88 protein-coding genes and 4 pseudogenes (2 of these 92 cut by a window edge) are annotated in these 115,343 nt (G+C 59.6%); 34 read left to right on the top strand and 58 right to left on the bottom strand.

Going from position 1 to position 115,343, the window contains the following annotated elements:
• The 5 genes from PSPTO_RS14530 to PSPTO_RS14510 form a co-directional block, all read right to left on the bottom strand.
• Positions 1-445: the beginning of an ABC transporter permease gene (locus PSPTO_RS14530; RefSeq protein WP_005762406.1), read on the bottom strand. It extends 476 nt beyond the left edge of the window; only the first 445 of its 921 coding nucleotides appear in the window; it begins with the start codon at positions 443-445; its stop codon lies beyond the left edge, outside the window.
• The gene (locus PSPTO_RS14525) at positions 442-1,416 is read right to left on the bottom strand and encodes an ABC transporter permease (RefSeq protein WP_005762408.1); all 975 of its coding nucleotides are present in this window, start codon (positions 1,414-1,416) and stop codon (positions 442-444) included. Before PSPTO_RS14525 ends, PSPTO_RS14530 begins: the two co-directional genes overlap by 4 nt.
• Complete coding sequence (locus PSPTO_RS14520; protein WP_007243944.1) at positions 1,413-2,873, bottom strand: NAD(P)-binding domain-containing protein; 1,461 nt, start codon at positions 2,871-2,873, stop codon at positions 1,413-1,415. Before PSPTO_RS14520 ends, PSPTO_RS14525 begins: the two co-directional genes overlap by 4 nt.
• A 346-nt stretch (positions 2,874-3,219) precedes the next feature.
• On the bottom strand, positions 3,220-4,170 hold the full coding sequence (locus PSPTO_RS14515) for a LysR family transcriptional regulator (RefSeq protein WP_005762416.1): 951 nt from the start codon (positions 4,168-4,170) through the stop codon (positions 3,220-3,222).
• 107 nt (positions 4,171-4,277) lie between these two features.
• Positions 4,278-5,369: a diguanylate cyclase gene (locus PSPTO_RS14510; protein WP_005762418.1), complete on the bottom strand. Its 1,092-nt coding sequence runs from the start codon at positions 5,367-5,369 to the stop codon at positions 4,278-4,280.
• A 181-nt stretch (positions 5,370-5,550) separates the two neighbouring features.
• Here PSPTO_RS14510 and yghX point away from each other — a divergent pair, with 181 nt between their 5' ends.
• Positions 5,551-6,438, top strand: a complete 888-nt coding sequence (gene yghX / locus PSPTO_RS14505) for a YghX family hydrolase (RefSeq protein ID WP_003382657.1) — start codon at positions 5,551-5,553, stop codon at positions 6,436-6,438.
• A 78-nt stretch (positions 6,439-6,516) separates the two neighbouring features.
• Here the strand turns inward: yghX and PSPTO_RS14500 are convergent, their stop codons facing one another.
• Positions 6,517-9,564: a D-2-hydroxyglutarate dehydrogenase YdiJ gene (locus PSPTO_RS14500; RefSeq protein ID WP_011104207.1), complete on the bottom strand. Its 3,048-nt coding sequence runs from the start codon at positions 9,562-9,564 to the stop codon at positions 6,517-6,519.
• 154 nt (positions 9,565-9,718) lie between these two features.
• Between PSPTO_RS14500 and PSPTO_RS14495 the strand changes: the two genes are divergently transcribed.
• From PSPTO_RS14495 to PSPTO_RS14480, 4 genes are all read left to right on the top strand, one after another.
• Positions 9,719-10,624 (top strand): LysR substrate-binding domain-containing protein, encoded by a 906-nt coding sequence (locus tag PSPTO_RS14495; protein WP_011104206.1) that lies wholly within the window; start codon positions 9,719-9,721, stop codon positions 10,622-10,624.
• Between the two features lie 24 nt (positions 10,625-10,648).
• Complete coding sequence (locus PSPTO_RS14490) at positions 10,649-11,545, top strand: LysR substrate-binding domain-containing protein (RefSeq protein WP_011104205.1); 897 nt, start codon at positions 10,649-10,651, stop codon at positions 11,543-11,545.
• A 190-nt stretch (positions 11,546-11,735) separates the two neighbouring features.
• Entirely contained in the window at positions 11,736-13,052 is a 1,317-nt protein-coding gene (locus PSPTO_RS14485) for an MFS transporter (protein WP_011104204.1), read from the top strand.
• Positions 13,053-13,054: 2 nt separating this feature from the next.
• Complete coding sequence (locus PSPTO_RS14480) at positions 13,055-14,314, top strand: metal-dependent hydrolase family protein (RefSeq protein WP_011104203.1); 1,260 nt, start codon at positions 13,055-13,057, stop codon at positions 14,312-14,314.
• 7 nt (positions 14,315-14,321) lie between these two features.
• Here PSPTO_RS14480 and PSPTO_RS14475 read toward each other — a convergent pair whose 3' ends face one another.
• Positions 14,322-15,221, bottom strand: a complete 900-nt coding sequence (locus PSPTO_RS14475; RefSeq protein WP_046463531.1) for a polysaccharide deacetylase family protein — start codon at positions 15,219-15,221, stop codon at positions 14,322-14,324.
• 41 nt (positions 15,222-15,262) lie between these two features.
• Positions 15,263-15,931, bottom strand: a pseudogene (locus PSPTO_RS14470) (peptidase C39 family protein); the annotation flags it as partial.
• Between the two features lies 1 nt (position 15,932).
• On the opposite strand from PSPTO_RS14470, the pseudogene PSPTO_RS14465 reads away from it, so the two are divergent.
• A pseudogene (locus PSPTO_RS14465) lies at positions 15,933-16,574 on the top strand (CorA family divalent cation transporter); the annotation flags it as partial.
• A gap of 4 nt (positions 16,575-16,578) precedes the next feature.
• On the opposite strand, the pseudogene PSPTO_RS14460 reads toward PSPTO_RS14465, so the two are convergent.
• From PSPTO_RS14460 to lexA, 9 genes and pseudogenes are all read right to left on the bottom strand, one after another.
• Positions 16,579-16,761: pseudogene (locus tag PSPTO_RS14460) on the bottom strand (hypothetical protein); the annotation flags it as partial.
• A 70-nt stretch (positions 16,762-16,831) separates the two neighbouring features.
• Complete coding sequence (locus PSPTO_RS14455) at positions 16,832-17,557, bottom strand: hypothetical protein (protein ID WP_149032124.1); 726 nt, start codon at positions 17,555-17,557, stop codon at positions 16,832-16,834.
• Positions 17,558-17,607: 50 nt separating this feature from the next.
• A complete protein-coding gene (locus tag PSPTO_RS14450) occupies positions 17,608-18,546 on the bottom strand; it encodes a hypothetical protein (protein ID WP_046463533.1) in 939 nt (312 codons plus the stop codon).
• Positions 18,543-19,043, bottom strand: coding sequence for a hypothetical protein (locus PSPTO_RS14445; protein ID WP_046463507.1), 501 nt, complete (start codon positions 19,041-19,043; stop codon positions 18,543-18,545). Before PSPTO_RS14445 ends, PSPTO_RS14450 begins: the two co-directional genes overlap by 4 nt.
• Before the next feature lie 301 nt (positions 19,044-19,344).
• Positions 19,345-20,196, bottom strand: a complete 852-nt coding sequence (locus PSPTO_RS14440; protein WP_011104198.1) for an urea carboxylase-associated family protein — start codon at positions 20,194-20,196, stop codon at positions 19,345-19,347.
• 70 nt (positions 20,197-20,266) lie between these two features.
• Positions 20,267-23,362: an error-prone DNA polymerase gene (locus PSPTO_RS14435; RefSeq protein WP_011104197.1), complete on the bottom strand. Its 3,096-nt coding sequence runs from the start codon at positions 23,360-23,362 to the stop codon at positions 20,267-20,269.
• Complete coding sequence (locus PSPTO_RS14430) at positions 23,359-24,774, bottom strand: Y-family DNA polymerase (RefSeq protein ID WP_046463506.1); 1,416 nt, start codon at positions 24,772-24,774, stop codon at positions 23,359-23,361. Before PSPTO_RS14430 ends, PSPTO_RS14435 begins: the two co-directional genes overlap by 4 nt.
• Before the next feature lie 7 nt (positions 24,775-24,781).
• A complete protein-coding gene (gene imuA, locus PSPTO_RS14425; RefSeq protein WP_005762447.1) occupies positions 24,782-25,402 on the bottom strand; it encodes a translesion DNA synthesis-associated protein ImuA in 621 nt (206 codons plus the stop codon).
• Complete coding sequence (lexA, locus tag PSPTO_RS14420; protein WP_010203307.1) at positions 25,402-26,019, bottom strand: transcriptional repressor LexA; 618 nt, start codon at positions 26,017-26,019, stop codon at positions 25,402-25,404. The genes imuA and lexA overlap by 1 nt, the downstream gene beginning before the upstream one ends.
• Positions 26,020-26,445: 426 nt before the next feature.
• Between lexA and PSPTO_RS14415 the strand changes: the two genes are divergently transcribed.
• Complete coding sequence (locus tag PSPTO_RS14415; RefSeq protein ID WP_011104195.1) at positions 26,446-27,441, top strand: aldo/keto reductase; 996 nt, start codon at positions 26,446-26,448, stop codon at positions 27,439-27,441.
• Positions 27,442-27,447: 6 nt separating this feature from the next.
• Here PSPTO_RS14415 and PSPTO_RS14410 read toward each other — a convergent pair whose 3' ends face one another.
• Positions 27,448-28,134, bottom strand: a complete 687-nt coding sequence (locus PSPTO_RS14410; RefSeq protein ID WP_024666082.1) for a hypothetical protein — start codon at positions 28,132-28,134, stop codon at positions 27,448-27,450.
• Between the two features lie 498 nt (positions 28,135-28,632).
• Between PSPTO_RS14410 and PSPTO_RS14405 the strand changes: the two genes are divergently transcribed.
• The 3 genes from PSPTO_RS14405 to PSPTO_RS14395 are packed head-to-tail and all read left to right on the top strand — an operon-like array spanning position 28,633 to position 31,205.
• Positions 28,633-29,643: an aliphatic sulfonate ABC transporter substrate-binding protein gene (locus tag PSPTO_RS14405; RefSeq protein WP_011104192.1), complete on the top strand. Its 1,011-nt coding sequence runs from the start codon at positions 28,633-28,635 to the stop codon at positions 29,641-29,643.
• Entirely contained in the window at positions 29,640-30,488 is an 849-nt protein-coding gene (locus tag PSPTO_RS14400; protein ID WP_011104191.1) for an ABC transporter permease, read from the top strand. Before PSPTO_RS14405 ends, PSPTO_RS14400 begins: the two co-directional genes overlap by 4 nt.
• Positions 30,489-30,491: 3 nt before the next feature.
• Positions 30,492-31,205: an ABC transporter ATP-binding protein gene (locus PSPTO_RS14395; RefSeq protein ID WP_010203323.1), complete on the top strand. Its 714-nt coding sequence runs from the start codon at positions 30,492-30,494 to the stop codon at positions 31,203-31,205.
• A gap of 10 nt (positions 31,206-31,215) precedes the next feature.
• Here PSPTO_RS14395 and PSPTO_RS14390 read toward each other — a convergent pair whose 3' ends face one another.
• A complete protein-coding gene (locus PSPTO_RS14390) occupies positions 31,216-32,295 on the bottom strand; it encodes a polyamine ABC transporter substrate-binding protein (protein WP_005762461.1) in 1,080 nt (359 codons plus the stop codon).
• A gap of 169 nt (positions 32,296-32,464) precedes the next feature.
• Between PSPTO_RS14390 and PSPTO_RS14385 the strand changes: the two genes are divergently transcribed.
• Both PSPTO_RS14385 and PSPTO_RS14380 read left to right on the top strand, forming a co-directional pair.
• Positions 32,465-32,665: a hypothetical protein gene (locus tag PSPTO_RS14385; protein ID WP_007243967.1), complete on the top strand. Its 201-nt coding sequence runs from the start codon at positions 32,465-32,467 to the stop codon at positions 32,663-32,665.
• A gap of 18 nt (positions 32,666-32,683) precedes the next feature.
• Positions 32,684-32,950, top strand: a complete 267-nt coding sequence (locus PSPTO_RS14380; protein ID WP_005762465.1) for a DUF1652 domain-containing protein — start codon at positions 32,684-32,686, stop codon at positions 32,948-32,950.
• 10 nt (positions 32,951-32,960) lie between these two features.
• Here PSPTO_RS14380 and PSPTO_RS14375 read toward each other — a convergent pair whose 3' ends face one another.
• From PSPTO_RS14375 to PSPTO_RS14305, 15 genes are all read right to left on the bottom strand, one after another.
• The gene (locus tag PSPTO_RS14375) at positions 32,961-35,453 is read right to left on the bottom strand and encodes a UvrD-helicase domain-containing protein (RefSeq protein ID WP_046463504.1); all 2,493 of its coding nucleotides are present in this window, start codon (positions 35,451-35,453) and stop codon (positions 32,961-32,963) included.
• 129 nt (positions 35,454-35,582) lie between these two features.
• On the bottom strand, positions 35,583-36,506 hold the full coding sequence (locus tag PSPTO_RS14370) for a sugar kinase (protein ID WP_011104189.1): 924 nt from the start codon (positions 36,504-36,506) through the stop codon (positions 35,583-35,585).
• A 28-nt stretch (positions 36,507-36,534) separates the two neighbouring features.
• Entirely contained in the window at positions 36,535-37,770 is a 1,236-nt protein-coding gene (locus tag PSPTO_RS14365) for an amino acid deaminase (protein ID WP_005762472.1), read from the bottom strand.
• Between the two features lie 17 nt (positions 37,771-37,787).
• Positions 37,788-38,552 carry an IclR family transcriptional regulator gene (locus PSPTO_RS14360; RefSeq protein ID WP_005762474.1) on the bottom strand — a complete coding sequence of 255 codons (765 nt, stop codon included), beginning with the start codon at positions 38,550-38,552 and terminating at the stop codon, positions 37,788-37,790.
• Between the two features lie 154 nt (positions 38,553-38,706).
• Positions 38,707-39,093: a RidA family protein gene (locus tag PSPTO_RS14355; RefSeq protein ID WP_005762476.1), complete on the bottom strand. Its 387-nt coding sequence runs from the start codon at positions 39,091-39,093 to the stop codon at positions 38,707-38,709.
• A 36-nt stretch (positions 39,094-39,129) separates the two neighbouring features.
• Complete coding sequence (locus PSPTO_RS14350) at positions 39,130-39,921, bottom strand: amino acid ABC transporter ATP-binding protein (RefSeq protein ID WP_005762478.1); 792 nt, start codon at positions 39,919-39,921, stop codon at positions 39,130-39,132.
• Positions 39,918-40,580 carry an amino acid ABC transporter permease gene (locus PSPTO_RS14345; protein WP_011104188.1) on the bottom strand — a complete coding sequence of 221 codons (663 nt, stop codon included), beginning with the start codon at positions 40,578-40,580 and terminating at the stop codon, positions 39,918-39,920. Before PSPTO_RS14345 ends, PSPTO_RS14350 begins: the two co-directional genes overlap by 4 nt.
• Before the next feature lie 9 nt (positions 40,581-40,589).
• The gene (locus PSPTO_RS14340; protein WP_011104187.1) at positions 40,590-41,252 is read right to left on the bottom strand and encodes an amino acid ABC transporter permease; all 663 of its coding nucleotides are present in this window, start codon (positions 41,250-41,252) and stop codon (positions 40,590-40,592) included.
• 63 nt (positions 41,253-41,315) lie between these two features.
• Positions 41,316-42,167, bottom strand: coding sequence for a transporter substrate-binding domain-containing protein (locus PSPTO_RS14335; RefSeq protein WP_004396234.1), 852 nt, complete (start codon positions 42,165-42,167; stop codon positions 41,316-41,318).
• Positions 42,168-42,493: 326 nt separating this feature from the next.
• The gene (locus tag PSPTO_RS30665; protein ID WP_044389725.1) at positions 42,494-42,853 is read right to left on the bottom strand and encodes a hypothetical protein; all 360 of its coding nucleotides are present in this window, start codon (positions 42,851-42,853) and stop codon (positions 42,494-42,496) included.
• A 48-nt stretch (positions 42,854-42,901) separates the two neighbouring features.
• Positions 42,902-43,345, bottom strand: coding sequence for a hemerythrin domain-containing protein (locus PSPTO_RS14325; RefSeq protein ID WP_005762486.1), 444 nt, complete (start codon positions 43,343-43,345; stop codon positions 42,902-42,904).
• A 115-nt stretch (positions 43,346-43,460) separates the two neighbouring features.
• Positions 43,461-43,886 (bottom strand): DUF3830 family protein, encoded by a 426-nt coding sequence (locus PSPTO_RS14320; protein WP_005762487.1) that lies wholly within the window; start codon positions 43,884-43,886, stop codon positions 43,461-43,463.
• Positions 43,887-43,998: 112 nt separating this feature from the next.
• A complete protein-coding gene (locus PSPTO_RS14315; RefSeq protein WP_046463503.1) occupies positions 43,999-44,547 on the bottom strand; it encodes a GNAT family N-acetyltransferase in 549 nt (182 codons plus the stop codon).
• A gap of 87 nt (positions 44,548-44,634) precedes the next feature.
• Entirely contained in the window at positions 44,635-45,336 is a 702-nt protein-coding gene (locus PSPTO_RS14310; protein ID WP_005762491.1) for a DUF3053 domain-containing protein, read from the bottom strand.
• 296 nt (positions 45,337-45,632) lie between these two features.
• Positions 45,633-45,791: a hypothetical protein gene (locus tag PSPTO_RS14305; protein ID WP_162491829.1), complete on the bottom strand. Its 159-nt coding sequence runs from the start codon at positions 45,789-45,791 to the stop codon at positions 45,633-45,635.
• 436 nt (positions 45,792-46,227) lie between these two features.
• Between PSPTO_RS14305 and PSPTO_RS14300 the strand changes: the two genes are divergently transcribed.
• Both PSPTO_RS14300 and PSPTO_RS14295 read left to right on the top strand, forming a co-directional pair.
• Positions 46,228-47,091 (top strand): LPS biosynthesis protein, encoded by an 864-nt coding sequence (locus PSPTO_RS14300; RefSeq protein ID WP_011104183.1) that lies wholly within the window; start codon positions 46,228-46,230, stop codon positions 47,089-47,091.
• Positions 47,092-47,462: 371 nt separating this feature from the next.
• Complete coding sequence (locus PSPTO_RS14295; protein WP_024666072.1) at positions 47,463-49,052, top strand: ABC-F family ATPase; 1,590 nt, start codon at positions 47,463-47,465, stop codon at positions 49,050-49,052.
• A 62-nt stretch (positions 49,053-49,114) separates the two neighbouring features.
• On the opposite strand, the gene PSPTO_RS14290 is transcribed toward PSPTO_RS14295, so the two are convergent.
• Positions 49,115-50,248 carry a lactonase family protein gene (locus PSPTO_RS14290; RefSeq protein WP_007243977.1) on the bottom strand — a complete coding sequence of 378 codons (1,134 nt, stop codon included), beginning with the start codon at positions 50,246-50,248 and terminating at the stop codon, positions 49,115-49,117.
• 227 nt (positions 50,249-50,475) lie between these two features.
• On the opposite strand from PSPTO_RS14290, the gene PSPTO_RS14285 reads away from it, so the two are divergent.
• Entirely contained in the window at positions 50,476-51,669 is a 1,194-nt protein-coding gene (locus PSPTO_RS14285) for an MFS transporter (protein WP_024666071.1), read from the top strand.
• A 296-nt stretch (positions 51,670-51,965) separates the two neighbouring features.
• Entirely contained in the window at positions 51,966-54,620 is a 2,655-nt protein-coding gene (locus PSPTO_RS14280) for an autotransporter outer membrane beta-barrel domain-containing protein (RefSeq protein ID WP_057443127.1), read from the top strand.
• 40 nt (positions 54,621-54,660) lie between these two features.
• Here the strand turns inward: PSPTO_RS14280 and glgB are convergent, their stop codons facing one another.
• Genes glgB through PSPTO_RS14265 form a run of 3 tightly spaced genes read right to left on the bottom strand, consistent with a single transcriptional unit; the run spans position 54,661 to position 62,247 of the window.
• Entirely contained in the window at positions 54,661-56,886 is a 2,226-nt protein-coding gene (glgB, locus tag PSPTO_RS14275; RefSeq protein ID WP_011104179.1) for a 1,4-alpha-glucan branching protein GlgB, read from the bottom strand.
• Positions 56,883-60,209 carry a maltose alpha-D-glucosyltransferase gene (gene treS / locus PSPTO_RS14270; RefSeq protein ID WP_011104178.1) on the bottom strand — a complete coding sequence of 1,109 codons (3,327 nt, stop codon included), beginning with the start codon at positions 60,207-60,209 and terminating at the stop codon, positions 56,883-56,885. Before treS ends, glgB begins: the two co-directional genes overlap by 4 nt.
• A 19-nt stretch (positions 60,210-60,228) precedes the next feature.
• Complete coding sequence (locus tag PSPTO_RS14265; protein WP_007243982.1) at positions 60,229-62,247, bottom strand: alpha-1,4-glucan--maltose-1-phosphate maltosyltransferase; 2,019 nt, start codon at positions 62,245-62,247, stop codon at positions 60,229-60,231.
• 309 nt (positions 62,248-62,556) lie between these two features.
• Here PSPTO_RS14265 and PSPTO_RS29895 point away from each other — a divergent pair, with 309 nt between their 5' ends.
• Positions 62,557-62,700: a hypothetical protein gene (locus tag PSPTO_RS29895; protein WP_122448205.1), complete on the top strand. Its 144-nt coding sequence runs from the start codon at positions 62,557-62,559 to the stop codon at positions 62,698-62,700.
• 46 nt (positions 62,701-62,746) lie between these two features.
• On the opposite strand, the gene PSPTO_RS14260 is transcribed toward PSPTO_RS29895, so the two are convergent.
• From PSPTO_RS14260 to PSPTO_RS14210, 11 genes and pseudogenes are all read right to left on the bottom strand, one after another.
• The gene (locus PSPTO_RS14260; RefSeq protein ID WP_005762514.1) at positions 62,747-63,493 is read right to left on the bottom strand and encodes an SDR family oxidoreductase; all 747 of its coding nucleotides are present in this window, start codon (positions 63,491-63,493) and stop codon (positions 62,747-62,749) included.
• Positions 63,494-63,605: 112 nt separating this feature from the next.
• Positions 63,606-65,717, bottom strand: a complete 2,112-nt coding sequence (locus tag PSPTO_RS14255) for a putative bifunctional diguanylate cyclase/phosphodiesterase (protein WP_011104176.1) — start codon at positions 65,715-65,717, stop codon at positions 63,606-63,608.
• A 167-nt stretch (positions 65,718-65,884) separates the two neighbouring features.
• Complete coding sequence (locus PSPTO_RS14250; RefSeq protein WP_011104175.1) at positions 65,885-67,357, bottom strand: efflux transporter outer membrane subunit; 1,473 nt, start codon at positions 67,355-67,357, stop codon at positions 65,885-65,887.
• The gene (locus PSPTO_RS14245; RefSeq protein ID WP_011104174.1) at positions 67,354-70,461 is read right to left on the bottom strand and encodes an efflux RND transporter permease subunit; all 3,108 of its coding nucleotides are present in this window, start codon (positions 70,459-70,461) and stop codon (positions 67,354-67,356) included. Before PSPTO_RS14245 ends, PSPTO_RS14250 begins: the two co-directional genes overlap by 4 nt.
• Positions 70,458-73,569: pseudogene (locus PSPTO_RS14240) on the bottom strand (MdtB/MuxB family multidrug efflux RND transporter permease subunit). Before PSPTO_RS14240 ends, PSPTO_RS14245 begins: the two are co-directional and overlap by 4 nt.
• A complete protein-coding gene (locus tag PSPTO_RS14235; RefSeq protein ID WP_005762525.1) occupies positions 73,566-74,867 on the bottom strand; it encodes an MdtA/MuxA family multidrug efflux RND transporter periplasmic adaptor subunit in 1,302 nt (433 codons plus the stop codon). The pseudogene PSPTO_RS14240 and the gene PSPTO_RS14235 overlap by 4 nt, the downstream one beginning before the upstream one ends.
• 151 nt (positions 74,868-75,018) lie before the next feature.
• A complete protein-coding gene (gene tpx, locus PSPTO_RS14230; RefSeq protein ID WP_004396268.1) occupies positions 75,019-75,519 on the bottom strand; it encodes a thiol peroxidase in 501 nt (166 codons plus the stop codon).
• A 90-nt stretch (positions 75,520-75,609) separates the two neighbouring features.
• Entirely contained in the window at positions 75,610-76,527 is a 918-nt protein-coding gene (locus PSPTO_RS14225) for a LysR family transcriptional regulator (protein ID WP_011104172.1), read from the bottom strand.
• A 105-nt stretch (positions 76,528-76,632) separates the two neighbouring features.
• On the bottom strand, positions 76,633-80,313 hold the full coding sequence (locus PSPTO_RS14220; protein ID WP_046463502.1) for a translocation/assembly module TamB domain-containing protein: 3,681 nt from the start codon (positions 80,311-80,313) through the stop codon (positions 76,633-76,635).
• 5 nt (positions 80,314-80,318) lie between these two features.
• Positions 80,319-82,043 carry an autotransporter assembly complex protein TamA gene (locus PSPTO_RS14215; protein ID WP_011104170.1) on the bottom strand — a complete coding sequence of 575 codons (1,725 nt, stop codon included), beginning with the start codon at positions 82,041-82,043 and terminating at the stop codon, positions 80,319-80,321.
• Between the two features lie 59 nt (positions 82,044-82,102).
• On the bottom strand, positions 82,103-82,774 hold the full coding sequence (locus tag PSPTO_RS14210; protein WP_005762534.1) for a GNAT family N-acetyltransferase: 672 nt from the start codon (positions 82,772-82,774) through the stop codon (positions 82,103-82,105).
• A gap of 190 nt (positions 82,775-82,964) precedes the next feature.
• Here PSPTO_RS14210 and xthA point away from each other — a divergent pair, with 190 nt between their 5' ends.
• Complete coding sequence (gene xthA, locus PSPTO_RS14205; protein WP_011104169.1) at positions 82,965-83,777, top strand: exodeoxyribonuclease III; 813 nt, start codon at positions 82,965-82,967, stop codon at positions 83,775-83,777.
• A 131-nt stretch (positions 83,778-83,908) separates the two neighbouring features.
• The gene (locus PSPTO_RS14200) at positions 83,909-85,252 is read left to right on the top strand and encodes a substrate-binding domain-containing protein (protein WP_046463508.1); all 1,344 of its coding nucleotides are present in this window, start codon (positions 83,909-83,911) and stop codon (positions 85,250-85,252) included.
• 29 nt (positions 85,253-85,281) lie between these two features.
• On the opposite strand, the gene PSPTO_RS14195 is transcribed toward PSPTO_RS14200, so the two are convergent.
• Positions 85,282-86,511, bottom strand: coding sequence for an acyl-CoA dehydrogenase (locus PSPTO_RS14195; RefSeq protein WP_011104167.1), 1,230 nt, complete (start codon positions 86,509-86,511; stop codon positions 85,282-85,284).
• 184 nt (positions 86,512-86,695) lie between these two features.
• Here PSPTO_RS14195 and PSPTO_RS14190 point away from each other — a divergent pair, with 184 nt between their 5' ends.
• The 3 genes from PSPTO_RS14190 (at position 86,696) to PSPTO_RS14180 (ending at position 89,115) form a co-directional block, all read left to right on the top strand.
• Positions 86,696-87,625 (top strand): LysR family transcriptional regulator, encoded by a 930-nt coding sequence (locus PSPTO_RS14190; protein WP_005762543.1) that lies wholly within the window; start codon positions 86,696-86,698, stop codon positions 87,623-87,625.
• Between the two features lie 167 nt (positions 87,626-87,792).
• Positions 87,793-88,185 carry a MerR family transcriptional regulator gene (locus PSPTO_RS14185; RefSeq protein ID WP_005762545.1) on the top strand — a complete coding sequence of 131 codons (393 nt, stop codon included), beginning with the start codon at positions 87,793-87,795 and terminating at the stop codon, positions 88,183-88,185.
• 30 nt (positions 88,186-88,215) lie between these two features.
• Positions 88,216-89,115, top strand: coding sequence for a hydroxymethylglutaryl-CoA lyase (locus PSPTO_RS14180; protein WP_011104166.1), 900 nt, complete (start codon positions 88,216-88,218; stop codon positions 89,113-89,115).
• A gap of 373 nt (positions 89,116-89,488) precedes the next feature.
• Here PSPTO_RS14180 and istB read toward each other — a convergent pair whose 3' ends face one another.
• The 3 genes from istB to PSPTO_RS14165 are packed head-to-tail and all read right to left on the bottom strand — an operon-like array spanning position 89,489 to position 91,636.
• The gene (gene istB, locus PSPTO_RS14175) at positions 89,489-90,298 is read right to left on the bottom strand and encodes an IS21-like element ISPsy4 family helper ATPase IstB (RefSeq protein WP_005741073.1); all 810 of its coding nucleotides are present in this window, start codon (positions 90,296-90,298) and stop codon (positions 89,489-89,491) included.
• Positions 90,295-91,317: an IS21-like element ISPsy4 family transposase gene (istA, locus tag PSPTO_RS14170; RefSeq protein ID WP_002551322.1), complete on the bottom strand. Its 1,023-nt coding sequence runs from the start codon at positions 91,315-91,317 to the stop codon at positions 90,295-90,297. Before istA ends, istB begins: the two co-directional genes overlap by 4 nt.
• A 43-nt stretch (positions 91,318-91,360) precedes the next feature.
• On the bottom strand, positions 91,361-91,636 hold the full coding sequence (locus PSPTO_RS14165) for a hypothetical protein (protein WP_159229451.1): 276 nt from the start codon (positions 91,634-91,636) through the stop codon (positions 91,361-91,363).
• A gap of 183 nt (positions 91,637-91,819) precedes the next feature.
• Between PSPTO_RS14165 and PSPTO_RS14160 the strand changes: the two genes are divergently transcribed.
• Genes PSPTO_RS14160 through PSPTO_RS14145 form a run of 4 tightly spaced genes read left to right on the top strand, consistent with a single transcriptional unit; the run spans position 91,820 to position 97,413 of the window.
• Positions 91,820-92,983 (top strand): isovaleryl-CoA dehydrogenase, encoded by a 1,164-nt coding sequence (locus PSPTO_RS14160; RefSeq protein ID WP_044389757.1) that lies wholly within the window; start codon positions 91,820-91,822, stop codon positions 92,981-92,983.
• A 13-nt stretch (positions 92,984-92,996) separates the two neighbouring features.
• Positions 92,997-94,604, top strand: coding sequence for a carboxyl transferase domain-containing protein (locus PSPTO_RS14155; protein ID WP_005762555.1), 1,608 nt, complete (start codon positions 92,997-92,999; stop codon positions 94,602-94,604).
• Between the two features lie 14 nt (positions 94,605-94,618).
• The gene (locus tag PSPTO_RS14150) at positions 94,619-95,467 is read left to right on the top strand and encodes a gamma-carboxygeranoyl-CoA hydratase (protein ID WP_011104164.1); all 849 of its coding nucleotides are present in this window, start codon (positions 94,619-94,621) and stop codon (positions 95,465-95,467) included.
• The gene (locus PSPTO_RS14145; RefSeq protein WP_011104163.1) at positions 95,464-97,413 is read left to right on the top strand and encodes an acetyl/propionyl/methylcrotonyl-CoA carboxylase subunit alpha; all 1,950 of its coding nucleotides are present in this window, start codon (positions 95,464-95,466) and stop codon (positions 97,411-97,413) included. The genes PSPTO_RS14150 and PSPTO_RS14145 overlap by 4 nt, the downstream gene beginning before the upstream one ends.
• A 260-nt stretch (positions 97,414-97,673) precedes the next feature.
• On the opposite strand, the gene nfuA is transcribed toward PSPTO_RS14145, so the two are convergent.
• The 3 genes from nfuA to PSPTO_RS14130 form a co-directional block, all read right to left on the bottom strand.
• On the bottom strand, positions 97,674-98,267 hold the full coding sequence (nfuA, locus tag PSPTO_RS14140) for a Fe-S biogenesis protein NfuA (protein ID WP_002553665.1): 594 nt from the start codon (positions 98,265-98,267) through the stop codon (positions 97,674-97,676).
• A gap of 70 nt (positions 98,268-98,337) precedes the next feature.
• Positions 98,338-99,462 carry an acyltransferase family protein gene (locus PSPTO_RS14135; protein ID WP_046463501.1) on the bottom strand — a complete coding sequence of 375 codons (1,125 nt, stop codon included), beginning with the start codon at positions 99,460-99,462 and terminating at the stop codon, positions 98,338-98,340.
• Between the two features lie 73 nt (positions 99,463-99,535).
• Positions 99,536-101,668 (bottom strand): fatty acid cis/trans isomerase, encoded by a 2,133-nt coding sequence (locus PSPTO_RS14130; RefSeq protein WP_161797780.1) that lies wholly within the window; start codon positions 101,666-101,668, stop codon positions 99,536-99,538.
• Positions 101,669-102,005: 337 nt separating this feature from the next.
• On the opposite strand from PSPTO_RS14130, the gene metH reads away from it, so the two are divergent.
• Positions 102,006-105,725 carry a methionine synthase gene (metH, locus tag PSPTO_RS14125; RefSeq protein ID WP_011104161.1) on the top strand — a complete coding sequence of 1,240 codons (3,720 nt, stop codon included), beginning with the start codon at positions 102,006-102,008 and terminating at the stop codon, positions 105,723-105,725.
• Positions 105,726-105,734: 9 nt separating this feature from the next.
• Here metH and PSPTO_RS14120 read toward each other — a convergent pair whose 3' ends face one another.
• Positions 105,735-106,835, bottom strand: coding sequence for an ABC transporter substrate-binding protein (locus tag PSPTO_RS14120; protein ID WP_005762569.1), 1,101 nt, complete (start codon positions 106,833-106,835; stop codon positions 105,735-105,737).
• A gap of 549 nt (positions 106,836-107,384) precedes the next feature.
• Between PSPTO_RS14120 and PSPTO_RS14115 the strand changes: the two genes are divergently transcribed.
• On the top strand, positions 107,385-109,043 hold the full coding sequence (locus PSPTO_RS14115; protein ID WP_004396332.1) for a nitrite/sulfite reductase: 1,659 nt from the start codon (positions 107,385-107,387) through the stop codon (positions 109,041-109,043).
• Positions 109,027-109,521, top strand: coding sequence for a DUF934 domain-containing protein (locus PSPTO_RS14110; RefSeq protein ID WP_005762572.1), 495 nt, complete (start codon positions 109,027-109,029; stop codon positions 109,519-109,521). Before PSPTO_RS14115 ends, PSPTO_RS14110 begins: the two co-directional genes overlap by 17 nt.
• A 259-nt stretch (positions 109,522-109,780) precedes the next feature.
• On the opposite strand, the gene sohB is transcribed toward PSPTO_RS14110, so the two are convergent.
• Positions 109,781-110,803: a protease SohB gene (gene sohB / locus PSPTO_RS14100; RefSeq protein WP_005762574.1), complete on the bottom strand. Its 1,023-nt coding sequence runs from the start codon at positions 110,801-110,803 to the stop codon at positions 109,781-109,783.
• A gap of 205 nt (positions 110,804-111,008) precedes the next feature.
• Here sohB and PSPTO_RS14095 point away from each other — a divergent pair, with 205 nt between their 5' ends.
• From PSPTO_RS14095 to PSPTO_RS14075, 5 genes are all read left to right on the top strand, one after another.
• On the top strand, positions 111,009-111,719 hold the full coding sequence (locus tag PSPTO_RS14095; protein ID WP_005762577.1) for a histidine phosphatase family protein: 711 nt from the start codon (positions 111,009-111,011) through the stop codon (positions 111,717-111,719).
• 55 nt (positions 111,720-111,774) lie between these two features.
• Positions 111,775-112,092, top strand: coding sequence for an SCP2 sterol-binding domain-containing protein (locus PSPTO_RS14090; protein ID WP_003382829.1), 318 nt, complete (start codon positions 111,775-111,777; stop codon positions 112,090-112,092).
• 202 nt (positions 112,093-112,294) lie between these two features.
• The gene (locus PSPTO_RS14085; protein WP_005762579.1) at positions 112,295-113,362 is read left to right on the top strand and encodes a phosphotransferase family protein; all 1,068 of its coding nucleotides are present in this window, start codon (positions 112,295-112,297) and stop codon (positions 113,360-113,362) included.
• Between the two features lie 27 nt (positions 113,363-113,389).
• Positions 113,390-114,157: an SDR family oxidoreductase gene (locus PSPTO_RS14080; protein ID WP_005762581.1), complete on the top strand. Its 768-nt coding sequence runs from the start codon at positions 113,390-113,392 to the stop codon at positions 114,155-114,157.
• A gap of 100 nt (positions 114,158-114,257) precedes the next feature.
• On the top strand, positions 114,258-115,343 hold the 5' portion of the coding sequence (locus tag PSPTO_RS14075; RefSeq protein ID WP_011104158.1) for a Gfo/Idh/MocA family protein. 63 nt of this gene lie beyond the right edge of the window; 1,086 of the gene's 1,149 nt are visible here — the first part of the coding sequence; it begins with the start codon at positions 114,258-114,260; its stop codon lies beyond the right edge, outside the window.

Raw genomic sequence — 115,343 nt, 5'->3', positions numbered from 1 at the left:
ACGACAACAGCAGATCGACCAGACGCATCAACAAGGCATCGACCCAGCCACCGGCGTACGCCGACACCAGCCCCAGCAACGTGCCGATGACCGCGGCGATCAACGCCGAACCGATGCCGACCCACAGGCTGATGCGCAGACCGTAGATAATCGCCGAGACCAGATCGCGGCCTTGCCCGTCGGTGCCCAGCCAATAGGTGTAGCCGCTGTCCATGTTCAGGCTGCCGGGCGGCATGCGCGCATCCATCACATTGAGCTGCATCAGGTCGTAGGGGTTTTGCACCACGATCCACGGTGCGAACGCGGCCAACAGCACGATGACCAGCAACAGCAGCAAACCGACCACCGCGGTGCTGGAACTCATGAAGTCGACAATCACCCGACGCCAGGGCGACTGGGCCTGCAACAGCGTGTTGGCAGGCGCGACCTTTGCGATGACGTTCATCGTGATGCCTCGATACGGACACGTGGGTCCAGCAGGTAATACAGGCCGTCAACGATCAGGTTGAGCACCACGAAAATCACCACGACCACCATCAGGTAAGCGACCACCACCGGGCGATCGAGCATGTTGATGCTGTCGAGGATCAGCTTGCCGGCACCCGGCCAGGCAAAAATGCTTTCGGTGACCACGGCGTAGGCAATGGTCGACCCCAGCTCCATGGCCAGCACCGTCACCACCGGGATCATGGTGTTGCGCATGACGTGCATGCACATCACGCGCATCGGCGACAGGCCTTTGGCGCGGGCGAACTTGACGAACTCCTGCGGCAAGACCTCGCGCACGCCCGCCCGGGTCAGGCGCAGCACCAGCGAAATTTTGAACAGCGCCAGGTTCAGCGCAGGCAACAGCAGGTGTTGCAAGCCGTCGAGGGTTAGCCAGGACCATTGCACGCCGAGCCACTCTCGGGTTTCGCCGCGACCGCTGGCTGGCAGCCAGCCGAGCGTGATCGAGAACAGCATGATCATCATCAACGCCACCCAGAACGCCGGCAGCGAAAATCCGACGATGCTCGCCGCCATCATCAGTCGGGACAGCGGATGATCGGGGTACATACCGGCAAACATCCCCAGCGGTACGCCGATGACCACGGCCAGAAACAGCGCGCTGAACGCCAGCTCGAAGGTGGCGGGCAGGCGTTGCAGGATCAGGCGCATGGCGTCTTCGTGATAAACGAAACTCTGGCCCAGATTGCCGTGCATGGCGCCTTTGAGAAAGATCAGGTATTGCTGCCACAGCGGCTGGTCCAGCCCCAGGTCCGCGATGGCTTGCAGGCGTTCGGCCTGGTTGAGGTCTTCACCGACCAGAATGTCCATCGGGTTGCCGATGGCATTCAGGCCGACGAACACCACCACCGTCATCAGCAAAATGACCAGCAGCGACTGGGTCAAGCGACGCAGCGCCCAGCCGATCATGGGCGCAACTCTTCGGTGCCAGGCTCGCTCGCAACCCACTCATCGCCCAGCAGTTCTGGCTCGGCATAGCTGCGCATCGATTCAAAATGCAGCGCGATGTCCTCGTTGAACAGCAGCCCGATCAGCGCGTGGGCCAGGCGTTTGGAGCCTTCGCTGATGGCGGGAATATCCCCCGACACCGCACCATAGCTCAGCGCCGCCGGGTAGCTGAAACAGTGGATGTGGTTCAGGCCCGGACAGGCGCCGGGGGTCTTTTCCTGAAACTCGAAACAATTGCCCAGGTCTGGCAATACGGCCAGTTCGCTATCAGCTTCGCCTTCCGGCGCCTCAAAGCGGTCCTGCCAGACACGAATATGCGACGAGAACGGCGCAAATTCCGGGCGCAGCTCGAAGTCGGTCCGAAAACCGGTGGCGAACACCACAAAATCCGCCTCGACGCGCGCTTTTGATGTTTGCAGCCAGACCCCGCCCGCCGGGTTTGCTTCGACCGCGAGTACTGGATTGTCGAGCAGAAAGCGCGCCCGGCCCGAACGGGACACCCTGAGCGTGCTGCCGCGTGGGGGTGGCACCTGCTGCCTATTCAGGTAGTGACGGATGCGCCATTTCCAGATATCCGGCAGGCGCCAGTAGCCGTGGACCATGCCCGGATTGCCGACGCCCTTGCCTTTGTTGACCCGTGGCAGCTCGGCGCGGCGAATCAACAGATCTACCCGCTGTGCACCTGCTTCCAGCGCGGTGGCAGCGCTGTCCATCGCCGAGGCACCGCCGCCGATCACCGCGACGCGCCTGCCTTCGAACCAGTCATCCTGCAAACCGGCGGCCGAGTGTGTCCACAGATGATCTGGCAGTTGCCGGGCAAAATCCGGCACCCAGGGGCCGCCCAGACCATCACGACCCGTCGCCAGCACCACATGGCGCGCCAGCATGAAGCGGGTTTGCCCAGGCGTCATGATGTCCAGTTCGACCAGGCCGTCCGTTCGCGGCGCGACGCGGCTTACGCGGTGTTCGTTGCGCACATCCAGCGCCAGCGCCTTGCGATACCAGCGCAGGTACTCGGCCCATTGCAGGCGCGGGATTTTATCCAGCGCTGCCCAGCCGTCGGCACCGAATTGCGCTTCGTACCAGGCGCGAAAGGTCAGGGCCGGCAAACCGAGCGCCGGGCCGGTCAACTGTTTCGGCGAACGCAGAGTCTCCATCCGCGCCGTGGTCGCCCACGGGCCTTCAAAACCGGCTGGCGACTGATCGAAAATCACCGCCGCCACGCCCAGATGTCGCAGCTCTGCCGCCAGCGCAAGCCCTGCCATGCCGCCGCCAATGATTGCTACATCAAGCACAGCCTGCCCGGCGTTCGTCCTCGGCTTGACCCAAGGCTTGGCGGGCAGATCCAGCCACGCCAGATCCTGCTGCAGGCGAGCTTCCAGCGCCGCGAGACCGGCAGGTGCGTTTACATCGGACATTGATCGGTACCCGGAAAGATGATCAGGCGCAAAGCCCGAGCCTGATTCAAATCACTTCAAAAATCATTCCAATGTCGCAATAAATGAATTCTTAAAGCTATTGAATGCTTAATCCGAATAGTAAAAGCCGTTCTTTATTCTCGCAATGCGCAAAAAAGAATATTGATATTCCTTAATGGAATTTATGGAGGTATTCAGAACGTTGGCGCCCGAGCGGCCCTGAAACTGGCCACCCTGGTTGTGCCTGATACACCCCATGCGCCGGTTTTGCTGCCGGTTCCCAGCAGATCGCGAGCCTGCGGCTCGCCGCCCCGGCCGCTACCAGTTAGTCTGAACTTAGCTGCGCTCACTCTGCATAAATGCTCTGCAACAGCGCATCGTGAGCACTGGCTTCGTGCATGATCATCTCCGGCAGGAGGACTTTCGCGCAGACGGCAATTTCCTCCACCAGCGCACTCGCGACCTCCGATAGCGGGCTGGCGAAAGCTGAAATCAGGCCGAAGAAAAACGGAATGGAACAGGCAATCGGCCTGACCACTACGTCTTGCAGCGGTACGCCTATGGCGGTGAACGGGTCGACCAGCGCAATGCCCAGCCCCACTCTGGCCATTTGCATGGCAATCAGCGAGGTATTGGTATCGAGCATGCGCGGTGGCTCGCCGCCGGCATCGTGAAACGCCTTGTCGATACGCCGACGAAAACGATAAGGGTTGGCCATGGTGATCAGCGTTTGCTGGCGCAGCAGCTCCATTGAAAGCACGTCATGGGCGGCCAGCGGCGAATCGGCTGGCAACACCGCCACGCAGGACGCTTCGCCGATCCAGTGAATCTCCAGGCCGCGATGTTCCAGCGGCAGGCTTACAGCCCCCAGATCCATAGTCTTCGACAGAACCGCCTGAACCACATTCTCCGGAGACATGCTCTGCAACTGGATCTGCTGCGGGCGCAGAGGCTCGGGCAGCCGGGACAAGGCCGTGGGCAACAGCCCGGCAGCAAGGGCCGAGATTGCCACCAGCTTGATCTGATGGTTTTCTTCCTGCGCAATGTGTTGCGCACGCTGGCGGATATTACGCACGCCCAGCAGCGCGCTTTCCACCTCGCCATACATCATGAACGCCTTGTGGGTAGGCGTGACCTTCGGCCCGCTGCGCTCGAAAAGCGCAAAGCCCAGTTCCTGTTCAAGCTCCTGAATGGCCCGAGTGACCGATGGCTGAGAGCGGCCGAGCATTTTCCCGGCGGCAGTGACACTGCCCGCCGACATGACCGCCGCGAAGGCTTCGAGCTGACGCAGATCCATAAGCATGCCTTGATCAATACACAATCGATAAGGGAGCGACGCACGGATGTCCGCCGCTCAAAGCGCGAAAGTCTACACGCTCGCGAGGAATGCTGTGAACGGCCGGCTCACCCAGCGACCATGACCCGGTTTCGGCCTAGCTGCTTGCCCAGGTAAAGCGAGGTGTCGGCACGATTGAGGGCGATCTGAAAGGCTTCGCCCTCGCCGACGGCAGCCACTGCCAGGGTTGCGGTTACAGCAATGTCGAGCGTGTCGATCAGACCGGCTTTTTCCCGGATGGACAGCCATATGCGGTCAGCCACTTGCAGCCCGTCGCTCAGTGCTGTGTCGGGCATGAGGATCAAAAACTCCTCGCCACCCCAGCGTGCAGCCATGTCACTGCTGCGCACGCTTGAACTGATGACCTCAGCCACTCGTTGCAGTACCACATCGCCTGTTTCATGACCGTGCAGGTCATTGATCTGTTTGAAATGATCGATGTCGAGCAGGATTATCGAGGCCGACAGCCCCTGGCGACGCGACTCCAACTGACGCACGCGGTGCAGCACCCGTCTGCGGGTGAAAAGGTTGGTGAGGCTGTCACGATTGGCAATGTGATACAGGCTCAGTTGCATGGACGATGTAAAACGCACTGACAGAGCCGTGGCGTAGATCGCCAGAACGGTTGCGGCAAGAATGTTGACGACGCCAAACACCTCCAGCATTTCGCTACTCAAGCTGGATCCTTGCCCCATGTGGCGACGAAACGTAAAGCACCCTGCTGCCGCCAAAAGTACCGCGGCACTGAACACCACACGCTTGACGGTAACCAGTTGGAAGGTGAACGCGATAATCGGGATCACGCAGAACAGGTAGAAGCTGAAGTTGCTTTCCCACCCCAGTACCCAGGTTGCCAGTACCGCATGGGCGATGATCTCGAAACTCATCAACTGGCCCGTCTGCCGGTAGCGGCGTCTGCGAATCAGGTAAAGACAGTTGCAATAGGCAAGTATGCTGAAGATGTTCGCAGCCCAGAGGATCGTTATGTCCAGCGTGATGAACACCGCCAGCAGCACACAGTGGATCCCGAGAGCGAGATAGACCATCGGTGTGATGTGTGTCCAGAACTGGGCAGCCGTGTCCTTGAACAACTGGGAGCGGTCTTCTGCCTGGAGGGTCATCATCACGTTTTCTCGAAGGTGCGGGTTGGGTATGACCATGAGTATCGAAACGAATTCATGAACAATTGTCGGCAATGGTCTGTACCGCTTGATACATCGACTCACAATTTAATCAACGAGCTGACGAGTTCAGAGCAGATGTCAAGGCTGCCCGCGGCTGCTTTAATACGGACTGTCGATCACCCTGCCAGGCCCTACCAATCCCTGAGGAAGCACGCCGATGGAACGTCTCACCGCGAAAGACTTTGCGCCTGAACTGCTTGAGCTTTACGACTACTACGCACACGGCAAGATCAACCGGCGCGAGTTTCTTGACCGTGCAGCTCTGTTCTCGCTGGGGGGGCTGACCGCAGGCGCGCTACTTGCCTCGCTGAGCCCCGATTATGCGCTGGCCACACAGATCGAGTTCACCGACCCGGACATCATTGCCGAATACGTGTCTTATCCATCGCCCAAAGGGCATGGTCAGGTTCGCGGCTACCTGGTACGTCCGGCCAAGGCCACCGGCAAGGTGCCAGCCATTGTCGTGGCGCACGAGAATCGTGGTTTGAACCCCTACATCGAAGATGTGGCCCGCCGCGTCGCCAAGGCCGGGTTCATCGCACTGGCTCCGGACGGGCTGTCCTCGGTGGGCGGCTATCCGGGCAACGACGACAAGGGCCGTGAGTTGCAACAGAAGGTCGACCCGGAAAAGCTCATGAATGATTTTTTTGCCGCCATCGAGTGGCTGATGAAGCATGACGCAACCACCGGCAAGGTCGGCATAACCGGCTTCTGCTATGGCGGCGGGGTGACCAACGCAGCGGCAGTCGCCTACCCGGAGCTGGGCGCGGCGGTGTCGTTCTACGGACGCCAGCCCAATGCTGAGGACGTGGTGAAGATCAAGGCGCCGGTGATGATCCACTACGGCGAACTGGACACGCGCATCAACGAAGGTTGGCCAGCGTACGAGAAAGCATTGAAAGCGGCAGGCACGACCTACGAAACCTATATCTACCCAGGTGCCAACCACGGCTTCCACAATGACTCGACGCCGCGCTACGACGAAGCCGCCGCCAAACTGGCCTGGGAGCGGACCCTGGGGTGGTTCAACAAGTACCTGGTGTGAGAGCTGGAATAATCTCACCATGACGACTATCGTGCGACGCTCCGCGTCGCATGCCGTTCTGGACGCTCCGTGTCCTGGTTACCGCACCCGCACCTGCTCCAGCAGCACCTGCAACGGATGCTGCACGACCTTGCCATCCTGGCGTTTGACCTGGCTGCGGCATGAATAGCCGTCGGCGAGCAGTCGGCCTTCGCCGCCGTGACGCGCCACCAGCGGTTGCCAGGACTGGCTGTAGATGGTGTCGCTGGTTTTCGCGTTTCGGGTTTCGTGTCCATAGGTGCCGGACATACCGCAGCAGCCGCTGGCCAGCACTTCCAGCTTGAGGCCTGCACGGGCGAAGGCTTTCTGCCAGAGGCTGACGCTGCCCGGCTCGTTGGTCTTTTCGGTGCAGTGCGGCAGGAAGTAATACGTTTCACCAGACTGAACGTCGCTCTGCGTCTCAAGCCCGGTCGCCAGCCATTCCTGCGGCAGCAGGACGGTCGGCACGTTTTCCTCGCCCAGCGTCTTACTGTACTCCTGGCGATAAACCAGCGTCATGGCCGGGTCGAGCCCGATCAGCGGAATGCCGTACCCGGCAAGCTTGCCCAGCGACTGGCTGTTGAAGCTGGCGGCTTTTTCAAACGCGGCCAGAAAGCCCTGCACCTGCAACGGCTTGCCATTGGGCGCAAACGGCGCGAGATAGACCTGATAACCCAAGCGCGAGATCAGCTCCAGCCAGTCGGCGGCCAGCGGCGTTTCGAAATAGCGGGTAAACGCGTCCTGCACCAGCACCACCGTGCGCTTGCGCTCCTGATCAGTCAGCGCGGCCAGCCGCTGCGGTGTGGCGATGCCGACATTCCAGCGTGCGCAGGCGGCACGAAAGTCCATCAGGCTCAGCAATGGACTGTCGACCATCCCGGCCACGTGCTCAAGCAGGTAACGCACCGGTTTTGCGCCCATGATCGCGTTGTACAGCTTCGCAAAGCGCGCCAGGTGCGGAATGCTGAATTCAAGTGAGCCGATCAGGTAATCCTTGATCGGACGCAGGTAGCGGCTGTGGTACAGCTCCAGAAAACGCGAACGAAACTCGGGCACGTTGACCTTGACCGGGCATTGCCCCGCGCAAGACTTGCAGGCCAGGCAACCGGCCATGGCGTCATAGACTTCGTGGGAGAAATCCTTCTGCCCCGCCACTCTGGCCACGCTGTTGACGGTGCGCTCGGCCAGGCTTTTCAGCACGTTGGCAGTTCGCGCTCTGGCGCTGGCGGTCAGCACATTCACGTCCTGCTCGCCTTGCAGGCGCAGCCACTCTCGCACCAGCGAGGCGCGGCCCTTGGGGGAGTGAATGCGGTCGCGGGTGGCTTTCCACGACGGGCACATGGCGTCGTCGGTGTCGTAGTTGTAACAGGCCCCATTGCCGTTGCAATGCAGCGCGCTGTCGTAGCTCTGCCACACACGCTCGTCGATCGTGCGGTCCAGGTCGCCACGCAGCGTCACTTCATCCACCTGCGTCAGACGCGCATCGGGCACCGTCGCAGGCGTGGCGATCTTGCCGGGGTTGAGCTGGTTGAACGGGTCACAGGCTGCTTTCAGCGCCTGCAACGCGGGGTACAGCTCGCCGAAATACTCGGGCACGTATTGCGAACGCAGGCCCTTGCCGTGCTCGCCCCACAGCAGGCCGCCATAACGCTTGGTCAATGCGGCGACGGCGTCGGAAATCGGGCGAATCAGTGCCGCCTGCGCCGGGTCTTTCATGTCCAGAATCGGCCGCACGTGCAGCACGCCCGCATCCACATGGCCGAACATGCCGTATTGCAGCCCGTAGCTGTCCAGCAACGCGCGAAATTCCTGAATGTAGTCAGCCAGATTTTCCGGCGGCACGGCGGTGTCTTCCACAAACGGCTGCGGCCGCGCTTCGCCCTTGACGTTGCCGAGCAAGCCCACCGAGCGTTTGCGCATGGTGTAGACGCGGCTCACGGCAGCGCTGCCGGTCGCCAGCGTGTGGCCAAGGCGCACCACAGATGTGTCTGTTTGCAGATGCGCGACAAACGAATGAACGCGCTGCTCCACTTCCTCCAGTTCATCTCCACTGAACTCGATCAGGTTGATGCCCAGCGTCGGCGTCGCGGGGTCCTGCGGGAAATATTCAGCCACGCCGTGCCAGACGATGTCCTGCATCGCCAGCATCAGCACTTTGGTGTCGACGGTTTCGATGGACAGCGGCTTGTGCGCCATCAATGCCTTGGCGTCGCGCAGAGCGTCCATGAAGCCTGCGTAACGCACGTTGACCAGAATCGAATGCCTGGGAATCGGCAGCACGTTGAGCCGGGCTTCGACGATAAACCCCAGCGACCCTTCGGAACCGCACAGCACACTGTTGAGGTTGAAACGCCCGTCTTCCTCACGCAGGTGCGCCAGGTCGTAGCCGGTCAGGCAACGGTTGAGCGGCGGGAAGATATCCTTGATCAGTTGCGCCTGAGTATCGGCAATCTGCTGCGCGCAGCGGTACACATCACCGACCCGGTCAACGCGCGCCTGCTCGCGGGTCAACTGCTCGGCGCCCATCGCCTGGCTGTGAACGTACGCCCCCCCCAGCAACACGGTCGTCAGGTCCAGCACGTGGTCACGGGTTTTGCCGTAAGTGCAACTGCCCTGCCCGCTAGCGTCGGTGTTGATCATGCCGCCCACTGTGGCGCGGTTGGAGGTCGACAGCTCCGGCGCGAAAAACAGCCCGTGCGGCTTCAACGCTGCGTTGAGCTGGTCCTTGACCACGCCGGTTTGCACCCGTACCCAGCGCTCTTCGACGTTGATTTCGAGGATGTTGTTCATGTGCCGCGACAGATCGACCACTACGCCATCGGTCAGTGACTGGCCATTGGTGCCGGTGCCACCGCCCCGAGGGGTGAGCACCACCTGTTTGTACTCGGGCCGTGCTGCCAGCCGGGCGACGATCGCCACATCGTGGCTGTCCAGCGGGAAAACCGCCGCCTGTGGCAGGCGCTGATAGATGGAGTTGTCGGTGGCCAGCACCGTGCGCGACCCGTGGTCCCTGGCGATCTCGCCGCGAAAGCCACCCTCCGTCAAGGCATTGAGGAAACGGTCGTAGTGGCCCACCTGCTCGGTGGTCGGCTTCAACAGGGCAATCATGGTGGTCTTCCTGGCTGGCTAGGCGTTTTATATGCAAAGCACGTATGCTTTGAAACGCTCGAATGCATGGCGTCATCAACGGGTACAGGGATTCTCCCGCCTGTCATGCTTCAGTGCAAACGTAAAACCTGCCGTTTTTCCATGAGTTTTATGAATGAACACGCGAAGACTGACGCCCTCCATGTCACTGCTACTCGCTTTCGAGGCCGCCGCACGGCATGACAGCTTTACCAAAGCCGCCGAAGAACTGGCCCTGACCCAGAGCGCGGTCAGCCGCCAGGTGCAGGCACTGGAGGCGCAACTGCAGGTCGAGCTGTTCAAACGGGACGGCAGACGCATCGAACTGACCACCGCTGGTGCGCTGTATCAGCACGAACTGGCCGCCGCCCTCGGCCGTATCCGCAGTGCAACCCTGCAAACCATTGCGCACAAGGCCGAAGGCGGTACGCTGCATCTGGCGGTACTGCCGACGTTTGGCTCCAAGTGGTTGCTGCCGCGCATGAATGACTTTTACACCCGACATACAGGCTACGTGGTGCACATTCACTCGCGCATCGTGCATGCCGACCTCACACCGGCGGCCAGCGAAATGAACGCAATCATCTGTGCGGGCCACGGTAACTGGCCGGGTTATATCGCGCACCCGCTGGTCAGCGAAAAACTGGTGGTCATCGCCAGCCCCGCCGCGCTTGCGGGCTATCAATCGATGACCCCGGCGCAAGTTGCCCAGCAGTCGTTGCTAAGCGTGGTGTCGCGGCCCAATGCCTGGTCGGACTGGTTTGACAGCAATCAACTGGCCCACCACATCATGCGTCCCGGCCCGAGCTTCGAGTTGACCTCGCACCTGATTCAGGCCGTAGCCGCCGGGATCGGCATTGCCCTGGTGCCGCGTATTCTGGTGCAGGACGAGCTCAGCAGCGGTGAGCTGGTCACGCTGTTCGAGCCGCTGGACAGCGGACGCAATTATTATCTGGCCTATGCCACGCGCTTTCAGAATCTGCCGTCGTTGTGCGTGTTCAGAGACTGGCTGCTGTCGACGCCCTTTCCCGACCCTTTGTAAAACCTGCCCGCAACAGGAGCCACCGTGCGTATTGAACCCCTGCCGCCGCTGCAAAACCTGATCGCTTTCGAAGCCGCTGTGCGCCACGGCAGTTTTACCCGCGCCGCCACCGAGTTGAACCTGACGCAAAGTGCAATCAGTCGGCAGGTGGCGCAACTGGAGGAGTTTCTTGGCCGGGCGTTATTTCGCCGTGCGCACAAACGCATTCACCTGACCGTCGCCGGGCAGATCTACGCCGAACAGATTCAACGCATGCTGACCCTGTGCGCCGAAGCCACCGCGCAAGTCATCACCCACAGCGGCGAGCAACAATTGACCCTGGCCTGCTCCAGCGGCGTGGCCGCCCTGTGGCTCGGTCCGCTTTTGGGACGTTATCGTGATGCATTCCCGGCGGTGGACATCCGTTTGCGGGTGGTCGACGGGCTGGATTCATTGATCCGCGCCGAATTCGACCTGGCGCTGTATTTTCTGCGCGAAACCTCGCCGGCAGGCCTGGACAGTCGTTTGCTGTTCGCCGAATCGGTCAACGCTTATTGCTCGCCTGGCTATCTGAAAGGTCAGGTGCTGGAGCCCGCACAACTGCTGGACCATTGCCTGCTGATGCTCGAAGACGGGCAGCGTCAGTGGCTGTCCTGGGGCGACTGGTTCGCCCGCCTGGGGGTCGATGCGTCGCTGATACGCCAGCGCATGACCGTCAACCTCTACCCGGTGCTGGTGGACCTGGCGGTCGCCGGGCATGGCATCGTGCTCGGCTGGCAGCCGATGATTGATCGCCACGTGCAATCCGGTGCGCTGGTGCCTGCCTGTGGCACAAGCGTCGGCGCAGTCGGTGGCTATTACCTGCTGACCCCCAGCGGCAAGATGCCCCGACGCGCAGCGCGGGCTTTCGAGAAATGGCTGAGCGACGAAATAGCTTCATGACCTCATAGCTCTGCATGCGTTCGGCGCATGCAAACCTGCGTAATGAGCGTTTTCTCAAAGTCCGGCCGGCGCCTACTCTCGACGCAAACGGGCACAAGACCTGATTGCGCTGCACCCAACCATTCTGCCCCTTTATCAATGCAGCCATTGCAGGGGGCTTCCCTGCGTGTATCGCATGCAGGAGCTAACAGTGAGCACTACACAACACTCCGCCTCACGCCGCCATGACCAGACCCATCATCAAAAAGCCCGTCGGGCGGTCATCGCCACCGTCATCGGCAATGGCCTGGAATGGTTCGACTTCACGGTCTACAGCTTTTTTTCGGTGATCATCGCCAAGGTGTTCTTCCCCACCGGCAGCGAGCTGACCTCCTACCTGTTGGCATTGGCGACCTTTGGTGTCGGTTTCTTCATGCGCCCGGTGGGCGGCATCGTGTTGGGCATCTACAGCGACAAGCGCGGTCGCAAGGCGGCGTTATCACTGACCATCCTGCTCATGGCGCTGGGCACGCTGATCATCGGCCTGACGCCGAGTTTCGCGCAGATCGGCTACCTGGCTCCGGTGCTGATTGTCTTGGCGCGGCTGCTGCAAGGCTTCTCTGCGGGGGGCGAAATGGGCAGCGCCACGGCGTTTCTGACCGAACACGCGCCAGCGGGCAAGAAAGCCTTCTACTCCAGCTGGATTCAGGCCAGCATCGGTGTCGCCGTGCTGCTTGGCTCTGCGCTGGGCACGGTCCTGTCGAGTTACCTGACTCAGGCGCAGCTTGAGAGCTGGGGCTGGCGCGTGCCGTTCCTGATTGGCACGTTGATCGGTCCGGTGGGCTTTTACATCCGCAGCCGGGTCGATGAAAGCCCGGCGTACGAGGCAGCCAGGCCTGTTGAATCCCCTTTGCGCGAAGTGATCAAGACCTACCCGCGCCAGACCCTGATCAGTTTTTCGCTGGTGGTGCTGTGGACCGTCTGCACCTACGCGGTGCTGTTCTACATCCCCTCCTATGCCCAGCGCGTGCTTGGCTTGCCGTCATGGATGGGCTTCAGCGCCGGCATGATGGGCGGCGCGGTGTTGATCATCGTCACACCGATTGTCGGCGCTCTGGCTGACCGTAGCGGGCATCGTCCGTGGTTGCTGGGCTCGGCGGTGGCCATTTTTTTCAGTGCTTACCCGATGTTTCTGTTCATCAACCAGATGCCGGGGCTGTTTTCACTGCTGATCTTCGAACTGGTGCTCGGCCTGCTGATCTCCGGTTACATCGGCTCGATTCTCGCCGCCTTTGGTGAGCTGCTGCCGACCCACGTGCTGTCCACCGGGCTTTCGGTGGCCTACAACTTTGCCGTAACAATCTTCGGCGGTTTCGCCACCTTCACCATCACCTGGCTGATTGCCTCGACCGGCAGCAACCTGGCACCGGCCTTCTACATCATGTTTGCCGCCGTCGTCAGCGGCATCGGCGCGTTGCTTTACCGTGACCGCGCGCCTGCTGGCCATCATCCTTTGTCTGGAGCCTAACCATGAGTACCGCTGATACCACCCGCCTGATTTTGCGCAACGGCCGTCTGCTGGACCTGCAGCAGGGGCGATTGATCCCGGGGCAGGAAGTCGTGATCGAGGGCGAACGGATCGTAGCAGTGCGTGCCGAGGGTGAAGCTGCCCCGGCAGATGCGCAGGTTATCGATCTGGGCGGCAGAACCCTGATGCCCGGCCTGATCGACTGCCATGTGCATGTGCTGGCGTCCAACGCCAACCTGGGCATGAACGCGTTGCAACCCAACGCGATCATCATGTACCGCGCCTTGCCGATTCTGGCCGCAATGCTCAATCGTGGTTTCACCACTGTGCGCGACGCCGGAGGAGCCGACTGGGCGCTGGCACGTTCGATCCAGATGGGCCTGATTCCCGGACCAAGAATATTTGCCTCCGGCAAGGCACTGTCGCAGACCGGCGGGCATGGCGACATGCGCGCACGCGGCGAACTGTTGCTCAACGAACCGTGCTCGTGCTGCTTCCGCGCCGGAGCCATCGCCCGCGTGGTGGACGGCGTCGATAATGTGCGCCTGGCGGTGCGCGAAGAGCTGCAACAGGGTGCCAACCAGATCAAGATCATGGCCTCGGGCGGCGTTTCTTCACCGACCGATCCGATTGCCAATACCCAGTACAGCGAGGCCGAAATCCGCGCAATCGTCGATGAAGCGGCCGCAGCCAACACCTACGTCATGGCCCATGCCTACACTGCCCGAGCCATTAGACGCGCCATCGAGTGCGGCGTACGGACCATCGAGCACGGCAATCTGGTGGACGCCGACACGGCTCGGCTGATGGCCGAAAAAGGCGCGTTTGCGGTGCCGACTCAGGTGACCTACGAAATGCTCGCAGAATACGGCGAACGCTTTGGCCTGCCTGCCGACTCCGTGGCCAAGATCGAGGACGTGCGTCAGGCCGGGCGCAACGCGCTGTTACTGTTCGCCGAAGCGGGCGTGCCGATGGGCTATGGCTCTGATCTTTTGGGCGAAATGCACGAATACCAGACCCATGAACTGAAGATTCGTGCGGAGTTGCTGGGTAACCTGGCGGCGCTGCGCAGTGCAACCAGTGTTGCCGCGCAGATACTTCAACGCGAAGGTGAATTGGGGTGCATCGCGGCCGGTGCAATTGCCGACCTGCTGGTGGTGGACGGCGACCCGCTGAGCGATATCAGCTGCCTGGTGGGCCAGGGCGAGCAGTTGGCGATGATTGTTCAGGGTGGTCATGTGCACAAGAACACCCTGGCCTGATCAGCCGTCAGTCGGCGTTGTGGTCCCAGATCCAGTTCCACACGCCGGGTAGCTGCACGGGTTGCGCATCGTCCTTGACCGTGCGCGCCAGGGCTGCGCGCTGCAATTGCGCGGTGTCGTCGTAGAACGGTTTTTTCGCCAGCCGCACACCGGTCTGGTGGGCGCTGTCGACCAGAATCTGCAGATACTCCCGCGCATGGCGCGCGGTATAGCGGTTCAGGTCATGAAAGCTCACCACCACCGGAACCACGCCATCCACTGCGGGCAGTTCTCCGGCGGCGATACGTTCGCGCACCTGGGACAGCTGGCTGACCATGTTCGAGCGGCGGCGCAGGCTGAAATTGTAACCCCATATCTTGCCGTCATTGGCGCTCAGGTCGGTCAGCAACACCCGCAGATCGTGCCGCTGATAGGCGCTGAATGTACGTTTGTCGTAGTTCCAGAATGGCGGCCGCAGCAAGAGCGTCGGTGCACCGGTGATCGAAGCCAGAATGGCGCAGCCCTGGGTCAACGATTGCTCCAGTTCCTCATCGGTCAGCGAGCGGTGGTTGGTGTGGTGCGGCGTTGCCGAATGTAAACCCAGCAGATGACCTTCTGCATGCTGACGCTGCATGATCGCCCGCCCCTGATCACTGTTGCCCGCCCCCGTCGCACCGGTTTGCACGAAAAACAGTGCCTTGATGTTCGGTTCAAGCGGGTTGTCCGCCAGGCTGTCGAGCACCGTGATGGTCGGGTTGTAAAATGTCGAGGCGCTCGGGCCATCGTCGAAGGTCAGCAAAAAGCGAACCGGCGGCTGCTGACGCAACTTCTCGGTAGTGGCTGCCGTCAGCGGGACCGGCGCACTGATGCAGGCCGTCAGGCTGAAGGTGATGCCGAGCATCCACAGGGTGGTGAAGACGGGTTTCATCGGGATGCCGGATCCTTTGAGTGAACGGCTTGAGCGGCTTTTCAAACCGGCGCATGATCATCCACCCGCGCAGCAAACACAATCACTGCGGCGCGCAATTTGTCGGCACCAAAACAGCTCATGCGGTTGAAGTCGGCATGGCTCACGGGCATGTGCTGGCAGTCGATTGCCTGACGGTGCAGGCTGTGATCGATATCGGGATCATGCAGGTAGACAAAATCGCTGTCGCAGCCGGTCACCATCACCCAGTGCGGGGCCTTGGAGCGTGTCAGACGATAGCTGCTGATCAGCACCAACGGCCTGCCGCCTTCGGCCAGCAGGCGTGGCAGGTGCAGCGAGCGGTTGGGCAGTGTCTGCACGCTGGAGTCTGCCAGTTCGCGACAGAACTGCTCGTGAACCAGGCGAATCACCTGCTTTTTCTGCTCGCTGCGCACGCCGCCGAGAAATAGCGGACCAGACACCGAGACCAGCAGGTCAGCGGCAAAACCCCGTCGCCACGCCGCCAGCGCCAACCCTTGCGGGCTGCAGCCGCCGTGGCCGGAAGTCATGAACACCGTGGTCGCTTCACGCCATATCTGCAACTCTTCGGCCCGACTCATGGAACGCTCGGGTTGCAGGGATTTCATGGCCATTAACAGGCAGGCCGGGCCGCAGGTGAAATCCAGCGTCTGCTGGTAGTAAGGCACCGGGCGACGGTCTTGCCGAGCGTGCTACCTGGTGCTTATCTGTCCTGACGATCAGCCCCTGAGCGCGCTGGGGGCTCATCGTCCGCTGAACCAGCCACTGGATATCCTCCTGGAATTGCTGTTCAACAACATTCACCACTACTTGGGCCACCTGAAGGTCATCAAGATGGTCGCGCGGGAATTGCAGCACAAATTCAACTCGTCACTGGAAAACCGCCACTTGCTGCAGATGTTCAACCTCAGCGAAAGCCTGGTGTATTACATCAACGCCATCCACAGCAACGGCGCGGTGCTGACGCGCCTGCGCAATCATGCGCAAAACAAGCAATACGGCGCGGCCAGCCTGGCGCTGATCGACGACATGATCATCGAGAACGACCAGTGCTACAAACAGGCGGAAATCTACTCCACGGTGTTCGCCGGGCTGATGGACGCGCGGGGCAATCTGGTCAATAACAGCACCAACACCCTGCTGCGCAAACTGACCTTGATCAACGTGGTGTTTCTACCCTTGAACCTGATCGCCGGGATCGGCGGCATGTCCGAGTTCAGCATGATGACCGCCCCGCTGCACTGGTGGGTGGCCTACCCGGCGTTGCTGTTGGCAATGCTCGGGCTGGGGGCGGTGATGGTCTGGGGGCTACGCAAAATGGCCCGTTCGGCCTGAGCGCTTACTTTTCCCAGTCAGCCTTGGCAATCTGCAAACCATGCAGGCCGTTATACGCCGCACGCTCGGGCGACTGCCAGCCCTCCAGCAGCGAGGCGTCGAGGTCATAGATCTCGACACCCAATGGTCGGCAAACGCTCAACGGGTCCTGCGCGTCCGGCCCCCACATCGGCAACGACAGGTCGCCACGCAGTGACTACTGTCTGATACAAAAAACTCATAACTCCCAGACTGTAGTTAAATTATTACGATAAAAATTACAGGTCGACAGGCAAGGCGGCCAAATCATCGCCAAAGGGAACTGTGACATAAATTGTGCCATCCTCCATAAGCCAAGGAAATATCTGGAAAGTCCATAAAATTCGTTCGACATGCCTACTAAGCGAAAAAATATTTTTAGTTGTGAACTGGTCATCGGTATCGTACAGCTTTCGAAGATCGCGCCCAAAGAGTTCTAGCCACAGATTTAACTCAAGAACTTCTAAATAATCCAACAATTTCGACCCAGGAAAAAACTCAGACTCCGGCAGACCGTCTCTGTGGCCCAACCACTCGGCCGCATGAGTCAAAAAAAATGATATTTGAGGCAATACTGTATTCAGTAATATTTCAATATTACCGCTTACTCGATACTCCATCCTTGCTGAACAAATCTTTTCCTTGGCAGATGCATAACTATCTTCGACTAAAGTCGCATAATTTTCACCAGCGTCCAGATCGAAGAACGCACTTTTTCTCGCACAAAAATAACTAACTGGCGCATGCGATACGCTGAAAAATAGCATTTTACCTATTTCATCTATTTCTGTATTGCGATCATTTTCAAGAAGAGGCTCGTAGAAGCTTGCATGCAGAACCTCAGAAAGTTGGGCGAGCAACAGATGAATCGAATACGACACATTCTCTTCTTTATCAGAAAGTAGAAAATAAGCAATTGAAGCATCAATAACCAAATGGACTTTTACTTTTCCTTCACGAATCACTCTTACAGACTTGGCTACCGGCCGGCCATAATCTCTTGACTGGCTTTTGCTTACGAATGCACCCCCCGATCAAGCTCTAAAATTGCAGCTGGGTAATCTTGCGAAAAAGTAATACCATCGAGCGCTGAAATCGGAATGTCTTGACCCAGCCCTTCGATAACAGTTTGTAAGATATTGCCTATCCCCTGAACCATCTCGGCATTGCCAAAATCCTTGAATGTTAACGAGAAAGAAGTTGAAGAATCACTTACCGCTTGAATGGATTTAGAGAGCTGAGGATTTTCATTATTCTTTTCATGCTCAGCTAGCCGAAAGCTAGAAACAGCCTCTTTAACAGCAGCATCAATTGTACTGGCAGATTTTTGCCCTATATACTGGGAAAGCCCCTCCCCGTCTTCGGGTCGACGGGAAATAAAAAAGCTGTCACTACAAGTTGCGCTTGCAAAATTAACAGCCTTTACATCTATAGCACTATTATTATCAGCCCGACCTATAAGCAACCTATTATGACTTATAGGGAAAATCACAAGATCAATATTTTTCGCGCCATTAAAAAACATAGGTGAAAGCTCCTTACCTGCTACGCGGGCAAGCGCTACACAATCAGGAAGTACAGCCCCAACTACCTCTTGAACACACCAAGACAACTTTGACAGCTCATCCTCCCAAATAGTCTGCTTTGCTGCTACCAGTATTTTGTTGTGCGCATCTCGAATCTGGTCTCGCACGGGCAGCAAAGTATCTTTTAATACCTGAACCATAGCTGAACTGTTTTCATAAAAAAAACTTTCGAAATTCTCACGAATTCTAAACTCAAGTATGCGACGCACCAACGGTACTGGCATGGAAAGCTCTTCACCACTCAATGCACAAAGAGCCTCATCAATCATTTTCTTTATCTCTGCACTCCCACCTGAACCATCTAGGCTCTGTACGAAAAGTGGCTGCGCTCGGTGATGCTGCGTTAAAAACAGGCTCGGAATGCTCATTTACAACCCGTAGACTCCGCTTCCTCGTCTGTTTTTGCCTTGCCTGACCTTCGCTCGCCGACTTTTCGTACAGAGCCTAGATTGATATGCCTGCGAATTATGTCTGAATCAGAAAAAATAGGTATAGCTGCATCAAAAACCTTCAATGCACCTTGCTCGAACAGCGATCGTAAGTGAGCGGTCCTAAGCACTAAATGCACCGTAAGGCGAGCAGCCGCCTTTGAGTCTACAGTTTCACCTTCTCGAGCATTCTTAAAAGCTGAGAACTCATGTAAAATATCTACCTCGATTTCAGTAATTATATCATCCAGAGTTTTCGCACCATCACTTTGAATCTTCGAATAGAAATTTTCACTTACTCCAATGCTTTTGGTCGCCACTAGCAGAGCCGGCGAATTGCGCCGATGCAACCAAGTTCGCTTGGCCTTGTGATCCGGATCGTCTAAAAAACCAGACTGCAAAAATCGTGGAATATAGTGCTGACGTTTTCCGGCCATAGTTTCACTCCTTTTCATTAGCAAACAACTCCAGCATGACACTAAAGTGACGATGCTTACGAGATACTTCTGAGAAATGTAAAGCTAAACATCACCAACATTAAGCGAGCTCATATTTAGCATGGCACCAATCGCCACGCATGGGTTACACGACTATTGTGCAGTGCTGAAAATTTTCCGCAAAACACCCCAGACCATATGCCAACGCAAAGCATTGACACATAGTGAGTTGGACTTGTACGTATAACAGTAGTTTTTGGAGCTTGGGACGGCGCAAAAATGGCCCGTTCGGTCTGAGCGCTTACTTTTCCCAGTCAACCTTGGCAATCTGCAACCCATGCAGGCCGTTATACGCGGCCCGCTCGGGCGACTGCCAGCCCTCCAGCAACGCGGCGTCAAGGTTATAGATCTCGACACCCAACGGCCGGCAGACGCTCAACGGGTCCTGCGCGTCCGGCCCCCACATCGGCAACGACAGGTCGCCACCCGGACAGGTCGACAAGGCGCATAGCAGGTCGATTTCAGCGAAGAACTCCAGGTAGTCGCCCTTCTGCGCCGGGCAGGCTTTCATGAAATACATGTCGTCATGATTCAGGCCGGTGCACTGAAAGATGTTCAGCACGTCGTGCACATCAAACTCGGTCAACCCGTGTGGCAAGACTGCGCGGGTCAGGTTCGAGTGGCAATGATGATGAAAGTCTTCGCCGGTGAGCATCTTTTTGACATAAGGGTCGCAGCGCGTACCCAACAGGTCGTGCAGGCGCCCGCCATGTTCGTCGATGCCATAGCTGGCCAGGCTGTCATCGGTGATCGTCACCAATGGCCGTAAAAACGGCAGGTTCGACCACAATCGGTCATGGGTGCTGACATGCGCGCCCTGCAACTGCCGCGTACGCGCCGCCCACAACCGCTCACGAGGGTCATGGGCATTCCATACGTTGAAATCACCCACTTGCGGGCCAGCCGGTGTGGTGACGCGAAACACTTGCCCGGCCTTGACCTTCCAGGCACGCCCGGTACGAATCGGTACTTCAAACTGCTCGACCAGCGTGCGCTGTTGCGCATTCGCACGCAGGCGCTCGTAAAACGCCGTGTCCACTTGCAGCGCTGCGCCTTTGCTGACCTGGTAGGCGGCTGGGTAGTCTTTGTACATTCAGGGCTTCTCGTTGGCAGGATGGGCGGTTTGCGCTGCAAGTTGCGGGCCTGATGCGAGCGTGATTCGATCACTGAAAATCCCGACTGCGCACCTCAAGCCCGGTCAGCAGCGGCGTCAGGTCATACAGCCGCTGGGCGATCAGGTGGCGTACGCCGTTGTTCGACTCCAGCCGCCCGAACACCTGCAGCAACTGCGAGCCGACCAGCACCTTGCGCTGGCGCTCGGCCAGGTCGCGCCAGACCACGACGTTGACCATGCCGAATTCGTCTTCCAGGGTCACGAAGGTCACGCCGCTGGCGGTGCCCGGTCGTTGGCGGCCGATGACCAGCCCCGCGACGCTGAGGGTCCGGTTGTTTTCCAGGCTCAGCAAGTCCTGCGAGCTGCGAAAGCGTTTGGCAGCCAGTTGCCGGCGCAGTAAAGCCAGCGGGTGCGGGCCGAGGGTGGTGCCCAGGGTGGCGTAGTCAGCCACCAAATCTTCGGCCACTGTCGGTAACGGCAGCGTCACCTGGACTTCTTCGCTGGTCACGTCATCGAACAACGGGCGCTGGGCTTCGACGCCGGCCACTTCCCAGCGCGCCCGGTGCCGATGGCCGATCAGGCCGCGCAAGGCCCCGGAATCCGCCAGCGCCTCGGCAGCGCGTGAGTCCAGCCCGGCGCGCTGAGCCAGGTCGGTGGCATCGGCGAATGGCCGCTTCGAGCGCGCCGCTTCAATGCGCAGGGCGTCTTCTTCGCGAAAGCTGCGCAGCATGCGCAGCCCGAGGCGAATCGCCAGGTTACGTGTGCTGTCGGGGTGATCGAGCGGCTCCAGCGTGCAATCCCAGTGGCTGTAACGCACGTCCACCGGGCGAATTTCGATGTGATGGCGGCGAGCATCCTGCAACAACTGATCCGGGCTGTAGAAACCCATCGGCCAGCTGTTGATCAGTGCGCAGGTAAAGGCTGCCGGTTCATGGCATTTGAGCCAGCAACTGGCGTAGGTCAGCAAAGCAAAACTGGCGGCATGTGACTCAGGAAAGCCGTAGCTGCCAAAGCCCTTGATCTGCTCGAAGATCCGATCGGCAAAATCCGCATCGTAGCCGTTTGCCAGCATGCCGGTGCGCAGGCGCTCGCGATGCGGGTCCAGCCCACCGTGGCGCTTCCAGGCCGCCATCGCGCGGCGCAGCTGGTCGGCCTCGCCGGGGGTGTAATCGGCGGCGATGATCGCCACTTCCATGACCTGTTCCTGAAACAGTGGCACGCCCAGGGTGCGCTCAAAGACACTTTTTAGTTTGGGCGGATAGGTGATGGCTTCCTCTTTATTACGCCGGCGCAGGTACGGATGAACCATATCGCCCTGAATCGGTCCGGGGCGGACGATGGCGACTTCGATGACCAGGTCGTAAAACTTTTCCGGCCTGAGGCGCGGCAGCATGGCCATTTGCGCGCGGGATTCGATCTGGAACACGCCGATGGTGTCGGCGCGGCTGATCATTTCGTAGGTGGGTCGATCATCGCCGGGGAGACTGGCCAATGTCCACTGCTTGCCCCGGTGCAGGTGCACCAGATCGAACGTCCTGCGCAAAGCGCTGAGCATGCCCAGTGCGAGGATGTCGACTTTTAGCAGGCCGACCAGGTCCAGGTCGTCCTTGTCCCACTGGATGATAGTGCGCTCGGCCATCGCCGCGTTCTCGACGGGCACCAGCGTGTCCAGCGGATGCTCGGAAATCACGAAACCACCCGGATGCTGCGACAGGTGCCGGGGGAAACCGATCAGCTCGCCGGTCAGGGCCAGCACGCGCTTGAGGATGGGTGTTTCAGCATCGAAACCGTATTCGCGCAAGCGTTCGGGCGACGGAAGTGAATCGCTCCAGCGACTGAACGCATCCGCAAGGGCGTTGATCTGGTCAGGCGGCAAGCCCAGCACCTTGGCTACGTCACGCAGTGCGCCGGAACCGTGATAAGTGCTGGCCACTGCGGTCAGCGCCGCCCTGCCCCGACCATAACGCCGGAATATGTACTGAATGACTTCTTCGCGGCGGTCATGTTCGAAATCCACGTCGATGTCCGGTGGCTCGTCGCGCTCTTTGGAAATGAAGCGCTCGAACAGCAGGTTGCTCTTTTCCGGGTTCAGTTCGGTGATCCCCAGCGCGTAACATACCGCCGAGTTGGCTGCCGACCCACGACCCTGACAGAGGATGTGCTGGCTGCGGGCAAACTCGACAATGTCGTGGACCGTCAGAAAGTAGCTGTCGAACTTCTTTTCCGTGATCAGGGCCAGTTCCTTCTCGACTTGCGCCCGCGCCGCCACACTCAATCCCCTTGGCCAGCGCCTGCGAATCCCGCGCTCGGTCAGCTCGCGTAGCCATGATGTGGAGGTCTGCCCCTTGGGCACCAACTCGTGGGGATATTCATACTGCAATTGATCGAACGTGAAGGTGCAGCGCCGGGCGATGCGCAACGATTCGGCCAGCAGCCAGTCCGGGTAATGCTCGGCCAACGCATCCAGCGAACGCAAGTGACGCTCGCCGTTGGCAAACAGCAGATGCCCGGCCTCGGCCACCGTGGTGTGGTGGCGAATGGCAGTGATGGTGTCCTGCAGCGCGCGCCGACCCCGGGCGTGCATGTGCACATCACCACTGGCCACTGCTGGAATGGCCAATGACTGCGCCAACGCCAGCAGGTCGGCCAGACGCTGCTCGTCATCCGCGCCGCGATGCAACTCCACGCCCAGCCACAGGCGTTCGGCAAAACGCTCGCGCAACCAGTTGCCCTGGGCCAGACAGGCTTGAGCGTCGCCTTCGATGTCGGCCAGCCAGATGGCCAGCAAGCCGCCCGGCAAGTGATCGAAATCCTCGAGCAGCAGCCGATACTCACCTTTTTTGGCCCTTCGCCGCGCCACCGTGATCAATGTGCACAGCGCCTGATAACCCGTCAGGTTCTCCACCAGCAGGACGATTTTCGGGCCGTTTTCAAGGTGCATTTCGCTGCCGACGATCAGCGGCAACCCGGTGTCTTTTGATGCCTGCCAGGCGCGGACGATGCCTGCCAGGGTACATTCATCGGTGATCGCCAGCGCCGCATAACCGTGACGCAAGGCGCGGTCGAACAGTTCGCGGGCGCTTGAAGCGCCCCGCTGAAAGCTGAAGTTGGACAGGCAATGCAGTTCGGCGTACTCGGTGTTCATGCAAACCAGCCATGCAACAACAATTCGCCCTGCTCGCCAACACTGCGATAGGCCCACGCGCGCTGACCATTAGCGGTTTCGACCAGATAATAGTCACGGCGCACATCGCCGCCGTCCCACCAGCCGGACTCGATTCGCTCAGGGCCTGCGACTATGCGCGTCGCGTGAACCGGCAACGGCTGCGGCTCTCGCAGCAACCAGCCAGGGCGCGTACAGCCTCGCGCCGGCAGGACCGGTTTGCGGGTGCTTTGCGGCTGCCAGGCACATTCGGGGCGGTGGTCGGCCTGGGCGCGCAGGCCATTGACCGACTCGTCACCCAGCCGCGCACGCAAGCGTTCGCGCAATTGCTCCCAAGGCAGGGTTTGCTGCACGCGCTCATCGAACAGCTCGCGGTGCGCCGGCACAAAGTCCGGCAGGTCGCGGGCCTGCAAGCGCACCGCACGCACCGGCGAGGCCACCAGCACCTGTTCCAGCCTGCCACGGGCCAGTTCGAAAAGCATTGAGGGGTCGCGTTCGGCACTCAACAACCCGACCGGGATCACGGTCTCGGGGCCATCGACATGCTCCAGATGCAGGCCGAAACGCTGCACGCCGCTGTCGCGCCCGGCCAGAAACAGGGCCAGATCGGCAGTCAGGCGCTTGAGGGGGAACAGCAGGGCCTGATGCGATTCGACGTCGAAATTCAGCTCGATGCGCACATCAAAAAAGTCAGGCGGCGTGTAGCACTCCAGCGCCACCGGGCGCTCGCCGAGCAGTGTGTCGAGATGCTGCAGGACGCTGGCCGGAAAACGTCGCGCCAGGGTGTCGCGTGGCAAAGCCAGTACTTGCCGCACGTTGCGCAGGCCCATGCGCGTCAGGGCAGTGGCTGTTTCGCGGCTCAGGCCGATGCGCTCCAGCGGCATCTGCTCCAGGGTGCGGCGCAGCTCGTGTGGGCATTCGATGCTCAGCCCGTCATGCATATTGGCAAGCATCCGCGCCGCGATCGGGTTGGGCGCGACCACAATGCGATGCCGAAAGCCCTGCGCGGTCAGCTCTTCACGCAGGCGCGCCTCGAACACCGGCCACGGCCCGAACAGTTTGAGGCTGGACTCGATTTCCATCAGCAGCACCCGCGGGTACTTGAGGCTGACACTGGAGCTGAACCCGTACGCCCAGGCGGCGAGCAGCTGTTGCAAGTGCTCGGTATCGGCAGGGTCGTGGACGACCGTGGCGAAGTTGGGCACCAGTGCCTGCGCCGCCGTCAGCGACTGCCCGGCCCTCAGGCCCAATGCCCGTGCAGCCGGATTGACGGTTTGCAGGACACGCCGATGTGCACTGCCGCTGATCAGCGCCAGAGGTTCATCGGGATCACTGCGACGACGCATGACGCCGTCGAGCGCCAGTTGCGGCAGCAAGACACAGGCCCACAGCATAAGAACCTCAAGCGTCGGTCGGGAATGGAATGGGCAAAGACGGCGCAAGCCCGCCCCGGCACTTGAGCACCCGCAATTGTGCGGGCCGGGTATCGACGGCTATACGCAGTGCCGCTGGCGAAGGGTTGGCGGCAGCCTGTTGAGGGCGGCAGGTAAAGGCCAGGGTCTGCCCGGTTTCGGCGGCGACCTGCAAGCGGCGCAATGCGCGGTCATCGACCATGCCGGGCCAGCACAGCACCGCACCGCAACTGCCGGAGCGCAGGCATTGTTCCGCGGCCCACAGGGCATCGCGGGTGCTCGCCTCAATCACCACCAGTTGACGCAGATCGACCCCGGCAGCCAGCCAGGCCTGCGGATAGGGAATGTAAGGAGGTGCGACCAGTACGATGCGCTCGCCGATAGCGGACAGCCGCGCCAGACTCGGCCACAGCAGGCGCAGTTCGCCACTGCCGTTGGCCGGGATGAGGATTTCGGTCAGCGCCGAGGCAGGCCAGCCGCCGGTGGGCAAGGCACTGTCCAGCGCCGCATGACCGCTGGGGTGCGGGCTGACCTGCGGCGTACTCTGCTGACGCCCCTTCCAGACCCTGCGCTCGTCCAGCAAGGCATCGAGGCTGACGACGGCGCCCATCATTCGCGCCGGACCAGCCCGCAGAACACGCCTTCGATGGCGAAGTCCTGATCGGGCGTGACGATGATCGGTTGATACGCCGGGTTGCGCGGCAGCAGGTGCAACTGATCGCCCCGGTGCTGCAAGCGCTTGATGGTGACCTCGCCCTCCAGACGGGCGACGACGATCTGCCCGTCACTGGCCTGCGGGTTGCGGTGCACGCCCACCAGGTCGCCATCGAGAATACCGTCTTCGATCATCGAGTCGCCCTGCACGCGCAGCAGGTAGTCCGGCACACGGGTAAAGGTGCTGCGATCCAGATGCAAGGTAGTGTGTATGTCCAGATCCGGCCCGATGGGTGCGCCTGCCGCCACGCGCCCCAGCACGGGTATTTCCAGCAGTTCGGGGCGCGGTTCACTGTTCAGCAGGCGAATGCCGCGTGCCTGATGCGCCACGACTTCGATCAGGCCGGCTTCGGTCAGGGCCACAATGTGTTTGCGCGCCACGCTGCGCGAAGCAAAGCCGAAGGCCTCGGAAATTTCCGCCAGGCTCGGCGATTGCCCTTGCTGCGCGATGCGATCGCGGATGAAGGTAAGGATTGCGCTACGACGGGGAGATAATGTGCTCATGGAGTACATTTGTACTCCTTTCGGTGTTTTGTGGCTAGCGCGGTTGGTCGGATTGGAGCGTGCAAGACCCCCAGTCTCGGGTTATTCCAAAAACGGGGCTTCTGTCAGGAGAGCGTAGGAGATTCCGGAGGTTACGAGGGCTGCGATGGGGGGCGAAGCGGTCCTGAAACGGGCGATCGCGGGTGTGTCTGATGTACATTGTGCGCTGGTTTTGCTGCCGGTTCCCGGCAGATCGTGGACAAGTCCACTCCTACAGGTACAGGTACAGGTACAGGTACAGGTACAGGTACAGCTACAGCTACAGCTACAGCTACAGCTACAGCTACAGCTAGATTATTCGGAATTTCCCAACAGTGAAATCACAATCACCCGGTTTATTACGCCAACCAAAGAGCAGAGACTTGACCGCTCTTTAAAACGTCAGGAGCACTCATTGTGATTACGCGTCAACTGGGTAACCACGGTCCGCAGGTTTCGGCCATCGGGCTGGGCTGCATGGGGATGTCGGACTTTTACACCACGGGGATCGACGAGCAGGAATCGATTGCCACGCTGCACCGTGCGCTGGAGCTGGGTGTCACTTTTTTCGACACCGCCGACATGTACGGCCCGCACACCAATGAGGCGCTGCTCGGTCGGGCTCTGCAAGGCAGGCGCGAAGGGATTTATCTGGCCAGCAAATTCGGCATCGTGCGGGGCGACGACCCGCATGCGCGTGGCGTGAACGGCAGCCCGGAGTACATTCGTCAGTCCATCGACGGTAGCCTCAAGCGCCTGAGCACCGACTACCTTGATCTTTACTATCAGCACCGCGTAGACCCCAATGTGCCCATCGAAGACACCATTGGCGCAATGGCCGAACTGGTCAAGGCGGGCAAGGTTCGGCACATTGGCATCTGCGAAGCCAGTGCCGCGACCATCGAGCGAGCGCACAAGGTGCACCCGCTGGCCGCGGTGCAGAGCGAATACTCGCTGTGGTCGCGTGACCCGGAGCATGATGACGTGCTCGCCACCTGCCGCCGTCTGGGTATTGCCTTCGTCGCTTACAGCCCGCTGGGGCGTGGGTTTCTGACCGGCGCCTTACGCACTGTGGACGATTTCGCTGAAGATGATTACCGTCGTTTCAGCCCACGATTTCAGGGCGAAAACTTCAATCGCAACCTGGCATTGGTCGAAAAGGTCAAAGGGCTGGCTACCGCCAAGGGCATCAGCGCGTCGCAACTGGCGCTGGCCTGGGTGCTGGCTCAAGGCGATGACATCATCCCCATTCCCGGCACAAAACAGCGCAAGTACCTGGAAAGCAACGTCGCCGCAGCCACGCTGACCTTGAGCCACGATGAACTGGCCCAGCTGGATGCGATCTTTCCGGCCAGCGGAGCCGTGTCGGGCGAGCGCTACAACGCTGAATCGATGAAATCTCTCAACGGTTGAGAGGCGTCAGGTCGATTTGGGGCAAGCCTCGGTGCCGTTGTTGAGGCCCTGTTTGTGATTCTTGTAATCGAGCGTGGCCTTGCCGTCGACCCACTTCAGGGTGACCACCACCACTGAGTCAAAATCGTCGCCGGTCCAGTCATCAACCAGATTGGCGGCCTTGCCGGATGCTTGTTCAGCGACCTTGTTGATCAGCTCCGGCAGGTAGCCGTGAGACCAGGCGGTGTAGATGATCGAGTTGTGGTATTTGTCGCGCATCAGCTCGTCGGCCAGTTCGCTGGTGTCGTTGGCACCAAAGTCGATGTTGACGGGCAAACCCAGTTTGATCGCGCTTGGCCCTACCGTCATCAGCGGACGCACATAGCTGTAGGACAGGTCGCCTTCACCCTCTTCCACATGCCGGCTCGGGTTGGCAGCAAAAATGAAGTCAGCCTTGCCAAATTCTCTGGGCAGCACCTCGGACAATTCCAGGGCCCGGTTGAGCCCCTGACAATTCAACTGCCCCAGGCCCATCGCCGGCTTTTCAGCGTGACGAAGAAACACCAGTGTTTGCGTGCCATTCTTGGGCTCGGCATGCACACCTTTAGCCACGGAGAACAGAACCAGCGCTGAAGCCACCAGCAGTGACGGAAAGAAGAACCAGGCGATGCGGCGCTGAAGACGGGTGGTCAAAGGCATTTTTGGAATATTCATTATGTTCTGAGTCCGTTGCGCATTTGAAGGGATCGGCCAGCTGGCTGGTGAATATGCAGGCTTGCGCCGTTCGTCCCGAGAATTTCTGCGGATCAATGAACAAAGGTGCAGTAAGCGCACACCCATGATCACGCGCGAATCTTAGTGCGCACATGTTTCGAAATTAAGAATGTGGGTCATTAGGAGTGTCAAAAAACGATTCTGTTGCAATCGTAATGAAAAAAACTGGCGGGTAAGCAGAGAAAACTGCCAGAAAATCGTCGAAAAACAGGTAATGCAACCCACTGTTGCCCAGCCAACAGCAGATCAACAGGCTGCTGCCAGATCAACATCACAGCGTGTTCAGCAAACGGCCCAAGTCCTTGTCGCCCAAGTGCTCTGGGCTTTGGCACAGAGCGTGCAATATTCCATTTGTGAATTTCACATGCTTCGGACTGCTGATTTTGAAATATACAGATCGGTCGTCGCAGCCTCGTTCCCCTGATCTGGACGCTCACTATGCCACAACCCCATATTTCTTTTCGGTCGCAGACACCACGTGCCCTGTTTCGCTGGATGGCCACGGCCTGCGCAGTGGCTTTGAGCTTGCAAGGCGCGGCACACGCAGCTGAAAAGCCACCTTCCGAAGTGCGCCTGGATTACGCTTACTACTCGCCGGTCAGCCTGGCGCTCAAGCATTTCGGCTGGCTGGAAAAAGCGCTGCCGGACGCCAGGGTCACGTGGGTCCTGAGCCAGGGCAGTAACCGGTCGCTGGAATACCTGAACAGCGGCAGCGTCGACTTTGCGTCGTCCGCCAGCCTGTCCGCCGTATTGGCCCGGGCCAACGGCAGCCCGATAAAGTCTGTCTACGTCTATAGCCGCGCAGAGTGGACGGCGCTGGTAGTGCGCAAGGATTCGACCCTGCAATCGGTTGCCGAGCTCAAAGGCAAGAAAATCGCTGCCACCAAGGGCACAGATCCTTACCTGTTCACCTTGCGCGCCCTGCAAAAGGCCGGTTTGAAAAAGGATGATGTCGAGTTGTTGCACCTGCAGCATCCCGACGGTCGTACAGCACTGGAGAAAGGTGACGTGGATGCGTGGGCCGGGCTTGACCCGCACATGGCGGCCAGTGAAATCCAGTCCGGCGCTCGTTTGCTTTACCGCAACAAGGATTTCAACAGCTATGGCGTGCTGAGCGTCACCGAAACCTACGCCAAGGAACACCCGCAGGCGATCAAAACGGTATTGACCGCCTACGAAAAAGCTCGTGAATGGGCCGTGAAAAACCCTGATGAGCTGGCCAGATTGCTGGCTACCGAATCAGGCCTGCCGCTGGACGTTGCCAAACTGCAATTGTCCCGCACAGACCTGAGCAACCCGCAATTGAGCGCGAAAGACGTAGAAGCGTCCAAGTCCGCAGCGCCGATTCTGGTGTCTGAAGACCTGGTGCGCAAAGGCGTGAACGTCGAGCAGGTCATCGACCAACTGATCACGCCGGACTTCTCCAAAGCCGTGATCGCAGCCCCATGACCCGCCGAGACGAGTCCTTGCCTGCTGCCGTGCAGCAAGCCTTGCCTGACAGCGCGCAACGTACGCTGTGGCAGCGCTACAGGACGCCACTCAAGGGGCTGGTGGTTCCCGCATTGATCATCATCGTGCTGGAAATCGTCGTGCGCATCGGCTGGTTGCCGTCATACCAGATGCCCGCACCCAGCGAAATCGTGCTGACGCTGCGGGATCTGGCTGACGGTGCGCTGTGGAAGCACATCAGTGCCAGCCTGTTACGCGTGCTCAGTGGCTTTTTGATCGGTGCCAGTCTGGCGCTGGTGTTTGCCGCCTGGGTGGGCCTCAGTCGCGAGGCAGAAGCCTATCTGGAACCGACGTTCGCCGGGCTTCGTTCCATCCCCAGCCTGGCCTGGGTGCCGCTACTGCTGCTGTGGCTGGGTATCGGCGAAACCTCGAAAGTGGTGCTGATTGCGATTGGTGCGTTTTTCCCGGTTTACCTCAACGGTGTGGCGGCCATTCGCGGCATTGATCGCAAGCTGGTGGAAGTCGGCCAGATGTACGGGTTCAGCCGTTACCGCCTGACCCAGCGCATTTTGCTGCCTGCCGCCCTGCCCGGTCTGTTCACCGGTTTACGCAGCGGCATGAGCCTGGCGTGGATGTTTCTGGTGGCTGCCGAATTGATCGCGGCCACCAAAGGCCTCGGCTACCTGCTCAGTGACGGTCGGGAAACCTCGCGTCCGGACATCGTGCTGGCGGCCATTATCGTTCTGGCCACTCTGGGCAAGCTGAGCGACGGCCTGCTGGCGGGCCTGGAAAAGCGCTTTCTGGCCTGGCGAGACACATTCAACGGCCAGAGCCGGGAGGACTGAGCAATGTCGGATTCTTTGATGGATATTCGTGTCGATCGCAAGGCTTTCGCCGGCCATACGGTGCTGCATGACATAAACCTGTCGCTGCAGACCGGCGAAATCGTCAGCCTGCTCGGCCCCAGCGGCTGTGGCAAAAGCACTCTGCTGAGGATTGTCGCGGGCCTGGAACAGGATTTTCGTGGTTCGGTTGAGCGCATTCAGGGCCAGGTCGCGTTCGTATTTCAGGAGCCGCGCCTGATGCCGTGGCTGACCGTGGAGCAGAATATCGGTTTCAGTGACGATAACGGCTACGACCGCAAATGGGTCAGTCAACTGATCGAAGAAGTGGGCTTGTCCGGTTTCGCCAATGCATTGCCAAAGGCGCTATCCGGCGGGATGGCGCAACGCGTGGCGATCGCTCGCGGCCTGTATTCACACCCGACGATACTGCTGCTGGATGAGCCGTTCAGCGCGGTGGATGCCTTCACGCGCATGAAACTGCAGGACCTGCTGCTGCAACTGGCCGAGCGCCACGCAATCACTCTGCTGCTGGTGACTCATGATGTCGACGAGGCCTTGTATTTGAGTGATCGAGTGCTGGTGATGGGCAGCCGTCCCGGCACCATCACCCATGAGCTGCCAGTCGGGCTGCAAACGCCTCGGGATCGTCGTGATCCACTGCTGGCCAGGCTAAAAGCCGAGGCGCTGACTGAACTGCATCAGGCGCAGGTGATTTGAGGGCCGGCTCTTACTGGCCGGCTTTCACTGCGTCCCAGAGCCCGGTACGCAGAGATTCGATATTGACCGGCACCTGAGACATCACAAACAAGCGGCTCAGCATGTCTTCGTCAGGATACACCGTGGTGTCCGTCCACAGGCCCGGGTTGATCAGAGCGTCTGCCTTTTCGTTACCGTTGGCGTAATGCACGCTATTGGTGATATTGGCGATCACTTCCGGGCGCAGCAGGTAATTCATGAAGGCATAAGCGCCCTTGGTATCAGGCGCGTCAGCCGGGATGGCGATCATGTCAAACCACATGGGTGCGCCCTCTTTTGGAACCACGTAATTGATCCTCGCGCTGCTCCCGGCCTTGTGTGCCTGCTCCTGCGCCAGAGAGATATCGCCGGAGTAGCCTACCGCTACACAAATCTTGCCCGCCGCAAGGTCGTTGATGTAATCGGAGGAACTGAAGTTGCGCACGTACGGCCGTACGCCATCAAGCACCGCCTTGGCCTTGGTGTAATCGTCCGGCACTTCACTGTGCGGCGGCAGGCCTAGGTAATTCAGAGTGATCGGCAGCAGCGCGGGCGCGCTGTCCAGAAAGGCGACGCCGCACTGGGCGAGTTTTTTCATGTTTTCCGGCTTGAGGACCAGGTCCCAGGAATCAAGCGGTGCATCCTTGCCCAGCACCGCCTTGACTTTGGCCACGTCGTAGCCGATCCCGGTGCTGCCCCACAAATAAGGAAAACCATGCTGATTGCCGGGGTCGCTGCCCTGCAGCGCCTTGAGCAAGACCGGATTGAGGTTTTTCCAGTTGGGCAGCTGTTTCTTGTCGAGCGTCTTGAGCAGGCCCTTTTCGATCTGCCGCCCCATGAAGTGAATGGACGGAAAGACCAGATCGTGGCCGGAATGCCCAGCGATCAGTTTGGCGTTCAGCGCCTCGTTACTCTCATAGGTCTGGTAAGTGGTCTTGAAACCGCTGGCTGCTTCGAAATTTTTCAAGGTGTCCGGAGCAATATAGTCCGTCCAGTTGTAGATATTGACCGTCTCTGCCGCATGGCTGGTCGAGGCCAGCAACATCAGTGCAGCAAGGGATTTTTTCAGCATGCGCAGTTCCTCGGGTCAATGCCGACAGCTTGCGCCAGAGCGTGCATGAAAACCACCTTCGTTTTAAGCAAATAAGGTCTGTAGAAGCGCTTCAGCCATTGATTGGCGACAGCACGAAATGTGCCTATGAATACCCTTTAATGATGCAGATCATGTAATAGATTTTTTCATGCAGCGTCATAAAAAATTTTTCCAGAAAAGTGCTGGCAAGTGCTATTTTCATTACTCGTCAGACCGCTCGGCAATCCTGCTGGAAAGCAGCACGACTCGACAGGTGAGTTTACGGGTTCATCGCCTTGTCATTCCTGCTTTACCGAATGAATTCTGTCTGGTCTGCCTACCCCTTGGAGCAAAGGAAGTGCTCGATTGATTCAGGTGGGCCATTGCTATGACCAAAGTCACGTTCCCCAACGCCTGCCAACTCATGCGCTGGCATTTCCACCCGGTGGGTTTCGAAGCCACGATGGATGCGCCCGGCAGCATGATTGCGCGCCTGTTTGATCGCGCCAGCGGCGAAACAGTGGTCGCCATTGCCGGCCTGCCCTGTTCCACCGTCATGAACGCCGCAGACGTGGAGCGCATCATCGAAGCGATCGAAGATGAGCTGGAGCTGTTTGGCGCTCATACGCCTCAGCAGGTCGCCGGCTTTTCCTGAACTGACAGCGTCAGCCCATCCGGGCCTTGCTGCGCAGGTCTTCGAAAAAAGGCTTGTCACGGGCAACCCGGTCCGATGCCTTGGGCATGTGAGCACTCTCTCCCGCGCCGGCATTCTCGTCTATATACCAATAACAGTGCCGCGCCGAGCGAGTGATGGCCACATAAGCCAGCCGCAAGACTTCATCTTTCTGTGCCGTGTCAAACGGCTGAAGATCGTTCGCATCACCCAACCCTGCCAGCCGGTAGACCTGATTCTTGTAAGGCGAGACGGTCAGGTGCTGACAATCGCCCAGCAAGAACACGGCATCGGCCTGCAAGCCCTTGGAGCTGTGATAGGTTAGCGTTCTGATCCGGCGACCCTGCGCGCCCCTTGCTGCGTCGGAGTCGATCAGCGCTTGCAGCCGCTCGGCAAAACGGGCTTTCTCGCTGCCCTTGCGGTATAGCAGCAGAATCGAGTCACCGTCGTTGTAGTGCTCGGCAACGCGCTCGGCCAGCTCATCCTCGTCGCGGTCCAGCACCTTGACCGCCAGCAGCTCCTGAGGTGCGCCGCTGGCGCGAGCCTTTTTGCCGGCAATGGCCGGGGCCGCGCGAACAATATGCTCGGCGGCGTCAATGATGTGCTGATGACTGCGAAAGTTCTCGCTGAGCATGACTTTGGTGGTCGCCGGTGACGAAAACTCCTTGGCAAACTCCATGAAGTACTTCGGCGAACTGCCACGCCAGCCGTAGATCGACTGCCAGTCGTCACCCACACACAGCAACGATGAGCGCTGCGCGATACGTCCCAGGTGCATGGCAGGCCCCCGCCGGCGGATTTCTCGCAGGCTGGCGCGAATCCAGGAAACGATCTGTGGCGACACGTCCTGAAACTCGTCGATCATCAAATGCGACAACGGCCTCAACATCGGATCGCTGACCTGCCTGAGGTTTTCCGGTGATGTTTCACCGAACAGCGCAAACATCCGGTTGTAGGTCATGATCGGTGGGGTCTGGGCCAGCAGGTGACTTTCGAAGGCTTTCCAGAACAGGCTGAGCCCTTCGAAAAAGAAGCGGTCCGGGTCGTCGCTGGCAAAGCTCATGTCGGCCACCGCATTCGGCACGTCGAGCCCAAGGTTTTCGATGAAGCTTGCGGCGGTGACAAAACAGTCGAGCAAGGGCGCGGCACCCAGCTCGCCCTTGACCCGGTAATCGAAACCCGGCCCGGCCACAGCCGAGCCTGACAACGACTGCAAGACCTTGCCAGCCGATTGATAATTATCCATCCATATCAACGGCTTATTGCAGAAAGCTTGAAACAGGGTGCGCTTTATGACGCCTTCAGCCCAGACCGGCAGTTTGGCACCTGGACGCTTGAGTTGCTGGTCTTCACTGGCATCCAGACCCAGTACAACCCAAGCATCCAGCTCGGCGATATAACCGTGGAAATGGAAAGGAAATCCATTTATTTCAACGGTTTGGCGCATAGGCTCAATGCCTTTTATAGGCCACACGCCAGCGCGAATCCACAGGTCTTCGACGGTGTCGCACCACTCTTCATCGCGTTTCGAGGACAGCTCGGTCACGGCAACGCGTTTTTGCACGTCGGGGTGATCGCGGTCCAGTTCCTTGAGCTGCAAGGCATGGCGATACAGCGGCGCCATGACTTCGCGAAAACGCTCATTGCTGGCGTACAGATCACGGTAGCAGAGGTTCAATTGCTGACGTTGCGCATCGTTGATGCGTAAATCGAACGGGTTGCTGTCCGCGTCTTCCTGGCCCGATGACTGGCTGCTGAGGTTCTCGAACGCTCGCAGTTGTTCATACCCAGGCAGGCTGCGCACCAGCGGAAGAATGCGTGAGTGGAAGGTACGCACCAAGTCCCTGGCCTGCTTTTGCTCCAGCGTGTGGCCCCACAGCGCCATGACGTCGATCAACTTGTTGATGAAGTCCTTGCGCGACTCGCGCGTGAAGGTCACCACGGTCATCGCATTCAGTTCAAAGCCCAGGTAGTGATGCAGCAGCAGAATGCGCAACACCAGCGAGGTGGATTTGCCCGCGCCGGCCCCGGCAATCACATAGGTGGAGGGCGTGTCGCTGAAAATCATCTTCCATTGCGCAGCACTGGGCTGTGCGTGGGCTGGCAGTTTCTCGCCAACGTCGCTCTTGATGCGTTTTTTCAGTTCGGGCGTGAGGGCCAATCGCCAGTCATCGAACAGGTGATCATCCACCTTGGGTCCGCGATGAAGGGTCGGGCGTGTGTCGTTGATCACCAGCACGTGACGGCCCTGCTCCTGGCCGTCGAGAAAACCGTCGGCGTAGCCTTCGCGGACGCCTTCGATGTGCCCGTTCAGATAACCGTCGGCATGCCCCTGGGACCACGACGGAGTGTGCTGCGAGCCCAGCCGGGTCAGGCCACGCCCTATCAGGCGTGCCAACAACCGCCTGATGAATGGCAATTGGCGCGGGGCGGTGAGATCGACATCCAGGTCATGAGGAAGCGCAGAGGGCAGATCGTCGGGCACGCAGACTCCGTTGGGTGGCTTGCAGGCAGAATAGGCGCCTATGGTGGCCGCATTCGACCGCAGGTTCCAGCGAAATGCTTTGCGGTCAGTGCGTTAGCCGATCAACTGCATGCAATCTGGCAAGTGCTATCAAACCGGCATGACGGATTTTGCGATCAGCGCACCGGGGTGCTGTATCACCACAGCGGCCAGGCGATGCCCGGCTTCGGCGGCCTGCTGCGGGCGTTCGCCCATCAACCTTGCAGCCAGGTACGCTGCGCTGAACGAGTCACCTGCCGCAGTGGTATCGACAACCTGTTCTACCTTCAGTGGGGCCACCTCGAAGCGCTCGCCGCCCGCCTCGATCAGGCAGCTCTGCGCGCCACGCTTGACCACTATTTCACCGATGCCACGGTCCCGATAGGCCGCCAGCAATTCTTCACTGTCGGCGTAGCCATACAGGGCCTGCTCATCGTCCTCGGTCAGCAACGCCAGATCCACATGCGGCAGGCACGCCTGATAGGCCTCACGCGCCTGCTCGACACTGGCCCACAGCCGCGGGCGGTAATTGTTGTCGAAGGCCACCCGAACCCCGCGCAAGCGTGCGCGGCCCAGTGCTTCCAGCAATCGGGCACGGCCTTGTTCACCCAGCACCGCCAGGGTGATGCCACTGAAGTACAGCACGTCGTAGCTGGCCAGTGCCGCGAGGATTGGCTCGGCAGCCGGCGTCATGAAGCAGTCACGCACGGCGGCCTCGTTGCGCCAGTAGAGAAAACGCCGCTCACCGCTGGCATCGGTCTGGATGCAGTAAAGCCCAGGCAGCCGACCCGGCATACGCTGCACTTTGCCCAGACCAATGCCCTCGTCCGCCCAGGCCCGACACATGGCATCGCTGAAACTGTCGTCACCCAGCGCCGTGACGTAATCGACCTTGGCCCGCTCACCCAGCAGGCGGGAAAGGTAGACCGCCGTGTTCAGCGTGTCGCCACCGAAGCTCTGGTGCAGGCTGCCGTCGGCATGCTGCTGCAATTCGATCATGCATTCGCCGATCAGGGCGATACGTGGAAGGCTCATGGCGCGATAACTCCTGCGTACGCTTGGACTAGAAACAGGTATGAAAAGGCTCGATCACCCGCAGGTCATCATCCACCAGACAACCTGAACGCCACTTGTCGAAGGTCAGACACGGGTGTGAGGTGCCGAAGGAAATGATGTCACCCACCTTCAATTCGCAATCCGCAGCGACCGTCATGAAGGCGTGCTGATCCATCACCGCAGTGACCTTGCAGGCGCTGACGTCATCGCCCGGTGCTGACGATACGCCCGGTGTGTAGCGCAACAACGGGTTGGGCAAGCCTGCATCGTAGGCCACATCGCGCTTGCCCATGGCAATCACGGCAAAGCCCGGCTCAGGCATGGACTGCACATGCGCCCAGACCTCCAGCGCCGGACGCAGCGCTTCGCTCAACTCGGCGCGTCGGTCCAGCACGCAGCATTGCGCGTCTTTATAGATGCCGTGGTCATGCACCACGTAGCTGCCGGGGCGCAGCACGCTGAGAAACCGATCGCGAACCGCCTGGGCGTCGAATGCTTCGGCGATCAGGTCGTACCAGGCCGAGCCCGACGCAGTGACAATCGGGCGATCAAGCGCAAACGCGCCCTTGTCCTGCAGGTTGACCGCCAGGCTGACCAGCGATGCCGCGAAGGCCTTGATGCCGGCAATCGCCTGATCGCCGTGAATGACGCCCTCGTAACCTTCGATTCCGCTCAGCGCCAGCGCCGGTTGCGCCTGAACGGCATCCGCCAGGGCCAGCACCTCGGCTTCGCTGCGGCACCCGCAGCGCCCACCTGGCACGCCGTATTCGATCATCACGTTCAAGCGCAGCCCGTGCGCCGCAAAAAACTCGCCCAGCGCCGCGACGTTGTCGGGGTGATCGACCATGCAGTGGAATTCAAACATCGGATCGGCCAGCAGACTGGCGATCACCGCCATGTTGGGCGCACCCACCAACTGGTTGGCCATCAGCACGCGCTTCACACCGTGGGCGTACGCGGTCTGAGTCTGGATGGCCGTCGCCAGCGTCATGCCCCAGGCACCCGCGTCCAGTTGGCGACGAAACAGCGCGGGGACCATGCTGGTCTTGCCATGCGGCGCCAGCTCGGCGCCGCTGTCGGTGACAAACTGTTGCATCCAGCGAATGTTGTGCTCCAGCGCCTGATTGTGGATAACCAGTGCAGGCAGACTGACATCACTGAGCAGGCGGTCACCCGGCTGAGCAGCCCCTTTTTCCATAACCGCGATGTTCATAACAGCGGTGTCCATGACGACGGTGCTCATTCGGTAGCCCCTTGCAGTTATTCGTTGATTCGGCGAGCCAGGCCATTGGCGCTGTCGATCAGCACCCGCCGATAGTCGTTGTAATGGGTTTTGGCGTCTGCACGCGGCGCGACGATGCACAGGGTTGCGATGCACTGGCCCTGTTCATTCTTGACCGGCGCGGCAAAGCAATGGGTGAAGGTGTCGGCCACGCTATCGAACGAAAAGAAGCCCTCTTCGCCCGCCGTGCGGATTTCCCGCAGGAAGGTTTCCAGCGGCAGGCGTTCGCCACCCGGCAAAATGAATTCATCGGGGTCGATCAGGTCGACGATCTGCTGATCAGTCAGGTGGCTGAGCAGCAAGCGGCCGGAAGCCGTCCAGGGGATGGGCGCGTTTTCACCGATGTCCGAAGAAATCCGGAAATGTCGCTCGCCCTCCTTCATCAGCGCCACCGTGTACTTGCGCCCGTTAAGCAGGCACATCTGCGCGGTTTCCCGGGTCTGGCTGACGATATCGCCCAGACAGGCCTCGGCCTCGCGGGTCAAATCGAAATGCCGCAAGTGTGCCTGGCCGAGGAAATACAGCTGACGGCCCAGGTAGACATGCCCGTCCTTGCCGACCGACTCCAGAATCCGCCGCTCCAGCAACGACGCCACCAGCTCATAGACAGTCGATTTGGGGCTGCCAATCCCGCTGGCAATTTCATTGGGGCGCATGGGCCTGGCCTTTTCCTTGAGAAAATCCAGAATATCGAACGCCCGGTCCAACCCGCGCGCCCGACGCTTGATCAAGTCTTCGGTCATGAAAGGTTCCTTGGGAAGCTGCAGCCTCAAGCTTCAAGCTTCAAGCTTCAAGCTTCAAGCCAAAAGCCAAAAGCCAAAAGCCAAAAGCCAAAGGCCAAAAGCCAAAAGCCTCATTTGATCTGGCTTATAGCTTGCCGCTTGTAGCTTGCCGCTGCTACTTACGCTTATAAGCTATGCAGTCGATTTCGACCTTGCAGTCGACCATCATGCTGGCCTGTACGCAAGCGCGTGCCGGGGCGTGTTCAGGGCTGAAGTATTCGCCGAATACCTTGTTGAAGCTCCAGAAGTCCCGCGGGTCTTCCAGCCATACACCGACGCGTACCACGTCCTTGATGTCGTAACCGGCCTCTTCGAGAATGGCGATCAGATTGCGCATGGTCTGGTGCGTCTGCTCGACGATACCGCCCACGATGATCTCGCCATCCAGCGCCGGAACCTGGCCGGAAACGTGCAGCCAGCCGTCTGCCTCGACTGCTCGGGCGAATGGACGCGGCTGACCGCCACCTGCGGTGCTGCCTGCGCCATAACGGGTAATAGTCATGAGGTTCTCCCTGGTTTGAAACGTGAGTGTGAACGGTTAAAAACGGATGTTCTTGAGAAATTCACTCAAGCGCGCTGACTTCGGCTGCTCGAACAGGGCTTTCGGTGCGCCCTGCTCTTCGATGCGGCCCTGGTTCATGAATACGATCTGGTCCGAGACTTCGTAGGCAAAGCGCATTTCGTGCGTCACCAGCAGCATGGTCATGCCGTCCTCGGCCAGGTCCTTGATGACGCTCAGTACTTCGCCGACCAGTTCCGGGTCAAGCGCCGAGGTGACTTCATCGAACAGCATCAGGCTGGGGTTCATGGCAATCGCGCGGGCAATAGCCACTCGCTGTTGCTGGCCACCGGACAATTGACCGGGAAAGTGATTGCGCCGCTCCAGCAGCCCGACCCGGTCCAGCCACTTTTCGGCCAGCGCAATCGCCTGATCCTTGGGCATCTTCTTGACCTTGAGCAGGCCCAAGGTCACGTTCTGCAGGGCGCTGAGGTGCGGAAACAGGTTGAATTGCTGGAACGCCATGCCGGTCATGGCCCGGTGCTGCGCGATCAGACGTTCGGGGTGGCGGGTGCGCTTGCCATCCACATGGCTGTAACCGATGTCCTGGCCTTCCAGCTGAATGCGCCCTCCCTGAAACTCTTCCAGCAGGTTGACGCAGCGCAGCAAGGTGGTTTTGCCCGAGCCACTGGAGCCGATCAGGGTCACTACATTGCCTTTCTGCATACGCAGATCGACACCCTTGAGCACTTCCACTTCGCCATAGGATTTATGCAGGCCCTCGATGCTCAGCAGCGCCGGGCCGGGGGTTGCGGTATGAGTCTGTGTCATGGCAAGGCCACCCGTTTTTCAATGTGTCGCCCAAGAAGCTCGATGGCGTAGTTGATGAGGAAAAACAGAAAACCTGCGAACAGGTAGAACTCCAGGGTCATGAACGTGCGGGCGATCACCTGCTGGGTGCTCAGCAGCAACTCGGCCACGCCGATCACCGATAACAGGGTCGAGGCCTTGACGATCTCGGTCGAGGAATTGACCCAGGTCGGCAGAATCTGGCGCATGGCCTGAGGCAGCAGCACATAGCGCAGCGTCTGATTGAAGCGCAGGCCAATCGCCTTGCCCGCCTCGATTTGCCCACGTGGGATGGCCTGTAACGCACCGCGCACGATTTCCGAAACATGTGAGCCGCAGAACAGGGTCAAGCCTATCGCCCCGGCCTGAAACGCGCTGATATGCCAACCCAGCGCCGGCACCATATAAAAGACCGCCAGCACCAGAACGAATACCGGTGTGCCGCGAATCAGATCGACGTACAGCCGGATCGGCAAGCGTGCGAAAAACCCGCCGTAGGTCAGCACCAGACCGGCCAGCATGCCGATCAGCGTGCCCGCCACAATCGCCAGCGCCGAGCACTGAATACTGGTCAGAAAGCCGGCCCAGAGCACTTCCCGCGCAGCCCACAATTCCTGCAACCAGCCAGGGGGTTGATACATGACAGCCTCCTAGCGGCGAATCGCCAGACGTTGTTCGAGGGTGCGCAGCAGCATGGCGATCACGTAGCAGGCCACCACATACAACGCGGTAGTGACCAGCCAGGTTTCGATCACCCGGTAGCTTTCGACGTTGATCTTGCGCGCGTAATAGGTCAGCTCCGGCACGGCAATGGCAGCCGCCAGCGATGTGTCCTTGAACAGTGAGATAAAGTTGTTGGAGAGCGCTGGCAACACGTTGCGCAACATCACCGGCACGATAATGTAGGCCCGCACCTGCCATTCACCCAGACCGATGGCCAGCCCTGCTTCACGCTGCCCCTTGTGGATGCTCAACAACCCGGCGCGGAACACTTCGGTCAGATACGCGCCCGCATAGAGCGACAGCGTGACGACAAAAGACGCCAGTTTGTCCAGGCGAATGCCCAGGCCGGGCAAAGCGAAGTAGATCAGCAGGATCAACACCAGAATCGGCGTGTTGCGCACCACCGTCACATAGATCGAGGCCACAATTCGCAGCGCCCGGTAACGCGACAACAATGCGAAGGCGTTCATCAAGCCGATCACACAACCGATGGCGATCGAGATCAGCGCCAGTTCCAGACCGAGCCCCAACCCGGCCAGCAAGTTGGAAAAGTCGCGCCATACAGCATCAAAATTCAGTTGATAATTCATGCTTGCCCGTATCTGGCAGGGTAGGCCCAGCGGCCTGCCCTGCCCTTGAAGGTCTGAATGGACTTATTTGTATTCCATCGGAAAACCGATTGCCGGCACGGGCAGGTCCACACCAAACCACTGTTTGAACGACGCGGCATATGCCGGGAATTCGACACCGGTCATGGCTTCATGCAAGGCGGTGTTGACGAAGTTCAGCCAGTCCTGATCGCCACGTTTGACGGCACAGGCGTAGGTTTGCGGGCTCCAGGCAAACGCCGGTGAGCGGTAGCGGCCAGGGTTCTGCACCATCAGGTATTTCACCGAAGACTGATCGGTGGCGGCGGTATCGGCACGACCGGAATTGATCGCCTGATACATCAGATCGACGCTGTCGTACTGATCGACCTTGGCCTTGGGCAGCGCCTGATGGACCAGTTCTTCGGCGTAGACGTTTTGCAGCACAGCGACGGTGACACCATCACCTGCGGCTTTCAGGTCATCGATTTCCTTGTACTTGCTGTTGGCAGGCAACAGCAGCGCCACGCCTTCGCGGTAGTACGGCAGAGTAAAGGCCACTTGCTGAGCGCGGCTGGCGGTGACGGTGATGAATTGGCAACTGATGTCAACCTTGTCGGTCAGCAGGTTGGGAATCCGTGCATCAGAAGACTGCACCACGAACTCGACCTTGCTCGGGTCATTGAACAATCCCTTAGCGATGATCCTGCCGATGTCGATATCGAATCCCTGCAACTTTCCGTCTGCGCCCTGAAAGTGCCACGGCGCATTGGTGCTCCCCGTGCCGACGACCAGGTTGCCGCGTTTCAATACCGCATCCAGTTTGCTGCCCTCAGCCGCCTGCACCGTATTGGCGAGGCTGAATGAGGCTGCAAGCACAAATGCACAAGCTTTCAGAAAAGAAGGTCCGCGATGCATGACATAAACTCCGCCGAGGTATTCGTTATTCCGCTATAGCGGATACTGGTATGTAACAACGGAATAGACAGCAGAAAGTGTGCCACAAGAGGTAGCCGGAAAACACCGCATAAAAAAGCCGAGATAAATCAACGGGCTGAAAAACGGGGGGTGAACGGTAGCGTGAGCACTGACCCTGGAAATGCTGCTACCCATTGCCACAGCTGAGTGGGATGGCCCCACTCTTGTGCGTGTGTGCGGTTATGGGTGCAGGCCCGGGCGCTCAGGGCGACACAAGTCCTGAAGAGTTCGGACCACGGAGCTTTCAGGCTTCTGCCCGGAGGGAGTCAAAGGCAGGTAGCGATTGCCGCAGATCGCAACGCTGCCTGAGCATCGCCTTGCGGGGCATAAAATTCGACGGCGGTGGCCGGGCCTTTGCTCTGCACGTCAGCGAAATACTTCGATTCGGTGGTGAACACAGTAAAGCCGCCGCCTGCCAGGTCATGCAGGAACACATCCGACGAGGTGCCGAACATGGCTTCGTTCTGCCATGTCACCTGAATGCACTGTGCAACGGCACTGGCCTGCTTGGCGCTGGACAATACCTTTGAAGGCCCTGCCGAGCGTGCCGAACTGGATGGCGCCGCGCACCCGCTTAGCGCTACTGCTGCAATCACAGTAGCGCTCGTCAAAAACAGAAACTTCATCTCATGCCCACGCTGATAAAAAGCCGATTCTAGCATTGCAGCGGAGTATCAGCCCTCGGCCAATTGCTCTTTGTATTCCTTCACGTACTCGCCAGCCAGGCTCTCTTTCTGTTTATCGTCAAGCAGCTTGCCGGCCATCTGGAAGAACTTCTGCTCTTCTTCTTTCAAATGATGGTGCACTTTTTCCGACAGCTTTTTCGCGGTGGCCAGCCACGCCGTGCTGGACATTTCGGTTTCGTCGAGCTCTTCCATCATTTCGTCCATTTCATGATGTTCGGAAATGGCATGGCGGCTCAGGTCGACGCCATTGTCGTGGGCCATCAATGGAATATAGAAGTGGCGCTCTTCAGCGGTCTCGTGGGCCTGAAGTTCATCCTTGAGCTGCTTGTACGCCTGCTCGCGTTCAGCACTGTCGCCGCTGGTCTTGATCAGTGCATCGGCATAGCCGCGTTGACGGTCATGGCTTTCGCGCAGCGCTTCGAAAATATTCACGGTCTGGTCTCCAGGTCGGCTTCCGGGAGATGGAAGCGTTGTGGACTAGACCCCTGGCGAAGATCAGCAGTTCCAACAAATGCTGGCAAATAACCACTGCGCGATAAAGACAGGCTCAAGCCAGCTCGAAAACCACGTCCTGAGCACCTTCCCATAGGGTTTTCACGCCCAGTTTGCGCAGGTTTTCTTTGCCCTCCGTGATGGTCAGAAAGTGATTACCCGCCAACTGCCCCATCTTGCTGGCAAAGCAGCACGAGCCGTACGCGAGGATAATCTCGGTTTCGCTGTAACCACCCGGATAAAACAGAATGTCGCCCACCGAAGGATGACTGGTGGCATTCTCGAAACCGATGAGTTTGTCATCGAGCTTGAGTTGATAATCATCCAGCGGCACCCAGCAGCCCTCGCCGCTCCAGCGCACATGGATGAATTTCTGCCGATAAGGCAACAACTTCAGGAACGCCTCGACCGTCTGCGGTGCATCCGGATTGGCCACAGCCAGAAACTCATACCCGCCGGCGGTAATTTTGATGGTGGTCACTGCAAAGACTCCTTACAGACAACAATACTCAGGATGATGCGGCAGGATAAACGGGCAGCTTGTAGAGAGTCACGGAGTTCCGTTGCGGCCATAGTGCAGTACGCCGCAGCCTCTATCGCACCGCCTTGACGATTGCTTTGGCAAACAGGCAGTTCTCGTGTGTTTCGCCCTGGAACACATAGCGTGGGGAGCCTTTCACCTCGTAGCCCTGACGAGGATAAACCCCCAACGCGCGAGGGTTGCCAACCCATACAGTGGCCCACAGCAGCGTCGCATTCCCCGCGGCTGCACGCTGCTCGGCAGCTTCGAGCAACAGCCGCCCCACGCCACGCCCGGTGAAACGCTCTTGTACATATAAGCGCTGCAACTCGGCGGCTGTCGGGATGCCAAGCATTGGGTGATCTGTGCGCAAGGCGAACTGGGCGAAGCCGATCAGGTGCCCCTGGGATTCAGCCACAATGATGAGCGTTGCCGGTTCGGCAAGCAGATGCGCAAACGCCTGCGGGGAGAAAGCGTCGAGGGCTTCGCGTGCGATGGATTCCCGAATGCCCTGCGTCGCGTAGGTGTCGAGAAAGACCTGCATGCCCAGTGCGCTGAGGCAAATGGCATCTGCTGAAGATGCGTCGCGCTGGGTAATCGTCAAAGGTGGGGTCGTGATCATCGGGCAGTTGATCCGGGTGCCAGTGGCGGGAAGCCCGGATCATACCTGACAGACAAACACACCCGGCAATAGCGCCGGGCAACGGCATCAACGCCCGGTCATGAGCGCCTGCAGACGAGCCTGGGCTTGCTGGGCATTTTTGCCCTGCTCATTGAGCTCCAGCAGCAGCTTGTTAAGCTCGGTTTGCACCACTGGGTCCTTGACGGTGATCGCCGAACCCGAAATGTCGATTTGCGATTTGTGCGCTTCCACATAATCAGCAACCTTCAGACTGCTTGCAAAGGTGCCCTTCACTTGCGGCAATACTTCGCGGAACGTGTTGGCAGGCACGCTGACCGTCCTGTCATAGGCCTTGTCGTAAACGACTTTCAGGTCATCAGGCTGCTTGAGCTTGGCATGCGCCGCATCGGCCTTGCCCTGTTCGATCGTCAGCTTTTCACCGACCTCATCAAGGCCTTTCTGCACAGAGGCCAGATCAGCGCGACGTTCGATCACATCACTCACCGAACGGAACGAGCCCTTCTGCATCAACCCGGCGAGCGGCTGAACAGCGGTGTCCATGCCCGAGCCGAAGTCGGAAATCACGGCGTAGTGCGAGGTGTAATCACCGAAGGCTTTCTTTTCTTCGTCCGTCAGTTTGGGAACATGCACGCCAGGCTTGTCGATTATCCGGGTTTGCAGGAACTGAGAGAACGCGGTGCGCTGCTCAGGCTCCTTGTCTCCGCAACCAGCCAGCAACAAGGGTAAAGCGACAGCCAGCAGCAAGCCTGGACGAAAAAGGGACTTCATGTCATGAACCTCCGAGATCATAAGAATGCGCGGTCAGCTGGAAGATCTACCGAACGCGAGCGTGCTTATAGTCTCGTGATGACATCATCTAGTTCCGTGGTGGCGGTAAAGATACCTGTGAGAATCGCAGGCCACGCGCACGGGTATTGCTCGTAAAGCAGCGCCCACCGACGTCGCCGCGAGACCCGCGCTGCGCACTCCGACGCATCCCGGCCAAAAGTTCCTTAACAATTCTTCATAAACTGAAACGTTTCAGCGACTAGCCTTTCATGGACCGACAAAGTGAACAACAGGAGTCAATCACGATGTTTGCACACGAAGGCTTGGGCCTGATCTTCATTTTCATCGTCTTTCTGCTTGGAGCGATCGCGATGTTCATTCACCCCTTCCATGCGCTGGGAAGCTGGTTCAGGAAGAAGAAACAGGAGCGAAAATCCGGGCAGTAGCCAGCTCATCGCTGGTTTGCTTACCTAAAGGCAAGGAAAGCCCGGTCATTCCGGGCTATCTGAAGGAAATGCACAATGGCCACGTCGCAATGTCGTTGCCGCGCCCCCACTCAACGCCCGAAAAAGGTGCGCACTGAAAAAATGTGCATCGATTTGAGTTTCTGACGCCCGGTTTTAGTGCCATTTCAAATAGGCAGGCACGTTCAGGTATCAACCTGGGTACAACTAGTGGCCAAACAATATTATTGTAATAATATGTGTATCGACTTAGCCCCGCTATTGCTCCGATTAACGTAGATTCTCAAAAATCAATCACTTCTTGTGGATAGATGTTTCCAGTGTGGTACTCTTCTGAAACTCTTTGATGTTGAACTAATGGCCACTAGCCCATAACATGCTGCATAAATTTACAAACTAATTTGCCACTAGTGCTCACAGGGTAGTCATGACTAGTCCATCTATCATTGCCACCGGCTACCGCCGCAAAGCAGTCGAAAACCACGCTCCGAACCCGACGCGCGTGCTTGATTTCAGCAGATGCAAAGCCACCCGCAAAGGCCCGGTCTTCCTGATCGGCTCAGGCAGCTCGGCCAAAGACTTCCCGATCGGGGAGTTTTCCGAAGTCCCCATGATCACCATGAACGGTGCGTTCTCGATGTTTTCCGGAACCGGCATCAAGCCATTCTTCTATGTGTGCTCTGACCGGGACTTCCCCAATCAGCAACCCGAACTCTTTGCCGCCGCCCTGCGCGGCAGCGAAAACGTCGGTCTCTGGGAAGACCAGTTCCAGTCCGGCCTCCCAGAGCCTGCCGGACGCGCCTATGCGCTGAAGAAATCCCCCAGATCTTCGACAGTGGCAGCCCTTTGCTCAAGAGAAGAAGCACTGGTCAGAAAGCTGTCGCTGTGGAGCAGCCGAAGCCGAGACATAGGCTTCAGCAAGAACCTTGAACTGGGTTTCTTCGATGCGCGCACCGTCATGTACCTGGCACTGCAACTGTCCTATCACCTGGGTTTTGAGAAAGTGTTTCTCGTCGGTTTTGATTTGAACCAGTCTGCTGGTCGCTTCTATGAATCGCCTACCGATAAATGCTCACCCTGCGGACTGGATCAGCACTACGAATCGCGGATTCTTCCGTCTCTGGAATTGATGGCAAAGCATGTAGTCAGCGCTGATTTCGAGGTATTCAATCTGTCTGAAAACTCGCGAGTTCCACATGAAGTCATTCCCCGATTAAGTATTGATGAAACGCGTCATATCGTGCGTGCCGCACGTAACCATACTGTGCAAGACGCAGTAATCGGTCATTAAACAGTCATCTTGTTTGTGCCACCCCGCCCCGACAAACGCGTCGCCCCTTGACACGCAGTAATGCCGGGAGTCGACACCCCGACGCGCTGCTGGTGGCAGGTCACCCCGCAAACTCGCTAATCCGGCACTGCCCGCCATACCCCTGCCGTCCTACCTATGCGACAATGCGCGCCAATGTCTGGCATGAACCCCCACATTCATATCCCGGCAACGCAGTCACGGCAGACTGCTGTTGCTGTAGACGTATGCCCGTTGGATCAGCTCATGCTCAGGCGGAGCAAGCTGAACAGCTCCGGTCGGGTCTCGGACACGACACCTGCTGGCACCAGCGCTCCTCAAGTTATTGCCCAAGTTATTGATAGGTAAAGTAATTGATCTCCACAGCTAACATCACGATGCAGTTCGGCGCCAAACCCTTGTTCGAGAACGTCTCGGTCAAGTTTGGTGCCGGTAACCGTTACGGCCTGATCGGCGCGAACGGCTGCGGGAAATCCACGTTCATGAAAATCCTCGGCGGCGATCTCGAGCCTTCGGGTGGCCAGGTGATGCTGGAGCCGAACGTGCGTCTGGGCAAGCTGCGCCAGGATCAGTTCGCCTATGAAGAATTCACTGTGCTCGACACGGTGATCATGGGTCACGAGGAGCTGTGGAAGGTCAAGGCCGAGCGCGACCGCATCTACTCGCTGCCGGAAATGAGCGAAGACGACGGCATGGCCGTTGCCGAACTGGAAACCGAGTTCGCCGAAATGGACGGTTACACCGCCGAATCCCGTGCCGGTGAACTGCTGCTGGGCCTGGGTATCGGCATCGAACAGCACACCGGCCCGATGAGCGAAGTGTCGCCCGGCTGGAAACTGCGCGTTCTGCTGGCGCAGGCGCTGTTCTCCGATCCGGAAGTGCTGTTGCTCGACGAACCGACCAACCACCTGGACATCAACACCATTCGCTGGCTGGAAAACATCCTGACCCAGCGTAACAGCCTGATGATCATCATCTCCCACGACCGTCACTTCCTGAACAGCGTGTGCACGCACATGGCTGACCTGGATTACGGCGAGTTGCGCCTGTTCCCGGGCAACTACGACGAGTACATGACCGTAGCGACCCAGTCGCGCGAGCAGTTGCTGTCGGATAACGCCAAGAAGAAAGCACAGATTTCCGAACTGCAATCGTTCGTCAGCCGCTTCTCGGCCAATGCCTCGAAAGCCAAGCAGGCCACGTCCCGCGCCAAGGCGATCGACAAGATCCAGCTGGCCGAGGTCAAACCTTCGAGCCGTGTGAGCCCGTTCATCCGTTTCGAGCAAACCAAGAAGCTGCACCGTCAGGCAGTCATTGTCGATCGCATGGCCAAAGGCTTTGACGGCAAGACACTCTTCAAGGACTTCAGCTTCCAGGTCGAAGCGGGCGAACGCGTTGCGATCATCGGCCCGAACGGTATTGGCAAGACCACCCTGCTGCGCACTCTGGTCAACGAACTGACCCCGGATGCCGGTACTGTCAAGTGGACCGACGCTGCGGAACTGGGCTACTACGCTCAGGACCACGCTCACGACTTTGAAGACGACTGCAACCTGTTCGACTGGATGGGCCAGTGGACTCAGGGCGGCGAGCAAGTGGTGCGCGGCACCCTTGGCCGCATGCTGTTCTCCAACGACGAGATTCTCAAGTCGGTAAAAGTGATTTCCGGTGGTGAACAGGGCCGCATGCTGTTCGGCAAGCTGATCCTGCAAAAGCCGAACGTGCTGATAATGGATGAACCTACCAACCACCTGGACATGGAATCCATTGAAGCGCTGAACCTGGCGCTGGAGAACTACCCCGGCACGCTGATCTTCGTCAGCCACGACCGCGAGTTCGTGTCCTCGCTGGCAACCCGCATCATCGAGCTCAGCGCTAGCGGCGTGGTCGACTTCAGCGGCACCTACGATGACTACCTGCGCAGTCAGGGCGTTACGTTCTAAGCCTCGCCGGCTTGCGGTACCCAAAAAGCCCTGTCCTGCGACAGGGCTTTTTTGATTGCAGCCTATTTGTCCGGCTGGCTGAGCATTTCAATCCATAGAGCACCCTTGCCCGAGGGCGCTTCGCTGACCCGCTTGAGGGCACCGCTCGCCCCAATGGCGTAACTGCCGACCTTGTCGCTTTTCTCTCCACTGACCAGTAACCAACGTCCATTGGGTGATACGGCGATATTGCGCGGCTGTTTTTCCTCGACCGGGTAGTTTTCAACGAACGTCACGTTGCCTTTGGCCGGATCAACCTTGAACACCGACACGCTGCTGGTAGTGCGCTCACTGATGAACAGCCACTTGCCGTCCGGCGCCAGGCGTATGTCTGCGGCCCAGATGCGCGGCGTCGGGTCATCCTTGAGGTCGTTGTTGCGCGCATCGCGAGCCTGCCCGGGCGCAAGCTTCAGGCGTGCGGGAATACCGTCTGCCTGGCTCACCTGCTTCAACGCGCCGGTCTTTTCGTTGATCAAAAAGGCGGTAACCGTGCCGCTCATCTCGCCGACCACATACAGAAACCTGCCATCGGACGAGAATGCGAGGTGGCGCGGGCCGGTATTGTCGGGAACAGCCACAAAGCCTTCACCGATGGGCACGAGCTTGCCGTCCTTGGGCTCAAGCCGGTATTGCAGGACACGATCAACCCCCAGATTGCCCGCGTAGACAAAGCGATTGCTCGGGTCGGTGCGTACCGAATGCGCGTGCATGCCGGTCTTGTAGGTTTCGATACTGTCGCTGGGGCGGTGTTGCGCATCGATGGGCTGAACACTGAGCAGGTCCGCGCCGTACGAGGCACCGAACAGGAAGCGCCCGCTGCGATCGGTCGACAGGTACGCCAGACTCTCCGCCAAGGGTGCCTGGCTCAACGGCTTGAGGTGCCCGGTTGCAGGTTCTATGCTGAAACTCAGCACCTGATAAGGCTTGGAACGCAGTGCCGCGAACAGTGCCTTGCCGTCCGGCGAAATGGCCATCGGATTGACCTGGTCACCGGCCTTGGTCTGTTCGACCAGGCTGAGCGCCCCGCTCTGCTCATCCAGGCGATATTGGGAGATGAGCCCATCTGCGGGGCTGGAAATATAAGCGAAGGTAGCTGCCTGCACAGGCAGACCGAACGAACATCCAACTGCAGCGGCCAGCAACAGAACTTTTCTCATGGTGAACCTTTTTATTGTTGTGGGGTGAATCCGTGGGACGAGTCTTGTGAGGTGAGCGGTGTGACGAGTAGCGATGTAAATACCAGCGTGATCAGTCATCCTATGACCATATTCAGATAACAGCAACTGCGTGATAAACAGTCCGCATAAAAACGTTAGCCTGCTTTCATTTCCCGACAACCCGAGCCATGATGAGGCACTCCAACCGCCTGCCAGCGAAGAGTCCAATGCCTGCCGCGCAATCCGGTTCCACGACGATTACCCTGCAAATCGTCTCCATCGTCTTCTACACGTTCATCGCCTTCCTGTGCATCGGTCTGCCTATCGCGGTACTGCCCGGTTACGTCCATGATCAACTGGGTTTCAGCCCGCTGATTGCCGGTCTGGCCATCGCTTCGCAGTACCTCGCCACCCTGCTCAGCCGGCCGTTTGCCGGCCGGGCGACAGACTCGTTGGGCAGCAAGCGCTCCATCGTGTTCGGGCTGTGGGGCATCGGTATCAGCGGTGTTATGACACTGCTGGCAACTCTGCTTGAGGATTTTGCGACGCTCAGCCTGTCGATTCTGATCGTGGCACGGCTGTTTCTCGGTGTGTCTCAAGGGCTGATCGGGGTTGGTACCATCAGTTGGTGCATCGGCAAGGTCGGTGCAGAGCACACGGCCCGCTCGATCTCCTGGAACGGCATTGCCTCCTATGGCGCGATCGCCATTGGTGCACCGCTGGGGGTGGTGGTCATCGACGCGGTTGGCTTCAACAGCCTGGGTGTGGCCCTGATAGTGATGGCAGGCCTGGCGCTGGTGCTGATCCGCAACAAGCCTTCGGTACCCATCATTGCAGGCGAGCGCCTCCCCTACTGGTCGGTGTTTGGCCGTATAGCACCTTACGGGCTGGGCCTGACCTTGTCGTCAATCGGCTATGGCACGCTGACCACTTTTATTACGCTGTTTTACCTGAGCCGTGGCTGGCAAGGTGCGGCGTATTGCCTGAGCATGTTTGGCGTGTGTTTTATCCTCGCCCGCCTGCTGTTCATCGGTGCCATCAATCGGCTTGGTGGCTACAACGCCGCCATCCTGTGCATGGCCGTTGAGATCTGCGGTCTGGTCATGCTCTGGCTTGCGCCCAACACCGGTTTCGCACTGGCAGGGGCCGGCCTGACCGGTGTCGGGCTGTCGCTGGTGTACCCGGCGCTTGGCGTGGAAGCGATCAAACGCGTGCCGACGCCCAGCCGTGGCGCAGGCCTGAGTGCCTATGCCGTGTTCTTCGACCTGGCCCTGGCCATCGCAGGCCCGGTGATGGGCGCGATTGCCCTGGGGCAAGGTTATGACTGGATCTTTTTCTATGCGGCAGTGCTGTCGGTATGCGCGCTAGGCCTGACGCTCTGGTTGTCACGCCGGGCCAGTCAGCAGGCGCAAAGCGTTTGAACAGCAGGTTTTCGGTATAAGCTTTTCGCTTATTGTTCCAATAGTTAGTAGCTGAAGCTGAAATAAAGCCGCCGGTCGGTCAAGTTCTTGACGGCGCTCCTGTTGGGCTCTTGACTTGATGCTGCAAGCCTCTAAACAGGCTCATGAAGCAGCCGTCGCCCGCGTGAATGCGACGTCACCTGCGCGGCAGTCTGGCGCTTTACCCCCTTTTCAACGGCCTCTCTGTCCGCCTGACCGGGAGAGCCGTCATCAGAATTCGCCGCCATTCTCTGAGTCATACTCGCAAGGCCCTGCCAGTGTTCATTCTGGCAATCTTCCCGCACCCGGCCGAAGGCGCCTGCAACCTGGCGCCCACGCCCGGCAACGCCGTTCAAGTCTGCGACAGTGGCAACAACGGCCCGTTTACCGACGTGAGCACGACCCGTCACACGCTGGTATTTCCAGCGGGCGGCACGGGCACCGTCATTGGCACCATTACCTACGGGGCGGAAGCGGACAGCATCGACATGGGTTCGGGCCGGATACTGGGCAACGTCAATCAGGGGGCGGGCAGCGATACATTCATCCTTTCAAGCGGTGAGATCACCGGCGAGATCAGCCAGGGCGCTAACCCCGATGATTTTGTCATGCGTGGCGGCACGCTCGGTTCGCTTGCTCAGGGTGACGGGCTGGACACCTTTCTGATGACCGGAGGTACAATCCTCCGCGCCTTCGAGGACGGCGACCGGGCAGTTATGACCGGCGGCAGCATCGGCCGGGTTGACATGAAACTGGACAATAACGTCTTCGAGCTTTCTGGCGGCAGCATTATCAACAATCTGGTCGCCGGGTTTGGCCGGGACACGATTACAGTGTCGGGCGGCAGCATTGGTGGCGCCATCAGCGTCAGTGGCGGTGACGACCGGATAACCGTCAGTGGCGGCGAAGTTCGTGGAGAAATACGCGCAAGCTTCGGTAACGACAGCTTTGAGTGGCTCAACGGCGGCTACGTACGCAGTAGCGTGTTGATGGCCGATGGCAACGACATCGCGCAGTTGTACAACCTCAGCGAGTACCTGACGAGCAGCAACCCCCTGCTCGATGGCGGCCCTGGCGATGACGTACTGACGTTCGGCAACAGCGTGGTGTCTCGGCCAGAGCACTACACCCAGTGGGAAACCGTCAACCTGTTCAATGCATCGCAGTTGAACATGGCCGGGGCGTTGACCCTCGGCGACAGCGTCAGCACTACCGGCATCCTGAATATCGACGCCAGTAGCACCCTGCGTTCAACCTCCGGCAGCGTTGTCGCGTTCAACACCTCGTCGCGTGCGACCCTCGACAACGCCGGGACGCTGGACCTGACCGGCAATGGTAGTTCGGTGACCGATACCCTTACCGTCAACGGCAACTACTACGGCCGGGCAGGACGACTGCTGCTGCAATCGACACTGGGAGACGAAACCTCGCCCAGCGATAAACTGGTAGTGTCACAGGGCACCATCGGCGGCACGACCAGCATGCGGGTCAGCAATGTCGATGGTCTGGGGGCGCTTACTCAGGGCAACGGCATCGAGGTGGTACAGGCCACCCAAGGCGCTACCAGCGAGGTGACTGCATTTTCGTTGCAGAACTCGTTGTCCGCAGGCGCCTATGACTATTACCTGTTCAAGGGTGGCGCTACGGCTGGCAGCGAAAACAGCTGGTTTCTGCGCTCGACGGTGATTGCACCACCATTGCCCGAAACGCCGCCCCCAAGTGAACCTGTTCCTGTTCCTGTTCCTGTTCCTGTTCCTGTGCCTGAGCCCATACCAACACCGCTGCCGGAACCTGCGCCCGAACCGGCACCATCGCCCTCGACTCCACCGGAGCCAACCGAACCCACCGTGCCCCCGGCCCAACCTCCTCCAACTGACCCCATACCTTCGCCTGCACAACTTCCGGCAACCACTCTTCCCGTAGCGGCAATCGGCACACCATCGCTGCCGGAGCCGATTCGCGGCGCGGCCCCTGTGCCGCTGTACCGACCGGAAGTTGCCAATTACGCGATTGTACCGCCCGCCGCCGCGACGCTGGCGCTGACCTCGCTGGGTACCTTCCATGAGCGTCAGGGCGATCAGAGCCTGCTGGCACAATCCGGGGCAGCGCCGGCTGGCTGGGCGCGAGTGTTCGGCAGTGACTTCAAACAACAATGGTCAGGCACGGTGAGCCCCGGCCTGGACGCATCGCTCAAGGGCTATCAGATTGGCCATGACGTGTATGCCTGGTCACTTGATGGACAGCAGATCCTGCGCATAGGGCTGTTCGTCGCCCAAAACCGTCTGGACGGCAAGGTGCAGGGCTTTGCTGGCGGATTCCATGCGCGGCACACCGGGCGGATCAAACTGCATGGCGACAGCGTCGGGGCCTACTGGACGCTCTCCTCGCCCACCGCAAGCTACGTCGATGCGCTGGTGATGAGCACGCGCCTGGATGGCTATAGCCGCTCCGACCGGGGCCTGCGCATCGACACGCAAGGCCATGCGCTAAGCCTTTCTGTGGAAGCCGGTCACCCGTTTGTGCTAACGCCGCGATGGGTCGCCGAACCGCAGGTACAAATCATTCATCAGCGCATTGACCTTGACGATCAGCACGACGGTATTTCACACGTGGGTTTTGACAGCCAGCCCTACAACACCGGGCGACTGGGCATACGATTCAAGGGCCGCTACGCATTGGCAGGCATGCCCATCGAGCCCTACCTCCGGGCTAACCTATGGCGCAATGCAGGCGGGCATGACACGGTGACATTCGATCACACAGAACGCATCAAGACAGCCCATCGATCAACGACGGGCAGCCTGGGCGCAGGGATGGTTATCAAAGTCGCCAGCGACACCAGCGTGTACTGGGGCGCTGACTACAACCGTGATCTGAATAGCCACGATTCAAGCGGAGCAAATGCCAGCCTGGGCGTCAGGCTGGCGTGGTGACGCGGTTGTCACTGTTGAACGTGATGATGCATTGGCTTTATCAGCCTTTTTTGGGCTTGAAAATCAGCACGGCCAATGGTGGCAGATTCAGTGTCAGAGAAGCCGACATGCCATGAACCGGCTCGTCTTCGCTGATTACTTCCCCACCGTTACCGATGTTGGAGCCGGCATAGGTTTCTGCATCGCTGTTCAGCAGTTCTGTCCACGCGCCCTGCAACGGCACCCCAACGCGATAGCCTTCACGCGGCACGGGCGTCATGTTGGCGACCACCAGCAGCGGTTCGCCATCATTGCTCCAGCGCAAATAGGCAAACACACTGTTGGACTTGTCGTCGCCGATCAACCACTGGAAACCGGTCGGGTCGGCATCGCGCTGGTGCAGGGCCTTCTCTTCGCGGTAAATGCGGTTCAAGTCACCGACCAGCTTCTTGACACCCACGTGCTCGGCGTATTGCATCAGGTACCAGTCCAGTTGCTCGTCATGGTTCCACTCACGCCACTGGCCGAATTCGCAGCCCATGAACAACAGCTTCTTGCCCGGATGCGTCCACATGAACGCCAGATAGGCGCGCAGGTTGGCAAATTTCTGCCAGCGATCACCCGGCATCTTGTCGATCAGCGAATGCTTGCCGTGCACCACTTCATCGTGGGAAATCGGCAGCACAAAGCGCTCGGACCACGCGTATACCAGGCTGAAACTCAGTTTGCCGTGATGATGCTCGCGGTTGATCGGGTCTTCTTCCATGTATTGAAGCGAATCATGCATCCAGCCCATGTTCCACTTGTAGTTGAAGCCCAAACCACCTTTTTGCGTCGATTCGCTGACGCCCGGCCAGGCCGTCGATTCTTCAGCGATGACCATAGTGCCAGGCGCTTCCAGCGCAACGACGTCGTTGAGGTGACGCAGGAAGTCGATGGCCTCCAGGTTCTCGCGGCCGCCGAAGCGATTGGGCACCCACTCGCCCGCCTTGCGCGAGTAGTCGCGATACAGCATCGACGCCACCGCATCCACACGCAGGCCGTCGATGTGGTAATGCTTGAGCCAGTGCAGCGCCGAGGCCAGCATGAAGCCATGCACTTCGGTCCGCCCCAGGTTGTAGATCAGCGTGTCCCAATCCTGATGAAAGCCTTCCTTGGGGTCAGCGTATTCGTACAGCGCAGTGCCGTCGAATTGTGCCAGCCCGTGGGTATCGGTCGGGAAATGCGCAGGCACCCAGTCGAGGATGACGCCGATTTCTGCCTGGTGACAGGCGTCCACGAAAGCGGCGAAATCTTCAGGCGAACCGTAGCGGGCGGTCGGCGCGAACTGGGCGAGCAATTGATAGCCCCATGAACCACCGAACGGGTGCTCCATGATCGGCATCAGCTCGATGTGCGTGAAACCCAGCTCTTTGACGTACGGGATCAAGCGGTCAGCCAACTCACGCCAGTTGTACTGACGCCATTGGCCTTCATCGTTCTGTTCCATCTGCCACGAACCGGCATGCAGCTCATAAATCGACAATGGCGCAGCAACGTCGTGACGCCCGGCCCGGGATTGCAGCCAGTCCTGGTCATGCCACTCGAACTTCAGTGGCGCAGAAATCTTCGACGCCGTATCGGGCGGCAGCGTAGTGGCCAGGGCCATCGGGTCGCTCTTGAGCGGCAGAATCCCGTGAGCACCCAGAATCTCGTATTTGTAGACCTCGCCCGGTTGCAGACGCGGAACAAAGATCTCCCACACGCCGGTCGGGTGACGCAGACGCATCGGGTGGCGACGGCCATCCCAGCCATTGAAGCTGCCGACCACGGAAACCCGGCGGGCGTTCGGTGCCCAGACAGCGAAGCGCACACCCTCGACACCGTCAACGCTGGTCACTTGCGCGCCCAGGCAACTGCTCAGATCGCGGTGATTGCCTTCGGCAAACAGGTAAAGGTCCATTTCGCCCAGCAGCGGACCATAGCTGTAGGGGTCTTCGGTGATCTGCTCGCCGCCCGCCCAGTTGATTTTCAACAGATACGGCTGTGGCTGCTCAAGATGACCGACGAAAAAACCCGGCACGTCGCTCATGTGCAGTTCGGCCAGTTCGCGGCCGTCATCTCTGGCCAGCAGGCGTACGCTCAGCGCTGCGGGCAGATAGGCACGAACATATTGCCCGCCTTTGCCGTCGTCATGCGGGCCAAGAATCGAAAACGGGTCACGGTGTTCTGCACGAATCAGCGCATCAAGGTCCACAGCAGCGGGAACCGCACGGCGATCCGTGCCGGTTTTGTCAGGCGCATTCATATCGGTTCTCCATCAGACGGTTGCAGCAACCCACGCAAGCCTTGCAAAGGAACGGCCAACCAGGCTGGACGATTCTCGGCTTCGTAGATCACTTCATAAGCGGCTTTTTCCAGGGTGAACAGCTCCAGTGCGGAGTCCTCCCCTTTTGCATCTTTCCAGGCGTGCGCGATGCCGGAGGTTGCCAAGCGATATCCTTCGATAAACGCTTCGCGGGCCTGCGCTAGGTACGTCTCGGCGACCTGTTTGCGTGCGGCTGCGGCTTGCGGCGAGGTATCGACGCTTTGCGCACTGCGCACGGCCATCGCGGCAGCGTAGTCGAATGAACGCAGTACGCCACTGACGTCCTTGAACGGGCTGTGCTTAGCGCGGCGTTCTTCAAGCGCACGGGCGGGCTCGCCTTCAAAGTCGATCAGGTAGGCATCCCCCTTCACGACCAGCACCTGGCCCAAGTGCAGGTCACCGTGCACCCGAATGCGCAGGCCACCGGCCGAGCGTTTGGCAAGGCCTTCGACACGCTGGCGAATCTGCTTGCGGTGCGCAAGCAGGTCGCTGACCAACTGCTGATCATCCTTGTCCAGATCGCCCTTGCGCTGCTCAAGTAACTGCAGGGCGCGCTCAAGCTGTGCGTTGACGCTGGTGGCGGACGCCTTGCTGTCCTGAGCGCTGGTAATTTCGACCGCAAAATCTGCGTTATCAGTCGGCGACGCTAGAATCTGGTGCATTTCACCCAGTCGCTGACCCAGGCTGCGCGAAAAGTCCGCCAGTTCAAGCAAGGCGTTGTAATGCTGTTCCTGACCGGACACGCCATGCGCCAACTCGTCGCGCACCGCACGTTCCAGGTTGTTCTGCGTCCATTCCCACGCATCGCCCTGATTGCTCAGGTAGCCTTGAGCGATCATCAACAGATTCGGCTGACCGTCGTTGCCGACGCGCACCAGTGAACCCAGCAATGGCGAGATATTCTTGAAGCCGGCATGGGTCAGGAATGCCCCCATTTCCAGCTCAGGGTGCGTGCCGGCGCTGACTTTGCGAATCAGCTTGAGCACCAGGCTGCTGCCGACCACCACCGAACTGTTGGACTGCTCGGCAGACAGATAACGAACCTCGGACTCATGGGTCAGGCCCAGCGGCGCAAGCTGCGAACTTTGCTCGAAACGCAATTGGCCGTCGGCACACGGGATGACCGTGTCCGATTGCATACCCTGAATTACTGCACGAATAAAGGTTTCCAGGGTGAAGGCATCGGTGATCAGCCCTACATCGCGGCTGCGACGCACGCGGGCCAGTGCCAGTTGTTGCGGCAATGCGCTGCTGATGTCGTCTTCGCCCAGCAGGCCGAACGGCAGTTGATAGCGATCAGTCTGCCCGCCAGCGGTCACTTCTATTTCACTGAGCAGCACCGGGTGCGCCTCGTCACCAAAACGCACTGCATAGGCGATGTTGACCTTCTCGATGGCCTTGTCCTTTCCCGCAAACCAGCGGCGCTTGGGCAGATAGACCGTCAGCGAGGTGTCTTCCATGGTGCTGCGCAGCGGCTCTTCGAGCAGCTCTTCAAGACGCTTCTTGAGCACCAGGGTCGGAAAGTCCGGCATGCTTTGCGCCGGTTCAACGTGCCAGCTGGGCATTTGATTCTCCGTAGCCAATAGAAACCAGTAAAAGCCGTACGGCGGCAGTGTCAGCAGGTAATTCAACTGGCCAATAGGCGGAAAGGCGCTGCCGCCAAGCATTTCCACCGGGACCGTGCCGGCGTAGCCCGACAGATCCAGCTCTGCCGCCTGCGCCGCACTGGACACGTTGGCCACACACAGCACCACTTCACTGTGACCGTCTGGCGCAGTGTACTCACGGGTGTAGGCCAGAATGCGTCGGTTGGACGGCGAAAGCATTTTCAGTGTGCCGCGGCCGAACGCCTTCTGCTGCTTGCGCACGGCAAGCATGCGGCGGTTCCAGTTGAGCAGCGAATGCGGGTCACGCTCCTGGCTTTCGACGTTGACCGACTGGAAACCATACATCGGGTCCATGATCGGTGGCAGCACCAGGCTGGCCGGATCGGCACGCGAGAAACCGCCATTGCGGTCAATCGACCACTGCATCGGCGTACGCACACCGTCTCGGTCGCCCAGATAAATGTTGTCGCCCATGCCGATTTCGTCACCGTAATACAACGTCGGTGTACCGGGCATCGACAGCAACATGCTGTTCAGCAGTTCGACGCGGCGACGGTCACGCTCGACCAGTGGCGCAAGACGCCGACGGATGCCGAGGTTGATCCGCGCACGCCGGTCGGCCGCGTAGTAATTCCACAGGTAATCACGCTCACGATCCGTGACCATTTCCAGGGTCAGTTCATCGTGGTTGCGCAGGAAAATCGCCCACTGGCAGTTTTCCGGAATTTCCGGCGTCTGGCGCAAAATGTCGGTGATCGGAAAGCGGTCTTCCTGCGCCAGCGCCATGTACATGCGCGGCATCAGCGGAAAGTGAAACGCCATGTGACATTCGTCACCGTCCGGCCCCTTGCTGTCACCAAAATACAGCTGCGTGTCTTCCGGCCATTGATTGGCCTCGGCGAGCAGCATGCGGTCCGGGTAATTGGCATCGATCTCGGCGCGGATACGCTTGAGCACCTGATGGGTTTCCGGCAGGTTCTCGTTGTTGGTGCCATCGCGTTCGATCAGGTACGGAATAGCATCCAGGCGCAACCCATCGATACCCAGATCCAGCCAGAACCGCATGACTTCCAGCACCGCATCCAGCACGTGCGGGTTGTCGAAGTTCAGATCCGGCTGGTGCGAGTAGAACCGGTGCCAGAAATACTGGCCGGCGACCGGGTCCCAAGTCCAGTTGGATGTCTCGGTGTCGAGAAAGATAATGCGCGTGCCGTCGTACTTCTGGTCGGTGTCCGACCACACGTAGAAATCACGGGCCTTGGAGCCAGGCTTGGCGTTGCGCGCCTTCTGAAACCAAGGATGCTGGTCGGACGTGTGATTGATGACCAGTTCGCTGATCACCCGCAGGCCGCGCTTGTGCGCCTGGGCGATGAAGCGCTTGGCGTCGGCCATGGTGCCGTAATCGCTATGGACGTCGCGGTACTCGGAAATGTCGTAGCCGTCGTCCCGGCGCGGAGACGGGTAAAACGGCAACAGCCAGATCGTGTTGACCCCCAGCGCGGCAATATAGTCGAGCTTTTCGATCAGGCCGGCGAAGTCGCCGATGCCATCATTGTTGGCGTCGAAAAACGACTTCACATGAACCTGATAGATCACCGCATCCTTGTACCAGAGCGGGTCTTTGATGAATGTCGCGGCATCGGGCTTCTTAGCCATTGCTGACTCCTTGGGAGTATTAGTGCGCGGCCTGGATACGCCAGATTCCAAAAGGTTGCGACGGGTCGAGACGGGTGTGCTGATACTTGCCGTACCAGGTCCAGCGGTGCCCGGTCATCAGGTCTTCGCCAGACGTCGCGGCGTCATCCGCAAGGCCCATTTCCCACAGTGGCAGCTCGAAATCCGCTTCCTGTGCGTTGAATGGGTCCAGGTTGATGGCCACCAGAATGAAGTTGCTGCCATCCGCCGAGCGCTTGCCGAAGTACAGAATATTGTCGTTCCAAGCGGAGTACAGCTTCAGCCCCAAATGCGTCTGCAGCGCAGGGTTCTGCCTGCGAATGCGATTGAGCTGGGCGATCTCGGCAATGATATTGCCGGGGGCCGCATAGTCCCGGACACGAACCTCGTACTTCTCTGAATCCAGGTACTCTTCCTTGCCCGGAATCGGTGCCGCTTCGCACAATTCAAAGCCGGAATACATGCCCCATAGCCCGGAGCCCATGGTTGCCAGTGCCGCGCGGATCAGAAAGCCCGGGCGACCCGACTCATGCAGGAAGCGCGGATTGATGTCCGGTGTGTTGACGAAGAAATTCGGGCGGTAGCAATCGCGCCACGGCACTTCGTTCAGCTCGGTGAAATACTCCGACAGCTCGGCCTTGCTGTTGCGCCAGGTGAAATAGGTGTAGCTCTGGGTGTAACCGACCTTGCCCAAGCGCGCCATCATCGCCGGTTTGGTGAACGCTTCCGCCAGGAACATCACTTCAGGGTGCTGACTGCGCACCTCACCGATCATCCACTGCCAGAACGGCAACGGTTTGGTGTGCGGGTTGTCGACACGGAAGATTTTAACGCCCTCCTTGACCCAGCCGAGCACGATGTCACGCAGCTCCAGCCACAGGCCCGGAATCGCATCGGGCGCGTAGAAATCAACGTTGACGATGTCCTGGTACTTTTTCGGCGGGTTTTCCGCATAACGAATCGTGCCGTCCGGACGCCATGAGAACCAGCCCGGATGCTGCTTGAGCCACGGGTGGTCCTGCGAACACTGAATGGCGAAATCCAGGGCGATTTCCAGGCCGTGTTCAGCCGCGGCCTTCACCAGGTTTCGGAAGTCTTCGCGGCTGCCCAGTTGCGGATGAATAGCCTCATGGCCGCCATCTTCGCTGCCGATGGCATACGGGCTGCCCGGATCATCCGGCCCGGCGGTCAGGGAATTGTTCGGCCCCTTGCGATGTGCTCGACCGATGGGGTGAATCGGCGGGAAATACAAGACGTCGAAGCCCATGTCGCGAATCATCGGCAAGCGCGAGTGCACGTCATTGAAGGTGCCGTGACGGGCCTTGTCATCCGTGATCGAGCGCGGAAACAGCTCGTACCAGCTGGCGAATTGCGCCAGCTCACGCTCGACATCCAGCGGGAACTCCACACTGCGGCTCAAGAAGGCCTGGTTATCGGCCTGCTTCATCAGATTGGCTGTGTCGCTGTGCAAGAGCAGCGCAACTTTCTCGTCGTTGTCGCCCTTGGCAAGCTGAGCTGCCAGACCTTCAAGCTGTTTACGCTGGTCACCCTGGCTGCGCTCTGCGGCATGCACCAGATGAATGCGCCCTTCTTCCAGCTCCAGATCGATTGGCACACCCGCACCGAACTTCTTTTCCAGCTCATAACGGTAGCTGCCGAACTGGTCAATCCAGGCTTCCAGGCGAAATACGTAACGGCTTACAGCTGTCGGGGTGAATTCACCGATCCAGCTGTCATTGCCCAGCTCGTGCATCGGCGCGCTGTGCCAGTTTTCTTCGTCGGCAGCGCGCCAGCGAATGTTCACCGCCATCTTGTCATGCCCATCGGCGTAGACCTTGCTGGTCACGGTGACCGGTTGCCCGATGATCGCCTTGGCCGCAAACAACCCACCGTCAATCACCGGCAACGTGTCTTCGATCACGATGCGGGGCAATTGCAGCGCCTGGGTGAGTGACAAGGGTTGGGTTGGGTGCGGTACATCGGTGGCCAGGGAATCCGGACCGTATGGCTGTTCATTCATCGAGCATCACTCCTCACGCCCCAGGGACGCTCCTGTGCATTCCATGCAATGGAAAAATAGACGGTATGGCAGCGGACGATCGCAAAATGCAGAAGACTCGTCGAATTCAGCTGCCTAGGTTCCGAGCGGTCATTGAAGGTAAAGTTCAAAGGTTTTGAGGTTGTGTGGTGGGCGCGTCAGAGCATAGCGGGGAACAAACCGGACGATCACGATAGTGGCGGACTGAAGCAAATCGATTGAATCATCAATCACAGCGGGCAGTCCTAAATAGTGCCCGGCAAGACCGGGGTCAATAAGGAGGCTGCAACCATGACACTACCCAATCCGATCGAAGTGCCCGATCCGAACATCGATGAACCTGCCCTGCCCGAGCAGGATCCGCCATCGACGCCGCCGCCCAATGAAACGCCGGTAGGTGATCCGCCCGCCAATGCGCCGCCTGTCACGGTGTGACGCACCCTACGCGGCAATTGAAGACGTCTTGAGCAGCTGGACGTCTTCAGCGCCCGCCCGCCAGGTCAATGAATGTGCCCGTGGCATACGATGCGTTGTCTGACAGCAGCCAGAGAATGGCTTCGGCCACCTCTTCGGGTGTGCCGCCACGGCCCATGGGCAGTGCGCCTTCCAGTTTGCTGACGCGGAACGGGTCGCCGCTCAGGGCATGAATGTCCGTGAAGATAAATCCCGGCCTGACTGCATTGACGCGAATGTTCTCGCCAGCGACTTCCTTGGAAAGCCCGATGGTGAAGGTGTCCAGCGCGCCTTTTGACGCGGCATAATCCACGTACTCGCCTGCCGAACCCAGCCGCGCCGCCAGTGACGACACGTTAACAATGCTGCCGCCGTGCCCGCCATGACGCGGCAACATGCGTAACAAGGCGTGTTTGCTGCACAGCATGGGGCCGACGACGTTGGTCATCATCATTTTCAGCATGCGAAATTCCGACATGTCCTCGACGCGTGAAGCCTGAGACAAGGTGCCGGCATTGTTGACCAGGTGGGTGACTCGCCCCAGATCGGAATCGACCCTGGCGAACAGGCGCATGATCTCGTCCTCGTTGCTGACGTCCGCCTGCAGAGTGATTGCCTGGGCGCCCAACGCCCTGACCTGCCCGGCGGTTTTTTCCGCGGCGGCATGATCAGACAGGTAATTGATGCAGATTTTATAGCCCTGGGAAGCAGCCAGACGCGCAGTGGCTGCGCCAATCCCGCGTGAACCGCCGGTGATGATGAGGACTTTATCCATGGGCTGTCTCGTATTTATCAAAAAAACGACATCAAGGTGCAGGTCATACCCGCAGCGTAACCAGACGTCTCTGATCGTGCCAGCCTTTGTGATCCAGCGCCATCGAAGCGTTTCAGATCGCCAGTTGACCAGTGACTGATGCGTCCAGCACAGCTTTGACTTCCGCCGCGCGGATATTCTCTAGAAACTGTTGCGCAGGCAGCGGATGCCCCAGCAGAAAGCCTTGCAGGGAGTGGCACCCCAGATGGGTCAGAAAGCGCTGTTGAACAGCAGTTTCCACCCCTTCGGCAACGATTCGCAGGTTCAATGCCTGGCCCACGGCAACGATAGCCGAGACGATGGCGGCATCGTCGGTATCGTGCTCCAGATCACGGACAAAACCGCGATCGATCTTGATTTCATTGGCAGGCAGACGCTTTAGGTACATCAGGCTGGAATAACCGGTGCCAAAGTCGTCAATCGACAGGTCAACGCCCATCTCCGAAAGCCTTCGCAACACCGCCAGGCTCGCATCCGCGTCATGCATGGCGGTGGTTTCGGTGATCTCCAGGGTCAGGCAGTTGGCCGGGAGTTGGTGCCGGGCCAATGTATCGGCGACCGCGGTGACCAGCCCGCTGTGGCAGAACTGCAACGCCGACAGGTTGACCGCAATGCGCCAGTGCGGATAGCCCTGGGTGTACCACTCGCGCATTTGCCGGCAGGCTTCGTTCAACACCCACTCGCCGATTTGAATGATCAGCCCGGTTTTCTCGGCCAGGGCAATGAACAGGTCAGGCCCCAGAAGGCCCTGCGTCGGGTGATTCCAGCGTAATAGCGCTTCCGCACCGACCGGCAGCCCGGTCAGGGCGTCGAATTTGGGCTGATAGTAGAGACAGAAGTGCTTGTGCTTGATGGCCGAACGCAGGTCCTGCGACAGTTGCAACTGATTGCGTGCGTTGCTGTTCATCGACACGTCAAAAAAGCTGTAGCCGTTCTTGCCGGCTGCCTTGGTGTGGTACATCGCTGCGTCGGCGTTGACCAGCAGTTCGTGTTGCGTGGTGCCGTTGCCGGGATAAATGCAGATGCCGATGCTCAAAGATATCTGCAACTGATGCTCGCCGATGGTAAAGGGATTGCCGATCTCGTTGACCTGCCGCGTTGCGACAGCCAGTGCATCCTGCTGGTCCTGAAGCTCGACCAGCAGAACGAACTCGTCGCCGCCGACTCGCGCCAGTGTGTCATGCAGGTGCAGGTTCTGACGAAGACGCAAGGCGACCTGACGCAATAACAGGTCCCCGGTGTGATGACCGAATGCATCGTTCACCGGTTTGAAGCCATCAAGGTCCATGAACATCAACGCGAAGCAGCCGCCGTTCTCGCGGACCTTGTTCATGGTCTGCTCGATGCGATCGGTCAGCAACGTGCGGTTCGGCAGACCGGTCAGGCTGTCATGCAGCGCCCGATGGGTAAGCTCATGATTGGCTTCCACCAGCGAATTGGCGAGCACCGCCGTACGCGTTTCGAGGTGGGAATCGAGAATGCAGCAGAACAGCGTGATACTCAGCACCGACAGGCTGGCCACCAGCACGATTCGGTCCAGACCGTTGCTGCTCAGCCCGCCCGCCAGCGCACCGCAGTAACTACCCTCGGCAAAGCTTGCCGCCGCCATACCGGTGTAGTGCATGCCGACGATGGCCATACCCAGCAACCCTGCCGCACACGCGCGTGCCAGATACACCTTGGGCCGTTGCTGGCGAAGATGAAACGCTATCCATATCGCCGCCGCAGCGGCTGCAATGGCAATCAGCAGGGAAAGAACGACCCGCCAGGGCGCGTATTCGATACCGGGTTGCATGCGCATGGCCGCCATGCCGGTGTAATGCATGGCGCTGATGCCGAGCCCCAGCAATGACGCGCCCAGGCCCAGTTGCAAGGCGGGCAGACGCGGCTGGGTGACCAGCCACAGGGCAAACCCTGAGGACAATACTGCAATCAATAGCGATAAAAGCGTAAGGGGCACGTCATAGGCGACGTCGATAGGCAGCACAAACGCCAGCATGCCAATGAAATGCGTCGACCAGCCACCAACGCCCAGCGCCAACGCACCGCCGGCGATCCATACATAAACCGCACGGCCCTTGGCCGAAATAATACGGCCGGTCAGATCCAGAGCAGCGTACGAAGCAATAATCGCGACGAGAACGGAGATCATGACAAGCGAGGGGGTATAACTGCCAATCAACATAAACGCACCTGGAGCCAATGAGCGCGTCCATGCCGATCTTCTGCAAGTGATTGTACGCAATAGCCACAAAATGTCGCGGCGCTTGATCGGAAAGCTGGCAACCAGCCATCAATACTGGGTTTATCAGGGGAAATTCAGCAAGGAGTCTGCTGGAATCCCTGAAATATTTACTCCCTGAGCGTCAGACCCGTCTCGGCATTCCAGCCTCCGCCCAGTGCGGCAATCAGTTGAACGCTGGCGATCAAACGGCTTTGCAGCACATTCAGAACCGTGCGCTCGTTGCTCAGCGCGGTAGCCTGCACGTTGACCACGTCCAGATAGCCGATCAACCCAGCCTTGTACTGATTGTTGGTCAGGCGCAGCGAGTCGCGCGCCGCCACCAGCGCTTCCTGACGAACAGCGGCCTCCTCTTCGTAAACCTTGAGCTGGATGAGGTAATTCTCGACTTCCTGGAAACCATTGAGCACGGTCTGCCGGTACTGCGCGACAGTCTGGTCGTACAGCGCCTCGGTACGATCGACCTCGGCCGAACGCCTGCCGCCGTCGAACAGGGTCAATGCCAGTTGCGGGCCTACCGACCAGAAACGGTTGGGCAGGCTGATCCAGTTGGCGAAGGTGCTGCTGTTGTAGCCGCCGCTCATGCTCAACGTGAAGTCCGGGTAGTACGCCGCCTTGGCGACCCCGATATTGGCATTGGCGCCCATGACCGAGCGCTCTGCGGCGGCGATGTCAGGCCGACGCTCCAGCAATTGCGAAGGCACGCCGGGCGGAATCTGCGGCAGTTGCGGGATCGTGGTGGTGGGCGGCAGATTGAAGTCAGCGGGTGCCACGCCCATCAGTACGGCAATGGCATTCTCGAATTGCGCACGTTGCCAGACCAGATCGATCAGGTCGGCCTGGGTGCTTTTCAGCTGTGTCTGCGCCTGGGCCACCGCATCAGTTCCGGCAATACCGGCGCGGTATTGATTGCGCGTCAGGGTCAGCGAGCGCTGGTAGGCGTCCACGGTGGATTCCAGCAGGCGCTTCTGCTCGTCGATCACCCGCAACTGCATGTAGTTCTGCACCAGTTCCGATTGCAGGCTCAAGCGCATCGCCGCCAGATCCGCCAGGCTTGCCTGAGCATTGGCCGTGTCGGCCTCCAGACCGCGACGCAGCTTGCCCCAGACATCGGCCTCCCAACTGACGCCCAGTTGCGCGTTGTAACTGTTGCGAATACCCGATGCGCTGGTGTTGGACGTACCGCTACTGGAGGTGCCAGCGCCCTGTCCTGACCGGGTCTTGCCGGTGGTCAGGTCCAGTGTCGGAAAGAATGCGCCTCGGGAGCTGCGCACCAGTGCCTGGGCCTGTCGGTACTGCGCGTCGTATTGAGCGACCGTCTGGTTGGAGGTATTGAGCCGTGCGACCAGCGTATTCAACTGGGCGTCGCCATACACCTCCCACCATGCGCCCTTGGCCATCGCGTCGCTCGGCGTGGCTGCGCGCCAGCCCGCAGCGGCCTTGAACTGTGCAGGCGCGGCCGATGAAGGCTTCTGGTAATCCGGCCCGACCGCACACGCGCTCAGCAGCGCGATACAGAGCCCCAGCCCGAGCGGACGAAGCAGCCCCAGCGGGCGGGATGTGAAGGCCAGGCGTCGGGTCATAACGAAGTTTCCAGAGCAGCATCGGTACGCACGCCGCGCCATTTGTTGAAACGATGGCGCAGGCGGTCGAGATAAAGGTAGACCACCGGGGTGGTGTAAAGGGTCAGGACCTGGCTGAAAATCAGGCCGCCGATGATGGTCAGGCCCAATGGCTTGCGCATCTCGGCACCTTCGGCAGTGCTTAGCAGCAGCGGCAAGGCGCCGAGGATCGCCGCCATGGTGGTCATCAGAATAGGCCGCAGGCGTTGCAGGCACGCGCTGCGGATCGACTCCTCGGGCGTCATGCCCTGCTCGCGCTCCAGGTGCAGAGCCAGGTCGATCATCATGATTGCGTTCTTCTTCACCAACCCGATCAGCAGGAACAGCCCCAACAGGGAAATCAGGCTGAATTCGCTGCCCAGCACATAGATCGTCAGCAATGCCCCGACACCTGCCGAGGGCAAGGTCGACAGAATCGTCAGCGGGTGAATGTAACTCTCATAGAGAATCCCCAGCACCAGATAAACCGCCAGCAGCGAGCCGAGAATCATCCACGGCTGGCCTTTTTGGGTCGATGCGAAAGCATTGGCCGTCCCGGCCATCTTGGAAATGATGTCGGATGGCAGGCCGATGGCGGCAATCGCACGTTCGATGGCGACCGTTGCCTTGTCGAGGCTGGCACCCTCGGCCAGATCGAACGAGATGTTTTCAGCCGCGAACTGGCCGTCATGCGACACCCGGTCGTTCGCCAGACTGCGCTCATAATGCGCGATGCTCGACAGCGGTACACGCTGGCCGTCGGCGGTAATCAACTGGACCTGCTCCAGCGTGACCGGGTCCTGAGCATATTTCGGGTTGACCTCCATCACCACCTTGTACTGGTTCAGGCTGTCGTAGATGGTCGAAACCTGACGCTGGCTATAGGCATTGTTGAGCACCGCCGTGACCATGTTCATGTCGATGCCCAGGCGCTTGGCCGTGTCGCGGTTGACCACCAGCGTCACTTGCTGCGCGCCGCGCCCTTCCCGCGCATCAATGGCGGTCAGTTCCGGGATCGACTTGAGCGCCGCGACAATCTTCGGATACCACAGGCGCAGGCTGGCCAAGTCAGCGCTCTGCACGATGTACTGATACTGCGAACTGGTCTGCTCGCGGCCTCCGCCCAGTTGCAGGTCCTGATCCGGGGCAAGAAACAGCCTGCCTCCCGGCACTTGCGGCATGTTCTTGCGCAGGCGCTCGACCACTTTTTCCGCGGACAGCTTGCGCTCGGCAATCGGCTTGAGGCGCACGATCATGAAGGCGTTGTTGGTGCCACCGCTGCCGCCGATAAAGCCTGCGACACTTTCCACGGCGGGGTCTGCCAGCACCGAACGGCGAAAGATCTCCATTTTCGGCTGCATCACCGAGAACGACAGGCCGTCGTCACCGCGCACAAAACCCATCAGTTGCCCTGTGTCCTGCTGCGGCAGAAAAGTCTTGGGCACCACCACGTACAGCGCGACATTGACGATGACAGTCACCAGCAGGCTCAGCACCGTCAGCCGCCGGTGCCGCAGGACCCAGCCCAGCGAACGATCATAGGCGGCAACCATCCGGTCGTTGACCCGCTCGCTCCAGCGCTGAAAGGCATTGTCCTTTTCGGCAACGTGGGGCTTGAGCCAGCGCGCGCACAACATCGGAGTGAGGGTCAGGGAGACGATCAGCGAGACAACAATAGACACCGACAAAGTGATGGAAAACTCGCGAAACAGACTTTCTACCAGGCCGCCCATGAACAGGATGGAAATGAACACCGCCACCAGCGAGACGTTCATCGACAGCAAGGTAAAGCCCACTTCTTTGGCCCCCAGAAAGGCCGCTTTCATGGGGTCGAGGCCGTTGTGGATGTGCCGGGAGATGTTTTCCAGCACCACGATGGCGTCGTCTACCACCAGCCCGGTGGCGAGGATCAGTGCCATCAGCGACAGATTGTTCAGGGAAAAACCGAACAGGTGCATGATCGCAAACGTGCCGACCAGCGATACCGGCACCGCCAGGGTGGGGATCAGCGAGGCACGAAAGCTGCCGAGAAACAGGAACACCACCATCACCACCAGAACCACGGCAATCAACAGGGTCATTTCGGCTTCGTGCAGGGTCGCCTTGATCACCGGCGAACGGTCCATCGCAATATTCAGACTCACGCTAGCCGGCAGCACTGCACGCAGCGCCGGCAACTGCGCCTTGATCTGCGCCACGGTTTCGATGATGTTGGCGCCGGCCTGACGGTTGACGACCAGCAGCACAGCGCGGTCATTGTTGTAAAAACCGCTGTTGTAGCGGTCTTCCACCGCATCGCTGACCTTGGCGACATCCTTGAGACGCAACGTTGCGCCGTCCTGATAGCGGATAATCAACGGCGCGTAATCCTTGGCGCTCTCCAACTGATCGTTGGCCTGAACCTGCCAGTTATGCTGGTCGTCCTCGACGAAGCCCTTGGGCCGTCGCACGTTGGCATTGGTGATCGCGGTACGTACGTCGTCAAGCGACACGCCGTACTGGGACAGCATCTGTGGCTCGAGCTCGATACGCACCGCGGGCAGCGAGCTGCCGCCGATCTGCACTTCGCCGACCCCGGAAACCTGTGACAGGCTTTGCGACAGAATGGTGGAGGCCAAATCGTAAAGCTGGCCCTTTTCCAGCACGGTCGAAGTCATCGACAGGACCATGATCGGTGCCTGGGACGGGTTGACCTTCTTGTAGGTCGGCATGCTGCGCATGCCGCTGGGCAGCAGATTGCGTGACGCATTGATGGCCGCCTGCACTTCCCGTGCCGCGCCATTGATGTCGCGGTTCAGATCGAACTGCAGAATGATCCGCGTGCTGCCCTGGCTCGAATTGCTGGTCATGGTGTTGACCCCGGCAATGCTGCCCAACGAACGTTCCAGCGGCGTCGCCACAGTAGACGCCATCACCTCCGGGCTGGCCCCGGCCAGGCTTGCCGACACCACGATGACCGGGAAATCCATGTTCGGCAGAGGCGCGACAGGCAACAGGCGAAAGCTGACCGCGCCCAGCAGCATGATCGCCAGGCTCAGCAGGACGGTGGCGACCGGACGACGGATAAAGGGCGCAGAGAGGTTCATGCGTCAACCCGTTCGATGCGATCCGGGGCAGCCGGCTTGCGGCTCCAGCGCCTGCCCAGACGATCGAAGTACAGGTAGATGACCGGCGTGGTAAACAGCGTCAGCACTTGGCTCAGCAACAGACCGCCGACCATTACCAGGCCCAACGGCTGACGCAATTCGGCACCGGAGCCGCTCGCCAGCATCAGCGGAAAAGCACCGAACAACGCGGCCAGTGTGGTCATCAGGATTGGCCGGAAGCGCAGCAGCGCCGCTTCATAGATGGCCGTTTCCGGCGCGACGCCGCGGTTTCGTTCGGCGTCCAGGGCGAAGTCGATCATCATGATGGCGTTTTTCTTGACGATGCCGATCAGCAGAATGATGCCGATGATCGCGATCATGCCCAGATCGTTGCCGCTGATCAGCAACGCCAGCAAGGCACCGACAGCCGCCGACGGCAGTGTCGAGAGGATGGTGATCGGGTGAATGTAACTCTCATAGAGCACGCCCAGCACGATGTACATGGTCACCACTGCCGCCAGAATCAGCAGCAGCGTGCTGGACAACGACGCCTGAAACGCTTCGGCAGCGCCCTGAAATTGCGTCTGCACGCCAATCGGCATGCCAATCTCCTGCTGGACCTGCTCGATCACCTGCACGGCCTTGCCCAAAGCAACACCGGGCGCCAGGTTGAACGACATCATGACCGCCGGAAACTGCCCCAGGTGAGTAATGGCCAACTGTGCCTGACGCTGCTCGATGCGCGCCAGACTCGACAGTTTCACCTGCGCGCCATCGGTGGTCTTGACGTGGATCTGCTCCAGCGCCGCCGGGCCCAGGTCGCTGCCGGACGCAGCCTGCAACACCACCCGGTACTGGCTGGCCTGGGTGTAGATGGTGGAAATCTGCCGCTGCCCGAAGGCGTCATACAGAGCATCGGTGATATTGGCCACCGTGACGCCGACCCGACTGGCCGCATCGCGATCGATGTTCAGGTACACCTGCAGCCCCTTGTCCTGCAGGTCGCTGGCCACATCGGTCAGTTCAGCCCGCTTGCCGAGCGCGTCTACCAGTTTTTCGCTCCAAAGCGTCAACAGCTCGGCGTCGGGCGATGACATGCTGAACTGGTACTGGGTACGGCTGACCCGGTCTTCGATGGTCAGGTCCTGCACCGGCTGCATGAACAGGCGGATGTCCGAAAGCTTGTCGACCTCCGGTTGCAGGCGCTGGATGACTTCGGTCGCGGTCAGGTCGCGTTCCCGGTGCGGTTTGAGATTGATCAGCAGGCGACCACTGTTGAGCGTTGCGTTGTCGCCATCGACACCAATATAGGACGACAGGCTGACCACCGCCGGGTCCTTGAGAATAATGTCGGCGAGTGCCTGTTGACGCTGGCTCATGGCGGCGAACGAAACCGACTGCGGTGCTTCGGAAATACCTTGAATCACTCCCGTGTCCTGCACCGGAAAGAAGCCCTTGGGCACCGCGATATACAGCAGCACAGTCAACGCCAGCGTCGCCAGCGCGACCAGCAGGGTCAAAGGCTGATGCTTGAGTACCCAGCGCAACCGGCCCGCATAAATATCGATCAGCCAGTCGATCCACGCACCACTGGCCCGGTAGAAACGGCTCTGGTCTTCCTCTTTCGGCTCTCGTTTGAGCAGGCGCGCGCACATCATCGGGGTCAGGGTCAGCGATACCACCAGCGAGATCAGGATGGCGACCGCCAGGGTGATCGCGAACTCGCGGAACAGACGCCCCACCACGTCGGCCATGAACAGCAGCGGGATCAGCACCGCAATCAGCGACAGGGTCAGGGAGATCAGCGTGAAACCGATCTGTTTTGCGCCCTTGAGCGCGGCCTGCATGGGGGTTTCGCCCTCTTCGATATGCCGGGAGATGTTTTCCAGCATCACGATGGCGTCGTCGACAACGAAACCGGTGGCGATGGTCAATGCCATCAAGGTCAGGTTGTTGATCGAGAAACCGGCCAGGTACATGACACCGAACGTGCCCACCAGTGACAGCGGTACCGCAATCGAGGGAATGATTGTGGCGCTGAACCTCCGCAGAAACAGGAACGTGACCAGTACCACCAGCACGATGGCGATCAGCAGTTCGTGCTGAACATCGGTGACAGACGCCCGAATGGTCTGCGTGCGGTCAGTCAGCACCACCCACATCGAGCCCGGCCGGGAGGTTGTCGGTGATACCCGGCAACAAGGCCTTGATGCGGTCGACCACGTCAATCACATTGGCACCCGGCTGACGCTGAATGTTCAGCAACACCGCCTGATTGCGATTGGCCCAGGCTGCCAGACGCTCGTTTTCGGCACCGTCAACGATTTCGGCCACGTCTTTCAGGCGCAACGGCGCGCCATCCTTGTAGGCCAGAATCAGGTTGGCGTATTCCTCTGGAGAGCGCAGCTGATCGTTGGCATCCAGCATCGAAACACGGGTCGGGCCGTCAAAATTGCCCTTGGGCTGATTGACGTTGGAGGCGCTGATAAGGGTGCGCACATCCGCCAGGTTGAGGCTGTTGGCAGCCAGCGCCTCTGGATTGACCTTGATCCTCACCGCCTGACGCTGTCCGCCCGCAATACTGACCATGCCGACGCCGCTGATTTGCGAGATCTTCTGCGCCATGCGCGTATCGACCAGATCATTGAGCCTGGGCAGCAACATGGTTTTCGAGGTAATGGCGAGCGTCAGCACCGGCGTGTCGGCCGGGTTGACCTTGTTGTACACCGGCGGCGCAGGGAGGTCGGTCGGCAGCAGGTTGGTGGCGGCGTTGATCGCCGCCTGCACTTGCTGCTCGGCGACGTCCATATTGATTTCGAGGCTGAAACGCAGGGTAATGACCGACGCGCCGCCGGAGCTGGTGGAGGCCATCTGGGTCAGCCCGGGCATCTGCCCGAACTGGCGCTCAAGCGGCGCAGTCACCGAGCTGGTCATCACTTGCGGGCTGGCGCCAGGGTACAGCGTCATCACGCGGATGGTCGGGTAATCGACCTGAGGCAGGGCCGACACCGGCAGCAGGGTGTATGCGATCAGCCCCGCCAGCACGATCGCCAGCATGCTCAGCGTGGTGGCGACCGGACGCAGGATGAACAGGCGCGACATGTTCATACGTTTGGTTTTTCCACCTTGCCAAGTACGGCCGACTTTTCTGACTTGCTGTCAGGTTTGCCCTGCAACTTCTGCCCCGGACCTGCCGGTACGTCCTTGCTGTCGTTGACGACCTCGACTTCGGCACCATCACGAAGACGATCAGTGCCCTCAAGCACGACCCGCTCACCGGCAGCCAGGCCTTCGGTGATCACCGTAGACGTCTCGTCGCTCGGGCCGGTTTTCAGCAGTTTGAGTTTGACCTTCTTGTCGCCGTCCAGCACATAGACAAAGGTGCCGTCAGTGCCGAACTGCACAGCGGCAGTCGGGACCAGAATCGCCTGTTTCAGGGTATCGGCGCGCAGACGCACATTGACGAACTGGTTGGGGAACAGAATTTCGTCGTTGTTCTCGAAACGGGCCTTGAATTTCAGTGTGCCGGTGGCCACGTCGATCTGGTTGTCGAGGCTGGCAAGAACGCCGGTCGCCTGCATTTTCGTGTCGCCACGGTCCCAGGCTTCGACGGGTAGCTTGTCACCGGTGCGATAGCGGGAAATAACCGCCGACAGGTCTTTTTCCGGCAGCGTGAAAGCAACCGAGATTGGTTGGGTCTGAGTAATCACCACCAGCGCAGTGGTGTCATTGGCGGCAACCAGGTTACCGACGTCCAGTTGTTTGAGGCCCACGCGACCGGCAATAGGCGCTCGGATCCGCGTGAAGTCCAGGCTCAGTTTCGCGTCAGCCACGGCGGCCTGATTAGTCTTGATGGTGCCCTGATACTGGCTCACCAGCGACTCGGCGGTGTCCAGCGTCTGTTTGGCGATACTGTCTTCAGCAAACAGACCGCGATAACGCTGCACATCGAGCTGGGCATTCTTGAGCAGCGCCTGATTGGTTGCCAGCGTGCCCTCGGCCTGCTGCAAGGCGACCTGATAGCTGCGCGGATCGATTTCCGCCAACAGATCACCGGCCTTGACCTTCTGGCCTTCCTGGAAGTAAAGCTTGACCAGCTCACCCGCCACCCGGCTGCGCACATTGATGGTATTGGTCGCCGTGACCGTGCCGAGCGCCTTGTAAAAAATAGGAAATTCGCCTTCTGTGGCCGGGGCAACACGCACCGGAACGGCGATAGCCGACGCACCAAAGCCCGGCCGGCCCATGCCACTGGCGCCCGCCCGCTTGCTCTCGGCCCCTTTGTCGAGCGTGGACGCAGGCCATAACCACCAACACAGGGCGACAATGACCAACAGGATCAACACACTGATCAACCAGCGACGGGATTTACGGGAGCCAGACGATTGCATGAATAAATCAACCATTACAGGTGGGGCTTCATTAAGAAGGCTGAACAATAAGCACAGATGTGTGACAAGCAAAGCGCCTTTACCAAGCGCTTACTTTCGATAACCGTATGAAGCAAAAATAAAAAACGGCCTGAACAGATTCAGACCGTCGAAGTAGTGCAGAACGTTACTTCAGTACAGCCAGTGCAGCGTCGTAATTTGGCTCTTCGGCAATTTCCGATACCAGTTCGCTGTGCAGCACAGTGTCGTTTTCGTCCAGCACAACCACTGCGCGAGCGGTCAGGCCCTTCAACGGACCGTCGGCAATGGCAACGCCGTAATGCTCGCTGAAATCAGCACTGCGGAACGAAGACAGGTTCTTGACGTTTTCCAGACCTTCGGAGCCGCAGAAGCGTGCCTGGGCGAACGGCAGGTCGGCGGAGATGCACAACACAACGGCGTTGTTCAGCTCGTTGGCCTGGGCGTTGAACTTACGTACCGATGTTGCGCAGGTCGGAGTATCGACGCTCGGGAAGATGTTCAGCACCTTGCGCTTGCCAGCGAAGTCAGCCAGGGTCTTGTCAGCAAGACCTTCGCCCACCAGCGTGAAGGCTGCTGCCTTGCTGCCGACTTCAGGCAGGGTGCCATTGACTTGAACGGGGCCGCCTTTAAGGGTCACTTGAGCCATGAAACACGTTCCTTCTTGAAATGAATATAAAGAGCCGGAAGTTAACCACGAAAGCGTGCCGCGGCCTATATCGGATAATTCCGAATTTGTTCAGGAAACCAGTCTGTCCCGGATATCCGGGTGGTCACACAATTCCACCAGCCAATCGACGAACACCCTGACCCGTCGTGACAACTGCCTGTGCGGCGGATAAAGCGCCGTCAGCGCCAACGGCGGTGGGCGGTGCCTGCGTAGCACCTCGACCAGCGTGCCGCTGCGCAATTGCCCGGCAATGTGGTAGCGCGGCACTTGTATCAGGCCGAAGCCGGCCTCGCAGGCAGCCACATAGCCATCGGCGCTGTTGACCGAGATCGAACAGGCCAGGCCGTGATCAGGCGCCCCGCCTTCACCCACAAACTCCAGACCATAGCGTTTGCTGGTACTGGCCGAAAAATATTCGATGACCTGATGGTGCGCAAGATCCTCCAGTTGCAGCGGCGTACCGTGCTGTTGCAGGTACTCGCGACTGGCGCAGGTGATCTGGGTCAGGCTGCCCAACGGTCTGGCGACCAGCGCCTCGTCCAGTGCAGCACCCGCGCGCAGCACGCAGTCCACGCCCTCGCGGATCAGATCGACCGGCCTGTCACTCATGCCGATTTCCAGCCGCACCTGCGGGTAGCGCCGGGTAAACTCAGGCAACGCCGGAATGACCACCATGCGCCCCAGACTGACAGGCAGGTCGACGCGCAGCAAACCCTTGGGCTCGGCACCGGTCGATGAAAATGCAGCCTCGGCGTCATCCAGATCAGCCAGCAGGCTCACGCAACGCAAGTAATACGCCTTGCCGTCGGGTGTGGTGCTGACCTGACGCGTGGTGCGCTGCAAAAGCTGGACGCCCAGATGAGCTTCGAGCTGCTTGATCAGAATGGTCACTGAGGCACGCGGAATGTGCAGGCTTTCGGCAGCCTTGGCAAAGCCGCCCAGCTCGACGATACGGGTGAACACGCGCATGGCGTTGAATCGATCCATGATTACCGGCAGCCTGAATAGAGAGAGCGTGTGAGAAGTCACCCTGTTTTAACAGGTTAAGCCGGTTGAAAACAGGCCGGTGCCATCACAGCAGCTGGCCCGTGTTCAGAAGTCTCTTTTATAGAAAATATCCAGCGAACTGGCAACCCCGCTGGCCGCCTCAAGGTATACGCGTTTGCTCAGCAGGTAACGCAGCGCGATGGTATTGGCCGGCTCGAACACACCCACCCCATAGCGCAGGCTGAGTTTTTCGGTGATTTTGCCGCTGGCCACCACATTGGTCTTGTCGCCGGTTCCCGAGGTGTCCAGCTCGAAGTCCTTGATGCCGAGGTTATCGGCCAACTTGCCGGTGGTCGATGAACTTCCTGCCACACCCAGCGCCAGCGCAGCCTGGGCGACCATGTTGTTGTCTTCACCGGAAGTGCTCAACGGCCTGCCCATGACCAGATAGGACAGTGCCTGCTCCTGGCTCATGGCCGGCTCGGAAAACACTTCGGTGGTGGGCTGCTCGGCACTGCCGGTCAGTCGGATACCGGCAATCACGTCGTCGGTCTGGCGGATGGCCTCGATGTCCAGATAAGGCTGGTCCACGGGGCCGGCGAACAGCAGGCGCGCCTTGCGAATCGTCAGCCGTTGCCCGTAGGCACGGTAACGGCCGTCATTGAGGTTCAGTTCGCCACGGGTATCCAGATTGTCGCCAATGTGCACGCGGCCAACCAGATTGGCGGTCAGCCCGAAGCCGCTGAAGCTGAGTTTTTCCTGGCCAACTTCCACGTTGATGTCCATGGCCACGGCCAGCGGTGGCGCCCCCTCCCCGGTCTGCTGCCCGACAATCACCGTGTCGCCCGACAGTTTGACCGTCGATGGCGGCAGCTCACGCACGGTGATCGCGCCCTTGGGCACCAGCACCTTGCCGGAGATGGCCAGCCGCTCGCCCTGCATGGAAATCTTCAGGTCAGGCGCTGCCTCTACCGCCGCGTAGGGTTCGACATTGATCGGCAGGCGTGAACCCTTGAGGCTCACATCGACCAGCAGGCTCTGACCCCAGGCAACCTGACCGCCGATGCTGCCCTGTCCGGTACTGCCGCTTTTCCAGCCGCCGTTGATCTGCACGCTTTCGCCAGCAATCAATGCCTGGACCTTGAGGTCGTGCAGCTCCATCGGCAATTCGGCACCCGCAACTTCACCGCCCTCCAGGGTCACGCTGCCATTGACCAGCGGTGCCAGCAAACTGCCCGACAGCCGACCATTGCCGTTCAAGCGCCCGCTTAGCTTTTGCACCATTGGCGCAAACGGCCGTGCCACGGAGATGTCCAGACCGGACAGATTGAAGTCGCCCGCCAGCGTCTTGTTCTTGGCCAGCGGGTCGATCTGCGCGTTCAACAGCAGACGGCCCAGTTTGCCGCCTTCAAAATCCAGGCGCGAGTCGATGCGCTTGGGGGTCAGGGTACTGGCGAGCTTCAAGGTCTGGTAGGGAAAATCCAGCCACTGGTCGTTGTTGCGAACCCGTAATGTGCCGCCTCCTGCGTCGATGCTGATCTGGCCGCTGGGGCCTGCCGCCGGTATGTCGAGCTGAACGTTGGCATTCAATGTGCCCTTCCAGGCGAAATCCTTCGGCATCCATTGCGCCAGACTGTCGAGCGGGAAGTTCTTCAATTGATAGCGCAGGCGCGGGTCAGGCATCAGACGCTGATCGCCACCGCACAGGCTGGCCGCCCCGGACAGCCAGCAGTGCGCGCCGAAATTCAGCCTGCCGTCGGCCAGCCGCTCGATTTTTGCCGGCTGTTGCAAGCGCCAGTTCTGCCCGCCGCTCTGCACCGTACCGCTGGCCAGTCGGCCACGCCAGTTGCCTTTGTCCAGCCCGCCGTCCAGAGCGATGGCCAGCTTGAGCAGCGGGCCTTGCAGGTCCAGCTTCACCTGCTGCGCCTTGAGCGTGCCCTGACCATCGACCAGCAAGGTGCCCAGCGCAGTGTCGCCAGCCTGAATGCCGACGCCTTTCACATTGAGGGCCGCACGTTGCGCCTGATCCAGCCGGGCAGTGAGCGCAAGGCTTTGCAGGCGATTGTCCTGTAACGCGAGCTGGCTGCCCTGCAAGGCCAGTTGGCCCTGCGGCGTTTGTAGTGTTCCGGCCAGATCCAGCCGGCCTTTGACCTGCCCCTGCAAACGGGGCCACAACTGGCCAAGCCGCGGCAGATCGAGGTCAAGCTGACCGTTCAAGCGCTGCTGCAGGCTGCCGGTGCCTTGGATACGGTTATCACCCAGGCGAATATTCAGGCTGCTGACAGTCCACTGCTGATCGCGACCGTCGGCCTTGGCTTGCAACACGGCTGGCTGACCCCGCAAACGCCCTTTCAAATCCAGGTCTGCGTTGAGTTCAAGCTGCTCGTTTCTGAACTGGCCCTTGCTGCGCAACGGACCTGCCAGCGTGCCGGGCAGCTCGGCAACCCAGAACGAGGGGTCCAGCGCGCTCAGGTCCAGCGCCGTGTCCCAGCCAATACCGTCAGCGAATTGCAGATTCAGGTGACCGCTGGCCTTGCCCTGCCCCGCAACCACTTCCAGCTGCGGCAGATGGATCTCTTGCAGGTTGCCACTGAACGGGCTGACCACTGTGAACGCGCCGGCAGGCCCTTTGAGGCTGGCGTTGAAGTTGCCTAGATAATTGCCGTCAGTGTAGGAAACCTCGCCCTTGAAGGCGTGCAACGCTACTTGAGGTTCGGACGCCACGGGGTACAGACGCTGCCAGGGGAAGTCCAGCCAGTCGATGTTCGCATCGGCGGAAAAACCGTTCTGCCAGTTCAATGTGCCATTGATGGTTAAACGCTGTTGGTCGTCGGCGGCGAGGTCCAGCGCAGCAATGCTTGCCCCGTTGGCATCTACGCGCCCCTGCAACGCAAGGGCCACAGGGTCTTTTTCTGCGGGCAGGCTGGCCGAGCCGTTTATCAGGTAGCCCGAGTCGAGATTGCCCTCGGCGGTCAGCAGCAACTGGTCCAGTTGCAGGGTGTCGGGCAAGGCGGCGCTGGGTTTGAAGTGCTCGGCCGTCAGCTTCAATCGGGCTGGCAGGTGCTCCGCCAGCGGTTGCAGCTCGCCGCTCAATACACCAGTCAGGTAACCGCTGCTGTCAGCCTTCAGTTGCAGGGTCTTGAGCACGTCGCCCTGAATATCCAGAGCCAGCGTCCACGGCTGGCCGTCCTGCGGCGGAAGCTGCAATTGCCCTTTTGCGGTCAGTGGCCAGTCACCCTCGGGCTTCAGCAGGCCATTGAGGTCCAGAATCAGCGCATCGCGTTGCAGGTGCGCGCTGTCGATCTGCAAACCTTGGGCAGTCCAGTGCGCCGCCAGCTTGAGGTCGCGCAATTGCTCGGCACCATCAAGTTGCAGGCTGCCCAGCTGTACATCGTCCAGTTGCAGCGCGAGCGGCAGCCTGAGCGCGGGCAAATTGACAGGGCCTTCGTCGCTCGGCGCACCGCTTGGAGGGAAGCGTAACAGCACTTGCCCGGCGTGCAAGCGGTCGATGCACAGGGTCATTTTCAGCAGGCAGGCTGGCGTCCAGGCAAAGTCGACAGCTTGCACCTCGACACGGTCTTCGCCCTGCTGCCACACCAACCGCTCAGCGCCCCACTGCCCGCCCAGTCGGCCCTGGAAATTTTCCAGTTGCAGGCCGGGCACACTCGCCAGCGCCCAGCGGCTGCCGGCCTGAGTGCCGAGCAGCAGTGAAGCACTGACGATCACCAGCAGCAGTAATGCGATCAGGCTCACCCCGGCAATTTTCGCGGTGCGCTTGATGTTCATCCTGTTCACAGTTCCGGCCCCATCGAGAAGTGCAGGCGAATGCCGCCATCATCGTCCAGCGCATGGGCCAGATCGAGACGCAGCGGGCCTACCGGTGATACCCAGCGCACGCCGAAACCGACCCCTGTCTTAAGGTCCGGTTTGTCCAGAGTGTTGAACGAGTTGCCTTGATCGACAAACGTCGCCAGTCGCCACTTTTCGGCAATCGAATACTGGTACTCGACGCTCCCGGCAAACATGTAACGCCCGCCAATGCGGTCGCCATCGGAATTGGTCGGTGAAAGCTTCTGGTAGTCATAACCGCGCACGCTCTGATCGCCACCGGCAAAAAATCGCAATGACGGTGGAATCGAAGTGTAACCGTCTGTGAGGTTGCCGCCGAACTGCACACGGCCAAGAAAGCGGTGGTTCTGGGCGACGGTCGTCAAGCCTTTGAGCAACACATTGGCATGCACCAGGTTGGCGTCCGACAACATGCCCTCTTTGGCTACTTGCGTGTCAAATTGCAGACGGTAGCCCTGATGCGGGTCGATACGATTGTCACTGCGCAGGTATGAGTAGCTGATGCCCGGCATCAATAACGTGCTCAGGCCCTCGTCGTTACCCAGGCGGTACTCTTCACGCTGCCATTTCAGGGAAATGACCCGTTCCCAGCCGCTGGGCAGCTTGCTGTGCCATTCGGGGCCTGCGGTGAGCAGTTTGCTGAGGCTGTCGGTGCCGGCAATCTCTTCATATTGATAACCGCCTGCGTAACGCAGCTTATCGGTCAGCGGCGGATCGAGCGGCACGTCGTACCACAACCCGACGTTCTGCCGTGGCGCGGAAATCTCCGATTCGAAGCCGTAGCTGTGGCCTTGCGGATTGGCCCAGTGCCGGGTCCAGTTGGCCTTGCCGCGCGGCCCGACGTCGGTGGAATACCCAAGGCCGAGCCCCATGGTGCGGGGCTTGCGGGTTTCCAGCTGGACCGTCACCGGAATGACCTGATTCTCGGCGGCAGTCGGTGCAGCGTCCACCCGCACGCCTTCAAAATAGCCGCTGGCCTGCATGGCCTGAGTCAGTTCGGCGATCATCTGTGAGTCGTAAGGGGTATTTTCCTTGAACGGCACCATGCGCTTGAGCAGGTCTTCATCGAACGGTGTATTACCGCTGAACATGACTTTGCCCAGTGAATAGCGCAGACCGCTGTCATACACCAGCTCGATGTCGGCAACCCCGGCTCGCGGGTCGATAGCCAGACGCTGGCGGGTGAAACGACCGCTGAAAAAGCCATAGCGAGACGCCTGATTCTGGATCAGGCGCTTGGCGTCCTCGTAGTTGCCATGGTTGAGCACCGCACCGGTCTTCAGCGCATCACTTTTCGGCACCTTGAACGCCTGGAGCGCCGCCGCCGGGCCATCGACGCGGATGACCACATTGCGCAGGTGAATGGGCTCACCCGGCTGAATATTGATGATCAGGCGCGGGTCTTCACCGTCCTTGATCTCGCTGTCGATCTGCGCCTGATAGTAGCCAAGCGCCTGAGCGGCTTTCTCGGCCTGCTGCTCGGCACCCAGACTGAAATTGCGCAGCGCCTTGGCATCACGATCGCCGAGATCGCCCACATACCCTTCGACGTTGCTCTTGAGGTCCGGGTTGGCGGGCTTGATCCTGACGTCAAGGCGGGCCTGGGCAAGCGCTGCGGCACTGACGGTCATCAGAAACAGGCTGCTGAATAGTCTGAAAAGCTTCATGGGCGTAGATGCTAACACGATCGACGGGGCGCACTGGAAGCCCACGAATGGTCGGAGATTCAAACCGTTACGTCAGGTACCGGCAGTGAAACCTGAGGGTTTGGGTGAAAAAATACGTGCTCTCGGACGGGTCCTACTGCTATCTCCCCGATTTCCTCATAGCCCTGTCGTTTATAGAACTCGAGATAGCGAGGATTCCCGGTGTCAACGACGATACCCTGCGAGTTTTCGTCCACGGCGCACCAGTCGTGCAGCGCTGCAAGCAATTGCTCGCTCAGGTCCTGACCCATCTTCTGGCCCTGAAACTCCGGATCCAGCCCGATGAGCGGCAGCACGTGGACGGTTTCGGAAGGCAGGCATGCCAGCACTGCGTTGTAATAAGCCAGATACCGCTGAGTGCAGCCCAGGCCGGTGTCCATCACCATTCGCAGGCGCCAGGCCCAGCTCTCGGTGACGCCAAGACGACGCAGTGGCGGCGCGATCAGCGCGACACCCACCAGACGATCTTCCAGAAACAGGCCCAAGGCAGGCTGGTTCTGCAGAAAGTGTTGTTTGACCAGTTGGCGAATGGTCGCCAGTACACGTTGCTCGTATCCTTCTCGTTCGGCATTGAACAGATACGCGAACGTCGGGTCGTGCCGATAGGCCCTGAACAGCAAGGCACGGGTCTCACGGGAGTAACCACTGTCGAGTTGGCGGATTTCACCCGCGATTGCAGCAGGTAGGGACATAAAGGGCCTCGTGTTAACGGAATGCGTCTGGCGCAGCGGTTTTTGCAAGCAGGCTTTCGAGTAATGGCCATTGATAACAGTTCCAATAAATTGTCCGACCATCCGTTTGGCACGCACCTGACGCAAGGCTGGTCCTCAACCGGCAGGTCGGCTAGCATCGCCGTTTGTTTTTGCTCAGGACTGCTGTTTTATGAAAATCGTCTCGTTCAACATCAATGGTCTGCGCGCTCGACCGCATCAGTTGGCGGCGCTGATCGACAAACACCAGCCTGACGTGATCGGCCTGCAGGAAACCAAGGTCTCGGACGAGCAATTCCCTCTGGCGGACGTCGAAGCGCTCGGCTATCACGTGCACTTTCACGGTCAGAAAGGCCATTACGGCGTCGCTCTGCTGTCGCGCAATCCGCCACTGGCCCTGCACAAGGGTTTTGAGGGTGACGACGAGGAATCCCAGAAGCGCTTCATTCGGGGCACCTACGCTGACAGCAATGGCCAGCCGGTGACCATCATGAACGGCTATTTTCCGCAGGGCGAAAGCCGCGACCACCCGACCAAGTTTCCGGCCAAACAGCGTTTCTACGAGAACCTCCAGGCGCTGCTGGAAGGCCACTTCAGTAATGAGCAGCCGCTGATTGTCATGGGCGACGTGAACATCTCCCCCCAGGATTGCGATATCGGTATTGGTGCCGACAATGCCAAGCGGTGGCTGAAAACCGGCAAATGCAGCTTCCTGCCCGAAGAGCGCGAGTGGATGGAACGTCTGAAGAACTGGGGGCTGGTGGACAGCTTCCGTTATCTGTATCCAGAGGTCAGCGACCGCTTTAGCTGGTTCGACTATCGCAGCCGCGGCTTTGAGGATGAACCCAAGCGCGGCCTGCGCATCGACCTGATCATGACCTCCACCGGTCTGCAGCCGCGAATCAGGGCCGCCGGCGTGGACTACGATTTGCGCGGCATGGAAAAACCCTCGGACCATGCGCCGATCTGGCTTGAACTGAGCTGACAAGGCCTGCCGTTGCGCTACCCGTCTGCAATGCTTTGCAAAGACGCGCGCAACGGTCGAGCAACCGTCATATTCCGGCAATCTTTCTGACTTATTCTTCCGTCACCCTCCCGTGATTCATGGTGACGCTGATGCTGCGCGCTCTGCTAACGGCGCTGATCCTGTCGAGCGCCACCCTGCCTTTTGCTGTTCTGGCGGCCCTGCCAACGCCTGCCGGCGATGGGCCTGCCTTGCGCATTCAGGGCTCCAATACCATCAATGCTCAACTGGGGCCGGCGCTGCTTGAAGGGCTGATGCGCCAGCAAGGCTTGCAAGCGGTGCAGACCGTTGCTGGCAACGTGACCAATGAACAGCGCGTCGTCGGCACCAGCGCGACAGGCCAGTTGGTCAGCGTCGAGGTCGCCGCCCACGGCTCGGGCACCGGTTTCGCGGCCCTTAAAGCCGGTAACGCGGACATTGCCGCCTCCTCCCGACCGATCAAGGACCAGGAAGCCAGGGAACTAAGCAGTTTCGGCGACCTGAAAAGCGCTGTTGGCGAGCAAGTCATTGCTATCGATGGCGTTGCCGTGATCCTGCATCCGGGCAACCCGCTGCGGCAATTGGACACGCTGCAACTGGCGCGCATTTTCAGCGGCGAAATCAAGGACTGGAGCGAACTGGGCGGCAATCCGGGGGCGATTCATATTTATGCGCGCGATGAAAAGTCCGGCACCTACGAAACCTTCAAGGAACTGGTGCTTGCCAAATACGGCAAGAACCTCTCAGCCACAGCGCTGCGCTTCGAGTCCGGAGAGCAACTTTCCGATGAGGTCAGCAAAGACCTCAATGGCATCGGTTTCAGCGGCCTACCATCAATCAGGCGCGCCAAGGCGGTGGCGATAGCGGACGGCGACTCGCGGCCCATGCTGCCGACCATCAGCCTGATTGCCACCGAGGATTATCCGCTGTCACGCCGTCTGTACCTGTATGTGCCGCCGTCGATTCACCAGCGCTGGGCGCAAGCGCTGGTGCGCTTTACGCAAAGTGCCAAGGGTCAGGCCATTGTGGCGCAGAGCGGGTTTGTCTCGCAGACCGTGCAGGCGCTCAAGGTGCCGCCGACGGCACAGATGCCTGCGGATTATCAGGCGTTGGCGCGCAAGGCCGAGCGCCTCTCGGTCAATTTTCGTTTCGCACAGGGCAGCGCCAGACTGGACAACAAGGCGCAACAGGACCTCAAGCGCGTCGCCGAGTACCTTAAAGCCAGCGGCAAGCTGAACCAGCAGGTGACGCTGGTAGGCTTCGGTGACGCCAAGAGCGATCCGGCACGCGCGGCCCTGCTGTCCCGGCTGCGCGCCATGGCCGTGCGCCGCGAGCTGATAAAAAGCGGCGTGACCTTTCGCGACATCCTTGGCCTGGGCGACGAAATGCCCGTCGCAACCAACGACATCGACGACGGCCGGATCAAGAACCGCCGCGTCGAGGTCTGGGTGCAGTAGTCGAGGTCTGGAGGCAGTAACCGCCGCGCTCAGGACCGGCTGCGAAGCATGTCTGAGGGCAGGTACTTGCCCAGTTCAAACTTGCCGATGGCGGCGCGATGCACCTCATCCGGGCCGTCCGCCAGGCGCAGGGTGCGCTGCATGGCATACATGTAAGCCAGCGGGAAGTCATTGGAAACCCCGGCCCCGCCATGCATCTGGATCGCCCGGTCGATGACCTTCAGGGCGACGTTGGGCGCTATCACCTTGATCTGTGCGATTTCGCTTTTAGCGACTTTGTTACCGACGGTGTCCATCATGTAGGCCGCTTTCAACGTCAACAATCGGGCCATGTCGATTTCCATGCGCGAGTCCGCGATTTTGTCGATATTGCCGCCCAGACTCGCCAGCGGTTTACCGAACGCAATGCGGTCGATGGAACGCTTGCACATCAGCTCCAGCGCCCGCTCGGCCATGCCGACCGAGCGCATGCAGTGATGGATGCGCCCCGGGCCCAGGCGGCCCTGCGCAATTTCAAAACCTCTGCCTTCGCCCAGCAGCACGTTCTCGAACGGTACACGAACGTTGTCGAACAACACTTCGGCGTGGCCGTGCGGCGCGTCGTCGTAGCCGAACACCGGCAGTGGCCGGACGATTTTCACACCCGGCGTGTCGGCCGGCACCAGAATCATCGAGTGCTGCTGATGGCGCGGCCCGTCGGGGTTGGTCAGGCCCATGAAAATCAGGATCTTGCAGCGCGGATCGCACGCACCGGAGGTCCACCACTTGCGGCCGTTGATCACCCATTCGTCGCCCTCACGTTCGGCGCGAGCCGCCATGTTGGTGGCGTCCGATGACGCCACGTCAGGTTCGGTCATGGCAAATGCAGAGCGAATGTCGCCGCGTAGCAGCGGTTCCAGCCAGCGAGTTTTCTGCTCCTCGTTGGCGTAACGGACCAATACCTCCATGTTGCCGGTGTCGGGCGCCGAGCAATTGAACGGTTCCGGCCCGAGCAGCGAACGGCCCATGATCTCCGCCAGCGGCGCGTATTCCAGGTTGGTCAGCCCGGCACCGCGTTCGGACTCGGGCAAAAACAGGTTCCACAGCCCCTCGGCCCTGGCCCGAGTCTTGAGTTCTTCCATGACGGCCGTGGGCTGCCAGCGATCACCTTCGGCCACTTGCTGCTCGAAAACCGCTTCGGCCGGATAAACGTATGCGTCCATGAACGCAGTGACGCGCTCACGCAGTGCCTGCACCTTCGGGGAATACGCGAAATCCATGGGCGCTACCTTCTCGATCAGGTTGTCGTAGTCATGAAAGGGATGCTAATGAACCTCAAGCCATTTATCTAATCTATTTTCGGCGTGTATAAACATTCATAACCGATATATGATTCACCCACGCTGCGGTATTCTCAAGCCCGCCGAAAAGCCCATCACAACAACAGCACGAGGCGCTCCATCGATGAACCTGAGCAAGGTCGATCTCAACCTTTTCATTGTCTTCGACGCCATCTACACCGAAGCCAACCTGACCCGCGCCGGGCAGATCGTCGGCATTACCCAGCCCGCCGTGTCCAACGCACTGGCGCGTTTGCGCGAAACCTTCAATGACCCCCTGTTTGTGCGAACCGCACAGGGCATGGTCCCGACACCGATGGCGCAGAATATCATCGGCCCGGTGCGCAACGCCCTGTCGCTGCTCAGGGTGTCGGTGCAGGAAAGCCGGATTTTCAACCCGCTGCAGGCCAACAAGAATTACCGCATCAGCATGACCGACCTGACCGAGGCAGTCATCCTGCCGGTACTCTTCCAGCGCCTGCGACGTCTTGCGCCAGCGGTAACCATCGAAAGCTTCCTGTCCAAACGCCGTGAAACCACCAAGGAGCTGGCTGCCGGCCGCCTCGACTTCGCCGTGGATGCGCCGCTCAACACCGACCCGCAAGTGCGGCACGTCAAGCTGCTGGAAGACCTCTACGTGTGTGCCATGCGCAAGGGCCATCCTCTGGCCAACAAACAGGCGCTGACCCTGGATGATTATCTGGCGCAGGCCCATATTCATATTTCCAGCCGTCGCAGTGGGCTGGGCCTGGTCGACCTGTCGCTGGGCAAGATGGGCATCCAGCGCCGCATCGCCCTGCGCTCGCAGCATTACCTGATGGCAACGCAGGTGCTGCAACAGACCGATATGGTCATGACCATCCCGGAACGCTTCGCCCGGCGCAATGACCTGCATTATGTCTACCTGCCGATCAACGATGTGCCTTCAGTGGAGACTCATCTTTACTGGCACGAAAGCACTGACCAGGACCCAGCCAACCGCTGGATGCGCGAGCAGATCATCGAGCTGTCCCAGCGGGTGATTGCTCGGGAAAACAGTGTAGAAACAGCATGACTTTCAAGCATTAAGCCATTGATATAAATAAATTTAATTAACAAACTTAAAGTTACTTCTAGCCTTGAAAACACGGCTGCCAGAGTGTCGACATGATCCGGATTGCTTGACGCTTACGTAAAGCAAGCTTTAGCTTAGCGGCTTATACCCAGTCACCGAGCCGCGCCATGAGCAGTCAGACTTACAGCATTTCCGAGCTTGCCCGCGAGCTGGACATCACCACTCGCGCCATTCGCTTTTACGAAGAGCAAGGCATGCTCAGCCCTGAACGCAAGGGGCTGGAACGTATCTACCTGGCCCGCGACAAAGTGACCCTGAAACTGATCCTGCGCGGCAAGCGTATCGGCTTCTCGCTGGCCGAGTGCAAAGAGCTTATTTCACTGTACGACCCCAGCGGCGGCAATCAAAAGCAGCTGCAGACCATGCTCGGCAAGATTACCGAGCGCCGCGGACAACTGGAGCAGCAGTTGCTCGACATCCAGCAGATGCAACTGGAACTGGACACCGCTGAAGAGCGCTGCCGGGCTGAGCTCGACAAGACCGCTGCCACCTCACACTGATCCATTATCACTGACTACAAGGCCCCTGCCATGCCCCTTGCGCAACAGGTGAATATCGTCGAAGTCGGCCCGCGTGACGGCCTGCAGAATGAGCCGCAGCCCATCAGCATCGAAGACAAGGTGCGATTGGTGGATGAGCTGACGGCTGCGGGCCTCATGCACATTGAGGTCGGCAGTTTTGTCTCGCCCAAATGGGTTCCGCAGATGGCAGGATCCGCCCAGGTGTTCGAGCAGATCCAGCGCCGCGAGGGTGTCATCTACTCGGCCCTGGCTCCCAATCTGCGTGGCTTTGAAGACGCGCTGGCGGCTGGCGTCAGAGAAGTTGCGGTGTTTGCAGCAGCAACCGAAGGGTTCTCGCAGCGCAACCTCAATTGTTCGATCAGCGAAAGTCTGGAGCGCTTCGCGCCGATCATGGCAGCGGCGCGCCTGCATGGTGTGCGGGTCAGGGGCTACGTGTCCTGCGTACTGGGCTGCCCTTACGAAGGCACTGTTGCACCTGAGCAGGTGGCCGCCGTTGCCAATGAACTCTACGCAATGGGCTGCTATGAAATTTCGCTGGGCGACACCATCGGCACCGGCACACCGGGGGCCACCCGGGCGCTGATCAACGCCGTGGCCGCGCAGGTCCCGCGAGGCAAACTGGCTGGGCATTTTCACGACACCTATGGCCAGGCGCTGGTGAACATCTATGCCAGCCTTGAAGAAGGCGTGCAGGTCTTCGACAGCTCTGTTGCGGGCCTCGGCGGCTGCCCTTATGCCAAGGGCGCCAGTGGCAATGTCGCCACCGAAGATGTGCTGTACATGCTGCAAGGCCTGGGCATCGACACAGGCGTGGACCTGGATCAGGTCATCAAGGCCGGTCAGCGCATCTGTAACGTATTACAACGCAGCAACGGGTCGCGAGTGGCCAAGGCTCGGCTGTCAGCGTGACAAACGTCACCGGTCGGTAACAGGGTGCGACAACTTGTCACAGAGTGTTACTCTCCCCCGCAGGTTGTTGAGGCAAGCGGGTAACACGGAAACAATCGACGCCGAAACCAGACGGTTCGGTGCCAGAAAAAACCCGGAAAACCTCGTGTTTGCAGGCGTTCTGAAAAACTGGCACGGGTCCTGCTATATCTCTTGCACAACAATAATAAAAGCACGCAGCACACCAATAAAAACAATACGTACCGGCTCTGACATAACAAGAACAACACGGACAGAGACGTAGCTAACAGATTTTTTTGAAGTGGATAGCTTTTCTGAACCACTTTGTCAACGCCAACTAAAAAGTGACCCCCTTCCGTGCTAAATCGCCAACTTAGTTTTGACCCCCCTCGGGTTCATATTTTCGAGCCGGTTCGGCCCGAGAAGATTTGGTTCCTGCTTTGCGCTTGTCCTTGAGTCGATAGCTTTCACCTGTCATCTGCACGATATGGGCATGATGTAACAGCCTGTCCAGCATGGCCGCTGTCAGTGTTTGATCATCCGCAAAGGTTCCGGCCCACTGGGTAAACGGCAAGTTACTCGTGAGGATCAGGCTGCCTTGCTCGTAGCGCTTGGCGACAACATTGAAGAACAGGTTGGCTTCATCACGACCAAACGGCAGGTAGCCGATTTCATCGATGACCAACAACCCAGGGGCCATCACCACACGACTGAAGTATTCCTTGAGCCGTTCCTGGCGGTGCGCAGCGGTCAGTTGCAGCATCAAGTCAGCCGCCGTGACGAAGCGGGTTTTGATACCGGCCATCACTGCCCGGTAGGCCAGGGCGATAGCCAGGTGGCTCTTGCCTACACCACTAGGCCCCAGGAACACGATGTTCTCGGCACGTCCAACAAAACTCAGTGCTGCCAGCTCCTGGAGCTGTGCCCGGGGGACGCCGGTGGCAAACGCGAAGTCGTATTGCTCCAGCGTTTTCACAGCGGGCAGCGCGGCAGTTTTCAGCAGGGCCTGTCGAGAGCGTTCACTTCGGGCATCGGTCTCGGCAGCCAGCAGCTTTTCGAGGAAGTCGGCAAAGCTGTCTTCGCCGCTTGCTGCTTGTTGGGCCAGGTGCGGCCAGTCCACCCCGACGCGCTCAAGCTTTAGCCCCTTGCATAGTTCTGTCAGGCGAGCATGTTGAAGGTTCATGCTCTCACCTCCAGCAGTTGCTCATAAACCGACAGCGGATGCTGCAAGCTCTCGTACGGCAGGACCCGTCCCAGGCGTAGGCCTTGGGCGGGTTGTGGGCGCAGGCTCTGTGTTGGCAGTGGTAATAGTACCTGCTGCTCTTGGGCCAGACGTACCGCCGGTTGAACACCCGTCGTGCCGTGAATCCGCTGATGAGCGACTTCGTCGAGCCATTGGCCGATATGTGCGTTGGCCGTCACCACATCCAGCGTCAGACCCGCACTCTTGAGCGTAGCGGCCAACGGGGTAATGAAACTGCCCTTCAGATACCCGTTGAAGCGCTCAACCTTGCCCTTGGTCTGGGCACGGTAAGGGCGGCAGACCTTGGGAATAAAACCAAACTCATCGGCCAGCGCAGCCAATCGGGGATGCCAACGGTGCTGGCCCTCCCCAAAAGCATCTCGCTCGGTGATGATGGTTCCGGCGTTATCAAACAATGCCTGCTCGGGCACGCCGCCAAAGTAAGCGAACGCCTCCCGAAGCCCTGTCAGCCAGGCTTCGCTGTCCTCTCGCTCGGAGAAACGGACAAAGCTTGCTCGACTAAAACCAAGTGTCGCCACGAACGCCTTAAGCGGCTGACGGCCTCGTCGAATGGTGGTGAAGTCCACCTGTATCTGCTTGCCGGGCAGTGTCTCGAAACGTACCACCGGCTCTTCTGCCTTACGTTTGAAGGGGCGAATATAAGCCTTCAGACGACTGACGCCGCCGCTGTACCCCAATGCCGTGATCTCACGCAGCAGGACGGTCGCCGGAATCCAGTGTGGGCGCGCCGCCTCAATACGCTCGTGCAGGTAGTCCTTGAAGGGGTCGATTTTGCACGGACGTGCGGGTCTCACCTTGTCACTGGGTAGCGACCGGGCCTTTCGCAGGTACTTGCGCACGGTGTTACGCGAAATACCCAGCTCACGGGCGATGAATTTGATGCCATGGCCCTGACGGGCCAACACTTTAATTTCCACAGACTGCTCCTGGGTCAACATATTGGCAGCTCAAAGCCGCCAGTTTTACCCAGGGGGGTCAATTCTAGGTTGGCGTTAGGGGGTCATTTTTACAGTGGCGGTGACACCACTTGCCCTGCAAGTCGTTTGCAGCCAGACAGAGAACAATAAAACTGCCCTGAGGCAGCTCCGGAACTGGTTGAATCGTTGCGATAGAAAGCACGATGAAAGTGACATCAGCGCTCAAAAAAATACGTTTGCTCTTGGTCCAGCCTCTGGACCGCTCAAAAAAGATGTGAAGGGTCAGGTCGCCAAAAACAACAACAGGCCTCCCGAAAAACAAAAAAGAGCATAGAGACATACCTTGAAGGGGAGCCCAGGCTCCCCTTCGTGCTTTCCGACGTTTGCTTTTGCCTCCTCAACTTCCCCCGCCCCTGCGCAAACGCGCCTGATTGACAGCACACACGTGCAGGTTTACGTTAACGTAAAGGTCATAGCCAATCCGCACAGAACCATCTCCAAGAATAAAACAGGAACGCTACCCATGAGTTACCCCAGCCTGAACTTCGCCCTGGGCGAAACCATCGACATGCTGCGCGACCAGTTGCAGTCTTTTGTTGCCGCAGAAATTTCCCCGCGCGCCGCCCAGATCGACAAGGACAACCTGTTTCCTGCCGACATGTGGCGCAAGTTCGGCGAGATGGGCGTGCTGGGCATTACCGTCAGCGAAGAGTACGGCGGCGCGGGCCTGGGGTATTTGGCGCATGTTGTAGCCATGGAAGAAATCAGCCGTGGCTCGGCCTCGGTGGCATTGTCCTATGGCGCGCACTCGAACCTCTGCGTCAACCAGATCAACCGCAACGGCAATCCGGCGCAGAAAGCCCGCTATTTACCGAAACTGATCAGCGGCGAGCACGTCGGCGCACTGGCCATGAGCGAACCCAATGCCGGCTCGGACGTGGTGTCGATGAAGCTGCGCGCCGACAAGCGTGGCGATCGCTATGTGCTCAATGGCAGCAAGACCTGGATCACCAACGGGCCGGATGCCGACACCTACGTGATCTACGCCAAGACTGATCTGGAAAAGGCCGCACATGGCATCAGCGCGTTCATCGTCGAGCGCGACTGGAAAGGCTTTTCTCGCGGCAGCAAGTTCGACAAGCTCGGCATGCGCGGCTCCAACACCTGCGAGCTGTTTTTCGACGATGTCCAAGTGCCTGAGGAAAACCTGCTGGGCGCACTCGACGGCGGCGTCAGAGTGCTGATGAGCGGCCTGGATTATGAACGCGTCGTGCTTTCTGGCGGGCCGACCGGGATCATGCAGGCCTGCATGGACGTGGTGGTCCCCTACATTCACGACCGCAAGCAATTCGGCCAGAGCATCGGCGAATTCCAGCTGATTCAGGGCAAGATTGCCGACATGTACACCCACCTCAACGCCAGCCGGGCGTACTTGTATGCCGTGGCCCAGGCCTGTGATCGTGGCGAGACCACGCGCAAGGACGCCGCCGGGGTGATTCTCTACAGCGCAGAGCGCGCCACCCAGATGGCACTGGACGCCATCCAGATTCTCGGCGGCAATGGTTACATCAACGAGTTTCCGGCCGGGCGACTGCTGCGCGACGCCAAGCTCTACGAGATCGGCGCCGGCACCAGCGAGATCCGACGCATGCTCATCGGTCGTGAACTGTTCAACGAAACCCGTTGATTACGGAGCTCCCATGGCCATTCTGCACACCCGAATCAACGTCCGCTCTACGGAGTTTGCCCTTAATCACGACGCACTTCTCAAGCAAGTCGAGGAACTGCGCAGCCTGCTGGGTAAAGTCCGCCAGGGCGGCGGAGCCAAGGCTCAGGAACGTCACACCTCACGCGGCAAACTGCTGCCGCGCGAGCGTATCAACCGCTTGCTCGACAGCGGCTCGCCATTTCTGGAGATCGGCCAACTGGCTGCCCACGAGGTGTATGGCGAAGACGTTCCGGCTGCCGGAGTGATCGCCGGCATTGGTCGTGTCGAAGGCGTCGAATGCATGATCATTGCCAATGACGCGACGGTCAAAGGCGGCTCGTACTACCCGTTGACGGTGAAAAAGCACCTGCGGGCGCAGACCATCGCCCAGCAGAACCGCCTGCCGTGCATCTATCTGGTGGATTCCGGCGGTGCCAACCTGCCCCGTCAGGACGAGGTGTTTCCTGACCGCGAACACTTCGGGCGGATTTTCTTCAATCAGGCGAACATGAGTGCCCAGGGCATTCCACAGATTGCCGTGGTAATGGGCTCGTGCACCGCAGGCGGAGCTTACGTACCAGCAATGGCCGACGAAGCAATCATGGTGCGCCAGCAAGCCACGATTTTTCTCGCTGGCCCGCCGCTGGTCAAGGCAGCCACCGGTGAAGTGGTCAGCGCTGAAGACTTGGGCGGTGCCGATGTGCATTGCAGAACATCCGGGGTGGCCGATCATTACGCCGACAGCGATGAACATGCGCTGGGGCTGGCCAGGCGCAGTATCGCCAACCTGAACTGGCGCAAGCAGGGCCAACTGAACGCAATCGCGCCCATTGCGCCGCTGTACGCCGGCGAAGAGCTGTACGGCATTATCCCGGCGGATACCAAGCAGCCATTCGATGTGCGGGAAGTGATCGCCCGGCTGGTGGATGGCTCGACGCTCGATGAGTTCAAGGCGCTGTTCGGCACCACACTGGTCTGCGGTTTCGCGCGCCTGCATGGCTACCCGATCGCGATTCTGGCCAACAACGGCATTCTGTTCGCCGAGGCTGCGCAAAAAGGCGCGCACTTCATCGAGCTGGCCTGCCAACGGGGCATTCCCCTGCTGTTTCTGCAGAACATCACCGGTTTCATGGTCGGCCAGAAGTACGAAGCTGGCGGTATCGCCAAACACGGCGCCAAACTGGTCACCGCCGTGGCCTGCGCGAAGGTGCCGAAATTCACGGTGATCATCGGCGGCAGTTTCGGAGCCGGTAACTACGGCATGTGCGGTCGCGCTTACGATCCGCGCTTTCTGTGGATGTGGCCCAATGCCCGGATTGGCGTAATGGGCGGCGAACAGGCCGCCGGTGTGCTGGTGCAGGTCAAATGCGAGCAGGCCGAACGTGCCGGTCAGGCGTTCAGCGCGCAGCAGCAGGCGGAGCTGAAACAACCGATCCTCGATCAGTATGAGCATCAGGGCCACCCTTACTATTCCAGTGCGCGCCTGTGGGACGACGGGGTCATCGACCCGGCACAGACCCGCGAGATTCTCGCCCTGGCCCTCTGCGCCTCGCTCAATGCGCCCATCGAACCTACCACCTTCGGGCTGTTCCGAATGTGAGCCGGGAAACGACCATGACTTCGACTTCATTCGCGACCATAGAACTGCTTCACGACCCACGCGGTTTCGCCACGTTGTGGCTGAATCGCGCGGACAAGAACAACGCCTTCAACGCGCAGATGATCCGCGAGCTGATCCTGGCGCTGGATCAGGTGCAAGGCAATGCAGGCCTGCGCTTCTTGCTGATCCGCGGCCGTGGCCGGCATTTCAGTGCCGGTGCCGATCTTGCCTGGATGCAGCAGGCGGCGGACCTGGACTACAACACCAACCTGGACGATGCACGCGAGCTGGCCGAGCTGATGTACAACCTTGCCAGACTGAAAATTCCGACCCTGGCGGTGGTGCAAGGTGCGGCGTTCGGCGGTGCACTGGGGCTGATCAGTTGCTGCGACATGGCCATCGCCGCCGAAGACGCTCAGTTCTGCCTGTCGGAGGTGCGCATTGGTCTGGCACCGGCGGTTATCAGCCCGTTCGTGGTGCAGGCCATCGGCGAACGTGCGACGCGCCGTTACGCCCTGACCGCCGAGCGCTTCGATGGGCGGCAAGCCCGACATATCGGCCTGATCGCCGAATGTTACCCCGTCGCCGACCTTGAACATCAAACGCTTGGCTGGATAGACAACCTGCTGCTCAACAGCCCTCAGGCCATGCGTATCAGCAAGGAACTGCTGCGCGAAGTCGGCAGTGGCGAACTCACGCCTGCACTGCGCCGCTACTGTGAAAGCGCCATTGCGCGCATCCGCACCAGTGCCGAGGGGCAGGAAGGTTTGCGCGCCTTTCTGCAAAAACGTACACCCGGTTGGCAGCAACGCGATGACGAGCCTGCGGCTCTGGAAGACCGACAAAAGGACTCGCAACGATGAACACGCCTGAACTGACCACACTGCTGATCGCCAACCGCGGGGAAATTGCCTGCCGCATCATGCGCACCGCAAAAAAGATGGGCCTGACCACGGTTGCCGTACACAGCGCTATTGACCGCGACGCTCGCCACAGTCGCGAGGCCGATATCTGCGTCGACCTTGGCGGCAGCAAGGCGGCTGAAAGCTACCTGGTGATCGACAAGCTCATCAAAGCAGCCAAGGCCAGCGGCGCACAGGCGATCCATCCCGGTTACGGTTTTTTGTCTGAAAACGCTGATTTTGCCCGCGCTATCGAAGCTGCCGGGCTGGTTTTCCTCGGCCCGCCCGCCTCGGCCATCGACGCAATGGGCAGTAAGTCCGCTGCCAAATCGCTGATGGAACAGGCTGGCGTGCCGTTGGTACCGGGCTATCACGGTGCTGCGCAGGACATCGACACATTCCATGCGGCTGCCGAGCGCATCGGCTACCCCGTGCTGTTGAAAGCCACGGCGGGCGGCGGCGGCAAAGGCATGAAAGTGGTCGAGCAGGCCAGCGAAATGGCCGAAGCGCTGGCCTCGGCTCAACGTGAGGCGCTTTCCTCGTTTGGCGATGCGCGGATGCTGGTGGAGAAGTACGTCCTCAGCCCGCGTCACGTCGAGATTCAGGTGTTTGCTGATCAGCAGGGTCATTGCCTGTACCTCAATGAGCGCGACTGTTCCATTCAGCGCCGCCACCAGAAAGTCGTCGAGGAAGCGCCAGCGCCGGGCCTGACGCCTGAGCTGCGCAAAGCGATGGGTGAAGCGGCGGTCAAAGCCGCGCAGGCCATTGGCTACGTGGGCGCGGGTACGGTGGAGTTTTTGCTGGACGCACGCGGCGAGTTCTTCTTCATGGAGATGAACACCCGCCTGCAAGTCGAACACCCGGTGACTGAATACATCACAGGGCTTGATCTGGTGGAATGGCAGATCCGTGTGGCCCGAGGCGAATCGCTGCCTATCACCCAGGAGCAGGTCCAGCTGATCGGCCATGCGATGGAAGTCAGGCTGTATGCCGAAGACCCGGCCAACGATTTTCTGCCCGCAACCGGCACGCTGCAGCTCTATAGAGAACCTGCCAGCGGCCTTGGCAGGCGTGTGGACAGCGGCGTGGCCGAAGGCGACAGCATTTCGCCATTTTACGACCCCATGCTCGGCAAGCTGATTGCCTGGGGCGAAAACCGTGAAGAAGCACGCCTGCGCCTGCTCGGCATGCTCGACGAGTTCGCCGTGGGCGGTGTCAAAACCAACCTGGCGTTTCTGCGCCGCATCATCGCCCATCCGGCGTTTGCCGCTGCGCAACTGGATACCGGCTTTATCCCCCGCCATCAGAATCAGTTGCTGCCGCAAACCCGTGAACCCGACGAGACGTTCTGGCAAGCCGCTGGCGAAGCGTTCAGGCAGAGCGAGCCGGCACGTCTTGATCAGGCAGCCCCGTACTCGCCGTGGGCCGCGATGAGCGGCTTTCGCGCCGGCATGCCTGCCGAAACGGACCTGCAACTGAGCTGCGACGGCCAAAGCCGGGCGGTTCGCTTGCTGGATAACGATGCCCGGCTATTGCGACTGGATGGCGAGCATCTGCACAGCGAGCACGACGGCGTGCGCCAGAAAAACCTGGCAGTCCGTCGTGGCGATACGCTGTATCTCAAATGGCAGGGCGTCCTTTACACCGTCAGTAAAGTCGATCCGCTCAGCCACACCGACGCTGCTCAAGGCCAGCACGGCGGCCTGACTGCGCCCATGAACGGCAGCATCGTGCGTGTGCTGGTCGAGGTGGGCCAGACGGTTGAGGCCGGGGCGCAACTGGTGGTGCTGGAAGCGATGAAAATGGAACACAGCATCCGCGCAGCCAATGCCGGGGTCATCAACGCGCTTTATTGCCGTGAGGGCGAGATGGTCAATGAGGGGGCGGTGCTGGTGGAGATGGGTTGAGTAATCTGTCTGCGCAGATTAGCGCCCTGGCTGGATGTTTGGCTGCGAAACGCCTTGGAAACCTGCTACCTCGGTTGCACCTGGTGTACCGTGCGCACCGGTTTTGCTGCCGGTTCCCGGCAGTTCGCGGACAAGTCCGCTCCTACGAAAGTCAAGAGATCGTGGGCAAGCGAAGCGTCGCCCGGTCAGCTCCCACGGCCTTTGGCCAGAATCAGAAGCAGACGGGTATATGACGCTTAGCGCGGTAGCATCGACGCTTATTAGTAGTAAGCGTTTTCTTTCTGCGTGTGGTCGGTAACATCGCGAACGCCCGACAGCTCTGGAATACGCTCGAGCAGCGTGCGCTCAATGCCTTCCTTCAGCGTGACATCCGCCTGGCCGCAACCCTGGCAACCGCCACCGAATTGCAGGACAGCGATGTTTTTCGCCTCTTCCTCGACCACGTCGATCAGTGTGACCTGGCCGCCGTGGCTGGCGAGCCCAGGGTTGATCTCGGTTTGCAGGTAATAATTGATGCGCTCGTTGATCGGGCTGTCGGCATTGACCATTGGCACCTTGGCGTTCGGGGCCTTGATGGTCAACTGGCCGCCCATACGGTCGGTGGCGTAATCGACAACGGCATCATCCAGAAAGGCTTCGCTGAAACCATCGATCCAGGCGGTGAAGCTCTTCAGGCCGATGGCCTTGTCTTCCGGCTTTTCTTCGCCCGGCTTGCAGTAGGCAATGCAGGTTTCAGCGTACTGGGTGCCGGGCTGGGTGATAAACACGCGGATGCCGATGCCTGGGGTATTCTGCTTTTCCAGCAGATCGGCCAGATAATCGTGGGCGGCATCGGTAATAGTGATAGCGGTCATGAAAATTCCTCGCAGACGTGCGGGCAGTTTACGCCAATCAGCCGCGCCATACAAAGTCCTAGTGTTTTTGTCAGGTTAATGCCTGCGCCTGACTGACTGCCCGGCGACCGTCCAGCCAGCCCTTCATGCGCCGGTACAGGCCCTTCTCGATCCACTCGTAACTCACCCATGCACCTATGGCGATGATCGGCACGCAGAACGCGAATACCACGTAAGGGCTCAAGCCATAGCGTTGCGCCATCAACAATCCGCCGTACAGCACCAGCACATGCAGCAGGTACACCGAATACGAGCAGTCACCCAGCACTTTGAGCAGACGGCTGCCTTTGAAAAACGGTTCCAGAGAAATACACGACAGCACAATCAAGGCGCTCGGCAGGCCCCAATTCAGCAGACGCTGCTCATTGGTCAGGTGATTAATGGCATACAGCCCCACCGCGATGCCTGCCAGCGGCAGCCACACTGCCTGCCTGATCCAGCCACGGCGATAGAGGATGCCGATACCGATGCCCAGCAGAAACTCGTAAACAATGTCATTGCCGTAGAACCGGCTGATCAGCCCTGCTTTGGCCAGCACTTCACTGACCGCAAACAGCGCCGCCGCAATGATCAGCGGTCGATGACGCTGTTCAAACAAAAAGACCATGGAGAACAGCAGGTAGAAAAACATTTCGTAGTTGAGCGTCCAGCCGACGTTCAGCGTAGGGTACAGGCCATAGCCGCCGGGGTTTTCCGAAGGGATGAAAACCAGCGACAAAAGGAAATTCTGCCAGCCAATCACCTGATGCGGCAGCATGGGCGCGGCGATCAGCAACAGCAAGGCCATGGCGGCGGTATACAGCCAGTAGGCCGGAACGATGCGAATCAGACGATGCAGGATGAAACGCCGGGGTGGAATGTCGCTGTTCTGGGTGGAAAGGAAAATCACCAGACCGCTGATGACGAAGAAGATATCGACGCCGACCGCACCCTTGGACACAAAAAGCTCGCCAATTGGTCCACCGGCCTTGAAGTCAAAAAAAATCTGCATGAAGTGATGGCATACCACGACCCACGCCGCGAATGCCCGTAGCGCCTGAACTGAAATCAACATCACAAAAACCTCTACCGCCTGACTTTCAATCACGCGCCGGTCTGCAACCGGCCCATGACGCGCACCATTTCCGACCACTGTTTTGAAAAAAAGGTCGCGCAAGATGCGTTTCGTTCAGGAACTGGCGATGGCCGCAGGCCATGTTCCGTATGGATTACGGCGCGACGACGCCTGTTTAGAGGTTCTCGTAGCGATTCATGTCAAGCACCGCCGCTTCACGCGGTTCGGTTTCCTGAAGATAGTGATTCAGGTCGTGGAAATAGGTCCAGAACAGTGGGTGGGTCCGACGAATGCCCCAACGCTGGACGATCTGTTCAAAACTCGCCTGGTCCTTGCTCTGCTGCATGGCGTCGACAAAGGCAGGCACTTGTGCAGCCGGAATGTTGAAGATGAAGTTCGGGTAGCTGCTCAGTACGCCGGGATAAATGGTCAGGGTGTCCAGCCCCGGTATATAGCGGTATGACTCACCCAGCAGAAACGCGACGTTACTGTGTGCGCGGTTGCGCAGCATGCTGTACATCAGCCGCTTGCCGTCGCTGCCCTGGATGCGCAGCATGCTCGCTTCCGGCAGTTGATCGATGACTTTCAGGCCCGCTGCCGGACGCGACGTCAAGCGGCTCAGCGCCTGCTCTGCCTGGGCGAACGTGCTGTCCAGACTGGCCCGCGAGCAATAAGCACCTGCGCAGCGATTGATCGGGTCCGGCGCGGCGTTCAGGCTGCCGGAGCGCTCGATCAGCTTGAATGCGAAGTCACGCTGCGGGGCCTTTGCGTCGAGTTTGATGCCGGTCGGCGTATCGTCGTCGATGCTCTGATAATCGAGCCACATCTTGAATTTGCCGCCATCCTGATAAAGGTCGCCGAGCATGCCGTCGCGCTGATCGGCAGGCATCAGGCGCAGGAAGTTGATCTCTGCGCCGTTGCGGATCAGGTCGAAATACAGACGTGTCTGTGCCTGATGCGAAACATTGCCGTACACATCGAAATTCACCGCCAACTGGTAATAGGTGCGCTCAAGCAGGGGAAAGTCGAACAACCACATGGAATGCGGCACATCACCAATCAGGCCTTTATTCACCGAAGCACTGTCGAAATGGCGGAAAACGGTCAGCAAGGCATTATCGTTACCAGTCCATAGCGTACTCCAGCCCGGCGCAGGCATTTTCGCGTAGCTGTCGCGGCGCAGGTCCTCGTACTGGTTACGCCGGTCCCGATAGGACAACCACAGGCTGAGCACACTGCCGACGTCGTCGTTCTGCCCCGGCATGGCCAGCAAAGGCATGGCGTGCCCCCGATAAGCGGCATCGGTGATGTAATGATCGTGCGCGGGGTCCTGAAACAGTACCCAGAACTGGTCACGAATCACATCAGTCGCAATCTGCCCGCGACAGACCGGCCCGCGGATAAACGTACGCACAAAATACTCGGCGTTATCGAGCATGAACTGGTAACGCGCGACGGCCGGAATCGCTTCAAAGGTCAGAAACGGATTGGCACGGTGGCCCGGACCGTAACCGGGCAGCGCGTTGACTGTCCAGTCGGTGCCATAGAACAAGTGGCGGACCCGGTCGAGTTTCTGCGGGCTCATGGCAAAGGTGATGTGGGTCTTGTGAACGATCACGCCTTGCACAGGCACCAGGCGGTAATAGAAGTCGCTGCCTGGGTCGTCATCGGGGCGCCGGGTGGCGATCAGGTCCACCGGCTGACCACTTGGGGTTCGCGAGCGTACCCATTGGAAAAAGTGCTGCGTCTCGCCGCCCTCGAAATAGATGTGTGCCAGAAACAAATGCTCGAACAGCCAGCGGCCAACCAGCGCCTGCCTGGCACCCGGCTGGTTGAGCAGCGCCTCCCAGGCGTTGATTTGCGCGGTCTCACTGACGCTCGGGGTGATCGACTGTTGTTCGACCGGGGCACCAGCGGCCAGCCAGCGCTGCAGTGTCTGGTATTCAGCGTCGGTCAGACCGGCGACTGCCAGCGGCATGCCTTGCTGCGTGTGGGCCGCAGCATAGGCATTGAATTCGCCGGGCATCGGGCAGACGTTCTCGCGATTGAGGCCCAGCGCGATCTCATCGGGGATTTTGCTGTTGGCCGGCAACGGCGCGCTGCGCCCCAGATCGAGCATGCGCGCCATCAAAGCCGCCTGACCGCCCTGGGCTTCCAGTACCGAATAGAAGCCTTTACCGCGCCATGCATCAGTGTTGCGCGCATCGTAAAACAGCCGGGTGGGCGCAACCGCTTCGCTACGCTCCCCTTGATAAACAGGAATCTTGCTCGCGCCACGGCTCAGCCCTTCCCCGCTGCCCAGATTCAGTTGGCACGGCGCGTCATTGCAGGCGTGGCAGGCAACGCACTTCTCGGTAAGGATTGGCTGAATGTCCTGAACATAGGAAATAGCCGGTGGCGCTGATGTAGCGGGCGATGTGAGGTTCTGGGCCTGGGTAGCACAGCAGATAAACAGTAAGGCGACGCTTGCCAACAAACGGAGCGGCATATCCCGAAGGCTCTGATATTAAAATGGCATAATTCTACAAGCGCACAGCCAACCTCAACATGAATGATTTTCATGCAAAAGGCACAGCACCACCAAAAGCGTTCCGGTTTGCTATCATCGCCACCTTTAAAGCATCGACCTTCTCAAGGTAGCCCCCATGTCTGACCGCAGCGCCCGCCATCAAGCCTTTATCACTGCTCTGAAACAGAGAATCCTGATTCTCGATGGCGGCATGGGCACCATGATCCAGAGCTACAGGCTTGAGGAAGAAGACTATCGGGGCAAACGTTTTGCCGACTGGCCAAGTGACGTCAAGGGCAACAACGACCTGCTGATCCTGACCCGTCCCGACGTGATCGGCGCCATCGAGAAGGCGTATCTGGATGCCGGTGCCGACATCCTCGAAACCAACACCTTCAACGCCACACAGGTGTCCCAGGCCGACTACGGCATGGAATCGATCGTCTACGAGCTGAACGTCGAAGGCGCCCGTCTGGCCCGTAAGGTCGCAGACGCCAAAACCCTCGAAACCCCGGACAAACCGCGCTTCGTTGCTGGCGTGCTCGGCCCGACCAGCCGCACCTGTTCGTTGTCGCCGGACGTCAACAACCCTGGCTATCGCAACGTCACGTTCGACGAACTGGTGGAGAACTATACCGAGGCCACCAAAGGCCTGATCGAGGGCGGCGCCGACCTGATTCTGATCGAAACCATCTTCGACACCCTCAACGCCAAGGCGGCGATTTTCGCCGTGCAGGGCGTGTTCGAAGAGTTGGGTTTTGAACTGCCTATCATGATTTCCGGCACCATCACCGACGCCTCCGGCCGCACCCTGTCGGGCCAGACTACCGAAGCGTTCTGGAACTCGATCAGCCATGCAAAACCGGTCTCCGTCGGCCTGAACTGCGCCCTGGGTGCCAGTGAACTGCGCCCTTACCTGCAAGAGCTGGCCAACAAGGCCAACACTCATGTGTCTGCGCACCCCAACGCCGGCCTGCCCAACGCGTTCGGCGAGTACGACGAACTGCCGAGCCAGACTGCGAAGATCATCGAAGAATTCGCTCAAAGCGGTTTCCTGAACATTGTCGGCGGCTGCTGCGGCACCACACCTGAGCACATCAAGGCGATCGCCGAGGCAGTGTCTGGTTATGCACCCCGTGAAATTCCAGACATCCCCAAAGCCTGCCGCCTGTCGGGCCTTGAACCGTTCACCATCGATCGCCAGTCGCTGTTCGTCAACGTCGGCGAGCGCACCAACATCACCGGCTCCGCCCGCTTTGCCCGCCTGATCCGTGAAGACAACTACACCGAAGCGCTGGAGGTCGCCCTGCAACAGGTCGAAGCCGGTGCCCAGGTGATCGACATCAACATGGACGAGGGGATGCTCGACTCGAAGAAGGCCATGGTCACCTTCCTCAACCTGATCGCAGGCGAGCCGGATATCTCTCGCGTGCCGATCATGATCGACTCCTCCAAGTGGGAAGTGATCGAGGCCGGTCTCAAGTGCATTCAGGGCAAGGGCATCGTCAACTCGATCAGCATGAAGGAAGGCGTCGAGCAGTTCATTCATCACGCTCGCCTGTGCAAGCGCTACGGTGCGGCAGTCGTGGTGATGGCCTTCGACGAACAGGGCCAGGCCGACACCGAAGCGCGCAAGAAGGAAATCTGCAAGCGCTCGTACGACATTCTGGTCAACGAAGTGGGCTTCCCGCCGGAAGACATCATCTTCGACCCGAACATCTTCGCCATTGCCACCGGTATCGAAGAGCACAACAATTACGCCGTGGACTTCATCAACGCCTGTGCCTACATCCGCGATGAACTGCCGCACGCCCTGACCTCGGGCGGCGTGTCCAACGTGTCGTTCTCGTTCCGCGGCAACAACCCGGTACGCGAAGCCATTCACTCGGTGTTCCTGCTCCACGCGATCCGCAATGGCCTGAGCATGGGCATCGTCAATGCCGGGCAGCTGGAAATCTACGACCAGATCCCGGCCGAGCTGCGCGACTGTGTCGAAGACGTGGTGCTCAACCGTAATCCCGAAGGCACCGAGGCGTTGCTGGCCATTGCCGACAAGTACAAGGGCGATGGCAGCGTCAAGGAGGCTGAAACCGAAGAATGGCGCAGCTGGCCGGTCAACCAGCGCCTGGAGCACGCGCTGGTCAAGGGCATCACTACCCACATCGTGCAGGACACCGAAGAGTCGCGCCTGGGCTTCACCCGGCCTATCGAGGTGATCGAAGGCCCGCTGATGTCCGGCATGAACGTGGTCGGTGACCTGTTCGGCGCGGGCAAGATGTTTCTGCCGCAGGTGGTGAAGTCTGCACGGGTGATGAAACAGGCGGTCGCGCACCTTATTCCGTTCATCGAACTGGAAAAAGGCGACAAGCCCGAAGCCAAGGGCAAGATCCTCATGGCCACGGTCAAGGGCGACGTTCACGACATCGGCAAGAACATCGTCGGCGTGGTGTTGGGCTGTAACGGCTATGACATCGTCGATCTGGGTGTGATGGTGCCTGCCGAGAAGATCCTGCAGGTCGCCCGCGACGAGAAGTGCGACATCATCGGCCTGTCCGGGCTGATCACCCCGTCACTGGACGAAATGGTGCATGTTGCCCGTGAAATGCAGCGTCAGGACTTCCACCTGCCCCTGATGATCGGCGGCGCGACCACCTCCAAGGCGCACACGGCGGTCAAGATCGAGCCTAAATACAGCAACGATGCAGTGATCTACGTCACCGACGCCTCCCGAGCGGTGGGGGTCGCGACCCAGTTGCTGTCGAAAGAGCTGAAACCGGCGTTCATTGAAAAAACCCGCCTTGAGTACGTCGAAGTCCGCGAACGCACGTCGGCGCGCAGTGCACGCACCGAGCGCCTGAGCTATGGCGCAGCGGTGGCGAAAAAGCCGAAGTTCGACTGGGAAAGTTACACCCCTGCCAAGCCGACCTTCACTGGCACCCGCGTTCTGCAGGACATCGACCTGAACGTGCTGGCTGACTACATCGACTGGACGCCGTTCTTCATTTCCTGGGACCTGGCCGGTAAATACCCGCGCATCCTGACCGACGAAGTGGTTGGCGAAGCTGCCACTGCACTGTTTGAAGATGCCCAGCAAATGTTGCGCAAACTGATCGATGAAAAACTGATCAGCGCGCGCGCCGTATTCGGCTTCTGGCCGACCAACCAGATCAACGATGACGATCTGGAGGTCTATGGCGAAGACGGCAAGCCGCTGGCGAAACTGCATCACCTGCGCCAGCAGACCATCAAGCCTGACGGCAAACCGAATTTCTCGCTGGCAGACTTCGTTGCGCCCAAGGACAGCGGCCTGACCGACTACATTGGTGGTTTCATCACCACCGCAGGCATTGGCGCCGAGGAAGTGGCCAAGGCTTATCAGGACAACGGCGACGACTACAACTCGATCATGGTCAAGGCCTTGGCCGACCGTCTCGCCGAAGCCTGCGCCGAATGGCTGCACCAACAGGTGCGCAAGGATTACTGGGGTTACGCGAAAGACGAAGCGCTGGACAACGAGGCGCTGATCAAGGAGCAGTACATGGGCATTCGCCCCGCTCCGGGCTATCCGGCGTGCCCTGACCATACCGAAAAGGGCACCCTGTTCGCCCTGCTCGACCCGCTGCCGGAAGGCACGCCCGAGCACACGCCGGGCAAAAGCGGAGTGTTCCTGACCGAGCACTACGCCATGTTCCCGGCGGCGGCAGTCAGCGGCTGGTATTTCGCTCATCCTCAAGCGCAGTACTTTGCAGTCGGCAAGGTCGACAAGGATCAGGTCGAAAGCTACACAGCACGCAAGGGTCAGGACCTGAGCGTCACCGAACGCTGGCTGGCACCCAACCTTGGCTACGACGAGTAAACCAGATGGCTATTTGCCGTCTGGCCCTACAGGCGGCAACATGCTTTTCAACGAAAACGGCGACTCTTCGCCAAAAACACCCACGTTGAACGCCTGGGTATCAAGCCTGTAGCGCTCATCGCGGGTCGCGTCGAGAAATCGCTGTGTGTCTTGTGGCTCGACCACGTGCAGCACGTCAATGGTCCGCGCGCCGACTTGCTGGCGGGGCTGCTCTTGCGCCGTTTCGTAGCGATGCAACAGAATGATCGCCCACCCACCCAAGGTAAAATGCCCGGTAGCCACTGCGCTCAGGCTGCCATGGAGTTGTGCCTGCAACGACAGAGCCGTGCCGTTGATGGCGCTGAACAACACGTCCTCGCCAGGTTTGCCGCCTTTTTCCCGCAGGGCATCCATTGCACCAAACGCCATTTGCTCGTTGGCCGCCCACACCAGGCGCGTCTGCGGGTAGCGCCTGAACAGCACGCGGGCCTGCTCGACCGCTCGATCCCGACGCCATCCACCCAGCGCGATCTGCCGCAGGTGCACCTCAGGGTGTTCGGACAGCGCACGCAACATGCCTTTTTCACGCTGCAGGGAAACCGGTGTGGTGTTGGTGCCTGAGAACGCCAGCATGTCGACAACCTGCCCCTCGGCAACCGGAAGAACCAGGCTGATAAGTCGCTTAGCCGTCAGATAGCCGCCCTCCTCATCGTTGCCGACCAGACTGCCGATGAAATCCGGGTAGCGCGTTGGCAGATCACCCAGAATACGGATCTGATCCGCCGTCAGCGTGTTGTTCACCGCAAACAGCTTGACCCCGCTGCCCGTCGACATGCGCAGGATTTCCGGGGCAACGTTCAGCTCATTGGAGAACATCAGGTAATCCGGACGCACGTAGCCCTGCAGCGTTTCGCGCGCCAAGGCGAGCAACTTGCGGGTATCGCGGTCCGTATACAGTATTTTCAGCGACATGCCGGTGGTATTGGCAGCCGTCTGCATCACCCGGGCATGGCTCTGCCAATAGCCGTCGGTTTCAGTACCGGGGCTGAGAAATACCACAGAGGCGGCGAATGCGGATCCGGCCCACACACAGCCAACCACCATCAACCAGCCAGCAAAAAACGCCTTCATAGTCCAACCTTGAAACAACAGGGATTTATCGCTACAAGCGATTTATCGGCTGCTAGCGCAAGGTTCTGGAGACTGGCTGCCTGTTTATTCAGCCCGTTACCGGCTGCTGGCCCAGAACATCACCGCGCCCACGGCCAGAATCACAATAAACAGAATGGCCCAGGTGTCCACGGATCGGCCTGGCTTGGCTACTTTGGGGTGCTTGCTCATCGCATCGCCTCTTGTCGGTCTTATGGGTGATTGCACATGAAAATGTGATCCGCCGCGCTTTTGGCTGCGGTACCGCTCAGTTAAGTCGAGTCTTGCCCACACCGGCAGTGGGGATATGATTGAAAGGCAAATTGCTTATCGCTTTTAGTGATTTGCATATATATAAACATCACTTTTATCGATATCTGCAAACTGCTATCGTCGCCTCCGCTCCCGAGGGAGTGCGCGGCCGTGCGCGCAGAATTGACCAGATGAAGCAGCTAGCAGCAAGCGACGGGCCATACGCCCGTACTGACGCAGCCGCCCTGCTTCATGACGAAGCCTGAGAACAGGACCTATATGTACGTATACGACGATTACGATCAGAAGATCATCGAGGACCGCGTCAAGCAGTTCCGGGATCAGACCCGCCGTTACCTGGCCGGGGAACTGAGCGAAGAAGAGTTTCGACCGTTGCGCCTGCAAAACGGGCTCTATGTTCAGCGCTTTGCGCCGATGTTGCGGGTGGCGGTGCCCTACGGCCAACTGACTTCGCGTCAGGCGCGCATGATGGCGAAGATTGCCCGCGACTACGACAAGGGCTACGCGCACATCAGCACCCGTCAGAACGTGCAGTTCAACTGGCCTGCGCTGGAAGACGTGCCCGATATCCTGGCCGAGCTTGCGACCGTGCAGATGCACGCCATCCAGACCAGCGGCAACTGCCTGCGCAACGTGACCACCGACCAGTTTGCCGGCGTGGCCGCAGACGAGCTGGTAGACCCGCGCCCGTGGTGCGAGATCGTCCGTCAGTGGACCACCTTCCACCCGGAATTCGCCTACCTGCCGCGCAAGTTCAAGATTGCCATCAATGGTTCGACCAGCGACCGTGCCGCCATCGAAGTGCATGACATAGGCCTTGAGCCACTGCGCAACGAAGCTGGCGAGCTGGGCTTCCGGGTGCTGGTCGGCGGCGGTCTGGGCCGCACGCCAGTGGTTGGCGCCTTCATCAACGAGTTTTTGCCGTGGCAGGACCTGTTGAGCTACCTGGACGCCATTCTGCGGGTTTATAACCGCTATGGTCGTCGCGACAACAAGTACAAGGCGCGCATCAAGATTCTGGTCAAGGCGCTGACCCCTGAGGTCTTCGCGGCCAAGGTCGATGCCGAAATGGCTCACCTGCGCGGCGGCCAGACCACCCTGACCGAAGCCGAAGTGCAGCGCGTTTCGCGGCACTTTGTCGACCCGCAGTACAAGGCCCTCGACGACCAGCACGCCGAGCTGGCGGCGCTGGAAGCTCAGCACCCGGGCTTTGCGCGCTGGCGTCAACGCAATGTGCTGGCGCACAAGAAGCCGGGTTACATTGCCGTGACCCTGTCGCTCAAGCCGACCGGCGTTGCGCCGGGCGACGTGACAGACAAGCAACTGGACACCATCGCCGACCTGGCTGACCGTTTCAGCTTCGGTCAACTGCGCACCTCGCACGAACAGAACATCATTCTTGCCGACGTCGAGCAGGCCGAGCTGTTCACGCTGTGGAACGAGTTGCGTGACAATGGCTTTGCCACACCGAACATCGGCTTGCTGACTGACATCATCTGCTGCCCTGGCGGTGATTTCTGCTCGCTGGCCAACGCCAAGTCGATTCCGATCGCCGAATCGATCCAGCGCCGTTTCGACGACCTGGACTACCTGTTCGATATCGGCGAGCTGGACCTGAACATTTCCGGCTGCATGAACGCTTGCGGCCACCACCATGTGGGCCACATCGGCGTACTGGGCGTGGACAAGAAAGGCGAAGAGTTCTACCAGGTTTCACTCGGCGGCAGTGCCAGCCGTGACGCGAGCCTGGGCAAGATCCTCGGCCCGTCCTTTGCCCAGGATGCGATGCCTGACGTGATCGAAAAGCTGATCGACGTATACGTTGAGAAACGCAACGAAGACGAACGCTTCATCGACACTTACCAGCGGATTGGCATTGACCCTTTCAAGGAGCGTGTCTATGCAGCGAATCATTAAGAACAACGAAGTCATCGATGAGACCTGGCACCTGCTGCCGAAGGATACGACCTTGGACAGCCTGTCCAACTGTGACGACCTGATCGTCCCGCTGGCACTGTGGCGCGAGCACGCGCATGCACTCAAGGCGCGTGATGGCGGGCTGGGGGTATGGCTGGACAGCGATGAAGAAGCTGAAGAGATTGGTGAGGATGTCGATCAGTTTCAGGTCATTGCCCTGAATTTCCCGGCATTTACCGACGGCCGCAGTTTCTCCAATGCGCGCCTGTTGCGTGATCGCTATGGCTTCAAGGGTGAATTACGCGCCATTGGCGATGTGCTGCGCGACCAGTTGTTCTACATGCGCCGCTGCGGCTTCGATGCCTTCGCTGTGCGTGCAGACAAAGACCCGTATGACGCACTGGAAGGCCTCAAGGACTTTTCGGTAACGTATCAGGCAGCAACCGACGAGCCGCTGCCGCTGTTCCGCCGGCGCTGATTGCGCTGGCTTAAATCAGCGTTGACTATCGTTCCCACACTCAGTGGGAACGAAGTTCTGGACGCTCTGCGTCCGATCTTGATGTGCGACGCAGAGCGCCGCACGACAGTTGAGATTATCGTTCCGCACGCTCCAGCGTGGGAACGCAGTTCTGGACGCTCTGCGTCCGATCTTGATGTGCGACGCAGAGCACCGCACGACAGTTGAGGTTATTGCTCGCCCCGGAGCATTGGCACGAGTCGTCACACCTGAACAATGCCTACCAGAATCGCTGCTGGGTCAAACGCCCCCACCACTTGGTAGCCAGTTGATCCGCCGAGTTCGCAGCCGCCATGCCCATGCGCTCTTGCAAGCTCTTGCGTTGCACGTAGTGCAGGTGAAACACGTCGGCCTGTCTGGCACGTTCGGCCAGGTATTCGTCGCTGGTTTTCAGTTCATCTACCAGCAGTTTGTCGACTGCCGCCATGCCCAGCCACACTTCGCCGGTAGCAACTTCGTCGATGGACAGTTGCGGACGGTAGCTGGCGACGAAGTTCTTGAACAGGTCGTGAGTGATGTCCAGGTCCTGCTGGAATTTCTCGCGGCCCTTTTCAGTGTTTTCGCCAAATACGGTCAGGGTGCGTTTGTACTCGCCGGCGGTCAGCACTTCAAAATCGATGTCGTGTTTCTTCAGCAGGCGATTGACGTTGGGCAACTGCGCCACGACGCCGATAGAGCCGAGAATGGCGAACGGCGCGCTGATGATCTTGTTGCCGATGCAGGCCATCATGTAACCGCCGCTGGCCGCGACCTTGTCGATGCACACAGTCAACGGAATGCCCGCCTGACGAATGCGCGCCAGTTGCGAGGACGCCAGTCCGTAGCTATGCACCATGCCGCCACCGCTCTCCAGACGCAGGACCACTTCGTCCTTGTCAGTGGCCAGCGTCAGCAGCGCCGTGATCTCGTGACGCATGCTTTCGGTCGCCGACGCCTTGATGTCACCGTCGAAATCCAGCACGTAGACACGCGCCTTGGGCTCGGCGAGCTTCTTGTCTTTTTTCAGTGCCTTGCCCTGCTCCTTGCGCAAAGCCTTGAGGCGGTCCTTGTCGAGCAGCGATTGTTCCAGTCGCTCGCGCAGTCCTTTATAGAAGTCATTGAGCCGGGTGACCTGCAATTGCCCGGCTGATTTGCGACGCCCCTTGCCACGCACGGCCGCAATTGCAACCAGCACCACAACGATGGCGATCACCAGCGTGACGGTTTTGGCCAGAAAACTTGCGTAATCGACAACAAAATCCACGAATATTCCTCACTTGCGTTACGCCCTTACCGATCAAGGGCTGCGATGAATGCAGCATACCGACGCCCTGTGCAGCGCACCAGCGGCCGAGCCGTTACAAACCATTAAAACGATGATTTCAAACGAGCGTATGTTTTTTCATTGACAGCTCCCCGGCATCCCTCATAACCTCGCTCGACCTTCAACGTACCGAGACGAGACGGACGTGGGCAGCATCTACCTGATACGACATGGCCAGGCCTCATTTGGTGCAGACGATTACGACGTGCTGTCGCCCGTCGGCATTCGGCAGTCACGGGTGCTGGGGGCGCACCTGGCCGGGCTGGGCCTGAGCTTCGATCGTTGCGTTTCCGGTGAACTGCGTCGTCAGCAGGACACCGCGCAGCACACGCTGGCCCAGTACGCCGAAGCCGGCATCGCTACCCCGCCTCTGGAAATCGACAGTGCTTTTGACGAATTCGACGCTGAAGCCGTCATCAAGGCGCTGATCCCGGCCATGCTTCAGGACGAACCCGAAGCGCTGGATATTCTGCGCAACGCCACCACCAACCCCGCCGGATTTCAACGCCTGTTCAGCCTCATTACCGAGCGCTGGCTGTCAGGCAACCACGACACGCCGGGGCTGCAAAGCTGGCTGGGGTTCGTGGCGCGGGTCAAGGCAGGTCTCGACCGGATTCTTCACGCAGCCGGCCCGCATGAGCGTATCGCCGTGTTCACCTCCGGCGGCACGATCACGGCCTTGCTGCATCTGATCATGCAAATACCCGCAGCGAAGGCGCTCGACCTGCACTGGCACATCGTCAACACTTCGCTGCATCAGCTTAAATTCAAAGGCAACGACGTTGCCCTGGCGTCTTTCAACAATTACACGCACTTGCAACTGCAGAAGATGCCGGAACTCGTCACTTATCGCTGAACCCGGACAATAGTGTCCACGCGCACGCCATCACTCACCCTGAAAGGATCAAGACATGACCTCAGTCGCCGAAGCCGTCCAGAGCATGAAAGCAAAATTCAACCCAGCCGCTGCTGCCGGTCTGGACCTGATCTTCGGTTTCAACATCACCGATGAAGACAAGCACTACGCCCTGATCGTCAAGGACAGCACCTGCGAGCTGCAGGAAGGTGAAAACCCTGACGCCAACGTGACCCTGGTCATGGACAGCGAAACGCTCAAAGGTATCGTCAGCGGTGAAACCGACGGTATGCAAGCCTTCATGGGCGGCAAACTGCGCGCCGAGGGCGACATGATGCTGGCCATGAAACTCAGTGAACTGTTCCCGGTATAACCGTAGAGCGCGCTGAATACTGCAAAAAAGAAAAACCGAAGCCCCGCTGGCTTCGGTTTTTTTTCGTCTGCGCAGCGATCAAACCGATTGATCGCTCGGCAACACGCTGGCCTATAAGGCTCATGGAAGGTTGATCATGAGTTCGTCGATCATTAGATTAGTCAATGATTAGCGCGGACCATAATAAGCAAAAGGGATAGATATGGCACTGACTGACCAGTCCACCGACATTCGCGCTGGCGAAGAGCTGGACGTTGCCGTGATAGATCCGTACCTCAAAGCGCACATTGCGCAGCTTCATGGGACGCCGACGATCAGTCAGTTTCCGGGCGGCGCATCCAACCTGACGTATCTGATCCAGTATGCGAACAGAGAGCTGGTGTTGCGTCGCCCGCCCTTCGGGCAAAAGGCCCGTTCGGCACACGACATGGGGCGTGAGTACCGCATCCTCAATCAGCTCAGGGATGCCTTTCCCTATTGCCCCGAGGCCTATCTGCACTGCACCGACGAGTCGCTGATCGGTTCAGAGTTTTACGTGATGCAGCGCCTCAAGGGCATCATTCTGCGCTCTGACCTGCCGCCCGAGCTGGCACTGGACGCGCAGCACACCGAAAGCCTGTGCAAGAGCTTCATCGACAAGCTGGTGGACTTGCACCAGGTCGACTATCAGGCCTGCGGCCTGGGTGATCTGGGCAAACCGCACGGTTACGTGCAACGGCAGATTGCCGGCTGGTCGGAACGCTACGAAAAAGCCATGACCCCGGACGCGCCGGCATGGCAGCAGGTAAAGGCCTGGCTGGTGGACAAAATGCCTGCCGATTCGCCTGCCTCAAGCATCGTGCATAACGACTATCGCTTCGACAACGTGATCCTCGACCCGGCGGACCCCATGCGCATCATCGGCGTTCTGGACTGGGAACTGACCACATTGGGCGATCCGCTGATGGATCTGGGCAATACCCTCGCCTACTGGGTGCAGGCGGATGATCCGCTGGCAGTACAGATGACACGTCGCCAGCCGAGTAATGCGCCCGGCATGCTGACGCGCCAGGCGTTCGTCGACTACTACGCTGAACGTTCGGGCATTCGTATCGACAATTTCGATTTTTACTACACCTACGGCCTGTTTCGCCTGGCCGGTATCGTGCAGCAGATCTATTACCGTTTTTTCCACGGCCAGACTCAGGACAAGCGTTTCGCCCGGTTCATTGACATGAACCGGCTGCTGGAGCAAATGAGCCTGGGCGTGATCGCCAAATCCAGCCTTTGACCGCCACCGCCAAGACAGGGAAACCACATGTCCAGAACCCAGCTTTTCGACCTTGATGGCAAGGTTGCTTTTGTTTCAGGTGCCAGCCGAGGTATTGGCGAAGCGATTGCCCGGCTGCTGGCCCAGCAAGGTGCGCAGGTTATTGTGTCGAGCCGTAAACTCGAAGGCTGCCAGGCCGTGGCTGATGCCATCATTGCCGAGGGCGGTCAGGCCACAGCGATAGCCTGCCATATTGGCGAGATGGAGCAGATCACCCGTGTTTTTGCGCAGATACGCCAGCAGTTTGGCCGGCTGGATATCCTGGTCAACAACGCCGCGACCAATCCGCAGTTCTGCAATGTACTGGACACCGACCTCAGCGCGTTTCAAAAAACCATTGACGTGAACATTCGCGGTTACTTCTTCATGTCTGTGGAGGCTGGCAAGCTGATGCGCGAAGGCGGCGGTGGCAGCATCATCAATGTTGCGTCGATCAACGCGGTATCGCCGGGTGCCTATCAAGGTGTCTATTCGATGACCAAGGCTGCGGTGGTCAACATGACCAAGGTGTTCGCCAAGGAATGCGCCGAGTTCGGTATTCGTTGCAACGCTCTGCTGCCGGGCCTGACAGACACCAAATTTGCATCGGCGCTGGTCAAGAACGACGCGATTCTCAATATGGCCCTGTCGCAGATTCCGCTGAAACGCGTCGCAGCGCCCAGCGAAATGGCCGGTGCGGTTCTGTACCTTGCAAGCGAAGCGTCCAGCTACACCACCGGCGTGGCGCTGAATGTGGACGGCGGTTTTCTGTCCTGATCAACCCACGGCGAATCAGCCTGGAGAGTGAATTAATTTTCCATTACTAAATAATTGGAATATATTTTCTGCATAACAACAATCCTCTCTGGAGAGTGTCATGCAGCAATCCCCTTCTACATCGCGACCGCAACTGGGCATCGGGCTGATCGGTACAGGCTTTATGGGGCGCGCCCATGCGCTGGCATTCGGCAGTGCCAATGCCGCCCTTGAGCTGCCGGCACGTATTCATCTGGCCGCTCTGGCGGATGCCGACAGCGCAAGGGCCGAGCAGTGTGCCCAGGCCTGGGGCTTTGATCGCAGCCACGCCGACTGGCAGCAACTGGTCGAGGACCCACGGGTGCAGATCGTCGCGATCACCACGCCCAACCACCTGCACTTTCCCATGGCCATGGCAGCCATCGCGGCTGGCAAAGCGGTGTACTGCGAAAAGCCGCTGGCAGTCAGCCTGGCCCAGGCGGATGAAATGCAGCGCAGCGCCAAGGCCGCAGGCGTGGTGACCCAGGTGGGCTACAACTACCAGCACAACCCGATGATCGGCCTGGCCAGAGAAATGATCGAAGCTGGTGAACTGGGCGATATCGTCAGTTTTCAGGGCGAATTCAGCGAGGACTTCATGGGCAGCGCCACGTCGCCCTGGTCATGGCGTTGTGAAGCGGCCCATGCGGGCGGCGCACTGGCCGACCTGGGCAGCCACCTGCTGGCAATGGCCCGTTACCTGCTGGGCGACATCGAAGCCGTCTGCGCCGACGCCAACACCGTGCATAGCCAGCGGCCTGCCAGCCCGGGCAGCAACGAGATGCGCGCCATTGCCGTGGATGACCAGACCCACGCGCTGCTGCGCTTTGCCAGCGGCGCGCGCGGAACCTTCAGCAGCAGTTGGCTCAAGCACGGCTATAAAAATCACCTGAGCTTTGAAATCAGCGGCACCCAGGGCACGCTGACGTACGATCAGGAGCGTTTGAACGAGTTGCGTATCTATCGCCCCGGCGCGCCGGGGCGCGATGGTTTTCAGCGCCTGTTGGCGGGGCCTGCGCAACCCGGTTACGCAGCGTTCTGCCCCGCTCCGGGGCATCAATTGGGTTATAACGAACTCAAGGCACTGGAGGTGCAGGCGCTGATTCTCGCGGTCTGCGGCCAGGGCAGCCGAGGCCCGGATTTTGAAGAGGCCTGGCAGATCGAGCGT

Source organism: Pseudomonas syringae pv. tomato str. DC3000, assembly GCF_000007805.1.
GTDB lineage: Bacteria > Pseudomonadota > Gammaproteobacteria > Pseudomonadales > Pseudomonadaceae > Aquipseudomonas > Aquipseudomonas avellanae.
Note: the sequence above shows the minus strand (reverse complement) of the source record. Positions and strands in the feature narration are given on the sequence as shown.

Coding starts and splice junctions, on each gene's coding strand:
- PSPTO_RS14525 (WP_005762408.1), bottom strand. CDS start 1,416: ATGATCGGCTGGGCGCTGCGTCGCTTGACCCAGTCGCTGCTGGTCATT.
- PSPTO_RS14520 (WP_007243944.1), bottom strand. CDS start 2,873: ATGTCCGATGTAAACGCACCTGCCGGTCTCGCGGCGCTGGAAGCTCGC.
- PSPTO_RS14515 (WP_005762416.1), bottom strand. CDS start 4,170: ATGGATCTGCGTCAGCTCGAAGCCTTCGCGGCGGTCATGTCGGCGGGC.
- PSPTO_RS14510 (WP_005762418.1), bottom strand. CDS start 5,369: ATGGTCATACCCAACCCGCACCTTCGAGAAAACGTGATGATGACCCTC.
- yghX (WP_003382657.1), top strand. CDS start 5,551: ATGGAACGTCTCACCGCGAAAGACTTTGCGCCTGAACTGCTTGAGCTT.
- PSPTO_RS14500 (WP_011104207.1), bottom strand. CDS start 9,564: ATGATTGCCCTGTTGAAGCCGACCACCGAGCAGGTGGGCCACTACGAC.
- PSPTO_RS14495 (WP_011104206.1), top strand. CDS start 9,719: ATGAACACGCGAAGACTGACGCCCTCCATGTCACTGCTACTCGCTTTC.
- PSPTO_RS14480 (WP_011104203.1), top strand. CDS start 13,055: ATGAGTACCGCTGATACCACCCGCCTGATTTTGCGCAACGGCCGTCTG.
- PSPTO_RS14475 (WP_046463531.1), bottom strand. CDS start 15,221: ATGAAACCCGTCTTCACCACCCTGTGGATGCTCGGCATCACCTTCAGC.
- PSPTO_RS14450 (WP_046463533.1), bottom strand. CDS start 18,546: ATGAGCATTCCGAGCCTGTTTTTAACGCAGCATCACCGAGCGCAGCCA.
- PSPTO_RS14445 (WP_046463507.1), bottom strand. CDS start 19,043: ATGGCCGGAAAACGTCAGCACTATATTCCACGATTTTTGCAGTCTGGT.
- PSPTO_RS14440 (WP_011104198.1), bottom strand. CDS start 20,196: ATGTACAAAGACTACCCAGCCGCCTACCAGGTCAGCAAAGGCGCAGCG.
- PSPTO_RS14435 (WP_011104197.1), bottom strand. CDS start 23,362: ATGAACACCGAGTACGCCGAACTGCATTGCCTGTCCAACTTCAGCTTT.
- PSPTO_RS14430 (WP_046463506.1), bottom strand. CDS start 24,774: ATGCTGTGGGCCTGTGTCTTGCTGCCGCAACTGGCGCTCGACGGCGTC.
- imuA (WP_005762447.1), bottom strand. CDS start 25,402: ATGGGCGCCGTCGTCAGCCTCGATGCCTTGCTGGACGAGCGCAGGGTC.
- lexA (WP_010203307.1), bottom strand. CDS start 26,019: ATGTACTCCATGAGCACATTATCTCCCCGTCGTAGCGCAATCCTTACC.
- PSPTO_RS14410 (WP_024666082.1), bottom strand. CDS start 28,134: ATGAATATTCCAAAAATGCCTTTGACCACCCGTCTTCAGCGCCGCATC.
- PSPTO_RS14405 (WP_011104192.1), top strand. CDS start 28,633: ATGCCACAACCCCATATTTCTTTTCGGTCGCAGACACCACGTGCCCTG.
- PSPTO_RS14400 (WP_011104191.1), top strand. CDS start 29,640: ATGACCCGCCGAGACGAGTCCTTGCCTGCTGCCGTGCAGCAAGCCTTG.
- PSPTO_RS14395 (WP_010203323.1), top strand. CDS start 30,492: ATGTCGGATTCTTTGATGGATATTCGTGTCGATCGCAAGGCTTTCGCC.
- PSPTO_RS14390 (WP_005762461.1), bottom strand. CDS start 32,295: ATGCTGAAAAAATCCCTTGCTGCACTGATGTTGCTGGCCTCGACCAGC.
- PSPTO_RS14385 (WP_007243967.1), top strand. CDS start 32,465: ATGCAGCGTCATAAAAAATTTTTCCAGAAAAGTGCTGGCAAGTGCTAT.
- PSPTO_RS14380 (WP_005762465.1), top strand. CDS start 32,684: ATGACCAAAGTCACGTTCCCCAACGCCTGCCAACTCATGCGCTGGCAT.
- PSPTO_RS14370 (WP_011104189.1), bottom strand. CDS start 36,506: ATGAGCCTTCCACGTATCGCCCTGATCGGCGAATGCATGATCGAATTG.
- PSPTO_RS14365 (WP_005762472.1), bottom strand. CDS start 37,770: ATGAGCACCGTCGTCATGGACACCGCTGTTATGAACATCGCGGTTATG.
- PSPTO_RS14360 (WP_005762474.1), bottom strand. CDS start 38,552: ATGACCGAAGACTTGATCAAGCGTCGGGCGCGCGGGTTGGACCGGGCG.
- PSPTO_RS14355 (WP_005762476.1), bottom strand. CDS start 39,093: ATGACTATTACCCGTTATGGCGCAGGCAGCACCGCAGGTGGCGGTCAG.
- PSPTO_RS14350 (WP_005762478.1), bottom strand. CDS start 39,921: ATGACACAGACTCATACCGCAACCCCCGGCCCGGCGCTGCTGAGCATC.
- PSPTO_RS14345 (WP_011104188.1), bottom strand. CDS start 40,580: ATGTATCAACCCCCTGGCTGGTTGCAGGAATTGTGGGCTGCGCGGGAA.
- PSPTO_RS14340 (WP_011104187.1), bottom strand. CDS start 41,252: ATGAATTATCAACTGAATTTTGATGCTGTATGGCGCGACTTTTCCAAC.
- PSPTO_RS14335 (WP_004396234.1), bottom strand. CDS start 42,167: ATGCATCGCGGACCTTCTTTTCTGAAAGCTTGTGCATTTGTGCTTGCA.
- PSPTO_RS30665 (WP_044389725.1), bottom strand. CDS start 42,853: ATGAAGTTTCTGTTTTTGACGAGCGCTACTGTGATTGCAGCAGTAGCG.
- PSPTO_RS14315 (WP_046463503.1), bottom strand. CDS start 44,547: ATGATCACGACCCCACCTTTGACGATTACCCAGCGCGACGCATCTTCA.
- PSPTO_RS14310 (WP_005762491.1), bottom strand. CDS start 45,336: ATGAAGTCCCTTTTTCGTCCAGGCTTGCTGCTGGCTGTCGCTTTACCC.
- PSPTO_RS14305 (WP_162491829.1), bottom strand. CDS start 45,791: ATGAGCTGGCTACTGCCCGGATTTTCGCTCCTGTTTCTTCTTCCTGAA.
- PSPTO_RS14300 (WP_011104183.1), top strand. CDS start 46,228: ATGACTAGTCCATCTATCATTGCCACCGGCTACCGCCGCAAAGCAGTC.
- PSPTO_RS14290 (WP_007243977.1), bottom strand. CDS start 50,248: ATGAGAAAAGTTCTGTTGCTGGCCGCTGCAGTTGGATGTTCGTTCGGT.
- PSPTO_RS14285 (WP_024666071.1), top strand. CDS start 50,476: ATGCCTGCCGCGCAATCCGGTTCCACGACGATTACCCTGCAAATCGTC.
- glgB (WP_011104179.1), bottom strand. CDS start 56,886: ATGAATGCGCCTGACAAAACCGGCACGGATCGCCGTGCGGTTCCCGCT.
- treS (WP_011104178.1), bottom strand. CDS start 60,209: ATGGCTAAGAAGCCCGATGCCGCGACATTCATCAAAGACCCGCTCTGG.
- PSPTO_RS14265 (WP_007243982.1), bottom strand. CDS start 62,247: ATGAATGAACAGCCATACGGTCCGGATTCCCTGGCCACCGATGTACCG.
- PSPTO_RS29895 (WP_122448205.1), top strand. CDS start 62,557: ATGACACTACCCAATCCGATCGAAGTGCCCGATCCGAACATCGATGAA.
- PSPTO_RS14260 (WP_005762514.1), bottom strand. CDS start 63,493: ATGGATAAAGTCCTCATCATCACCGGCGGTTCACGCGGGATTGGCGCA.
- PSPTO_RS14255 (WP_011104176.1), bottom strand. CDS start 65,717: ATGTTGATTGGCAGTTATACCCCCTCGCTTGTCATGATCTCCGTTCTC.
- PSPTO_RS14250 (WP_011104175.1), bottom strand. CDS start 67,357: ATGACCCGACGCCTGGCCTTCACATCCCGCCCGCTGGGGCTGCTTCGT.
- PSPTO_RS14245 (WP_011104174.1), bottom strand. CDS start 70,461: ATGAACCTCTCTGCGCCCTTTATCCGTCGTCCGGTCGCCACCGTCCTG.
- PSPTO_RS14235 (WP_005762525.1), bottom strand. CDS start 74,867: ATGGTTGATTTATTCATGCAATCGTCTGGCTCCCGTAAATCCCGTCGC.
- tpx (WP_004396268.1), bottom strand. CDS start 75,519: ATGGCTCAAGTGACCCTTAAAGGCGGCCCCGTTCAAGTCAATGGCACC.
- PSPTO_RS14225 (WP_011104172.1), bottom strand. CDS start 76,527: ATGGATCGATTCAACGCCATGCGCGTGTTCACCCGTATCGTCGAGCTG.
- PSPTO_RS14220 (WP_046463502.1), bottom strand. CDS start 80,313: ATGAACATCAAGCGCACCGCGAAAATTGCCGGGGTGAGCCTGATCGCA.
- PSPTO_RS14215 (WP_011104170.1), bottom strand. CDS start 82,043: ATGAAGCTTTTCAGACTATTCAGCAGCCTGTTTCTGATGACCGTCAGT.
- PSPTO_RS14210 (WP_005762534.1), bottom strand. CDS start 82,774: ATGTCCCTACCTGCTGCAATCGCGGGTGAAATCCGCCAACTCGACAGT.
- xthA (WP_011104169.1), top strand. CDS start 82,965: ATGAAAATCGTCTCGTTCAACATCAATGGTCTGCGCGCTCGACCGCAT.
- PSPTO_RS14200 (WP_046463508.1), top strand. CDS start 83,909: ATGCTGCGCGCTCTGCTAACGGCGCTGATCCTGTCGAGCGCCACCCTG.
- PSPTO_RS14195 (WP_011104167.1), bottom strand. CDS start 86,511: ATGGATTTCGCGTATTCCCCGAAGGTGCAGGCACTGCGTGAGCGCGTC.
- PSPTO_RS14190 (WP_005762543.1), top strand. CDS start 86,696: ATGAACCTGAGCAAGGTCGATCTCAACCTTTTCATTGTCTTCGACGCC.
- PSPTO_RS14185 (WP_005762545.1), top strand. CDS start 87,793: ATGAGCAGTCAGACTTACAGCATTTCCGAGCTTGCCCGCGAGCTGGAC.
- PSPTO_RS14180 (WP_011104166.1), top strand. CDS start 88,216: ATGCCCCTTGCGCAACAGGTGAATATCGTCGAAGTCGGCCCGCGTGAC.
- istB (WP_005741073.1), bottom strand. CDS start 90,298: ATGAACCTTCAACATGCTCGCCTGACAGAACTATGCAAGGGGCTAAAG.
- istA (WP_002551322.1), bottom strand. CDS start 91,317: ATGTTGACCCAGGAGCAGTCTGTGGAAATTAAAGTGTTGGCCCGTCAG.
- PSPTO_RS14165 (WP_159229451.1), bottom strand. CDS start 91,636: ATGTCTCTATGCTCTTTTTTGTTTTTCGGGAGGCCTGTTGTTGTTTTT.
- PSPTO_RS14160 (WP_044389757.1), top strand. CDS start 91,820: ATGAGTTACCCCAGCCTGAACTTCGCCCTGGGCGAAACCATCGACATG.
- PSPTO_RS14155 (WP_005762555.1), top strand. CDS start 92,997: ATGGCCATTCTGCACACCCGAATCAACGTCCGCTCTACGGAGTTTGCC.
- PSPTO_RS14150 (WP_011104164.1), top strand. CDS start 94,619: ATGACTTCGACTTCATTCGCGACCATAGAACTGCTTCACGACCCACGC.
- PSPTO_RS14145 (WP_011104163.1), top strand. CDS start 95,464: ATGAACACGCCTGAACTGACCACACTGCTGATCGCCAACCGCGGGGAA.
- nfuA (WP_002553665.1), bottom strand. CDS start 98,267: ATGACCGCTATCACTATTACCGATGCCGCCCACGATTATCTGGCCGAT.
- metH (WP_011104161.1), top strand. CDS start 102,006: ATGTCTGACCGCAGCGCCCGCCATCAAGCCTTTATCACTGCTCTGAAA.
- PSPTO_RS14120 (WP_005762569.1), bottom strand. CDS start 106,835: ATGAAGGCGTTTTTTGCTGGCTGGTTGATGGTGGTTGGCTGTGTGTGG.
- PSPTO_RS14115 (WP_004396332.1), top strand. CDS start 107,385: ATGTACGTATACGACGATTACGATCAGAAGATCATCGAGGACCGCGTC.
- PSPTO_RS14110 (WP_005762572.1), top strand. CDS start 109,027: ATGCAGCGAATCATTAAGAACAACGAAGTCATCGATGAGACCTGGCAC.
- PSPTO_RS14090 (WP_003382829.1), top strand. CDS start 111,775: ATGACCTCAGTCGCCGAAGCCGTCCAGAGCATGAAAGCAAAATTCAAC.
- PSPTO_RS14085 (WP_005762579.1), top strand. CDS start 112,295: ATGGCACTGACTGACCAGTCCACCGACATTCGCGCTGGCGAAGAGCTG.
- PSPTO_RS14080 (WP_005762581.1), top strand. CDS start 113,390: ATGTCCAGAACCCAGCTTTTCGACCTTGATGGCAAGGTTGCTTTTGTT.